We start from the raw sequence: 115,343 nt of genomic DNA on the forward strand, positions 1-115,343 counted from the left end.
AGGACCTAGATCAGATTTGAACTGCTGGGGAAGTAGCGATGATGGTGAACCTAAAGGCACTGCAGGAAAACCAATGCTCAACGTTCTTAGTCACACAGAGCTTTGTGAGATCAGCATCGTAGTAACACGTTATTTTGGTGGTATTAAGCTCGGTGCTGGCGGGATTGTTAGAGCTTACAGCTTAGCCGTCCAAGAAGCCTTAAAAACATTACCTACATTAGAAAAAGTAGATAAGTTTCGTTTTACTTTAACCCTACCCCACGCTTTAGTCGGTAGTATTGAAACACTACTCATGAAATGCCAAGCAGAAGTACTGTCTCGTAACTGGAATGAAGAGTTACTACTCACCGGCCAAGCAAGCGACCAACAACTGGCCGAATTAAGGCAGCAACTTATTCCCTACCAACACCAAATACATTATCAAGACAAAGAGATGCGTTGGTGAGCTGCTTCTAAGGCATCTATCCGCTTATCAAACAAACACTCATCAGCTAAGCGGTTAAGTATCTGCATTTTAGAAAGCACACTGCGAACCGGCCCATTAATACCAATCATATACACGCTTCGATTAGCCGTTAACGCTTCTACCATAATATTTTCAATCGCCATTGCGGTAGACACATCAATCAAAGGGACTGACGTAAAATCAAACATTAGGGCATCATGGGGCTGACTATTCGTTAATTTCTTTGTCATCCCTTTCACTGAAGCATAGCTTATTGGCCCCTCTAAATGATAAAGCAGGATTTTTCCTCCCGCGCTAACAAGAATCTCTTTTTCCCTTGGGCTTAATTGATCAATATCATCAGGTTGATCTGCAACAACTCGAATGGAATCAATCTGAATATCCGATAGATGCTTAATGGTAATAACATTCGCTATAAAGACACCAACAATCACAGCGCTAACAAGATCAACAAAAACCGTCAGACCGAACACTAAAAGCATCAACACAACAACAAAAATGGGGGCGCGATGAAGCCGCTTCAAAAAATTCCAATCAATGATATCAATACCAACTTTAATTAGAATTCCAGCAAGTACGGCGTGAGGAATATCTTCCGCTAAAGGACCCGCTCCTAGAACGACAAGAAGAAGCGCGATGGCATGAACAGCTCCAGACAGAGGAGTTTTCCCTCCGGCACGAATATTAATAACGGTTCGCATGGTCGCCCCCGCACCAGGTAGCCCACCAAAAAGCCCCGCCATCATATTACCAACACCCTGACCAATCAGTTCGCGATCGGAATCATGCTGCTCTTTAACTATATTATCTGCCACTAATGACGTTAATAAAGAATCAATCGAGCCTAAAGCCGCCAGCATAATTGCAGCCAGCAACATATCTTCAAGAAGTGCAAAATCAATACTTGGAAAGATAAATTCAGGTAAACCCGAAGGGATAGTGCCAATAACAGGCACACTGTTTTCAGGTAACAAAGCGATATAAATTAGTGTGCCTAAGAACAAAGCGATCAACGGCGACGGAATAATTTTAGCGATTGACTTTGGGCATAAAAACACAATTAACAGCGTTAACACACCAAGCAATAGGGCCGAAGCCTGATAAGATAAAATATTCTCTGGTAGCATTTGCAATGATGCAATCACTGATGACTCACCATGATGCCCTAATAGCGGCGCTAATTCTAAGATAATAATGATAACCCCAATACCACTCATAAAACCGGATATCACAGGAAATGGCATTAAGGTAATGTACTTACCCAGCTTAAACAGCCCAAAGAGCACCTGAAAAAAGCCGCTCATTAGAACAACAGTAAAGGCCAAAATAGGCCCCTGCACCGGATCAATAGCACTAAACTGAGTGAAAACCGCCGCCATAACAACAGTCATCGGCCCCGTTGGCCCCGATACTTGAGCCGGAGTTCCACCAAATAAAGACGCAAAGAAACCAACAAAAATGGCGCCGTAAATACCAGCGATAGGCCCTGCACCAGAAGAAACGCCAAAGGCTAGCGCTAGAGGGAGTGCAACAACTGCAGCAGTAATACCCCCAAAAACATCTCCTCGTATATTACGAAAATGAATACCACGAAGCAGCGCCATAAAGAGAATCCCTCCTTATAAAATGACTAATACTCAAAACAGTGTAGCAAGAAACCTTATTTTTATAAGACTCAAGAGATCACCTATACATAGAACCATCGATTCATCAGAGCAATAATTGATCAAACCTATATATTGAACTATGAATATAAATCAAGAAAATAGATATTTCGTTGAAGATTAAGAGACTTCTGCCGATACAGGACATATAGGTTTAAGTGACTGTAATTAAATATTTATTTAATAAACTGTTTATAAATTAAAACGCTTGTTTTAGAGTTACCGGGTAATAAAGAAACGACCTTTCTAAATTGTGTCACTGAAAGCCTGTTTCAAAGCAACATTCGTTCAACTATATCTAAGCGATTGAGGTAGTATGAAATTCGCTGAAAACAATAATCAAGCTGCTGAATATCTTCGTCAGGCCATCCCATTGATGGTCAAGCACAACATCCCCCCCAACCCACTCAATTATGCGTTGTGGTACACCTATGTGAGTGACCGTCTACCAGAATTAAATGTTCAGCTAGACAAAACACTTACAACCTACGGCACTTGCCCTACCATGCTCAGCGAACAACTTTTTCGTGAGCACATGATCAAGGATGAGATCAACGGTGCTGAAGATATTCAAGCAAGTTTAATCAGCTTAATTAACAACCTCTATGAAGATGCTGGCCACACAGCTGAAAAAACAGCCAATTTTAGTACCGTATTAGAAGAGAGCTTAGTCACACTTCAGCAACAAGAGGATGGCGAAGTAAGCCTACCCTTAGATTCAATTATTCATGCGCTATCAACACATACTAAATCTATTGGCGACACTGCACGCCTATTTCAAGAACGAATGCATGCGGCTCAAATAGAGATCCAAGCACTCAAAGAAGAGCTAAATAAAACAAGGCAAGATGCTCGTGTTGATCCGCTGACCAATCTATTCAACCGTCGGGTATTTGACTCTGAACTAGCGCAACTCGTCAGCAACACAAATCACAACCTTATCTCATCATTCATTTTGGTAGATATCGATCACTTCAAGAATTTTAACGATACCTATGGACACCTGATGGGCGATAAAGTCTTGCAATATGTAGGTAAACTTCTAAAAGATGTATGCCCTGAACCTATGCTCCCAGTACGTTATGGTGGTGAAGAGTTTGCCGTCTTGATGCCTGGAGTTGACATAGATTCTGCAAGCGAAATTGCAGAAAAGGTACGCGAGAAAATTCAAGCAATTAGAATTAAACAAAAAAAATCGGGAGAAATCATCAGCTCGATTACGGCATCTTTTGGGGTTTCTCAGTTTAAATCTGGGGAAACCGCTGAACAATTGATAGACCGTACAGATAAAGCGCTTTATAAAGCCAAAGACAGTGGTCGCAACCAAGTAAAATGCGCAAATTAAAGAGACGCTGCCTAAGATCTAATTGCTAAAACCTGCTTGCTGGAACAAGAAAGAAAGTAAGGCCCGAACGCAGTCCGGGCCTGAAATCTTTCCTATTCCCCCACAAAATCCCTACTACCCATACCCCTGCTATGTAACCATTCAAAAGCCTAATTCAGATACTAAAAGCTATTAAATTTTCTGATATAAGTGATTTCCCCAAACCTTATCTAGAACTAACTAAACCTTATAACAAGACTATAAAAAATAGTTTTACGTTATCAATATCTATTTATAAGCCAACAAAATAAAGTATTACGCCTTCACGTCATATATACTTTTGAAGATAAGAATTATCTAAGTAACTCAACAACGAGATTATTTGAATTTACCAAGAGCGCGAAAAAAGAAACTAGGCGATTCCCTACTGGGATAGGCTAATCATAGGCTGAGACATTGAACTGTTTTAAGTGCTCATCCCACAACCAGTACGCTTCTGAGGTTAAATGCACGCCACCACGCCAGAAATCACTTGGGTTGTCCGCTTGCCACTGTTTTTTGCCTTGAAGCGCTTCCGCTCCAGCAACCGTCAGCGAAAAAACCTCCTCACCATTAGCTAGACATTTACTAATATAAGGTAGATCGGCATTCATCAGGCGGTTAAGTTCAGAACGAACAGAAAGGTCTCCCATAAAAGGAGCCGATTCCAACTGTTGCAGATGATTAAAAACCCGCCTAAATGTTGCTGGCCCAGAAAGAATCTCGTAATACCGTTCAGTAGCAGTAACCCCTTCAGGCAGTAAACCCTTCAGTTCCGACTGTTTTAAAGTATATTCCAAGGCAGGTAATTCATCAGGGGCACGCAATAAGGTCAAAAGTAGATAAGTTTGCGTTAAAGTTAAGCCCGTTTCTATAGATGGATATTCAAGACAAAATCGACGTAGTGCTGCTGCCATAAAAGGCCATTCAGCTATTTCGGTTTGCGCAACACGCGCCAAGTTTTCAGGTGATGGGGCAGTAAAAAAACTCCAAATAGTATCAGCCACTATAAGATGGTGCTGTGATAAAGGAACGCGCTGATTAAACAACTCTTCCATCATCTCAAGTGTCAGATTACCTAAGCCATAAAAATAAGGGATCTCAGGATGGCGATCAATACAGATAATTGATACCGGAGGCGTCGCTAATCCAAGATTAAGAAGACGATGACAGATCTCTAGCAGCTGTAGTTGATCGTATAAATCATGCTCAAACCACAATACAACTTCATCATAGATTTCAATATTGTCTAATCGATTTTTCCGAGTAACAAAGTCAGCTGCAATCATCTGTTCAGTGATCTCGCCCGAATACTCTGCGCTCTTAAGTAAACTCATCAAATAAGTGGTACGCGCCTTACTGTATGCTTCATATGGAAGCGCGAGAACCGGACCATCATGTAATAGATCTTTCCAACAAAGTACATCACCCTGTATCCGTTCTGAGCGATTAAGCATATCGCCAGCACAATCACCATTTGTAATATGTAACTTCATCTTTACTCCATTAGCCCATCGTTCTGCTCCAGAACCCATATCATTGGATGGGAACAACACTTACCCTATCAAGCCTCAGGAATGATAGCTAATAGATCGGTGGTTGCTAAATCAACTCCATTTTGACTCAATAATGTGGTCACTTGACCACGATGATGGGTTTGATGATTAAAGAAATGTTGTAGTAGATAGCCAAACCGTTTTTCGAATTTATTCCCATGCATATTATAATAGGCTAGCGGATAAGCGAGATCATAAACTTCTACCTGATCACATAGATCAATAAGTGCCATATCTAACACATAACGTGCGTCCCTTAACTCATTAAAGTCGTGGTACAGTAACGCATCTAAAGTATCTGGGTTTTCTATTAGTTTAACCGCTTCTAAAGCCTTAAAATGGGATGGATGCTCAGCAAACCGTTTCAACCATATAATATCGCCAACCAAAATATGATTAAGTGTGCCTAAAATAGAATGAAAAAAAGCACCCTGATCCGCTGATAGTAAAGATGGCTCCAATTCACTTGCGGCTTCATAAATACTTTCGTTCATCCACTGGTTATAACGAGCCATTAACTCAAAATGATCTTTCAGTGTCATATTTCCTCCTTTATTTTTATCTATTTAAACAAGCAAACATGACAACTTGTAGATTCTTCTCATTGGCTAGGTAAAATAGTTCAGTTACTTTTATCTATAGGTCCTTCTTATGCAGGCATCTCCACTCAAAGTTCTAGTTATTGGATACGTCTGGCCGGAACCTAAATCATCTGCAGCCGGTAGCCATATGTTATCCCTGTTGCGTCTATTTAAACGTCAAGCCTGGCAGGTGATATTTGCCAGCCCTGCACAAGTAACAGATCATATGGTCGACTTAAAAGATGAGGGAATAGATACCTTATCGATTACATTAAATGATAGTCGCTTCGATCAAACCATCCATGAACTACAACCAGATATTGTTATGTTTGACCGCTTTATGATGGAAGAACAGTTTGGGTGGCGAGTCGAAAAAAACTGCCCAAATGCTCTGCGTATTTTAGATACGGAAGATCTGCAGTGTTTACGAAATGCCCGCCATCAAGCAGTAAAACAAGCAAGAGAGATGCAGATAAGTGATCTATACACCGATATTGCAAAACGTGAAATTGCCGCGATCTATCGCTCAGACCTTTCATTAATCATCTCCAGCTATGAGATAGAGCTGCTCCAAAAGCACTTTCAAATGCCCGCTTCACAAATTCATCACCTCCCTTTTATGCTCGATCTTAATCATCTCCCCAAACAGCTTGCCTCCTATGAGGATCGACAACATATGATGATGATCGGCAACTTCCGTCATGCCCCTAACTGGGATTCTGTTCTATATATACAAACCTTGTGGCCAGAGATTAGAAAACGATTAAAAGAGAAAGGGCTACCGAACATAGAACTACATATTTACGGATCCTATCCGCCACCAAAGGCAACTGCACTACACAACCCTAAAAGCGGTTTTCTAATCAAAGGCTGGGCAGATGATGCTTACGACGTGATACAAAAAGCACGCTTATGCTTAGCTCCCCTACGATTTGGTGCTGGCATTAAAGGCAAACTTTTAGACGCAATGGTATGCGAGACACCCTCAATAACAACAGATATTGGCGCGGAAGGTATGGCTCCAAACTATAGTTGGCCAGGCAAAATCGCCAATAATGATGAAGAATTTATCAACGCCTGTGTGACGCTTTATAGTGAACCTGATAATTGGTTGTTGGCTACACAAGCAGCGAGACCAATTTTAACGACTTTATATGATGGTAGTAAAACAGGCCCCGCTCTGATTCAAAAAATCTTAACCTTGCTCGACAATTTACAAACTCACAGACTCCACAATTTCACCGGTTCAATGCTAATGCACCACAGCATGAAGAGTACTCAATACATGTCCCAATGGATTGAGGCTAAAAACAAACAGGTTGAATAAGTAAACATGTATTACTAAACAACAAAGGATTAGCCTTGTCATATAATTTTCATACTTCTACCTTATTCTGCAATATTTTCAGTAATGCGCTTTATTCGGAAAGCGTCAATTAGTGACTAATCAGCATAGGTAATAGGCTATAAATGTTTAAAATTTTGGAGGTATTCTGGCGTTTTCTTCTGCTAGGTTGCACTAGTTTTGGAGGCCCTGCAGCTCACTTGGGGTATTTCCAAAAAACATTTGTCCAAGATCTAAAATGGCTTGAACAGGAAGCTTATGCCCAACTTATCGCCCTAAGCCAATTTTTACCCGGCCCTGGGTCAAGCCAAGTGGGCTTTGCTATCGGATTAAAACGCGCAGGTATAGCAGGAGGCATTGCGGCTTTTCTAGGTTTCACACTCCCCTCTTTTCTCATTATCTATTTTATTGCCACTACTCAATTCGGCGAAGGCAGCAGCGGAGTCAATGGCCTAATCCACAGCTTAAAATTATTGGCCGTTGTTATAGTCGCCGATGCAACACTGAATATGCAACGTAGCTTTTGTAAAGAAAAACGTTCACTTTGTATCGCTATACTTAGTGCAGCCGCCCTGTTAATACTACCTAATATTTGGACACAGATGGCTGTATTGATGGGGGCGGCAGTGTATGGCGTAGTAGAATCCAGAAACCAATCCCATATAGAAAACACTGCTCTAAACATACAGAAAAATTCTACATCTACAGTAAAATCTATACTCGCTAAGCCTCCCTTTATCCTCTTTATTAGCTTGTTCCTAATGTTACCTCCTCTCGCTTATATTTCTGATTGGGCCGCCCTTGCTACATCTTTTTACCAAACGGGTAGTTTAGTTTTTGGTGGCGGACATGTAGTACTTCCTTTGTTACAACAGTCACTAGAACATATTGATAACGACCGTTTTATTGCCGGTTATGCCGCCGCTCAAGCAGTACCGGGGCCGATGTTTACATTAGCTACATTTTTAGGTGCAGAACTGACTCCTAATGCAAGCTTAATAGGAGCCTTAGTCGCAACACTATCTATCTTCCTACCGGGTTTATTGCTGGTATTAAGTCTACAAAATACGTGGGAATCATTAGCTAAACAACCTAGGGTTGCTGGGGCAATCTGGGGCGTTAATGCGGCTGTAGTTGGGCTGCTGCTATCTGCCTTATATCAACCTATTTTCTTAAGCGCAGTACAATCTAATATCGACTTTGCCATCGCGCTTATCGCATTCTTTATATTAAGACAGTTTAAGCCACCTATACTACTATTCGTTTTAAGCTTTATCGGCCTTGGTTTTCTGCTTTAATAATCAATAGTGTTAATAGCATTCGATATAAAAAATACCCTATAAAAATCACAGACAAAAAAAGCCCGCACAAAGCGGGCTAACTCTAAGCTCAAAGGGAAGGAGAGCTTATAAGAAAGTTAAACAGGTTCTCGCATAGTCACAAACTCTTCAGCGGCTGTTGGGTGAATACCTATAGTCGAGTCAAACACCTCTTTAGTGGCACCCGCTTTTAAGGCGATACCTATGCCTTGAATAATCTCACCTGCATCAGGACCAACCATGTGCACGCCAATAACTTTACGTGAATCAGCATCCACCAGCATCTTCATAAAGGTACGCTCTTCACTGCCGCTTAAGGTATGCTTCATCGCTCTAAAACTCGATTTATACACCTCAACATTGCTGTATTTTTCACGCGCCTGTTCTTCGCTCAAGCCCACGGTACCTATATTAGGCTGACAGAAAACAGCGGTTGGAATTAGGTCATAATCAACCTTTCTATTCTCACCCGCATATAGGTTATTAACTAGGGCCATACCTTCAGCCAAAGCTACCGGTGTTAACTGAACACGATCAATCACATCTCCTACTGCATACACAGAAGGAACGTTGGTCTGGAACTCATCATTAACGATGATCGCACCGTTTTTAGCCTGTTTAATGCCTAGCGTTTCTAAACCAAGGTTAGCTACTTTAGGGTTACGGCCTGTTGCGTACATAATAAGATCAGTTTCAATACTAGAACCGTCTGTCATCTGAGCAAGCAAAGAGCCATCCGCCTGCTTCTCTATAGATTCAACATTATTATTAAATACTAGATCTACGCCTTTTTTAGCCACTTCTGTCGCCGCAAACTCACGTACTTCATTATCAAAGCCACGTAAAAACAGATCACCGCGATAAACCAATTTTGTCTCAGTACCAAGGCCTGAAAAAATACCGGCAAATTCGACTGCAATATAACCACCGCCAACGACTAAGGCACGTTTAGGAAACTCATCCAGATAAAAGACTTCGTTAGAGCTAATGATATGTTCTTTGCCTGGAATGTCAGGCACATTTGGCCAACCACCAACCGCAACCAAAATACGCTCAGCACTATACTGCTTATCACCTACAGCCACAGTATGATCATCAACCAATACCGCACGACCATTTATCAGCTCACAGCCAGAATTAACTAAAAGATTCTGGTAGATCCCATTTAGGCGCTCAATCTCTCGAGTTTTATTATCACGTAAAGTGGGCCAATCAAATTCCACGCCTTTATTGGTTAAACCAAATCCCGCAGCTTCAGCAAAGCCTTCTGCATATTGCGAAGCGTAAACAAACAACTTTTTAGGTACACAGCCAACATTGACACAAGTCCCGCCTAAATGACGATCCTCAGCTATAGCTACCTTTACACCCATACCAGCAGCCATACGAGCTGCACGCACACCACCTGAACCGGCACCAATTACAAATAGATCAAAATCATATTCCGCCACAACAGGCTCCTTTACTTGTGTCTTAAAGATGGGTCTATTTTATAAGTATCAATTTACATTGATACTACTATGAGGGCTAATTAAGAAAGTTAAATAGCCTAATTGATTTTCCTAATCACTTTCAGAGTATCTTTCCCCTTAATTGTTCAATAAAATTCATATTCATTTATTTACCGATCAGGACAGCGATCAGATGAAACTAATTTGCTTCAACGTGAATGGCCTTCGCTCACGCCTCCACCAACTACAAGCCGTTATCGACAAATACCAACCAGACATCATCGGCTTACAGGAAACCAAAGTCCATGATGAAGCCTTCCCTATGGCCGATGTTGAAGCGATGGGCTACCACGTCGAAATCCATGGACAAAAGGGCCATTACGGTGTTTGTCTTATCTCCAAAAAGCCACTGACCAATGTACAGAAAGGTTACCTAACAGATACCGAAGATGCGCAAAAGCGCATGATTATGGGTGATTACGAAACAGACAACGGCAATACGGTTCGAGTCATGAACGGTTACTTCCCTCAAGGTGAAAGTGTAGATCACGAAATAAAATTCCCAGCTAAACGTAAATTCTATGCCGACCTACAAAGTCACTTAGAGACCCACTGCTCACCTGAACAAAATATCGTTGTTATGGGTGACCTAAATATCTCTCCTGAAGATAAAGACATCGGTATTGGTGAGCCTAACCGTAAACGTTGGTTAAAAACAGGCAAAGCAAGCTTCCAACCGGAAGAGCGGGAATGGTATGGAAAACTAATAGACTGGGGCTTAACTGATTGCTTCCGTTACCTTAACCCTGATGAAGACCGTGTTTTTAGCTGGTTTGATTACCGCTCAAAGGGATTTGCTGATGATCCTAAACGTGGTCTACGTATTGATGGTATTTTACTAACAGCACCACTGCTAGAGAAATGCCAAGATGCCGGTGTTGATTATGAGATTCGAAGCATGGAAAAACCCTCTGATCACGCCCCTATCTGGGCAGAACTGGATCTATAATTCAAATATAGAAACCTTGCCCTTAAGCGCTTAAGGGCAAGGCTTACTTAAATAGGGTTCCCCTCCACCTGCATCGGCAAAGAACTCAGTATTACCGTTGAATCTGCTAAGGCTTAAAAGAACAGGCCGATAATTCTACTCAATTCTGCTAGAATGGACCGTTCGATCTCCTGAATCTTGAGCAGTTACCTTTTTATGTCTTTTTCTTCACTTAATCTTTCCGACTTCCTGTTAAATGCTTTAACGGATTTAGGTTACACCGAACCAACGCCAGTCCAACTGAAAGCCATTCCAGCGACGTTAGAAGGTAAAGATGTGCTGGCCGCAGCCGAAACAGGCTCAGGCAAAACTGCAGGGTTTGTGCTGCCTATACTGGAAAGGATGAAAGACTCAATTCCACCGCGTAGCAACCACGCTAACGTTTTAATACTGGTGCCTACCCGTGAATTAGCCGTTCAGGTTGAAGAAGCCGTTCAACAATATGCAAAATACTTCCCACGCAGATTAAAATCACTCGCTGTCTATGGCGGTGTATCTATCAATACTCAGATGCAAGCCATGCGTAGTGGTTGCGATATAGTTGTAGCCACCCCTGGGCGCTTAATCGATCTATTTAAACGTAACGCAATTGATCTACGCGCCGTACACAGCTTAGTGTTAGATGAAGCAGATCGTATGCTTGATTTAGGTTTTAGTGATGAATTAGATGATATTCTTGACGAACTCCCAGAGCAGCGACAAAATTTACTCTTCTCTGCTACGTTTCCACACAGTGTCCGGACCTTGACTCAAGAGATACTCAATAACCCTATTGAAATCTCGATTAAACAAGAAGCTACAATTCCTGAACAATTAGCACAACGCGCAATAGAGGTCGATCGTACCAATCGCACTATGCTGTTGAAGCACCTGATAAAAACAGAGAACTGGTCTCGCGTTTTAATTTTTGTTGCCAGTAAACGTACCGCCAACAATGTAATTTTAAAACTATCCCGTGCAGATATTAATGCACAAGCACTACACGGAGACTTAACTCAAGCAGAGCGCAGTGGCGCCTTAGCTGATTTTAAGTCAGGAAAATGTAAGATATTAGTGGCCACCGATCTCGCTGCACGCGGCATCGACATCCCTAATCTCCCTTGTGTGCTAAACTATGATTTACCCCGTTCGCCAGCAGACTATGTACACCGCATTGGACGTACTGGTCGCGCAGGCGAAATAGGCTTAGCACTCTCCTTCATCGACCATGAAGGTGACAGTCACTTTAAACTGATTGAAAAGCGCATTAAACAAACCCTTGAACGTGAGCAAATAGAAGGGTTTGAGCGCGATAGTATCGTCCCCATTGAGGTTCGAGAACAAAAAGGTCAAGCGCCGGTAAAAGGCAAACGCATGAGCAAAAAAGATAGAATCCGTGCTGCGGAAGCCGCTAAGAAAATTTGGGGCGAAAAATAACGTTCGATGTCGATCATAGCTAACAGGTAAATACAGCTATACAAATATTAACTTTTTAGGAATTACCTTTTAATGCTGGATAAAATTATTATCATACGAGACTACCTGAATGCAGTAAAAACTCGCTGCACCTACAATGCAGCGGCTCAAGCGCTGGGCATTAAACCGGCGGAATTTAAAAAATTACTGGATGAACGCAGTCCGGAAAATTCTTGGTTCGTCAATACGGGCGCTGGAGATCCAGTAGGATACTCCGATGATGAAAAGCACCCAGAACTTTATCGGACAACACGTATTATTAAGTCCGCTGAAGTTTTAACTCGAAACCTTGATCTGTAAAAACGCACTGGCATAGATAAATGGGGATACACCCCATTTATCAACATGCTCGACCCAACTCGATTGATACTCAGTATAGGCACTATGATGACAGGCAATAAGTTTAATGCCGACCAGATTCAAGCCCTTCTTGATGAGCTCAATACAACGGGTAGTGGCTGGCATATAGATAAAGGAAAAGTAACCAAACAATTTGTATTTAATGATTTCAGCACTGCATTCGGTTTTATGACCTTATGCGCCATCTACGCCGAAAAAATCAATCATCATCCCGAATGGTTTAATGTTTATAACAAGGTAAACGTTCAACTACTGACCCACGAAGTATCTGGAATCTCCGACAAAGATGCCGACCTTGCCAAACAAATGGATCTGTACGCATATAAACTGGCAAAACAGTAACTCTTCTTATCTCCCCCCCTTCAGTCCGAATAACTTTAGGCTATAAGCTTCACCCACAAAACTGGCACATAAATCGCTTTAGATAAGCTAACATAGATTATACCTTGAGCTTTGCCATGACCATTTATACAAATAACAGCTACAACACCGCTTATACTACGCCCTCTAAGGTGATAAATAGCTCTCTAACCACTAACAACCATGCGGTAAATCCTCACCCCCAAGGGGCAAAGGTTTACCCATCGATCAACAGTTCAAGCGTGACCTTATCTGATGAAGCCAAAGCGATGCAAACCAGCACAGCCGTTTATCAAATGGATACCGGAAGTGGTACGAAGGAGATCGACTTAGATAGCTACTTCACCCAATCCCCCTCAGTTAACGACTTAGCCTCTGGCGCATCTAATCTTCTCTTACCTAGTGCTAATAATGTATTGGCACTACAAAAACATATTTCTTCTGTCTTCCCCAACTTTTTAACTCAAAACAATATTCCTGAAGCGCCTCAAACCATTCAATTTGATGACCAAGGAAAATTGGTTCTACCTAATGATTATGCCTATACAGCGGAATTAACGACGGCATTCGAGCAACATCCCGAAATGCTTAAAACATTACAAACGGCTCACGCTTTATCCTCTCATGTAGCGGCGATTCAGGCGACTGAGCCTATGCGTGAAGCCTTAGCACAAGCTCAAACACAGTCGGAAGTGGATATTATTTTAGAAAATTTCTCTGCCTACTTAGGTGACAACCGCTCCCAAGCCTACCCTGAAATCAGCTTAGAATTTTCCAAGAATGGAGAGCTGAGTATCAACGCCGATGGCACATCATTAGTATGAAAAAGTGAAAGATCAAAAGGTGCTTAACATCTCTAGACTTCCTGTTAATCGCCTATATTCTCCCGTTATTACGAGCTTAATGGGTCTATATTTGTAAATTAATCAAGTTACATATATCCGCTTTGCACTTAAAATATGACTATAAAAACATCATAAAAATACAAAGAATCGGGGCGATCACAGAAATACTAAAGCACTTCCCGATCATATTGAGAAAGTGCTCATCTGGACTTTTCCATATATATAACGCATTAATAATCGCCGTTAATGGGATAGCGAAAATACCAATAAGGTAAGCAGCAAGCCCCGCCCAAGAACCATTGCCTGTATTTGTTTCTATCACAATAAAAACCACAAGCACCTGCAATAATGCAGGTAAAACCACACCAAAAAGATAACGCATTAGATCCCTTTACAACCGGCTTTGTTTATTCCACCACTGGACATTTAAAATCCGGCCCTTTAACGATTAGCACATCACAATCAACATCATCGACTACTTTTTCCATAGTGCTGCCCAACAGAAGACGATCGAACATACCTCGCGCCACCGCACCCATCACCAGCACATCGATACCTTTTTGCTCTGCATATTGGCTAATTACAGACTCCGCTTCGCCTTTTATAATATCAACCAATTCAGAATCAACGCTAAGACCAAACTCAGCTAGCAATCGATTACAACGTTTCACATGCTCTTTTTCTACTCGTTCTTGTAAAGCAGCATAATCTGTCACCATGTGCTCATCAAAAATAGCTTCGTGGGGTAATGTATTGAAACAGTGTAAAACACGTTGCTCACTTAGATTATCAGTGATAAACATTTGAGCCTTTTTTAAAATAACTTTATCTATCTTGCCTTGCTCATCACCTTGATGGAAGGGGTCCACACAGGCCGCTATACGGAGGATATCTTTCCAAGGTTTCTGTTTTACAAACAGTACAGGTACTGGGCTTTTCCTTGCAATCAGCCAGTCTATAGGCGCAAACAAATAGTGCCCTATTCCACGATGGGGCTGAACCCCATGTATTAAAAGATCAGGCTCAAAACGCAAGACTTTACGCAAAACACCCTCAACCTGATGGCGTTCCCAACACACATCAAAACTGACCTTAACGCCCGCAGCTTCTAGCCTCTCGGATAAGGCTTCTAGTTTCGCTTCCGTCTGACGAATATAAGCGTGCTCTGCTTTCTGCTCTGCCGCTTTATCAAACATATACCCTTGGGTAATCCCGCGGTTGTAACAACAATTAAACAACTCAATAACCGCTGAATGTTGCTTTGCTAGCAATATCGCTTTGTCTAATAAGCCTGCGTTGTCATATTTGAAATCGATATTAACCAGAATTTTATCCATATTCTCCCTCATCATAGGCTTAATCTTTCTTAGTTACGGACGTTGCACTCGAGGATAACTATTCAAAGTATAGATTCAATAGATGAAAGGTACCTTGATTGAAACATTTAACGACTGAATAAAAAAACTTTTATATTAGAAATTACTTATATATAATATTGAGATATAAATTAATCTTAATCTACACTTTCTGAAAACAGGAGGCTTTATGACTATCAATGCAGCCCTACGCTTAATGGCAGGCCTCGTTGTCCTTGCCAGCTTAGCACTCGGAACCTACGTGAATCCAAACTGGTATTACCTAACCGGCTTTGTTGGTTTGAATCTATTTCAATCCGCATTTACAGGTTGGTGTCCAGCCATACTTATCTTTCAAAAAATGGGGCTTAAAGCTGAACGCTGTAGCAGTGAAGGTGTCACCGTCAATCAAGCGGTTCATATTATCGCAGGGTCGGTAATCTTATTAACGGTAGCAGCGGTACTCTTCTTAAACCTAACACCTATGCTCCTAATCATCACCGCTATTATTGGTGTGAGTTTAAGCCAGTCAGCCTTCACTGGTTGGTGTCCAGCGATGATGATCGCAACAATGCTAGGCTGTAAAAAAACAGAAGGGGTTTAAACGCTCAAATAGCGCATTATAGTGACCTCAGATAGGGTCCCGTATAAAGCCTGTAACTTATGCCGAGTACCTTTATTCGGCTTTTTTATTGTTTAAGAACAATTTTTTTTCATTAACTGTCGTTACTTTTCGCTCACTGTCGTTACAATGGAGCAGTTGTTAACTCGGTTGGATTATAAATTTGTTTTTAAGACTTGCAGGCTTAATTTTGCCTTCTCTGCTACTACTTGGTGGTATGGGTCTTGTGCTGCCTATAGCCACTCAACTTAGCCACGAATATCAACAAATTTTATCCTTAACCCCCTACCCTGTCGCTTTTATTGTCGCACTACTAGGTTACTGGTTTAAAAGAAGCCAAATTTTGTTTACGGCCCTCAATTTAAGTGGCGCCTACTGGCTTATTCAACATGGTTTACAAACCAGTCTGAACCAACCTGATGCTTTTGTGTTATTCAGTAGCATATCGGTACTACTCCCTCTTCATATGGCATTAATCGCTATCTATAAAGAGCGAGGATTATTTACTCCTATAGGTATCATTAGAATCGCACTTATAGTTTTCAGCTATCTCACCCTTTATTTAAGTTGGGCCAACGGCTCTATAGGGCTTTATTTAGCTGATCTACCGATGAGCATGCTAGAGATGCTGTTCCATAAATATTACCTAAGTGAAGCCGCCGCTATTACTTTTACGGTCTGTTTTATTCCGGTAGTACTCTCTTTTACGATACGTAAAACTTATACAGATGCGGCCCTACTTGCTTCATTTATCTCAGCATTAATCATGTTAAGTTACTTCGATAAACCTCTTATCTCAGCCCTGTTTGTATCTGCCAGTCTAATTGCCCTAGCGATTTCAATAATGCAAAACTCTTATCAGATGGCTTTTATTGATGAATTAACCGCGATTCCCGCCCGTAGAGCCCTGCAAGATAAATTAGCAACCTTAGGTAAACGCTATACCTTAGCCATGTGTGATATTGATCACTTTAAAAAGTTTAATGACACCTACGGGCATGACGTAGGTGATCAGGTTTTAAAAATGGTTGCAGCAAAGCTAAATCAAGTCACCGGTGGCGGCAAAGCCTATAGGTATGGGGGGGAAGAGTTCACCTTAGTTTTCCCTGGTAAAAACGAGGAGGAAGCACTCCCTTATATAGAGCAGCTCAGGGAAACAATCGCCAATTATCCGATGCATATCCGTAATCAAGATCGTCCAAAAGATAATGATCAGGGCCAACAACAGCGCCATAAACGCGATAAAAGTGAAGTAGTCAGTGTCCAGATAAGTATTGGTATTTGTGAAAAAACAGCGGACTTAGCCGATGCCCAAGCCGTTATAAAAAAAGCGGATGAGGCACTATATGCATCGAAGAAAAACGGTCGTAACTGCTCTACAACGGTCCATTACAAACCTAAGCCAAAACCAACCCGTCGTGGGCAGCGAAAAGATTACGCTTAATAAATTCGCCTCATACTCAGTCTACCAAGCATATTAGTAGCTCCACCTCAGCCGTGCATATATATTCGATGCATCTTCAAACTGGCCAAAAAAAGTATGGGGCTGCTCTCCGCCAAAAATATTTCCACCTAAGGTTAAATTCACCTGATCATTAAAGCGGTATTTAACTGAGGGGCGGTGATAGTAGTCTTGGTCTGTAGGCGAATAAAAGCTAAACCAGTTAAGTGTTAAATTGTCCTGCATCGCTCTATAGGTCAAGCGAAGAGTCCATAATTCCCGATGCTCATCAGGGCGATATATAGAACCACCGTCATTAGCTGCCAGCGCATCGTAGTCAAGTATATGTTCAAAATAGTATTGAACGCCTAAGTTCAGTTTCGAAATTAACTCCTGCTCATAGCCCATTAAAAAACGAATCTGACTATTTGGAATTAAAGGGTCGCTTCCTCCATCATCAACGCTGTTGTACCACGCTAATTCAGTATGACCTATACCACTAGCAATATTCGTACGAAGGCTAGCACCTAAACTTGTTAACGGGCTGAAATAAGGCTGATTATTACTATTAATGGCATTAGGTTGTTTCCAAAAGCCGCGATAGCCATACAATGCCCACTCTGTACTACGACCACTAAGTATTTGGCTACGCCCATAAATACGCGCTGAAAACTCACCATGACTGAAGCTCTCACTTGGCTCTTCCGGTACGAGCTTTCCGTTAGGTGCGGCTACTTGTGTTCCCACCCTCGGTGAAAAATAGGAAAAGCGCTCACCTGAAATAAAATTATCGCTGTTAAATATAGGTGTCCAAACAAAATCAATATTCGCTTTTTCCCCATAAGCAGACAGTTTTATACTAGACGAAGGCGCCTTCAAATACTCATCATCTCGACCAGCAAAAAAAGATACCCAATCTTTAGCAAACAGGTCATTTAAAAAGACTAGATCCCCAGTACCCCAAGTTAAAACTTGATGCCCCGCTCTCACATCAACATTATCCGCCAGGGAAAACTCCGCCACAGCTTCCCGTAGATAGATATCTAAACCACTCTCAACCCCATCAGCATATAGGTCTACTTTACCGCTCAGGCGCAAGTCACCTTGATAACTTTCCGCTTCAACTCGGGCACGCACCTCTGCCAAGCTTAAATCATCACTTATTAACGCATCATCACTCACTCGGCTACCGACAGCGGTTTCGATAAAGCCATGTACTATAGCCCCTTGTTTCTCCTCTTCGCCCCAAGCGTCATCCCCCCAATCATCTGCCGCATAAAGTAGAGATGAGAGCGAGAAGGTTACAACCGTAAATATAAGCCTTGCTTGGGCTATTTTAGACTTCATTACTGTCCTCTCTGCAACCATTCACGTGGTGGCTTACGCAATGAGCGCTCACTAAATACAGCCTGATCCATACCTAGATCATAGTTTTGAAAACGAAACTCTAAGGTAGTTGAACCGCCGCTACGCAGATCAGAAACTTTTGATTTAGTTACCGTTTCATGGCCTTGAATAAGTGCGCTAGAAAGAACCTCTACACGTCGATAGACTGTATCGTTCTCATCCCTATATTCTATTTTTTCCGGCAAGAAGTTAGCTTTGCTAATCCAAGCAATATACCGACTAAATTCAGCACTATTTGTATCTAGAGGTTTATTCTCTATCACATAATGTTTATCTGTAGTTTCCAGTAACTGATGGCTATCTTCCCTTATGCTACGCCCCGATACATCTTCATAAAAATAGTGGGAGCCAACAAAACTTGTACGTTTATCACCGGCCGAAATACGTTTTACTAAATCTAAGCCAGGAAGATATAACCAACGATCGTCATCCCCACCCGGCTTTTTAGCCACAAGAAATACGGTATTGCGTACATCGGATGGACGACTAAATACAACGAGAAAGTCTTGTTCACCACCCTCTTCTCGATCACGACGTAAAATAGTAAATTGCCGCTTTTGTTCTCTACCTTGAGCATCTTTAATTAACATTCGCGCTTCCGAACGACCATCATTACCCGCGTAGTAAGAGACCAGATTAGCTTTGGACACTATCTCATCTGCATTAGTTAAGTCCGCCGCATAAACATTGTTGAAAACACTAAGGACAGCCACAACAAACAGCGACGTTATGGAGATTAACTTAAACATTACCTTTCTCCTGTTTACTTTTTTAATAAATCATTTTCTGATACTGAAAAAAGCTTATCTTTATTTTTAATGCCGTTAATTACAGCGGGTAATAAGACCACGGTAACTACAGCAGAAACAGCCATAATCATCGCGAGGAAAAAACCGACGGTGATATAAGGCACTAAAGGTGCAAATAATAAAGGGGTGAAGCCTATCGCCACGACAACCGCATTTCGGCTAATAGCTCGAGCGGGACCTTTGTACATTTCATCAACGGTTTCAGGCCAACTACCTGTTTGCTGATAGGTTGCCCGACAACGCTCCAAAAAGTGAATAGCGAAATCCACTGATAACCCTAAAGTTAGGGCGGAGAGAACAGCGATCGGCATATCATAATCTTTACCGACAAAACCGATCAGACCATAAATAAATAAAATCGTGACCGTCAAAGGCAGCATCGCTAATAAGCCGAGTTTTATTGAGCGAAACAGAACAAACATCATCACCAGCACCATAAAAAACGCACTCGTAAGACTGCTTAACATGCCAGTTACCATCTGCTCCTGCCAAACCACATTGATATAAGTTAAACCGGCCCAGTTCATCTCAACATTTTCAGGGAGAGGATGTAGAGCTACATAATCATCTACAAGCTGAATAACCCGACTCATCTCCTGATTATCACCGCTCTTAAGTTGTAGCCATAGTGCAGTCGAATTGTAGTCAGGTGTCACCATATGCCATAGATCATCGGGACGATGAGAGGATTGAAAACTTAAAATAGTTTGTGCCGCAGCATTACTGCTTTCTGGCAGTTTGTACTGGCTAGAATCGCCCCCTTGCAACTCCCTAAATACAGTTTTCAATAAGGTAACAAGGGAGTTACTTTTCCCGATTAACTCGGAATCATTTAAAAATAACTGGAGGTCATCCAAATAAGCTAATGCTTCGGGCGTTAGAAAATATTTACTTTCAGATTGCGCTTTCTCTACAGTATCTAATAGAGCTAACCAACTCGCTTCATTAGCACTATCCTCATAAGCAGCATCATCTAATTCGAAGGTAAGCTTTTGTAGCAAAGCACTGTACTCTTCACTATCAAGCGAATCTAAAATCTCATCTAACTTAGCAACAACTCCTTCTGCATTTTCACGCGTATTTACCTGTTTGCGTAAATACGCAAGGAAAGCCGTTTTCTGCTGATCCAAGCCGGTTCGCTCCAAAACTAAGAAGGCATCATAGGTACCGGAAAAGTGTTCATTCATCACTTTATCGGCGATACGAAGTCGGTGATCCTCTTTAAACCAGCGCACGGGATTATCATTAATCTGAATGGTTGTTAATCCATAAATTGACACTAACGCTACACCGACAAACATGACCACCAAGGCTTTAGATTTAGCGATGGAGAAACGCCCGGTAATGGACAGCAAGCGACTCAACAGGCTAGCATCATCCTCATGCACCTGCTCCGAAATAGAATGATCTTTAAGTGCAGCCAAGCGTTGAGGCGATAAACTAACAATATAGGCAGGCACCAAAGTCACGGTTAAAACAAAAGCAAGCAAAATACCAAAAGCCACATGTAGGCCAAAAATCTGCACAGGGGGAATTGGCGTAAATGCTAATGAAGCAAAACCGACAGCTGATGTAATTGACGTATAAAACATCGGTGTAAATAGATGCCCTATCACCTCTCTTAACGCAGCTTTAGGTTTATCTCCCGGTTTATAGCGATCTGAAAATTCAGACAATATATGAACAGAATCAACAACGGCGATAGGCATCAGAAAAATAGGGATCATCGAGCTCATAATATGGACGGTATAGCCCTGCCCAATCAATAGACCCATCGTAATAATGACCGCTGCCAATGCAACAAGCATCGGTGCGGTAATCAATAACATGGAACGGAAAAACACCCACATTAGAATAAAGATCATCAACCCTGCTAAAGGAGCAGAGATCGCCATCTGAATGAACATCTCGACACCAAAAGTATCTTCAGCAACGGGAAGGCCAGCCATATAAAACTCATTCCCAGAATCAGGATGCTTTGCCTGTAACTGATCAATAACAACCTGAATCTCTTGAGATAAACGGTAACTTTCAGATTTACTTTCAATGGGTATATAAATACCTGCCGCTTCGCCATCACCAGAGACAAGTGTATTTTGTAGTAGAGGTAGGTTTTCGACCGATGCTTTTATTTGATCAGCCTGCAGTTGCGTTGTCGGTGCCGATTTCATCATCCATTCAAAACGAATAGTACCCGGCTGATCAACCGACTGACTTATATTATCCACCGTATCCAACGACATCAGATCTTGACGGATAACCCCCTGCATAGACTGAACTGCAGCGGAAAGCTGATGCAGATCTTGCAAAGTTTGTGGATTATAAATCCCCTGCTCACTTTCGGTATTAACGACACCAACAATAATAGAGTCATAGAGCGAAAACCGTTTTTTAACATTGTCATGAAAAACACGATCAACCTGATCATGGGGCAACATATTTTCCGGATCTGTATCTACCTTAATGCTCGGTATTTGTAGACCCGCCAGTACAACTAAAGCAATAATCATCAGAAAAACCGACTTAGGTTTTTCCATCGCCAAAGCAACCAGCCGCGTTTTAAACCCCATTGAGCACCCCTATAGTGTGAAGCTTATAGTAAATAAACATCAATTATATTAGTATAAACTAATATTGCAATATATTAAGGCTCTATAAAACTAAGACTAGACTAAGGTGCAGAGGTTAAATTATGCCCTATACTGACAGCAATATATTAGAAAATTGCGAAAAAGCAGCAAACTAGGTAAGATGAGATCAGTTATAAAAAACTATATATTAATAACTATAAGTTGATAATAATTAATAGCAGTAACGCTGGCGTGAGCGGTATGGAAACTACATTTCCAACATTAATAGTTAAGCGCTTCGGAGTATAATTTTGAACGATTCAACTGTGGCATCACTTGATGCAGAAACCCTTGAAATGATGAAAGATAATGCGGGCAAAGCAGCGCAATTAATGAAGGCGCTCGGCAACGAAAGTCGGTTGTTGATCCTATGCTACCTCGATGGGAAAGAGCTTTCTGTTACAGCGTTGAACAATTGTTTAGATTTAAGTCAGTCAGCACTCTCTCAACACCTTGCTGTACTTCGTAAAGATGGGTTAGTTAAAACCCGCCGAGAGTCACAAACCATCTATTACTCTTTACAAGGTGATACCGCAAAACGCATTATCCATACCCTTCATGAGATGTTTTGCCCAACCATTTAAAACTCAAATTTGTGCGCTGGTTTATCTGGCGCCTCAAACAACGAAAGCTCCATTTAATTTAATCGTTCTTAATTACATAGACTGAGATATTCATCTCATCTATCCCACTATAGGTGCATTTTCCTAGCTAATCATAAAGTTCATTAATAAAATTCACATTCACTAGAATGATAATCTAACAACTAACTGTTAGAGTAATAAGTTCTTTATACTGTAAAAAAAATGAATAGCGTATCTATCAATCTAGAAAAAATGCTATTACTTAGAAAATCTCTAAAAATAAGTTTTATTATTAGTGTATTTCTTTGTTTCCTAATAACTTTTCATTTAAAAGATAAAATCGCTTATAACGAACTTATCTTATGGCTAACACTCAACTTAGGCATACTTTTTTCCCGCCTCTTATTTGTTCTTATTTTTAATGAAAAAAGGCATATAACCGAAAATATTACAATAAAGCTAATATTTTTTAGGGTAGGTGTTTTCTTATCCGGCGCAATATGGGGATGGTGTGGTTATTTCTTTGCTGCCCAGGTTCCCTTAGATTCACAGTTATACATCTCAATGATGTTGGCGGGTTTATTCGCGGGAGCATCCTCCTCTTTATCAGTCGATAAACTCTCAATAATATCCTTTATCATACCAACAATAGCGCCCAATATTCTTCACTACCTAACCTCAGAGCAAGCCACCTCTACAGGTATGGCTTTAATGTTATCTTTATTCTCTATATTCATTATCTATGCCGCCTTACTACAAGGAAAAAATATAATAGAAAACATTGAGTTAAGAATAAGATCAAGTGAAAGCGAAAAGAAGATACAACACCTAGCATTTTACGATTCACTAACGGGCCTACCTAATAGGTCTTTATTTAATGACCGTTTTGACCAATTATTGCGTACAGAGATGCGAGAGCAGCATTCTATTGCTATCCTTTTTATTGATTTAGATGGTTTTAAAGCTATAAACGATTCTTATGGTCATGGGGTTGGAGATGAACTATTAAAAATAATTGCACAACGTTTTAAGCGCATACTTAGAAGCCACGACACTGTTTCTCGAATGGGAGGGGATGAGTTTGTTATCATCCTGCAAAAAATACAGGTAAGAAAAGATGTGATACATATCGCGGAAAAATTGCTAAGAGAGACAGCTAAACCTATCCCAATAGCAGGTAACACTATTAAAATTTCATCCAGTATAGGTATTGCCATTTATCCAGAACATGGAACCGATAAAGAAACCTTAATCCGAAATGCGGATAACGCGATGTATTTAGCTAAACAGAAAGGGAAAAACAATATCCAAATCCATCACCCTAATACCGCCCATTTAGACAAACAGTTCACTCCTGTGAGCAATAACTCTTAAAAACTCGTCCTATACCCTATGACTTAACGAGGTAGGTTTAAACGTAAACGCTGCCAATCCTCGGTAGGTTCATTTAACATCATTTTCATATCAACAACCTCCTCTTCGGAATTATAATTATTTGCAAAACCTAACTTTTTAGCTAAATTTTGCATACCTTTGTTATTTGGCAAGGTGGAGCCTGTAATTTGCAAAGTACCACGGCTTTTACAATATTGAATAACCTTATTCATAAGCGCAACACCTAAGCCTTCGCCCTGCAGATCATCACGTATAACAACACTAAACTCAGCTTGTACATTATCAGCGTCTGTAACTGCACGGACTACACCTAAGGTTTCCATCCCTTCCCCATCTTCCCGTGGGGCTGTAATAATGAAAGCCATCTCTCGGTCATAATCAATCTGAGTCCAGTTAGCCAGTTCTTGATGTGTTGGGATACCGCGACTGTAAAAATAGCGTAGACGTATAGATTGAGGACTCAGCTTATTGTAAAACTCAAGGTGGTTAGGCTCATCCTCGCCACGAATTGCGCGAATAATGGCCTTACGACCTGAACGCTTAAGGCTTATTTTTTCAGTTAGATGCTCAGGGTATGGAGAGATCGACAAACAGCCCGCTTTAGCTGAAAGCGAGACGGCAACGTCCATCACTAGCAAACCACTTTTATTAACCAACATTGGGTTAATCTCTAACCCTTTAAGATTAGGTAGATCAACAATCATCTCAGATAATTTAAGCAGTAAATTAGCCAGTTGCTGTAGATCCAGTTCAGGACGGTAACTATTTTCTTCAATGATCTGACAAAGCCGAGATTGACTAATCAACTCTGAGGCCAAAGCAAGATTTAAAGGGGGTAGCATGACATGGCGATCAGCTAAAACATCCACGGTATGTCCACCGACACCAAAAAATATTACCGGTCCAAACGTTGGATCTCTAGTGATTCCCACATTAATTTGTAACGATTGGAAACCCCGCTTCATCTGCTGAACACAAAAGCCCATCAAATGCTCTACTGGGTAAATCTCTCCCATCCTATAGGAGAGCTGCGTCGTTGCATGCTCAACTTCCGCACTCGAAAATAGATCTTGCACAACCTCTTTCCAACGCTGGCGGCCTGTATCGTCATAACTGAATGGATAAACATTATGTTTATGCAATGCTTTAACTTGCACTGAGCCCTCTATTTTTGGGGCGCATTTCACTACATCATCAATGCTGTCACAATAAAAAGTATTAGCGACAGGAATGTCATATAAATCTAATAGCTCAATCGCTTCCTCATGCCGCAAATAATCCCGCTCTTCTGTCAATGCATCTTGGACAAGCTGCCTAGCACGAATATGATGAGGGCTACTTTGCTCCATATAAGGGGGTGGAGTCTGGCGCATCACGTCCTGATTACGGTGGAAGTCTACCATATGCATAAAAGCATCCACCGATTCTTCAGGCGTTAAAAAAGTTGATATGCCGGCAGAGTTACAATGATTACGGGCCTCAATAGCAGTCGCTCGCCCCATAAAACAGGTTAAAATATTGCGTGGTGTTTTTTTAGCAATCTGTATCACAGCATCAGCCGTTTCAACGGAAGAAGCCATACGTGTCGGCGCATGTAACATCAAAACCGCATCAACATTTTTATCTTTTGTTAATAATCGTACCGCTTCGGCAAAACGTTCCGGACGCGCATCAGAATTAAGGTCAACAGGGTTTGAACGGTTCCAATGGGTAGGCAGTATCTCAGCCAGTGCATCGAGCGTCTCATCCGTTAATTCCGCAAGTTTACCTCTATGTTTAAATAACTGTTCTGTTGCTAACGCATTTGGACCTGTGCCATTACATAGAATAGCCAATCGTTCGCCACGCATAGGCTTCATACGTGTCAGCGTTTCTAATGCATTAAAAAGCTCATCAGACCTTTTAACTCGAACAACACCCGCTCGCCGTAGTGCAGCATCATAAACAAGGTCATCATCATAGATGCCTTCAGCTAATTGAGTCGCAGATTTTGCACCGATAAATGTATCGTTTTTTAACACAAGTACTAACTTGTTACGCGAAGCAGAACGCACCGCAGAGATAAAATCCCGTGCAGACCCATCCACACGGTTTAGCTGTAATAATATGGCATGGGTATATGGATCTTGTGCGAGGTAATCGATCACCGAAGGAAGATCTACATCAGCGCCATCACCCAAGGTCAAAAAATGAGAAAAACCGATCTCTTGACCTGTTGCCCAATCGATCATAGCGGTACCTAAAATACCCGACTGGCCGATATAAGCGACTTTTCCTTTAAGTATATTTACATGAGAATAACTGGCATTCATATTATGACCAGGGACAAGCATCCCCATACAGTCAGGCCCCATGATTCTTATGCCGTAAGGTTTAGCCGCTTCCCGAACTTCATCACGCAATGATCGATGGGTTTCATCATTCATCATCGACAAACCACCGGTTAAAATCATCGCGGCCTTAACCATACTCACGCCTAAGCCACGAATAAGGTCTGCAACAGTTTCCGGTGGTGAACAAACAATGGCTAAATCTGGCATTTCAGGCAGATCTGATAGGGTTTTAAAACAAGATACGCCATGTACCTCGTCGTATTCATGACGGTTAACTGCGTAAAGAGATCCCTTAAAACCACTTTCTAGCAGGTTTTGAATAACAATACCGCCCATGCTGTCTTCTCTGGCAGATGCACCAAAAACAGCAATAGAAGCTGGTTTAAAAAAACGTTTGAGATACTTAGTAGCCACGCACTGAAATCCTCTATCAATATCTCATTATCTTATACTTTTTTGCACTGCAGCAAAATAGCTTTTCTATACCAAAGTATAATTAACATCTAAATTTTACGACTTTCTTACAAAAGCAAGGTCGGACCAACTTTACAAAGTTTAGAGTAGCTAAGTGGAAAGTTGTTTACCACATAGATGCCATTTCTCCTCATCTAATCCTCCAACAGCATAATCGCCACTTTCCTCCCAAGACATACCCTATCACTAAAAGAATTCTTATCAGGCGGTGCAGCCCTACTTTTTCTTGACAAAAATAGTCTCGACTCTACTTTCCTATTTTGAAATATGTACCATAATCAGGCTATATATAAACTCAATTGGTGAGGCATTGCGATGAGCCAACAACGCCCCGTTAGTAATGAGCCAGATTCAGCAATTGATCTGGAAGATTGGATGAGCGATGACCTTGACTCAGTACAAGTCGACTCAACTATCCATAAAAAAGACAGTATTAATCCAGACAAGCGTCGACGCTTGGAGGCTATGCGTGAAGAACGAGAATTAATGAAAGATATCAAAGATGTATTTGATGATTGGTATGATGACTAACTGACTTTATATCCAACCCGTTTTGAGCGCGGGCTGAACCACCAGCCCGCGCTATATTTAGCGCGATGAACGGCAAAAAAATCATGTAATCATCCCTAGTCCCAAATACTTTACAACCCTAATGCCATAAAACCTGACTTTCTATCCATCTGATTGATAGAATAGCCTTATGCTGACTATATCAAACCGTATATCCATCCCTCTCAAGGAAATCGAATTTAAAGCGATCCGAGCCCAAGGCTGCGGTGGTCAAAACGTGAATAAAGTTTCTAGCGCTATTCATCTCCGCTTTGATATCAAACGCTCCTCCTTACCCGATTTTTTTAAAGACCGTTTATTAGCCTACCAAGATCAAAGGATCACTGCGGATGGTGTAATAGTTATAAAAGCACAAAGTTTTAGAGATCAGGAACGCAATAAAGAGAACTCTCTACTACGCTTACGACAGCTAATTAAAACCGCGACAACACTCGAGAAACAACGGCGGGCAACAAAACCCACACGCAGCTCGCAAAGAAAAAGAATGGACAAAAAGAATAAGCGGGGACAAATTAAAAAAGGCCGGGGAAAAGTCGACTTTTAACCCTCCCCCTAAATATGTGTTAAGCCAATCGTGTTAAATCTACATCTAACTGCAGGTCACCCACTGTGACATAAAGCTGCTCTTCACTAATCGTAATAGTCAGCTCCATATTTCGGCCGCATAACTCACTTAAACGATCCACCTGAGCAGCAGGGAAGCTATAGATCTCGGTTTTAGGTAACCCCATAAGTGCCTCAGAATGCTTAGCCCACCATATATCTACTTCTGAGCCATAAGCATAGAGTTTGACTTGATCAGCTCGGCTAACGCCTTTACGTATCCGCTCAGGCGAAGCTTGTCCAACTTCAATCCAACAACTCACAGAATTATCTGGACGTTTAATCCATAGATCAGGTTCATCATTAGCTGACAAACCTTTACTGAAAGAAAGGTCCTGATCATAGTTAAGCGCATAAGCCAATAACCGCACCATCATACGAACAGACGTTTCTGATGGATGTAAAGCTAAGGTCAACTTCTCCGTGGTATATATATCCCGATTCATATCAATCAGGTTCAACGTTGTTTTATAGATAGTCGGTTTTAACGCCATGGGAGGGAACCTATAGATAATTATGAACGCCCACAAACAAGGACATTTACATTGAGTGCATCTTTATACTGCATCAACGAAGAGTTTTAAATACAATCTCTCCCCCATATTATTTTTACCGAATAAGATTTGAGGTCATTATGGAATTAAAACATCTGGCGATTCGCGAACTGGTTAAGGAATCGGAAGAGTCCCCCGCACGGATCACCGACCGCGGTGGCATAATCCCTATCGCCTCTCCGATCGCAACCCAGTTGTTTGAGACCCTTAACGCCGCCTTCAGTCGCCGCTCAAGTTTAACCCATGGTTCCTTTAACACTGAGAACGAAGAGAGTTACCCATTTATATCTGCGTTTGAAGAGTTTGTCAGCCAAGAGTGGGATGAAGCTGTATTCGCCACATTGGTTGATAAAAGCATGTCCCAGTTAGCGACGGCTATCAACAATCCATCTGCCCATAATGCCAATGGTGGATACGTTCTTTTCTCCCTATATGCCAGCGATCGTTATGAATATTTACTGATAGCGCTTGTCCGAGACAAAGCCAGTATAGGATTTGACAATGATCTCCATCCGACAGAAGTGATGGAAGTTAATCTGGATCAACTTCACCAGGCAGCGCGTATTAATATCAGCACCTTTCGCAAAAAGCAGGATAGCTATCTCAGCTTTATTGGTAGCAAAGAAAAAGGGGAGATTACTCACTTTTTCTCCACCGCATTTGGCTGTACCGATGTCACCCCATCACGTAAATCAACAGGTGAACTTATCCGCGCGACACGAGACTTCTGCAATCAAAATAATATGAGTGACCGTAAAGAAGAGGTCGTGGAAGACGTCGTCAGCTATTTATCAAAACAGCGTTCCGAAAAGGAATCAGCCAATCTGAATGAGATAGAAAATCTATTCGATGCCTACATTCCCCCAGAACAGGCAGAAACCGCAGCCGGCACCTTTGGACAATTTGCGAATAAAGGCCCCTATAACGTCAGCCAAGAGTTCCAACCTCATACCAGTACAATTAACCGCTTTGCCAAGCTTAAAGTTAAAGCGGATAACTGGAGTGTAGACTTCACTAAACGTAATTTTGGCGAACTTAACTCAGGTAAAGATATTGAATTCGACGAAGATAATAATCGCATTATTATTAGTCGCTTACCCAGTAAAGTCATTAACCAACTGCGTGAAGCCCTAGAACAGGACGATTAAGAACCTTTCAGGTGATGTAACTGTAAAACCACTCACAGTTACATCATCCACCCTACCCATAAAGACACGCTTACAATTGAAGCTAATGTAGAAAGCACCACTGTAAGCGATGTTTCCTTCTCCTTTACGTCATATCGTAACGCCATAACATGCGCTAAGGCCCCAGTAGGCAGCGCAGCTAAGAAAACAGCAGCCAATAACCAGTTATGATCATTAAGCCCTGCCATCCGGAAAATAACTAAGGTAAGCAGCGGATGAATAAATAGTTTAACGACCACCAACCATACTAACTCCGCTTTACTTTGCTGTAGCGCTTTAAACTCCAAACTTGCTCCTAAACAAAACAGAGCAACCGGTACGGTTGCAGGTGCCAACAGATCCAAAGCATTGACAATAATAACCGGGAACTCAAGGGCTAATGCGGAAACTAAAACACCAAAAAACGTTGCTAAAAAGATAGGGCTACGTAAAAGAGATTTATCCAGAATCGCCAACAGTTGCTTAAACCCGCGACCATCCTGACGCTGGCTCTCAATAAGAAATTGAGTGCTGCCAATCTGGAATAGATTACCCAATAAGATAATGCTCACCATCGCCCCATAAGCTTCCTCTCCCAGCAAACCAAAAACCAGAGGAATACCCATATAAGCATAGTTAGAAAAGGTACCGTTTAATGCTCTAAAAACTAACACCTCCCGATCTTTCTCTTTAAAGAAAAAAACACATCCAAATACGGCAGCTAAAGCAGTTAACGTAGCGGCAAAAAGAAAAGCAAGCAGATACCAAGGTTGAAATAAACTATCAAGTGAGAGTTTATATACAGAGTTAAATAGCAGCGCGGGTACCGCAAAATAATAAACAAACGTGTTGAGTGGGGCTAACGAATATCCTGCCATAACAGTTCGCTTACCCAAATAGCCAAGGCCTATAAGAATAAAGAGGGATAGAATCGTTTCGATACCGGCCATAGACCTACACTACTCGCGTTCGCTAATTGGGGAATCAATTAGATCAATTTGTTCAACCAAGGTCTATACATCATCCCGTAATATCTTCCTATTACTCTCCTAAACTGACTCTTTAACTTTATTCGTTTAGGAACTAATATTTATTTTTTGTGCAGTGCAGCAAAAATAGTATTGACTTGGTCAAAAAACAGACTAGAATAGAACCCATATTGTGCAGCGCACAAGAACCTTAAGGAGAATTATTATGACGAACCCTGTTGATTTCCAGAAATCATTCGATGCCCTTCAATCTCTCATGAACTTGCAGGCTGCAGCGATCACAAAATCTATTGAACAGCAGAAAAAGTCTGGCGAACAGCTAACTTCTTTCTTCAAAACTGAAGCAGAGAAAGCTAAAGAGCTTAAAACTCCAGAAGAGCTAATCAAGTTCAACATGGAAGCAAACAAAGCGCTTTTCGAATTACTTAAAGGCCAAGGTGAAGCATTCACCTCTATCGCGAATGAAACACGCGAAGCTGCAATGACTGAACTACAGTCTATTGCAAAGTAATTGAATTGTTAGCAAGAAAAAAAGCCGAGCCCATGCTCGGCTTTTTTTTCCTTGTAAGAACCCACTATCATCTGTAACTTCATTAACTAAGTAATAACTTATCTAGGTCGTACGAGGGTTAGCCGTGCTTGAGGAAATTCTACTAGCAAGACAGCCAATTTTGGATGTTAACTACGAAACAATCGGCTATGAACTCTTATACCGCGATGTTAACGGCTGCCCTCCAGGTGAACTCTTTGATGCCACCGCTGCCACATGCCAAGTACTTATTAATGCATTCACCGGCGTTTTACATAAAGGACAGATGCGTATTCTTCCAGCCTTTATGAACGTAAATGAGGACCTTCTCTTCCACGAACTCCCCAGCTTCGCCGCTGATAACGTAGTTCTAGAGATTGTTGAAGATGTTCCAATTAACAAGGATACAATCGCGAAAGTCAGAGAACTATCGAAGAAAGGGTTCAAAATAGCTCTCGATGATTTTGTTTGGAACAATAAGTTTGAAGCCATTATGGATACAGTTGATATTGTAAAAATTGACGTGCTCAAGCTTAAAGGCAAGGCGCTTTTTCATACATTAGAAAAACTAGCACCTTATAACGTCACGCTCCTAGCTGAAAAAGTCGAATCTATCGTCGAATTTCATCGCTTTCGTAAACTTGGATTTAAGTTATTCCAAGGCTACTTTTTTGCCTATCCTGAAATTATTGAAGGACAACGAGTGAGTGGTAGTGAGCTAGTGATGATGGAGCTTCTATCTGAGCTAAACAATCCTGATGTAACGCCTGAAAACCTTGAAAAGATAATTTCCAAAGATCCTCGTCTCGCCCTGCGCTTATTAAAAATAGTTAATTCAGCCACATTCTCATTACAACGATCGATCTCTACAATTAATGAAGCAATTATTTTACTAGGCCTAGCTGAATTGAAACGCTGGGCAGTCGTAGTCTCTCTGTCTGGCAATTTAGATATTCCTGACGAGCTCTGTCGTGAACTGCTTATTCGTGCCAAGATGTGCGAATCTATGGCATCATATTATAATTCAGAACCCGGCTTATCCTTCTTAATGGGCATACTATCAGGGGCCGACGCCTTATTTTCTATTCCCATGATCGAGTTAAATAACCATATACCTATTAGCGATGCGGTTAGTGACGCTCTACTACATAGGGAAGGTGAACTCGGTCTTATGCTAAACGATGTGATCAGTTTTTCTCATTACCAATGGGATAAACTCTCTGGCCAAGTCAACGAAAATCACTTATTAAAATCTCAAAATAACGCTATACAATGGGCATTAGAGAGTCAAAAAGCTGCATCAATTTAAAGAGACACAGCAAAACATATACATCTAAAACCGACCGTCCCTGACTATCATTAATCTCACTATCCCTTTTTGCTCACCTACCCTAGAATAAAGGTATCACTATATCTTAGATAGGACGTCACCATGAGTATTTTTGTCACCAGCCTTGGTGCCACTGACAATGAACTGTGCGCTCCTATATGCCATTCAATACTTAATCAAATGAGCCCGAAAGGATTCAAGTTTAGGGGTATTCCAGCGGTAGAACCCCAAATCATTCTAGAAAAGAATCAAGTCAGCTTTACATTAAGCAGCTGCTACCTTAAGACTACTCCTATAATATTTGATTTTTCTGAAGCTGATCTATTTTTAGAGATTTATAGACAAGAGAAAAAAGTTTCAAAAGAGCTACAGATGCAGGTAAAGAAAAAAATAGACGAGTTAGAAAAGCTAGCAACAGGCGACTGTGTTCACAGTAAAAGTTGTGCACATTGCGTTATGACCTCAGTCAACCGTGATCTATTCCTCTAAGCTGCATTAACCCAATACACATTTTCGATGCCTAAAATAAATGCGTTTTTTATTAAATTATCCAGCATTTAGCATAGATACTTCTCTGTCGACTTAACCCGTTATATTTAATTATCTGGTTTATCTACCACAAAAATACATACATCTGTTTCATTTCATAAAACCTAGCCAGCACAATTGTGACTGGAGACGTTATAAGAAATCAGTAAGCATCAATCGAAAAAAACTATTTCACCCCACAGTAAAATTGAAAGGTAAGTTTCCAGCATAAAATTTACAATGTTACTTGATAGAAGATCATACAATTCTGGTATAATTGCCGATTGTTTTTGATTTTTTGTTTCGGAGCATAAACGAAAAATATGACTGAAGAAGAATTAGTCAGTCGTCTCTTTGCACTATCTACAGAGCAATTGGACGCTTTACAGAACAGTCTATTAGATAAAATTCGAGACAAGGACGCCAAACGAGAGCGGCTCAAGAAGCTTCCACCGCGAACATCCAATGATTTGGAAGCACTCGCAGATATGCAAGATTTGGATTTGAGCTCACTATTACGTGATGTAAAACGCTATTCATAATAGTTTAACTCTTAAAAGTATTGCCGATTAAACTTGGGCTTTAACTGAGTAAAGCCCTCATTTACTGATTTCACAGATTATATACAGGACATATATCAATGAGTCTTGCTGATAAAGTATTGGCCGTTAATAACGATCTTCCTATTCGCACAGATCAACCAATCCATAGCGGTAAAGTTCGCTCGGTTTACTGGTTAACTGAGGCTGATAGCAAACGCCTTATTAAAGAAAAAGGCTACGATGTCGCAGCTGATGCGCCGTTGGCTATTATGGTTATTAGTGACCGCATATCAGCCTTTGAATGTATCTGGCATGGAGAAGGCGGAATGAATGGTGTACCAGGAAAAGGTGCAGCCTTAAACGCTATATCCAACCACTGGTTTAAGCTCTTCCGTGAACATGGTCTTGCAGATAGCCATATATTAGATATTCCACACCCTTTTGTTTGGATCGTACAAAAAGCAAAACCTGTCATGATCGAAGCTATTTGTCGTCAATATATCACTGGGTCAATGTGGCGCTCTTATGCAAAAGGCGAGCGTGAGTTTTGTGGAATTGAAATTGCTGACGGCCTAAATAAAGACCAAAAGCTACCGGAGCTTCTTATTACTCCATCAACTAAAGGAATCCTTACCGGCATTCCCGGTGTCCCTGAAGTAGATGATGTTAATATCACACGAGATGATATCAGCAATAATCACGAAGCTTTCCAGTTCCGTAACCAAGATGATATCGCCCAATACGAGAAACTACTCAAAGAAGGTTTCGATGTTATCAGTAACGCACTTGCCGAGATTGATCAGGTATTCGTCGATACTAAGTTTGAATTTGGTTATGTCACGGATGCTGCAGGTAAGGAAAAGCTGATCTACATGGATGAGGTCGGTACACCTGATTCATCGCGTATATGGGATGGCCCTTCCTATCGCGAAGGCAAAGTAGTTGAAAATTCTAAAGAGGTATTTCGCCAAGAACTGCTTAACTACTTCCCCGATCCAGATATTCTTTTGAATAAAGAGCGTATGGATGAGCGTTATGCTCTAGCTAAAGATAATGCCTTACCTGAAGCCTTACTAATGAAGGTCTCTAAAACTTATGTAGGTATCGCAGAAAAGATTATTGGTCAACCACTGACACTTTCAGAAAACCCGAAAGCAGAAATTATCGAAATTTTACGTAAAGATTACGGATTGATCGATTAAACAAGCTTGATACACAAACATCTAAAACGAGCAGTTATCTACACTGCTCGTTTTTTTTAACTAACTCGTACACAGTTTTTCCCTTCATGTTTGGCCTGATACATGGCTTGGTCTGCACGACTAACCCAATGCTCAATACTTTCATTATGCTTATACTGAGCTACACCAAAACTACAGGTTACCGGCCTAGGTAATCCAAACTGATGCTGACAGATCTTTAATCGAAACTTTTCTGCTATTTTATGCGCTTTATCAAGATCCGTTTCAAGCATAATAAACAGAAACTCCTCTCCCCCCCAGCGTCCAAAACGATCGGTTTTACGCGACATCCCTGAGATCAATTTAGACAGTTTCACTAGCACTTTATCACCAACATCATGACCTAAACTGTCATTAATCTGTTTAAAATTATCTATATCAAAAAACATGACAGAGAGTGACCAATTATGCCGCTGTGCTAATTCAGTAAAGGACTCTAATTCAGAACGTAATTTATGACGACTAAAGATACCGGTTAAAGCATCCTTTTCTGCTATAGTTTTCAACATCTTATTGTAAGATATCACTTGTATATAGCGATATAGCCCCAACAAAGCTAGTATGACACTCACCCCTATCACGATCCAAATAGTGGTGTAATCAACCGTATGCTTATACTCCACAACCAACCAGCGGTTAATAATTGCATCACGCTCTTCAGGGGTTATTTCAGCAATCGATTTATTCAAAATACTCTGCAGATAAGGTCTATCATTTCTTATCGCAACACTAAAATCCCAGCTATCTCGCAGCTCATCATTGATCACTATATCTGCTATCTGAAACTCTTTAGCTATATGAGCAATATTCGCGCCTGCGCCTACAAATCCATCTATAGTGCCTGCTTGCAACAGGCGCAGTCCTTCAACCACATGATCTACACTTAAGATTTTAAGATTAGGGTATCGAATCGGCAGGATCTCTTGGAAAGCTGATTTCTCAATGACACCTAAGGTCATTTCAGGTAAGTGCTTTTTATTTTCATCGGCCTTCACAGCAATAATCGCAGGCACACTCAAATAGGGTCGCGTAAAATCAAGATACTGGCTTCTCTCTACCGTTTGCATGGCACCCGCTAAAAGATCACACTCTCCAGTGCGAATTTTTTTCAACGATTGCTTCCAAGTAATAGAGGGTACTATTTCATACTCAAGACCTACATTACCCATTATCAACTGTAGGTAATCAGCAAGCATACCCTGATATTTCCCTTGCCAATAAGATTCAAAAGGATGCCAATCCGGATGAACACATACTTTCACTTTAGGGTTTTCATCAAGATAGCTTTGCTCTGCTTGGCTTAACCTATACATATTACTGAGCGGGCGATAGATAAAATCAGAGAAATCGTAGCCTAAAAAAATACTCCCTGTAATCAGGTATACCTGCGCCATCTCATTAAACTTATTGATCGAAAGCGTGCCAAAATTACCATTATTATCAAAGGCTAACTTTCTAAGCTCTTCTCCCTCATAAATCAACGCAGATAAAGACTTATCTTGAGAGTTATAATATTTAAAAATAACTTCCGCCGTTTCTTCTATATGCTCAAATGCATAAAGCCAGCCTCTAATAGAAGCGCGATAAAAACGGTCTGTAATTTCAGGATTTTTTTCTACAAACTCCCTAGAAGTAAACAAAATATCTGAATACATATCAAAACCATAATCTTTAGGATGTATGGTGTTGTACTCCACTCCCTGTTTTTCCAAGTGAAAAGGTTCATTCGATATATAGGATGCCATAGCATCGGTTTTACCATTAATAAGATCTTCGGGGTTGTAACTATGTTCTTGCTGATTAAAGTCAGAAACGGTGATGCCCGCCTGCAAAAGCATCGCAATGATCTCTCCAACCTTTTTAGCGTCGTTGGTGATCATGACATTTTTATTTTTCAGATCGGAAGAGAGAAGAATATTGGAATCTTTACGAGTCAAAAGCATTAACGGAGACTGTTGATAAGCCGCAAACAGCGCAACCACATCCGCTCCCGCATTTTTATCAATTAACAATGAGGTACGCGCTATACCAAACTGGCTCTCACCCTGTATAACTTCATCAACAAGATCAAGGTTAAAGTCATACTCTTTCAAACGGACATCTAAATTCTCTTCGGCATAGAAACCCTTTTCTATAGCCATATAGTAACCAGCAAATTGAAACTGATGCTTCCACAACAACCGAACATCAATAGCATCTTTAGCTGAAGCCAAGCCACTTAACAATATGAACAATACGCTGGCAAACAGTAACCGCATAGATAACCCTTAGAATAAAAACTCTGCACTTCAGTTTAGATCAGGAATATGAAGTTGGAACGACAAATTAGATGAAAAACTCTACGTATTTTCTATAATGGAACAAAAAATCGGGATACAACCTTATTTATATTATTTAAGCGATGAACTGAGTACTTCAATGCATTCTTCAGACTGTACACTGATCGGATGAATGCGCTATATGCTGAGCTTGAGCAGGCAATTATCCCACTAATACAATGGTTGCAAACAAAACTTTCTAAAGCACCTAGCATTGAATTTCTGTCTGGAGCCGAAAAGACTCCGTTATCGAAACAATAATCCGACAATGGCTTATTTTACCACCATTAACACTACAACAATGACCTAAGTTCCCTTTTGTCGCTTCAATAATAACGACGCCATTCTCTAGTTAAGCAGCTTGCCTTGGAAGCAGACTTCCTTTTAGGAATACTCGACTTTACCTAACTTCCCACCTATGAAATCACTACTTTTAATTCTAGCATTTTAGAAATGATAAGGCCCGCCCACCCACTGTTTCCAAACCATTCTATTCAGCCAATGAGGAGAGAAAAACATTAGCTACAGGAAAGTCAGTAATAGATTGAGAGACTCTTCGCTCAACAGAGGTATTGAACAACGACTCCACCTTACAGGTTGCAACTATAGAAGATTCAATAATACACAACGTATGTAATTTACTCTGTATATCATTTTGCAATCAGCAACTCTACTGCCGCTTTCAAAGTCGCCTCATCACAATCAATACAGGTTCCTTTAGGCGGCATAGCACCTTTGCCCACAACAACCGTTTGTACCATCACATCCATGCCCTGCGCTATACGCGGCTCCCATGCTGCACTATCTCCGGGTTTTGGCGCCCCGCCAACACCCGCAACATGACAGCCTTTACAGTGTTTATCATAGATCACTTGACCCTCTGCGTGTACATAGGAGATAGATGACAATAGCACTAAACCAATTAGCCCTAGTGTTTTACCCATTACGATTACCTCATTTGAAATAGATGAACCCGCTTGAAAAAATATCCGTCCAAAATCCGACCTAATTCCACAGACCCAATACTCAACTATTAGCACTAAGAAACCATTAACCTGAATCAAAAAGTAGCCGTAAAATCTATTCGTTATAAAAGCTAGGATAAGTAACAGCTAAACTCGCGCAGGCATTCATATTGCGATTGATGGTTTTGGTAGAGATTATTACGGACTCAGTTATTTAAACCAATTAGCGGTCAATTACCTTAAAGCCGATAAAAGTTTTACCGCTGCCATAGCTTCCGATTCAATGAATACTGATGTGTTGACATGATTATCACTTTAGCTAAAAGGCTAGGATTGATAGTAAGTGCAGAAGGGGGCGAAACGATTAAACAGCCTGAACATTGAGCACAACTAGATATCTAATTTCATCAAGGCTGACTCTACAATAAAGCCTCAACCTCAAAGACTTAATCACGCATATTGAAAACCATGCAATGTATATAAAATAAAGTGACGCCAACCTTAGTGCCATAAAAAAGCGGCTATAAAAGCCGCTTTTTTAAGTTTGATGGTCACTAAGCTTATGCGCTTAATTCCAACAGTAACTTATTAAGACGAGCAACATAAGTCGCGGGATCATCCAATTGTGCTCCCGCGGCTAAACCAGCCTGATCAAATAAAACCAAAGCAAGATCAGCAAAGCGATCTTCATCAGCTTCTTTATCAAGTTTCTCAATCAACGGATGTTCAGGATTTACTTCAAACGTTGGCTTGCTATCAGGAACCGCCTGACCTGCTGCTTCCATAATCTGACGCATCTGCAGACCCATATCTTGCTCACCTAACACTAAGCAAGCAGGTGAATCCGTCAAACGAGTAGTAATACGTACATCAGCAACTTTGTCACCTAAGCTTGCTTTCAAGCGCTCAACTAACCCTGAAAGCTCTTTAGCCGCCTCTTCCTGAACTTTCTTCTCTTCTTCAGTCTGAGTATCATCCAGATCAAGCTGACCTTTAGTTACATCTTGGAAAGCCTTCTCATCATAGTTATGCAGCTGGCTCATCATCCAATCATCAATACGATCGGTCATTAGCAGCACTTCGATTCCTTTCTTACGGAAGATCTCTAAGTGCGGGCTATTTTTAGCCGTGTTGTAGTTATCAGCAACCACAAAGTAGATCTTATCCTGACCTTCAGGCATGCGAGAGATATAATCATCCAACGATACATTCTGCTCTTCGCTACCCGTATGAGTTGAAGAGAAGCGCATTAACTTAAGAATTTTCTCGCGGTTAGTATAATCTTCCGCAGGGCCCTCTTTCAGTACCTGACCAAACTCTTTCCAGAAAGATGCATATTTTTCAGGATCATTTTTGCCTAATTTGATCAACATATCCAAAACACGCTTAGTCAAAGCAGAGCGTAATTTGTCAACGTTTGCATCTTTCTGCAGGATTTCACGTGAGACGTTAAGTGAAAGGTCTTTAGTATCAATTACACCTTTCATAAAGCGAAGGTATAGCGGCAAAAACTCATCCGCTTGATCCATAATAAAGACACGCTGCACGTAGAGCTTTAAGCCGCGTGGCGCTTCACGGTTCCAAAGGTCATAAGGTGCGCGCTCAGGAACAAACAGCAGGCTGGTGTACTCCATATTCCCTTCAACACGGTTATGGGCCCATGTAAGTGGGTTCCCGAAATCGTGGGATATATGCTTGTAAAACTCCTGATATTCCTCTTCAGTAATATCAGATTTATTACGTGTCCACAACGCAGTAGCGCTGTTCACGGTTTCATCTTCAAGCTCAACAGCCTTATCTTTTTCTTCTTCGCCTTCTTCATCAAAATTAGGTGTTGCTTCTTTCTGCATAACAACCGGGATAGAGATATGATCTGAATATTTACGTACTAGACCACGTAAGGCAAAACCATCAGCAAAACTCTCTTCACCTTCTTTAAGGTGCAGAACAATACGTGTACCACGCCCCTCTTTCTCCACATCGCCAATGCTAAACTCACCTTCGCCTTCTGAAGCCCAGTGCACACCCTCAGCTGCAGGAAGGCCAGCTTTGCGCGTGAATACCTCTACGCGGTCAGCCACAATAAAAGAGGAATAAAAGCCAACACCAAACTGGCCGATCAACTGGCTATCTTTAGACTGATCACCCGTTAACTGAGAAAGGAATTGTGATGTACCTGATTTTGCAATCGTACCTAAGTGCTCGATCACTTCATCACGGCTCATACCAATGCCGTTATCTTCAATTGTTAAGGTTTTTGCTTCCTTATCAAAGCTAATATTGATTTTAAGGTCGCCATCATTTTCATACAGAGATCCATCCGATAATGCTTCAAAGCGTAATTTTTCAGCGGCATCTGACGCATTTGAGATTAATTCGCGGAGAAAAATATCTTTATTCGAATAGAGGGAATGAATCATCAAATGAAGCAACTGCTTCACTTCTGTCTGAAAACCATGGGTTTCTGTACGAGTTTCGGTAGTCATTAACACTTATCCAATATGTCGATTATCACAAGAAACAGTGCTTTGCTGATAAACAACAAAGCAGCCTATGAAAACAATATTGGGACGTGAGAATTCATTTCAAGCGTAACAAGCAGCTTTTTTAATCTCCAGCACTCATCATTAAGGTTTTTAAGGTCGACGATTTAAACTCACGTCGATAGAGCACATAGACAACACCTGCACTCAAGGCCATGAATAACCATGGGTTAATAAACCAACCGAGAATAGCCAAACAAAAATAATAGGTACGTAAACCCACATTAAAATTATTTGCTGCCATCGATGTCATTTTCGCAATACGGTTCGCATGAGCTTCCGTTTGCTGCTCAGATACATGCTCTTCTGGTAAAGGTGCTCCCCCCACCATAATTGAGACGAAACCGTACTGACGAAGGCTCCACGTAAATTTAAAAAATGCATATACAAACAGAATAATCATCAACAAAATTTTGAGTTCCCACTCCGCGCTCGTTGCTTTAGATGCAAAAGGGATATCAGAAACCACATCGATAACTTGCTGTGTTGAGCCTAACACTGTCATTAAACCAGCGACTATTAGCATTGTCGTGGAGGCAAAAAAGGAGACTCCCCGTTCAAGGTTCGCAATCGCCGTAGTATCAGCAATACGCACCTCACGAGTCAGCATTCTTAGCATCCACTCCTTTCGATACATATGCAAAAGGCTCGCTAAACAGGGCGTTTCATAACTCTTTTTACGGGCATAATGCATATAACCTTTGAAGCAGACTAAAAACCAAATTAAGGCGATAATATTGAGCCAGTTATCTTGAAAAAATTGGTAAACCGATCCCATAAGCAAAGCCCCAACATAAAATTAATCGTGCAATCTAATACAACTCATTGTAAAACAAGTAAGAATCAAAAGAATACATGATTTTATTTGATCCTGATTTCGTCCCACACGTTCATTGGAAACTAGCAGCAATGTATATAGATCTTCAAGCACTAATCATCGTGACTTTATTTGCCTACCTTTTTTATCATTGGTGGCAATCACAAAAAGTAAAAGAGGTCGCTCTAAATCGTATTCGCAAACAGTGTAAAGAGCTTGATCTTCAGTTACTCGATGACAATATTAATTTAAGTGCTTTTTGGTTAAAACGGGCAGCTGATGGCAAGATAAGAATCTGGCGTTCTTATAATTTTGAATTTTCTTCGACCGGTGAAGAGCGCTACTCTGGCCGAGTTACTACTTTAGGCTATCAAATAACGGATGTACATTTAGATCCGCATATTCTCCACTAAAAGAAATGATAAAGCCCAGTCTATTACAAATTTCAGGCACAAAAAAAGCAAGACCTTAGCCTTGCTTTTTCTTACTAGAACTTACTAAGCATTAGATCTTAGTGATGTTCTCAGCCTGTGGGCCTTTCTGGCCTTGAGTTACAGTGAACTCAACTTTCTGACCTTCAGCTAAAGTTTTGAAACCGTCGCCTTGAATCGCAGAGAAATGAGCGAAAACGTCTGGGCCATTTTCCTGCTCGATGAAACCAAAACCTTTTTCTTCGTTAAACCATTTAACTGTACCAGTAGTAGACATAATAGTAGTCCTATTCTTTCAGAGTAATTTTTTGCCTCATAAGAGACGGATTGTGCTAGAAGTGTTGCGATTACTTATGAAAAACAGGACGAGGTACTGATAAGACTTCGTAATGGTGTGCATAAATATACGTCTTACTTTCAAGCGAGTTCCATTCTATAAAGCTTATTAAGCTCTGGTCAACGAAAAAAACACTTTTATTCAATAAATTTTCAATTAATTTTATTTATGATGAACAGGTTAAAGAAATCCCACCTGCCCACTCAGGTGGTGCAGCAGAAAAACGACTAAATTCACTGCGTTCATCCATAGGATTACGCAGTAACATCAACAAATCATGAACCAAGGTAAAGTCCCCTTCCGTGGCCGTACGAATCGCTTCTTCCGCCATATAATTACGTAATATATATTCTGGGTTAACCGCCCGCATTTGGGCACGACGTATAGGAAAACTGGCGACCTCTTGCTCAAGGCGCGCCTCATAAGCGATTAGCCACTCACTTAAAGCCGCAGGTACTTTAATCAACGCCATTAGAGCAGCGGTAGAAGCATCAGAACCATCAAAATTCGATAAGCAACGGAAAAACCTGTTCATATCAACAGAATAAAGCGCAAACAGCTTAAGCAATGACATGACTAGCTCTTCATCAGCTTCATCTTGTAACTGTAGGCCCAAGCGTTTCCTGAACTCAGCCAGCTCTGCTTGTTTATATTGTTCTGAATACTGATCTAGCACAACTACCACATCATCACGTTCAATTAGAGGTAATAAAGCCTGTCCAAGACAGGATAAATTCCATTGAATGATTGAGGGCTGATTTGCAAAAGCATAACGGCCTTGATGATCATTACCATTAGCAACATGGTCTGGTTTGTAATGATCCATAAAGGTATAAGGCCCATAATCAAAGGTCTCTCCAATAAGCGACATATTGTCCGTATTAAGGACCGCATGAACAAAGCCGTATGCTTGCCACTTTGCCACCAAAGAAGCACTTCGCTGCACAACCTCTTTATACATAGAGAGATAAGGCTTTTCGGTCTGCAAACAATCTGGAAAATAACGTTCTAAACAATAGTCTGCTAAAACCTTAAGCTCATCATGCTGACGGGTATAATAGAGGTGCTCAAAATGGCCAAAACGGATATGACATTGAGTGACACGTAAAACCGTTGCGCAGGGTTCCATCATCCCATTACGCATAGCTAGCTCCTCACTGCCCACTAATGACAATGCACGAGTCGTCGGAATACCCAAACCATGCATAGCTTCACTAATCAGATACTCACGAATACTAGAGCGCAGTACGGCACGACCATCACCAAAACGAGAAAAGGCCGTTTTTCCAGCCCCTTTCAGATGCAGATCCCAACGTTCACCTTTTTTATTAACCACCTCACCTAAGAGTAAACCTCGACCATCACCTAACTCAGGGTTATAAACGCCAAATTGATGACCGGTATATTTCATCGCTAAAGGCTCACTGCCAGGTAAAAGCTCTTCACCTCCCAGATAACCGGCTATGAGTGAAGGATTAACAGCGCAAGGATCAATATCTAGTAACTGCGCAACATCAGGATTAAAGCCAATTAAAAATGGATTTTTAAGCGGTGTAGGATGAAGCCGCTGATAAAAATTTTCAGGTAGACTAAGATAACTGTTATCAAAATTGAGTGTTTTCAGCGTTGCCATTGAGTAATCGTCCGACATATAACGTCCTTTTACCCTATCATTTTAGTCAGGTATTATCATCCCAAATATTATGCGGTGATAACAAAAAATGAACGCAGAAGTAAATACAGAACCAAGCTATCAAGAGAGAATATGGCAAGCGGTATCAATGATACCTAAAGGCTATGTCGCTACCTATGGGCAAGTTGCCGAACTAGCGGGATTACCGCGTATGGCTAGAGCTGTGGGTCGTACCTTGAGCCAGCTACCAAAAGACACTCAACTGCCTTGGCATAGGGTCATCAATGCAAAGGGGATGATCTCTTTCCCTAGTGAAAGCGAAGCATATAAACGCCAGCGCTTTCGACTAGAAGAGGAAGGCATCAGTTTTATCAATGGTAAAATAAAACTGAAAAGTTACCAATGGCGCCCCTAAAGATATAACACCGCTATCTTTAATGGCGACTGACCATCCGGTGATGGGAAATCTGACTCAGGTGTTAGAAGCTCTATATTCTGAATAGGTCTACCCGCTTTGTCAGCACAACGTTTTACCACATCAAGCCATTCATCCATTGGGACTTTAGCCACGTTGTTTGTGCATATAAGAGTCCCACCCTCTTTTGTCGCTAATAGAGAGGGCTTTAGCACACTCGGATAATCGCGAATAAGATCAACTGTACCAAAATGACTTTTCGCCCATCTTGGTGGGTCAAGATAGACTATATCAAACTGCTGTTGCTCCAAACGAGGGAAGGTACGCGGCTTTTGTCCACGACGAATGCGCTGTTTAACGGGGATACCAGCAAACTGCTTCACAGCAGTAAAAAAATCGCTTTGAATAAACTTGATCTGTTCTGAGTTTAAGTTATTAAGCTCTGAGTTTTCTTGGCCAATGGCCAAATTGCGTTCTGCAAAATCTACATTTACAACCGTTTCAGCACCCGAAATCGCCGCACAAAGTCCTACACCGCAGGTATATGAAAACAGGTTAAGTACGCTTTTGTTCGCAGCATGCGCCTTGATGTAACGCCGACCTACGCGCATATCAAGGAAGAGAAAAGGGTCTTGACCTGAATGCTTACCTTTTACTCGGTAATTCACCCCTAACTCTTGCCCTACTAGCGTTAAGCTACGTTCATCATTAGCATCCTGCCGACGCGAGTTACTTGCACTACGATCGTTATAAATGATCTCTTCCGTAGAAAACAGTATGCTGTAAAATGCCTCTATCTCGGCAACTTGCATTTCATTTAGAGAATCATGAAAGCTTTGGATCAGAAGTTGAGGTCCGTAACGATCAATTGTTAAGCCCGCCATACCCTCATTCGTACCATGAAAAAGCCGGTAACAGTTTGTCTCTTCTGCATGAAGCGTTTCAAGTAAAGAGGCTCGATTTTGATAAGCTTGCTGAAGTAAGGGGACTAAGTCTGTCATCTGATCTGCACTAAGAAGGTAAAAGGGGCTGCGATTCTACGTGGTCAAAGGCGATTAAGAAACGATAGAGATACGCCAATCATGAAAAGGGATTAGTGATCCCGCTTATAACACCAACACTCGGTTAGATGGTCATTCACCATACCAATAGCCTGCATATAGGCATAAATAATAGTAGACCCCACAAAAGACATACCCCGCTTTTTTAAATCTTTTGAGATGAGATCACTTATTTCAGTGGTAACCGGCACCTGTTCGAAAGTGACCCAGTGGTTAATAATGGGTTTATGATCAATATAAGCCCAAAGATAATCAGCAAAAGAGCCAAACTCTTGTTGAATCGCTATAAAAACAATAGCGTTTTTCCGTGCAGAGTAGATCTTAAGTTTATTACGTATAATCGCTGCATTCTCGCGTAAAGCTTCAAGTTCCTCATCGCTCATCGCTGCTACTTTGTGCACATCAAATTGATAAAATGCTTGACGATAGCCCTCACGCTTTTTTAAGACCGTATCCCAACTCAGTCCCGCTTGAGCCCCTTCTAACACCAGCATCTCAAATAACTTTTGATCATTTCGCTCAGGAATTGACCATTCATTATCATGATAATCGGCATAATAGCTTTGATTCGGTTTGTTACCGAAGCAACGTTTTTTACCATCCGTTTGTGAAACGTCCACCCTCTACCCCTTCAACCAAACTGCACATCATTTGCTGTTACGCAGGTTAAAATACATCTGTGCACATCACGACCAACCAATGGTTTCCATATAGCCGTTAACACAATCCCGTATCTCTTTCGTTGTATGTAACGTCAACGCCTGCTGTAAAACTCCTTGGGCATCTTTACTATCAATCATCCTAATCAATTTTTTAATTTTAGGTAGGTAGGCAGCCCCTAAACTCAATGATGAGAGCCCCATCCCTAGCAATAAAACAACTGCAAATGGCTCAGACGCAAGTTCACCACATAAACTGATCGGTAAACCAGCCGCTTTCGCATTTGTAACTGCACGATTAACCTCATGCACAACGGCTGGATGTAGAGGATCATAAAGATTCGCCACTCGCGCATTATTACGGTCCACTGAGAGTAGATACTGACTAAGATCATTGGAACCAATTGAGACAAAATCTAGTTCTTCAGCCCAAAAAGGGATCTGTGATATAGCCGCGGGCACTTCAATCATACAACCGACTTTGGGTGGATTAACGCTAAACCCCTCCTCCTCCAGCTGCTCTAAAGCATTACAAACCAGTTTTTTGAAGGACTGAATTTGCTCTTTAGCAGAGACCATAGGTATCAATATATTTAACTGCCCATCCGTTCCCGCAGATAAAAGCATTGAGCGAATCTGAGTCAGTAAAAGATGAGCATTATCTAAACCAAACCGAATCCCGCGCCAACCTAAGGCGGGGTTCATTTCATCCTGTATAGGGAAATAAGGCAATTGTTTATCCCCACCAATATCGAGGACACGCATATTGATAGGCTTTGACGGAAAAGCGGCAAATATTTGGGAATATATTTGTATCTGCTCATCTTCCGTAGGAAACGCTTGGCACGTCATAAAAGGTATTTCAGTACGATATAAACCTATGCCTTCGGCACCGCTCGTCACACTGGGTTTAATATCATTAACCAAGCCGCTGTTAGCCATTAGCTTTATTTTCACACCATCGACTGTCTGCGCTGGTAAATCTTTAAGCTGCTTGAGTTGCTCAACCTCTTTGCTGTTCTTTTTACCCGCTCTACGATACTCATTGCAGATAGCTTTACTTGGATTTTGAATAACGCAGGCATTATCCGCATCGAGTACAATTCGCTTCCCTTGAACGAAATGATTATTTCGCCCAATCCCAAGCACCGCAGGGATACCTAAGGCATTAGCAAGTACAGCCGTATGTGAAAGATAGGAGCCGTTCATGCACACAATACCGGCAACAATACCGGTAGGGAATATAGCTACATCAGTCACACCGATATCAGAACCCAATAAAATAATAGGCGTTTTCGGTAAATCTTTTACATGACTATCAACAGGGCCGTTATAAATATTGAGGATTTTATTACCTAAATGGAGGAGATCATCAGCCCTCGCGGCTAAATAAGAATCTTCCATAGCCCTAAATGAATCGGCATAGGAATAAAGAGCGCGCTTCAGTGCCGTTAAAATATTAGCACCGGACGTTACTTCAGACTCAATCAGCACATTTAAAGCGGGATCTAGCAGTAGCATTTGATAAGCATCAAAAATACCGGAAATACTGCCATCACCTAAGCTCTGACCTAACAGAGCTTTCTCTTCATTTAAGCTAAGAACAACCTCCTCTTTAAGCGATTTCCAGCGTGCTAATTCCGCTTCGACATTATCACACTGGCCCACCTGAATCTGATCTAAACTCGCTGAGGAAAGTGTATACACCGGAGCAACAGCAATACCTGGAGCCCCTTTCACGCCCTCAATGCGGAAATTTAATTGTTTCCTGCCTTTTTTTAAACGCATGACATTAGGCACAATTGCCGCTAAGTGAGCGGCAAGCGTGACTAAAAGTGCTTCATAATCTTCAGACAGTTTTTCTGCTCGCCTGTTTTGTACAACTAAACCACCAACACTTTCACCTTGTCTTACTAAAGGAACGCCACAGTAACTTTTAAAAGCTTGCTCGCCTGTACTCGGTATAAATTCGTAGCCTTTTTCTGTAGAGGCATTGGCCACGTTAATTAAGTGTTTAGATGTAATCACTCGCCCAATCAGACCTTTACCCTCACCAAGCGAGATAGGATGATCAGCTTTCAAACCATGAGTGGCAAAAAGCGTCGGTTCACGTTTTTCATTTAACAGATACAAACTACATACATCGATAGAGAAGAGATCGCTAATAGAATCTACAATCAGCTTGATCTGCTTTTCAGGGTCGACTTCATTACTAACCCGGTTTATAAGTTTGGAGATCTGGAATACGACATTTTCCATCTGATATCCCTTAAATTAGCTAATTACTTGGTATCTTATTCTTTATGTTTTTTAGCTGCTTCCACTAACTGGATCGGCAATGGCTTAGTATGCTCTCCCACATAGACACTAGTATGCGGGAAAGGTATCTCAATACCTGCCGTATCTAAGGCCTTTTTACAAGCAATTAGGAGTTCACTTTTCGCATCTTTTAGCTCGGTCCGTACCACCCACACTGAGAGTTGCAAATCCACTGATGAGGTATTAAACATAGTTACAATACAGAAAGGTTCTGGATTAACCAATGCACGAGGATGGTGCAGTGCAGCCTCAAGTAAAACAGTTCTTGCAACTTCTATATCTTCGTTGTAAGCAATACCGATAACAAGATCTACACGACGTATAGGAAAGCGTGAAAGGTTAACAAAGGTCGTTTTAATTAATGTTTCATTAGGTACACGAATCATTACATTATCAAAAGTTCTAAGCTTTATAGACAATAGGTCAATGGCTATAACTTCCCCTGTAAACTCATTCAACGTCAATACATCGCCCACTTCAAAAGGTTTTTCCGCGATCAAAAACAAGCCACTAATTAAATTAGACGCAGATGTTTGTGACGCAAAACCTACAGCAACAGATAAAACCCCTGCGGCACCTAGCAGCACACTCATGCTAAAGCCTAGCTCTTTTAAACCTGATAGGAAAAAGAGCATAAACAGTAGATAAAAAATTAACATACTGCCCAATAGCTGGTGGTGGGTACTTAATTTATTATCGCTCAACTTACGAAACAGACGTGAAGCTAGCTTGGCAATAATAAAACCAACAACAATAAACAGTACGGCCCTAACCCAAGACACAAGGGCAACGCTTTGTAAAAATTCAGGCATCATTTATCCCATTATCAACTTCATAGCTGTACGAAGCCTACTGGATTGTTTTGAATCTCTAGCCGTGGATATTTTTTCACATCCACCCAGTTCATCCGGTGGTTTTTGTGACGTAACGATAACGGTTTCACCCGTTTCAGCATCCATTCTGAATCTAATTGATTCAGTCCAGAACCCTGCGGATTCTGAATAAAACAGACTCAACATATTCAAAGGTAGTGACAAGCGCTGAATAGTTAATGGGGAATGGCTACTATCATTAACAATTTCCAACGCGGTAATTGCACGGTGCTCTTTACGGCTCACTTGGCTTAATTCAGACGGTGCTGCCGTTTTAGCGCTATAACACAACGCACCTTCTATGGAACTGCTACCGACCCAACTCATGCGCGGTATAACTGCAGGGTATTCCGTCATCACTTTTTGCGTATCTATCGTTTTTAACTGTACCCACAAGGATGTACTAACATACAACACTACCCGCCCTTTAGGGCCTAATTTAATGGGCGTGTCTGCATTCACTTGATAAGGTTTATCCGCTAGTTGCAGCTCGATATAAACAGACTCCTCCTCTGGCCCACTATAGAGACGTTCTCCGACTTTAACCCCTTGAGGTAAGTCGTCTATTTTTCGTAGGGCTTCACGTAAGGCTGGCTTATCTCGGCTTTGATAATTTACTGCCGTAAGAAGCTCATTGCCATTTTGTTGAAAAAAGAGCGTCAGATCACCCAGCGCCATGGAATACCACTGTTTTTCTTCTAGATTTAATTCTTGCTGAGCAGGCTGATCAATTATATGCATTATCTATCCAACTAAAGAATCAACAGCGTTCCTAACCCCAAGAACGTCACAAAACCTACAACATCAGTCACTGTTGTTAACACCACAGCACCCGACAACGCAGGATCAAACTTTAATTTATCCAAAATCAAAGGAATATAAACACCCGATAGCGCCGCCACCATAATATTTGCCATAACAGCAATACCTATAACCAAGCCAATAACGCCACTATCAAACCAATACCAAGTCACCAAGCCAATAACAACCGCCCAACCCACTCCATTAAACAAGGCGATACCTAGCTCTTGCTTACTCAATAACCATGAATTTCTAAATGTCACCTGCTTAGTCGCTAACCCCCTAATAATAAGCGTCAATGTCTGACTACCGGCAATCCCTCCCATAGACGCAACAACCGGCATCAATACAGCTAAGGCCACTACTTGGCTCAGTACTGCTTCAAATAAACCTATAGTCCACGATGCTAAAAATGCTGTTAGTAAGTTTAATCCTAACCAAACAGCGCGTTGCCGTGCCCCTTTAAAAACAGGAACAAATAGATCAGCAGATTCATTAAGACCAACTTTGGCCATAAATTGTGATTCGAAATGCTCCCTTGTAATCCACAAAGCTATAGCTTGTGTAATACACCCCACAAGCCGCCCATCATTATCAACAATGGGTAAGGAATATTCGCCCGAATGCTCTAAAGTTTCGGCTGCGGTCATTAATGGATCACTCCCAAGCACGGGACTCGACACTGTTTCAATCATCCCTCGCACCATCCGTATTGGATCTTTCTCTTTAAGCAATACAGAGACAGGGATAACCCCTAGAAACAGCCCCTGCTTATCAACTACAAAGACCTGATCAAAAAGTTCCGTCGTTCCTCTCTTTAATGCTCTGATCGCATCTCTTGTTTTTGCATTCGGCGGAATAGTCACTATATGATGATCGGCATAACGACCTATATGCTTTTCATCAAATTCCGCCGCACCTTGATACCAACTTTTCTGTTTGGAATCTAAATAACCGAATGCTTTTTCAATCAGCTCTTCTGTTAGGTTATCTGATAACTCAATCAGACTCTCTGCATCTAACGACCTTAAAATAAGATCTAAAGTGCTTTCATCTAGTGTTAATAGAATAGAATCCCGCGCCTGATAACGCATCCCCAAGAGCACTAAAGTTTTTTGCTCATCGGGAACTTGTTGCCAACGTGCACAACGGCTTTCAATAGGTAGCGATTCCAGTAATAAACTGATTTCAGTGGGTACTAGCTGTTCAACCGCATTATCAAAAACAACGGACGGGCTCTCTTCTGGAGTATTAAGTTGAGATACAAACCCTTCAAGATCTTCTTTTTTTTCTATTTCATTCATTCAAGAGCCTAAAACATCAAATAATTGATACGAAGTCATATATATGCACACTTTGTTGTTCATCAAACAATCCTACGATCTAAAAAGTAACTCTATCTAAAGGATCAATTGATAAATAACGAACAGAAAACAGCAGGTTAACGGCTCTAATATTGACATTACTCGCTTTCATTTCATGACTCAATTTATAACCGAAAAATTACCCATTATCCTCTTTAACTATGTTAAAAGGGCCGTTTAACTGTGCATATATTACCAATGGACTCTACAATTTAATTTTACATTCAAGCTAGCCCATACCCTCCATCTACAGGATAATGCCGATCTAGCTTCTATCTCTGTTACATCAAAAAACAGACGGTAAAATAAAGAAAATGAGAGCCTCACCACTTGAATATAAGCACAGTGCAGTGTGCTAAGTAGTGAGATTAACCATAGAACACAAGTCATATTTTTAAGGATAGTTCATGAAAGTTGCAATTTGGGGCGCAGGCGGAATTGGTTGCTACTACGGAGTAAAGCTACTTAACGCCGGTCATCAGGTTACTTTTATTGCACGAAGCGAACACCTGGAAGCAATGCAAACTAAAGGACTGAGGCTACAGCATTCATCCATCAACTTCCAAGGCCCTGTGAACGCATTAAGTCAGGCAGAGTGGTCTGATAAATATCAATGCAATGACTTCGACCTCATCATCCTCTGCCTTAAAAGCACAGCTACTGCAGCTGTCATAGATGAAATGGCCTCTTGGTTAAAACAGGGTAGCTGCCCTATTCTATCCCTACAAAACGGTGTAGATAATGAAGCGCAAATAGCCGCCGTTATTGGCCAAAAAAGAACGCTGGGGGGATTAGCCGTTAGAATAGGTGGACATATTACCCAACCAGGAACAGTAGAGGCTGACGGTATTGCGCAAATTATATTCGGGCAATGGCCGAACACTCAAAAGCAGACAGATACAGCTTTATTAAACACACTATATGAGATGTTTAATGCGGCTAATATTGATATTCAAGTCAGTGATGACATCCGTCGCGAGCTCTGGCGAAAACTCTTAATCAACAACGGTGTTAATCCGTTATCTGCCCTAACGGAATTAAATACCCGACAGATAACATCAGAACCTCATTTAGGCCGAACCGTTTACAAAATGATGGAGGAAGCCGCTCAAGCAGCAAGTTATGACAATGTGACCCTAACAAAAGTAGATGTGGATGAAATGTTCACACTGATCAGTAATTTTAATGCGATTAAAACATCGATGCTGGTCGATTTAGAAAAAGGTAGGCCTTTAGAACAGGATGCCATTAGTGGCGCAGTCATTGAGCGCTGCCTAAAACTCAAAACCCCTGCGACGACAACTGAGCTCATTGATACATTATTACGTATTAAATGCGACAAGCTCGCTCGGGCAAAAAACAACTAAGGTATCTCTCCAAACAGATTATAGATAGGCGTCACTTTGTAAGAGCTTTAGCAAAACCGCGACCTGATGCTTTCACTTCGTACAACGCCCTATCTGCCTCGGCCATCAATTGGCTCAAAGTCTGAATATCATCATCTAACTCGGCTACACCAATGCTTAAACTAAAATGAAGTTTCTCGGTTTCTACAGCAACCACTTCAAATTTTGCGAGTTCTGAAATCCGGTTCGCAATCATTAAGGCTGTATTTCTTTCAGTCTCCGGCATCAAGACACCAAACTCTTCACCACCTAAACGAGCTAAAAGATCTCCTTGGCGTATATTTCTCTCTAGAAATGCGGCCATACTTTTTAATACTTGGTCACCCGAATAATGTCCATATTGATCATTAATTCGCTTAAAGTGATCCGCATCAATCATCAAAAAGCTTAATGCTTTGTTGTTTGCTTTCGCCTGTTCAAACAATGTGTAACCAAACTCTAAAAAGCTACGCCGGTTATATAAATAGGTAAGACTGTCTTTCGTTGCTAAAACCTCTAACCGTTGACTATAAGCCTCTTTCTCAACTTCGCGACTTTTACGAGAGTCAATATCCATATGAAACCCCGAAACCCTTCGGGGATTCCCCTGCCTATCTCGTTCCACAACCGTTCCTTGCGTCAAGATCCAAACCCATCTTCCACTCTTATGCCTCATTCTTAATTCATACTGAAAATGAGCAGAGTAACCCAAAAGATGCTTTTGCAAAGCCTCTTCGACCTGAGCAAGATCATCAGGGTGAACTAAAGAACGCCATGTTTCAAAAGAGGTCGGCATTAATTCTGAGAGCTTATACCCAAGCATACTTGCCCAACGCTCATTTAATTGCACCTTTTCAGTGGTGCAATCCCAAACCCAAGTACCAATATGAGTTGCCCAAATAACCTCCTCTAACCGTCCTCGCTCGATAGACAATTCATTTTGTGTATCAGATAGTTTGCGGTGACTTCTTAATAAAAAGAGATAACTGATTATTAACGATAAGAGTAATGCAACCGCAAGAACAATCGACAATTTATACTGCGTCCAAATATCTACGAGTGAAATTGGTAGGTCTTGCTCAAAAGGAGGAAAGCGCTGTCTACGTAGTAAATGAGAGATACTGGAATAATTGGCAGGAATATCGAAACCGCCTATTTTCATTGCCCTAGAAGAACGATCAGCGGGTGTTAATTTAAGTAACTCAGCGACTACAAATTTTGTGATATTCTTATCGATGTAGGGCAAAGCGGCAAAAGGCCATTCAGGGTAAAGGGTTGTCGATGATATAAGAGGAAATGATGTAAGAGATTGCTGGTTAATAATATAAACCTGCTCAAGTGACAACTCACCTTCGGCCACCATCTGTTCCAAAATCCCCGTTCTAACAAACCCAGCATCTACATCACCCGAGAGAACCTTTTTCACAACTTGATCATGGGGCATACCTAATTCAACAAGTTCAAGGCTATTATGCAAACCTTCGAGCTGATTATCCAACACAGAGGCTTGCATTTGATACCCACCCAAAGAAAAAGTGCTAACAATGGCCACTTTTTTATTCTGTAAACTCTCTAAATTGGTGATTGAAGAATTACCCGCTTTAGTGAAAATAACGCCACCAAAGGATTTAAGAAGCCGCTCACCTGTTTTATTTACCCTAGTCAAAATAGGAGAGGAGAGCCCATAAACTTCCTGTAAATATAAATAGAAACTGGGATTTGCCAGTATATACGCCACACTCCGGTTAGCTACCGCGCGTTCTAACTCATCAAAATAATAAGCTTTCACTGTAAATGAATACTTATCGCTCTTTTCATTCAGTAGATCAGCCAAGGCTCCCCAGCGTTGCTTCACAACCGATTTATCTCTAACAGCCAAGACCCCAATCGTTATTTGTTCAGGAATCATTGCAAACAACGTAGAACTATAGCAACTCTGCGCTATACAAAAACCTACTAACAATCCCGACAGTCGATTCATCATGGGCTAACAAAGCGTGAGTCAACAAGGTTATCAGTATTAACAGGCGCATTAAGCAAGCCTGATTGAGCCATAACCTCTATTATTTTATTTCCCACTCGCTCAACTTTAGAAGGAGACCCTACCATTAAGCGCTGGTTATTCGATCGGTTGGGTAGAAGTAAGCCTTCAAACAAAAAAGGTATTAAATCCGGCTCCATTCCTAAACGAGGGGCCATACGGTATAGAGCATCTTCTCGCTGTACATCAAAATGACGCAGCGCCTTAAAATGCGCATCAATCAGATGAGTAATTTGCTCACGCTTATGTAAAGTTGCTGTTTTTACCGCCAAAACATCTAAAATTATTTCCGGCATTGATCGACTATCAAAAACTTTATACCCACCCGCCATGATTAACTTTCTGGCCACAGGCTCGTAAGTGATAACGCAATCAATTTTTCCGTCAAGCCAAGCAGTCTCTTGATCATCTATAGTGATATCCACAACGGTAATATCATCCTTAGTGAGGCCGGCTTGATCTAATAGATGGCTTAATACAACCGTACCTAAAGCTGAGATTTCAACACCTATGCGTTTGCCTTTTATATCAGAGAGTTGAGATAACCTTGTACGCGAAATAACTTGATCCGCGCCAGCCGATATATCTAAGATAGCAACAACTGTGAGTTCTATCCCTTCTGACCTAGCTCGTATCACTTCATCAAAAGTTAAAGTCGCAGCTTCGACTTTACCCTCTTTGATTAATTCCAGTGATTCACTGGCAGAATAAGTATTTTGAAAGCTTATCTGTGCAGTATCCACCCAGCCCAATTGATCAGCGAGATACATAAACGTATAACCGGGCCAAATATGAGTAGCAACAACCAATGGATCTTTCGAACTAGAACAACCATTAAGTAATGTGAGCAAAAAGATAAAAAACGCCGTAAATAGCCCCTGTCGAAACTTCCGTTTTTTCATATTTATCACTTAACGAGAAAGAACAATATAAGTGTAGATTAATGACGCATAAAAAACAGCCATAAGTCAGACTTAATCATGACCCGCATCACATAAATAAAATTAACCTATAAAAACGGCTAAATTTACGACTACCAAAAGCAAAAGAGCTACAAAAACCACTAAAGAAACCGGTATAAGGCTAATGTGCTGAATTCTGTACAAAAAACCAGCTCTTAAGATACTGGCCGAATTCAATGCAAACGCAGAAAGGTATCTTCTATAAACTGATCGATACACTGATTATCTTTATTTATCCGTATATAGGCGCGAAACCCTATTAATTGAATCTGTAAAAACTGCGCCAAACGACGAGTATCGCTTGAGGAACTAATCTCACCTGCGTCCTGAGCCCGAATAAGCACAGCTTCCAGACCATCCTCCATCATATTTAACAGGCGCTTAGATTCAGCTAAAAGCTCAGCATTATCTTCAGTAAGCTCTGACACAGTTTTAACCAACATACACACTTCACTGTGTGCATTATCTTGCTGACGCTTAACAATCGATCTAATAAACAACTTAAGTGCTTCTAATGGTGAGGAGGTTTGCTCTTGGCACTTTTGCATATGTCGAATATTAGCATCTGTATAGCACTTTAATGCCTCTTTAAACAAACCCTCTTTACTACCAAAAGCGGCATAGATACTGCCAGGTCGCATATCTATATGATCCTGTAGATTCCGCATAGATGTGGCATGAAAGCCTTTTTCCCAAAATAGATTAGTAGCTTTCTGAATCACCACGTCCCTATCATGCTTTATTTGATTAACCATCGTCTTTCATCACCAGTTGAACATTTGTTCAAATTTTAACTTGAACATTCATTCAAGTCCAGTTAAGCTAAAAATGAACAAACGTTCAATAACTTTACCACGAGAAAATAACTGCAATTACGCACTATTTTTTAATGGAACTTTTTTCTGGAGAAAATATGAAAACCTTTACTTTGCACACCATGGAATCCGCGCCTGAAGGTAGCAAAACTCTTTATGAAACATCATTAAAAAACTTTGGCATGATTCCCAACTTACATGCAGTTCTTGGTGAAGATCCAGCAACACTCGAAGCTTACCAGCGTTTACATGACCTATTTCAACAAACAGCTTTTGATGCAGCAGAACTAACTGTCGTTTGGCAAACCATTAATGTAGAACATGATTGCGCCTATTGTGTTCCTGCCCACAGCATGATTGCTGATATGATGAAAGTTGATCCTGCGGTAGATCAAGCATTAAGAAATCAGACAAAAATGCCTACAGATAAACTGCAAGTACTCCATGAAACAACGCTTTCAATCCTACGTAACCGCGGCCACTTAACGACTGAAGAACTAGAAAAATTCTATACTGCAGGTTATGAGCAAAAACACATCCTTGGCATTCTGCTCGGCTTATCACAAAAAGTTATCAGTAATTACACAAACCATATTGCTAAAACGCCCGTTGACGACATGTTCAAAGCCTTTGTTTAAAACAAGTTAATAAACCTAGTCGATTAATTCAGAGTATTCCACAAAAGCAGTCTGTAGAATGCTCTTAAAGGGTGGGACAGGCATGATACAACAATCAATCGGTTTTGATGTTTATGGAACCCTTGTTGACCCTGTTGATATGGGCCAACACTTAGAGCAACTCACTGGCACTAAGGCAAAAGCCTTTGGTCAGCTATGGCATGATAAAAAAGTAGAGTACGCCTTCCGTCGTGCTTTAATGCAACAGTACGAAGACTTTAGTGTTTGTACGTTACAAGCATTACGCTACTGCATGGCCACTTTTAATATCGAATTAACTGAAGACGAGCAACGCCATTTAGTAAGCGAGTTTGCAAACCTTAAAGCCTTTGATGATGTTATTCCCGGCTTAATTAACCTGCAGGAAAAAAAGCACCTGTTATGAAGTGACCCCCAATAGTTGGACAACCAACTCTGGGGGTTTTTATGGCAAAGTACAGCAGAGCATTTAAAATTGCTGCAGCTAAACAATACCTTAACGGTACATCTTCCCTATCATTGGGAGCTGAACTAAACGTTCCCGCTTCTCTGATTCGTTACTGGACTCAGGTTTACCGGTTTCATGGTGAGACCGCTTTTCAACCTCCCATCTCCCCTTATTGCGCACAAGATAAACTTCGCATGCTTAATAAAATGTGGGCAGAACAATGGTCTTTAGGTTATACAAGCGCATACTACAATCTCGTATCCCCTGGTACTCTCTATGTTTGGCAGCGCCGCTATAGGTCTTCAGGCATAAAGGGATTAGAACCCAGTAAACGCGGAAAAACGTTTATGACACAACAGTCGTCACCCCCTCAGTCCTCAAAAATTAGTGAGATGACGCCCGAGGAAATGCAAAAAGAGCTTGAATACCTTAGAGCGGAGAACGCTGTTCTAAAAAAGTTAGATGCCTTGTACCTGAAAAAACAATCTCAAACCAAGAGAAAGCGTTAATCGTTCAGGAACTCAAGGCGACATTTAAGCTGACGCTTCTTTTGAAAGCGTGTGAGTTATCACGCAGTGTCTTTTACTATCAGTGTCAGGCGCTGCAGAAGCCTGATAATTACGCTCGAGAGAAAGTAGTGATTCGTCAAATTTTTGATGAACACAAGGGACGTTATGGCTACCGACGGATTCTATTGGCATTACGGGCTTTCGATATATGGTTAAATCATAAGACGGTACTGCGTCTGATGACGGCGCTGAAATTAAAGTCGATCGTTCGTCCTAAGCGCTATCAGTCCTATAAAGGCGATATAGGAAAAGGAGCACCACATGTACTGCAGCGTAATTTTGATGCGCAGAAGCCTAATGAGAAATGGGTAACGGATGTCACAGAATTTAATGTTAAAGGCCAAAAGATTTATCTGTCTCCAATCATTGATCTGTTTAATCGGGAAGTAGTGACGTATAGGACAGCAAAGTCTGCACGTTTACCGTTAGTTACAGATATGCTTGAGGAGGCCGTTGAGGGGCTTAAAGAGTGTGAGTGTCCGATATTTCACAGCGATCAGGGTTGGCAGTATCGAAATCCACTGACTCAGAAAATTCTTTCTGAGAGAGGTCTTACACAGAGTATGTCAAGAAAAGGGAACTGTTTGGATAATGCGGCCGCCGAAAGCTTTTTCGCCGTACTCAAAACAGAGATGTATCATCAACAAGAGTTTAAGAATGCAGACGACCTGATAAATCAGATCGACGAGTACATCGAGTATTACAATACAAAACGTATTAAAGTAAAACTAAAAGGCCTGACTCCGGTTGAATACCGCAAGCAGGCCTTATTAACAGCCTAATAAAAAAGTGTCCAACTTTATGGGGTCACTTCATGTTATCTGCTTTTTCCAATGGCCCAGAAATCGCCGTTCGCAAACTGCTTAACAATGCAGCCGTATTACCCCTTTTAGACCATGTTATCAGCGTAGATGACCTAAATACCTATAAACCGAATCCTCAGGTCTATCAATATTTAATGAAACGTACCCAAGCCAACACAGAAAATAGTTGGATTGTGTCTAGCAATCCTTGGGATGTGATTGGCGGGAAAGCCGCTGGTTTAAAAGCCGCGTGGATAAAACGAGGCGTAGGAGAGATCTTTGACCCTTGGGATATTGAACCTGACCTAATCGTCAAAAACTTAGTCGAGTTAAGCGAAGAAATAGACGCTTAATTTAAAAAATAATGCTTCATAACTCCTCAGAAGAATTAATATGACAAATACATATACGCCACCAAAAGTTTGGCAGTTTGATGAAGAAAGCGGCGGAACTTGGGCTAAAGTCAATCGCCCTGTATCTGGCGCTACACATTCTGCAGAACTCCCCATAGGCGAGCACCCTTTTCAGCTTTACTCAATAGCAACACCCAACGGCCAGAAAGTGACCATCATGCTTGAAGAGCTATTAGCTTTAGGCGTCACCGACGCAGAATATGATGCTCACCTAATCAATATTGGTGAAGGGGATCAGTTTTCCTCTGGCTTTGTCGCCGTAAACCCTAACTCAAAAGTCCCTGCATTAATGGATCACTCAGAAAGCAACTCTTCCACTAGAGTATTCGAATCTGGAGCGATTCTGTTATACCTCGCAGAGAAATTTGGCAAGCTACTATCCAAGAATGTAACAGAGCGCACAGAAGTACTTAATTGGCTCTTCTGGTTACAAGGTTCAGCCCCTTACCTTGGCGGCGGATTCGGTCACTTTTACGCTTATGCGCCAGAAAAGTTTGAATACCCTATCAACCGTTTCACTATGGAAGTTAAGCGCCAACTCGACCTGCTCGACAAGCAACTCGCGGACAACAAGTTTATCGCGGGAGGCAGCTATACCATTGCAGATATAGCCATTTGGCCTTGGTACGGTAATCTTGTACTCGGCAAGCAATATGATGCGGGAGAATTTCTCGAGGTAGATAGCTACCAACATGTTAAACGCTGGGCTGAAGAGGTTTCACAACGTCCGGCCGTTCAACGGGGTCGAATCGTCAATAGAACCTGGGGAGAGCCTTGGGAAAATCTAGCTAATCGACATAGCGCCTCTGACATCGACCAAATTCTACAGTTAAAACCTAAGGTGTAGTCCAGGTATAGTTAAGGTGCAGTCAGCCCCATCACAGGCACCGAGGGGCACAAAACCTCCACTAAATCCTCTATCTATATAGGTTGAGGATTTTTACAGCACATACCAAAGTAACATTGGCAGTGAGGCAAAGCCCATAAAAGTCGATACAATAACCAACCCAGCCACCTCTTGTGGCCTTTGATCATAGAGCTGCGCAAACAGATAACTAAAGACAGCAGCAGGCAGAGAGCACTGTAGAATAACAACACCCGCAGCGGCGCCACTCAGTCCCATACCCCAGACAATACCTAGTCCAACACCGACCCCCATACCTAATCTTAAAAAAGACAAACCGAAAGCAGTTTTCAGCCCTCTAATTTTAAGGCTCGCAAGGGAAACCCCCAGCGTAAACAACATCAAAGGAATGGTTAGATCACCAATTAACTTAGTCGTATTGAATAACCACTTAGGTACAGTTAAACCGGTAAAGAGAAACAAAGAGGCTAGCAAGGTCGCTGGAATAATCGGCATTTTTAGCAACGACATTAAGGTAAATTTTCCAGAGACAAACGCAACCCCCACCGTTAACTGCAACACTACATAAACCGTAAAGAAAGCAATCGCTAGGGCTAGCCCTTCATCACCAAAAGCTAACAGACAAAGAGGTAGACCGACATTACCAACATTAGGCCAGCTCAACGCTTGCAGAAAGGCACGATGGGGCAGTTTAAGAAGCGTAAGAATAACTCCCCCAATCACAACAAAAGCTAGGTTGGCAATAAGTGCAGAGAGGCCCATTTTCCATAAATGAGATATTTCCAACTCCACTGTTGCTAAAGCATAAAAGACTAAACTAGGGGTGCCAAAATAGGTGACTATAGATGTCACCAATCCGGTATCAAAATCTTTACCACTCTTCGACCAACCATAGCCAATAGCTACACAGACAAAGACGGGCGCTAGAATGGAAAAAATTTCTGAAAACATAAATCTATAACCTAAGACGTTTTAACAAATTAAATTTAAGGCGTTAAGAATAATATGCACAGCCTTAACGCAACTAAAAATCAACGCGCCTGCAAGCGGTATTGCGAGGGCGTACAGTGAAAATGTTTACTAAAAGCTCGGCTAATCGCTTCCTGACTTTTGTAGCCATAACGGGAAGCAACCGTCTTAACACGCTCTCCCCTTTCCAGGTCTTTACGCACTAAAGCTAAGCGCCACTCCCGAAGATACTGAGCTGGATTCTGGCCAACACAGGTTTTAAAACACTCCATAAATTGGCTTCTAGATAATCCAGCAATATCAGCAAGATCTTCGATATGCCATTCAAATTCAGGACGCTCATGAATAGCCACAATCGCCTTACAAATCCGGTCATCCGCCAAACCAGCAATCAGCCCTGTTTTCTCAATATCTGATTGAATCGCATGCCTTAATAAAATAACGACCAAGACCTCAAACAAACGCCGGATAGTCGTTGCACGGCCACAACGCGCCTCAACAATCTCACTCAATATTAGCTGACTAAGGTCTTGAATCGAACGCGCTTGATCAACAGCTAAAACGATCTTCTTAGGTAGAGCCTGCACAAGAGGGTTCGCCTCGCCCCCCATATCAATTGACGCTGCAACAATCAGCTCATCCCTAGTCGAGTGAACCACTTCTGACTTGAGAGGCCAAAACTCTATACGCCTAATCTCCCCGCTTTCAACACAGCCGAATAGAAATAGATTGGCAGCGCTTAAATCGTTAACAATATCTGCCCTTAAATCAAAGCGAGATATCAATGCAGAAAGACGATCCGGTTTACTCATTGAGGACTTAATACCTATTAAAAGCCAAACAATACCGGACTATAAGTCATACAAAAGAGACTTTTCAAGATAATTTATCCATTATCATATAAATCTAATCACTGAAGTTGTGATGAATAACCCATATGACTCACGAATCAACTTAGCCTTAGGAATATTGCAGCATGGAAATCGACTACTACTTCACCAGTATTTCACCTTTTACCTATCTAGGTCATTCTCATTTTTTACAGATAGCCAAAGAAGCTGGCGCACAGGTAAATTTTAAACCCGTCAAACTAGGTGAAGTGTTTGCTGAATCCGGCGCAACGCCCTTACCGCAACGCCCAAAAAGCAGACTAGACTACCGCTTAATTGAACTTGGTCGTTGGGCGAAGAAACGCGGCCTGCCGATCAACAAGCAACCAAGCTTTTTCCCAACCAGCCCCGTTTTAGCTGACAAGTGCATTATTGCGCTTCAAGCCTCAGGGGCAGAAGCCTGAGCAGTCATTGGCCAGATTTTAGCCGCCTGCTGGGAACACGAAAAAGACATTGCCGATGAAAGCACCCTCAGAGAGATACTCAAGGCACACACTATTGATGCGGATGCACTACTCGCGAGCGCACAATCTCAAGCTATTGAAAATATCTACACAAACAACACCAATGACGCCATTAACGCCAGTGCGTTAGGCGTACCCTCTTATCTACTTAATGGCGAACAGTTCTGGGGGCAAGATCGGCTAGAACTACTTGAAGAAACTTTGAAACAGTAAGAGAAGCCAAAGCGAACGCCACGAGCTAGACACAAAAAAGCCCTGCGCTAAGCAAGGCTTTTTCGTTTTAATAGATGGCGGTCAGGGAGGGATTATTTCACCCCTTCGGGGCCGTGCTCGCAGGCTCCCACGTTGTCTCGCTTCGCTCGGCTCAAACCCTCTTTTCGGGTTCTCATCCCTCTAAATCGAAGACACAAAAAAGCCCTGCGCTAAGCAAGGCTTTTTCGTTTTAATAGATGGCGGTCAGGGAGGGATTATTTCACCCCTTCGGGGCCGTGCTCGCAGGCTCCCACGTTGTCTCGCTTCGCTCGGCTCAAACCCTCTTTTCGGGTTCTCATCCCTCTAAATCGAAGACACAAAAAAGCCCTGCGCTAAGCAAGGCTTTTTCGTTTTAATAGATGGCGGTCAGGGAGGGATTCGAACCCTCGATACCTTGCGGTATACACGCTTTCCAGGCGTGCTCCTTCGGCCACTCGGACACCTGACCATCCTGCATTGAGTGCGGCATAAAGCTGCTCATCAACGCGGCGCGAATTGTAACATAGACTCCCCTATCCGCAAGGTATTTAACGGAAAAATTCAGTGATCGTTTTATCTTCAGGTATTTGTCGCAAAATAAACGGATTAGACGGTGCAAGAAAAGAGAAAATAAATCGATTAATGCCTAGATGCAACGATCATATTTTCTAAAGTCACTGGAGGATTAAATTAAAAGAGGAGTGCTAACTAACAGGAGAAGAAAAAAAGCCCAGCTTAAAACTGGGCCAAAGTAATACCTGGAAGGTATAAAACTATCAAGTAGACTTAATTAACTTAGTCCGCTTGACGACGTAAGAATGCTGGAATATCTAAGAACTCCATGTCATCCGTACCTGTCTTTTGCAGAACAGGCTGTTCCTGTTCTATCTCTCTATGTATTTCAATCGGTTCTGCTTTCGCTCTTGGAGCGCTATCTTTGCGTGCGGAACGCATAACCGCAGGTAGTTCCAGCTGATCAAAATCAGAAACAGCGCCCGAAGCAGCTGCCGCTGAAACGCGCCCTGTACCTGTATTAACCACATCCACCTGTTGCTGGCCTGCACGTCCAAGACCTGTTGCAACAACAGTGACTGTTAATTCATCAGTCAACTCTGGATCAATTACTGTACCGACAACGATAGTAGCGTTCTCAGAAGCGTACTCTTCAACAATATTACCCACTTCTGAGAACTCGCCCAAACTAAGATCAAGACCCGCGGTGATATTAACCAAAATACCACTCGCCCCCTTCAGATCTACATCTTCAAGTAATGGACTTTTGATCGCAGCTTCCGTCGCTTCAGTTGCACGCTCTTCACCACGGCCACTACCGCTACCCATCATCGCCATGCCCATTTCAGACATAACGGTACGGACATCTGCAAAGTCGACGTTAATCATACCCGGGCGGATAATAAGATCAGCGATACCTTGTACAGCACCTTTCAAAACATCATTACATGTATTGAAGGCATTAAGCAGACTGGTATTTTTACCTAGCACTGGCAGTAATTTTTCATTTGGAATGATGATAAGAGAATCTACATTCTCTTTAAGCTCATTAATCCCTTCATCAGCAATTTTAAGGCGTTTACGGCCTTCAAAAGAAAACGGTTTTGTCACAACAGCGACCGTTAAGATTCCCATCTCTTTGGCCACTTCAGCAATAATAGGTGCAGCACCTGTACCTGTACCGCCACCCATACCGGCAGTGATAAAAACCATATCGGCCCCTTCAAGCATTTCGCCGATACGTTCACGATCTTCAATCGCTGCATGACGACCTACTTCAGGGTTTGCACCCGCACCCAAACCTTTGGTCAACTCACCACCGATCTGAATAACTGTTTTCGAGTGCATGTTATCTAATGCTTGCGCATCCGTGTTTGCACAGATGAACTCAACACCATCAACTTCAGAATTAACCATGTGCTGTACAGCGTTACCGCCGCCACCACCAATACCAATTACTTTAATTACGGCGCTTTGAGGAATATTATCTGCTAACTCAAACATACCGATCTCCTTCCAGTTTTTACGCTTATTTTAATTACTTAGCGTTTATTTAATGATTCATCCGTTTAATAAACAGGGCTTCAAAAGTTACCTTGAAACCATGTTTTCATTTTATTCAACATATTCTCTTGCTGCTCAATCACTTCTACCTCAGCTAATTGAGCGCCAGACTCTCCGCCTTGATCATCACAGGCGTACTGCAGTAACCCCATACTTGTTGCATAAACAGGATTACCTAAAATATCTTCCATTCCTCGCGTACCTTGAGGAGACGCTAAGCGAACAGGCATATGGAAGATCTCTTCAGCCAATTCAACGGCACCCTCCATCTTGGATGTGCCTCCCGTCAACACAATGCCCGCAGCCACTAACTCTTCGAAACCACTGCGTCGAAGCTCAGCTTGAATCATATTGAATAATTCTTCGTAGCGAGGCTCTACAACTTCAGCTAGTGATTGACGAGATAAAGTCCGTGCCGGACGATCACCTACACCAGGAACATTAATCATTTCATCCGGTGCGGCTAACTGAGCCAATGCACAGGCGTACTTAATTTTTATATCTTCTGCATGCTGCATAGGCGTGCGCAACGCCATTGCAATATCATTAGTGACTTGATCCCCTGCAATCGGGATAACTGCCGTATGACGTATAGAACCACCCGTAAAAATGGCGATATCAGAAGTACCGCCACCAATATCTACCATGCATACACCTAGTTCTTTTTCGTCTTCCGTTAATACAGAGTAACTAGATGCCAACTGTTCTAAAACAACATTGTCCACTTCAAGACCACAGCGGCGGACGCACTTCTCTATATTTTGAGCGGCATTGACAGAACCCGTTACTAAGTGAACTTTGGCTTCCAAACGTACACCGGACATACCTAAAGGCTCACGAATACCCTCTGAACTATCAATCTCATACTCTTGTGGCAAGATATGTAGAATTTTTTGATCGGCAGGAATAGCAACAGCCCGTGCAGCATCAATTACCCGCTCTAGATCAAACTCGGTTACTTCACCATCTCGCACAGCAACAATGCCATGTGAGTTCAAACTGCTAATATGATTACCCGCAATTCCAACAGCAACAGAGTGGATTTTACAGCCGGCCATCAATTCAGCTTCTTCGACCGCACGTTGAATAGAGCTCACCGTGGACTCGATATTGACCACCACCCCTTTTTTAAGACCTTTAGAGGGATGGGATCCAATTCCAACAATATCAATTGTACTGTCGACATTAACTTCCCCGACCAAACAAACCACTTTGGAGGTACCAATATCGAGTGCAACAATCATATTTGAGTTAGCTACCATATTCACACGCCGTACATTAATTATAGGCTGCCTTATTTTCACTTATTACCATTAATAAACCAACCTATTTTCGATGAATTTTTTTATATTTTGACTCTTTATTTTATATCTATAAAGCATCGCAATAAATTCACTCTATTTTACTTATCGGCCAAACAAAAATATATATTAGGAAAAAAATTCAAATATTTCAAAACACTAGCGCAATCTAAACAGATAAAACAAAATCGTACAATAAATATACACTGCTTATTCAACAGGTTAAAAATATATTAAAAATCAAAATTTAATATTGATATTTTAATAACAAATCAAAATCAATTTTTGAATAATCCAACAGAGATCAAAATCCAAATTTGATTATTCACGTAAATATCAAATTTAAATATTGAATATTCGCACAATTATCAAAATTAGGTTTTGATTATTTTTAAAAAATTAAAGGACACTTAAATTAAATTTTAATTCCGGCTTTTAACTATGAATCAGTTTCAGTTTGCCGAGAAAAACACCATTTTTTCAGGCAATAGGTCGGAGCATTCCATCACAGTAATGCAGGTAAAAAGGATCTGAGTTAGCCCAATACACACTCGTTCAGTTCTAGAAGCACAAGGCAAGTCCCGCCAACACAATAGAAATAGCTCACTCCTATGCCGTGAGCCATCAAGACAAAGAGAACTAAGATCTACTACAAGGGCAGCACTTAACGACGGTAACTATAACCTGTATCCATTTCGCGCCAGTTTTCAAGATGGGGCGCTTCTTTCAGGTAGGCTCTTATGGAGGTATTCCCATCCGCAAGAAAGGAAGAGTCTAAAAAGTTATCGAGCACTTCGGCACCTTGCCCCTCAGCAGCTTGCAAACAGAAAGCTAAATAACGGGGGAAAGGCAAAATATCATTACGCCATAATTGGCCACTGTAGTATTGGCCGACACGCTCATAATATTCCTGCTCAGAGGCGCATTTAGTTTTCCTATATGCAGTATCTGTATTGGTCGTGCACATAAAGCCTCTCGAAACTCCCTCTTCGGGATGAAACGTATCGACTTCCAACCAATCATAACGATGCTCTCGCTCATAGAGCGCATAATAAGCATCATCACTACATTCAAACTGTGAACAGATGATCGTTGAATCCCTAGCTTCAAGCGTAGAACAGCAAGCAATCTCTTGTGAATCCGCCGTGGCATTGTGGCGGCTAAAGAAAACCACCCCAACCTTATTAAAAACTCGTTTATAACCTGATACTTCAACAATGCGGAAGTTTTCTAGACTCGGTACCGTTTCCCGCGCAGAGCGTTCAGACAGCAGTGAGCCGTAACCAATGATTGATTTCATTACTGATCCGTTTCTGATGCCCGCGCCAATAGATCGGAACTGAGTTTTTTCTTCCCTTCAGCTCCCAGCTTTTGCAACATAGCCACTTGATTCACTAAATTACCTCGTCCACTGCTAAGACGTTTATGAGCTGTATCAAAAGCCTGCTGAGTTTTATGTAGGTTACGACCTATATCGTCAATAGATTCAACAAAGCCGACGAATTTATCGTGCAGCTCTCCACCCCGCTGTGCAATCTCTTTCGCATTTTGATTTTGATGTTCATAACGCCAAATATTATGAATTGTACGTAGCGTAACCATCAATGTGGATGGACTAACTAACATGATATTTCGGTCAAAAGCTTCTTTAAAAAGATTAGGCTCTTTCTCTAAAGCCAATAGAAATGCGCCTTCGATAGGAACAAACAGCAGTACAAAATCAAGAGAGCGAACACCCTCTAGCGTTTGGTAAGCCTTATCACTCAAGCCTTTAATATGGCCCCGAATCGACAGAAGGTGCTCTCTTAAAAAACGCTGCCTTGGGTCATTCTCACCTTTAGATGTATCGGCAGAGCAATACTGCTCGTAGGCAGTTAAAGAGACTTTAGAATCCACAATCACATCTTTACCATCAGGTAGATGGATAATTGCATCTGGCTGGTAGCGCTTACCCTCCTGTGATGCATTTACCTGTAATTCGAACTCACTCCCTTTGCGTAAGCCAGACTCTTCTAGGACTCTCTCTAAGATGACTTCACCCCAGTTCCCTTGGGTCTTACTCTCGCCTTTTAAGGCATTCGTCAGGTTAACCGCATCTTCACTCATCTGCTGATTAAGCTGTTTCAGCTGGCTAATTTGTGTGTATAAGGCTTGTCTGTCTTTCGTTTCTTTATCGTACACATCTTCGACACGGCGCTTAAAATCGCCAAGCTGCTCACGTAAGGGGGTTAAGAGATGGCCTAAGTTTTCTTTACTCGTCTCAGAAAAACGCTGGGTTTTTTCATCAAAAATACGGTTGGCCAGATTTTGAAATTCTTGCTTTAACTGCTCGCGCGCTTTTTCTAATGTCGCTAGTTTCTCTGCTTGCGCCTCTCTTTCTGCATCTAAACGCGTTTCCAGCTCCGCAACCACTTCACAACGATCTGATAACTGGAAAACAGTTTGTTCCAACTTTTTTTCTAATTTGTTTTTTTCTGTTACTAAGTTGTCTAGCAAAGGTTCAATATAAGCTAAACGTTCCTCTAACCGAGCCCGCTGCATATCCAAGCCATGATGACGTTCATTCAGTTGCTGAAACTCAGAATTAAGCTGAGTATGCTCCTGTCGCTCAATTTCTAGTGTCCCTTGAGCTTGCAGAAGCGTTTGCTCTAACTGCTTATTACGCTCACTCAATTGGCGGCGCAACGAAGAAAACATTAATTTGGCAACAACAAACGCCACAACCAACCCAGCTACAGTACCTATTAACAAACTTCCTACATCAAGCTGTGTTAGCGATGGCATCATTAAATTACCAATATAAATATAAAACAGGGATAGAAAGAATAACTAAAGGCGAGGTCAACATTAATGCCTTAAATTCACCAAACATCTGTTGAATCACTATGACATGAACAACAGGGAAGGAGATAAAGACACAAAGTAATGCGATCCACCATTCCAAATTGATAAATCCGTAAGCAGCAGAGAAAACAAGAGTTAAGGCTGCAATATTGCCCAACATAACAATAGTCACCATACCGTTACGCGTACTCGCAAACGGGGGTTTCTCCTCTTCAGACAGTTTATTTAACGCCCCTGCACTCAATGCAGCAGACATAGAAACAACCCCTGTCACTAAGAAAATAATCAGTGGATCAATAATAGGCACGCCGATACTCCAATAAAAGTAATAAATCAGATCGCATTGTAAGGCTTTTATCTATAGCTGTTAACTGACTGTTGGTACGGATACAAAAGCACAAGCCATAAATGTAAAAATCGATCAGGCTTTCTACCACTCAGCGCTCTATAATGAAGATGCAAACTTATGCTCTAGAGGAATTTTGATGCTAAAAGTAATCTGGTTCTTATGGCTTTTTCTCGTGTTACCGCTGCCAACATATTCTGAGCCTACGCCCACTTATAGTGTTATTGAAGACAGCTATACCGTCTGCGATACCCTCGATCAATATAAGCAACTTCTACACTGGTCACTGTATGCTGTAGGAACGCCACCAAAAACAGGCTGCCGCCCAGCCCCTGCCAATGCAAAAGCCATTATCAAGCAGTGCCCAGAAAGTGATATTATTATCTGCCAATTTGAATTGAGCCCTGTTGACGGCAGTCCCCTGCTAAATGTCTGGGCCAGTAAAGTGATATTAAGGGCTGAAAAGCCATAGACAGAGAAGATGTACGTGGAATTTCTGGTAAACGAAGCCGTTGAAGATTATGCCTTTCAAAGTACAACTCCTGAACCTGAACTTTTACAGGAGTTAATTGATGAAACTAATAAAAATATGGGTTGGCCGCAAAAGCTATCGGGCCGTCTAGTGGGGCGTACGCTTAAATTATTAGCTCAGCTCCACCAGCCTAAAAATGTATTAGAGATTGGCATGTTTACCGGTTACTCAGCATTATCTATTGCTGAGGGGATGCCTGAAGATGGCAAAATAATCTGCTGTGAAACAAACCCACGCGCCATAGAATTTGCACAGACCTTTTTTGACCGCAGCCCTCACGGTCATAAAATTGAAGTTATATTTGGTAAAGCGCTGGAAACTATAGAGACTCTCGACACCCCGTTAGACTTTACCTTTATTGATGCTGATAAACGTAACTACCTAAATTACTATCATAAAGTGCTAGAAATGACTCGCCCAGGCGGACTTATTGTTTTAGATAATATGCTGTGGTCAGGTAAGGTATTACAACCCGAGTCCGATATAGATGATGTGCTAGTTGATCTTAACAAAGAGATTGCCTCAGACCCTAATGTTGAAAACTTATTCCTTACCGTAAGAGATGGAATGAATGTGGTGAGGAAAATTCGATAATGTCGTATTTAATTAAAAACTACCAAACAGATTCCCCCACCCTAGAAAAAATAGATGGGGGGATCACTATGATCAACTCAGAAGATTATGGGATATCAACCGCCGCTGAACTTTTAGAACTATATTTAGAAACTGACAACAGCGCCCCTTTAATGGCACTGTTGACTAAACTTCGTGATGAAATAATAGAAGATCTTGATCAAGTTGGCTCCGTTAAAGAGATATATGGCCTAATGTATTGGTTGTTGGGTGATAAAGGCATAGATAATCGCGGTGAATCTCTTGAAGAAACCGCGGATAGACTTGGTGACATAGATATTGAAAACGATACCGATCAATACACTCAAATTATTTTTCATCTAAAAGATGCGGTCGAGAGACTGTACGATTTAGATCTCGAATCGGCCTAATAACGATGAAAACAAAGTGGAGGCAGTATGCGAAAGCGCACTAAGCTACTTTGGTGGCTACTGTCTTCCTGTTTAACTTTTCTGCTTATTCTCCCTGTTGCCCTCTATTTCCTGTCACCTATACTCGCGCAAAAAGGGCTGGAACACTGGTTACAAGAACAGAATTTCTCCCATATTGAGTTAGTGATGGAGCCGCCAAGCTGGGACACATTACGGATAGAAAAGCTCAAATTACAAAAAAACCAAACCGACAAGCTCATCACCTTATCAACAGAAAATATTTTAGTCCGCTTTAACCCTGTTGATCTGTATCTACATCAGCGCCTGAGCTTAGTACAGTTACCCCAATCTGATATTACTATCACTTACTTAACAGATAGCATTGAAACAACAGAAGAAAGTAACGATCTTATCGACCTAAGTAATCGTCTACCTCAACAATGGTTCAAAAAAATACCTGTTGATCTTATCCAAGTGGGCGAGCTTAATCTCAACCTAGATTACCCCTCCGATACGGCTGATTGGCGTTTTAGCGGTGCGCTACTTTTTGATGGCGAAGAACTCTATAGCCGCGTAAAGCACTACCGCAACAATAAAAACCTAGGCTGGGGCGATCTAAAACTCGGTTACGATAACCATTTTTACCTACGGCTTCTGGAAAATGATAATCCATTTATCACTATAGATGGCGCACTTTCTTATACCGACCAACTCCAATTGAATTCAACCCAGCATATAGATGTCGCGGGATTACAGCGCTGGAAAAACAAACTATTCCCCGCACTAACCAGCACCAATGCTAAACAGCGTAGCGCAGAGAACCCTTTAATAATCAATGGTCAACTTAAAACCCAAGGAATTACCAACTTCCCACTACGCACCCAGTTCACCCCTGACGCCCTTCTAGGCAGTATACAAACGCAGCAACAGATAAATGCGAACCTAAGCGTTGTTAACCCGACACCAGAGATCGAGCAAGCGAAAGCTGAAATTAATGGGCATATAAATTTTTCGCTCAGTCACTTAAAGGCATCCATCGATAAAACAAGCACGCTCACCCTGCTCAATATCAATCATGCAGCCTTAAGCCAGCCTATTCAAAAGCTCAACATCCAGTTTCAAAATACAGTTGATGTAGATTTAAACCTTGCAAAAGAAACACTGAAAGCTCCCCTATCGCCACAAATACAACCGTTAAAAATCAAGATCAATACCACATCGGTAAACTTACCTGATGTAGCTATAGCGCCGCTGGAGCTTAATTTAAATCTGCAAAAACTAGACTTAATGCAAGGCAACTTACAAGGCCATGCAGAACTTCAAAAGGTCGATATACAACTACAAAAAAAACAGCAACCGCTAATCAATCTGTCAACCGAATTCAAACTAAGCAAACAACAACTCAGTCATAACTACACACTCAGCTCACCAGACTTACCTGTCGTCATAAATGGTACAACAGCAACAGATATAACAACGTTCAACAGCCGCTTTAACTGGGAAATTAAACCTATCAGCTTAGCGACAGTCGACACGCCCCTGCGGAAATATTTCACTATACCAGCAGAACTTAGCCTTAAAGCAGGCAGCCTTTTTCATAAGGGTAGTGGTCAATTTAAAAACAACCAACTATCAATCAATGCCAACACGAGCATCCGAACAGCGACAATTGGCTGGGGCGAATCACTTATTGAACAACTAGATCTGGATTCCAAAACAGCACTTACCCCCTCTGGACGCTTAACTGATACAGGCAACATTAAGCTTGGAAAGGTTACAAATGGCATTGAGATCACAAAGGTCAGTACAAATTACAGCTACACGCAAGAGCGTAGCAAAAGGCGTGATCTCGTCTCTTTAAAAACGCTTACCGCTGAAATACTCGGTGGACGTATAAAAGTAAAGGATCTGGAGTTTGATCCGTTAAACCCAGACCTAGCAACACAACTTGATATTGAACAGCTTGATTTGGGCGAAGTACTTAAACTTGAACAACAACAGGGATTATCAGGCGAGGGGAAACTCTCAGGTAGTTTTCCCTTACGTTATAAAGATGGCGAAATAAGCATCAATAATGGCAAGCTACTTAGTTTAGCACCTGGAGGTAAAATAATATTTTCACCAAGTGCTTCAGTTGCAGCTTACGCGGCCACCAACGTTGGCCTCAAAACAGCAATAGACGCTTTAGAAAACTTCCATTTTGAATTATTAAATATTCAACTTAATTATGAACCCGATGGTACTGCGTTACTAACAACGCGTCTAAAAGGTAGTAATCCAGATTGGCATAACGGCCACCCCATCGATTTCACTATTAATGTTGAAGAAAATATTCCTAAACTGCTTAAAACACTTCAATTTGCAGATAAATTGACGAGAACAATTGAGAAGCGTTATCGTTAAGGCAATTAAGACTTAAGTTACATAAGCTACTATTGAGGAACGATCATGAAACTAACTTCTTTACTTCCACCCATAGCGCTATTGATTGCGTTAGCTGGTGTTAGCGGATGCTCACCCCGTGTTGAAGTCGCCGTTCCTAGCGAACCCATCACAATTAATCTTAATGTTAAGATAGAACATGAAATTCTTGTTAAAGTTGATCGTGAGATTGATGACCTTCTATCTGAAAACAGCGATATTTTTTAAGGGAGCTTAAGTGATGAAACAGTTAAACCTACGTAATTTTATAGCACTATTCGCACTCATGCTCTCAATTATGGCGACACCTGTTTGGGCGATTTCTATGGATGACGCCAAATCACAGGGCTTGATCGGGGAGAGAAGCAACGGCTACCTTGGTGTTGTAACCTCAAGTGCACCCGCAGATGTCCGTAAGCTTGTGGATAACATTAACAACAAACGTCGCTCTGCTTACGAAGATAGAGCATCTAAAGCGGGCGTCGAAAGATCCGTTTTTGAAATTCGTATGGGGCAACGCTTACAGCAACGAACTCCTGCCGGACAATATATCCAGCTTCAAAACGGTAATTGGCAAAAGAAATAACCGGCGAATCTACACATCTACGAACATGAAAGCGTTCTTTTAAGGCGCGCTTGTTCGTAGAACACTTAAAGAGAATAAGATGAGTACTAAAGATCCCATCTATCGCCGCTTTAACTTCCTAGGCTTTTCATTGTGTGTAGCCGCTTTTATCTATGCTGTCTACAACCTACAAGACCCCACTACTCATATTAGCAGTCCACTAGTTTCTATCTCCAAACTCTTAGTTTTAAGCAGCGCCCTAATCTTTTTTATAGCTTTAATTCACAATCCTCGCACCTTTGGGCAACGGGCTTACGGAACTGTTAGTTTCTTGCTGTCCGCTATCGGCATAACCTCAACCAGTTATCACTTATGGAAACACACCATCGGGTCAACGGAGCCTCCACCCTCTTTCTGCGAACAACCTATAGAACTACTTTTAAGTAAACAGACAACAATAACTGGTAAACTAACAGAATTGATTAATGCGGCGATCCAGTGCCCTGTAGAACAAATAAGCTTTATTGGCCTAGGGATTGTAGAACAATGCCTAATCGTATTTGCCGCACTTTTTTTCATCAGTTGGAAAATACTGATCCACCGCACAAAAAATAAAGGGCTATTTCTGTGATATTTTCACCCCGCGTAGCATCCGCGACCTGTTTTTTATTACTAACGACACAGACCGCCTTAGCGGAGTCCAATGCACCTTGGACGTTTAATTTATATTTTGAAAATGACCTATTCGCTGAAACCGATCAGGACTATACCAATGGTATAAGAGCAGCTTGGGTTTCACCCAATGTGAATGATTACCTCCATGATGAAAGTCTTCCTAGTTGGGTCAGAGATATCACCCCATATCTTCCTCTGTTTGATCCAAGCGATAAAACGTCCAATCAACTACAACGCAACGTAGTTATTAGCCTTGGACAACAGATGTATACACCGCAAGACATCAATCGCACCACTATTGACCCTAATGATAGACCTTATGCCGCATGGCTATACGGTGGTTTGGCCTACCATAGCCGAACAAAAAACAAGATGAATACAGCTGAGCTGAATTTAGGTATTGTCGGCCCCCTTGCCTTAGGGCAAGAAGCGCAAGACTTTATCCATGACATTCGCGGCTTTAAAAAATTTAAAGGCTGGGATAACCAACTTAAAAATGAACTGGGCTTCCAGCTAGTCTATGAACATAAAAACCGTATTGTAAAAGGCCAGCTTTCGCCCTTTTTTGAATACGATACCATTATCCATGCAGGCGGTAGCTTAGGTAATGTTGCAACTTACCTTAACGCTGGCGCGGAAGTCAGATTCGGCTGGAATCTACCACAAGATTTCGGCACATCCGCCTTACGCAGCGGTGGTGATAATAGTGCTCCCGGCTTAGGGGATGGTCGCTACCAGCGCGGTAGTCGCAACCACAATATTGGGGTACACGCTTTTGTATCTATGGATGGACGCTGGGTTGTACAAGATATTTTCTTAGATGGAAATACCTTCAGGGACAGCCATTCGGTTGATAAAAAAAGCCTCGTTGGTGATACCGCCTTTGGGATCGCAGCCCTTTACCATGGCTGGAAAATTTCATTTGCACAGGTTCATCGCAGTCGAGAATTTAAAGCACAAGATGAGGGGCACTCTTTTGGCTCACTCAGCCTAAGCTACTCATACAGTATATAAGGCGAACTTACGGGCAAACAGAAAGGACTGGATCAGCTCGTAAATACAAACGACCTGATCCAGTATATTGCAGCGTCTAACTAGACTAATTAGAAATGAGCGCTCACTTTAACCCAAATATTTTGACCCGGCTCAGCAACCTGTACAGGATCAGTATCTAGCAGATAATCGCGGCTTTCATGCAGTGTATAGTCTTTATCAAACAGGTTATCTACACCCATCGCAACCACGAAACCATTACTCGCCTCATACTCACCGTGCAGGTTCACTAGACCATAACCCGGTGTTTTACGGACGTCCTGTCCACCACAAGCATCGCTACTTAAACATACATCATTTTGCTGAGCGACCAGTTTCCATTCAACACCTGCTTTCCACTGCTGCTTCTGGTAATTAAGCGATGTGTTCAACTCAAGTGGAGAGATGCGCGATAAGTTTGTGTCATCGGTTGTATTTTCACCTTCCAACCAAGCAAGAGAAGACCCGAACTCTAGTGTACCTGTCAGTTTGTATGAGAGCCCAGCTTCTAAACCATACAAAGTCGCATCAACGTTTTTATACTGCTCAGTACCGCCTGATTTAAAGCGTAAAATATAATCATCAACACGGTTATACCAACCCGTTAATGTCCAGTTCAAATCCCCTTGATCACTGGCCAATACGGCTTCTAATTGGTGATGTTTTTCAGGGTCTAGCTGAGGATTACCGATCCAAGGCGTACCACTGGTTTTAGCAATATAACGTTCTGTTGCATCAGCCGTACGGACACTACGAGAGAAGGTTGTCTCAATGGTATATTGATCATTTAAACGGTGTGTCCACGAGGCAAAACCACCGACATTATTTTCATTACTATCAATATCTGTCGTGCCATACACCGCCGCATAACGGGACGCAGGCGTTGCCATACCAAAAGTTTCACCGGCTCTAGATGCAGACGCTTCTACACGGTCATAACGTACACCCGCTTTTAATACATCATCACGAGTCAGCGCCTTTTCACCTTCAACAAATAGACCCGTTTGATCAATAGAGACACCCGGCCACTGACTAAACGCAGCCATACCATTCATCTTCATATAACCAATGGCTGTACGATCATTATTCTGGATATCAGCACCAAAGGTCCAATCAATATCGGCAGCATTAGCATCAAAAACAATGCGCATACCTTCTGTATCTGAGCTTGAAGGCACCCCCATCATACTGTTTTCCATTAAATGTATAACATCGGATTTATACGCTTCTACTTTTAACTGACGCAATGTCCCGTGCGTAAATTGATGTTCAAGTTTGATACGCGAATTTTCCGCATCGGCATAAGGGCTATCCATCTGTGCGCCGGGGAAAAGTACATCTTCCTCATCAACTTTTTCAAAGCTCGCTTGCAACGTTGTATTTTCACCTAAACGAATTCCCGCCAAAATCGCATTTGATTGGCTGTCATATTTAGACTCAACTTCGTTACCCGCACCATCCTCATAATTCTCAGATTCGCCTTCATGAGCAATAAAGCGGATATAACCATTATCATTACCCGCCTTAATATCTGCACCTAGCTCCCACTGCTCACCATTACCACGATAACTACCAGAAATATCCGCGTTATAACCCTTATCATCAATCATCGGCCAATCACGTTCAAACAAGACCGTACCGCCTGAACCACCGCCACCATAAATCACAGTGCGGTTACCTTTTATTACCGTTACACGATCATAACTATCAACGGAGGTATAAGCGGTTGGCGGATCCATACGGTTTGGACAACCGCCATGAATATAACCACCGTCTAGCAAGATATTTAACTGAGTTTCTTTTTGTCCACGAATTACCGGATCTAAAGCTCGCCCGCCCATACGTACAGCCGACACACCGGTAATACTTTGTAGTAGCTCACCACCATCGGATACAGGCGAAGCTTTAACACCTGAAGTAGACTTACTAACCGTTGTCTCTAATGAAGGTAAACCTTGGTTAATCTCAATAACCATATTTTGATCAGACTCATGGCCCGCCTGAGCCAATTGGGAGACAGACGCTGCCACCATCAACGATATAATTTTCTTTTTCACAGGTTCACCTTCATAAACTTTCATTAGAAACAACTAAATTGCGCGAATTCTAATAGAACAGAGTCAAAAAAGGGATGTGACACAGTGTCGCAGACTTAAGCCGTAAATTGACCTTAACAACAATATTCCGAAATGTTCCGAATAAGAGAAAAAAGTTTCCTAAAGTAAACTTTTGTCGTTTACCTCTCACAAGCATAGAAAAAAACAGGTATGATTAGCCCAAATTTTGAGCACTTTTTTCTAAATAAATAAGCAACTGATTACAGGTAATTAAAAGATGCCGTTACAGAATCAGACTCCACTATCTACGCTGGAGCAAAAAGATGCGTTCATCGCACGTCATATTGGCCCCTCTGCCGCAGAACAAAAGGCTATGCTGGACGAACTGGGTGTAGCTGACCTTGATCAGTTAATAGAGCAGACCGTTCCCGAGTCGATCAAAGTAACGTCCCCGATCGCACTTGATGATAGCCGTACCGAAGATGAAGTTCTGGCTTACCTTAAATCCGTTGCCCAAAAGAATAAGATCAACACATCAATGATAGGTATGGGTTACACCGATACCATCGTGCCTAATGTAATTTTACGTAATGTATTGGAAAATCCGGGTTGGTATACCGCCTATACTCCCTACCAACCGGAAGTATCCCAAGGCCGTTTAGAAGCGATTCTTAACTTCCAAACCATGATTCTTGACCTTACCGGTTTAGATCTAGCAAACGCCTCTCTGCTTGATGAAGCAACCGCGGCCGCTGAAGCGATGACACTGTGTAAACGTATGTCAAAAGCGAAAAAGGCAAATACCTTCCTCGTTGACAAAAACGTACACCCACAAAATATCAGCGTTATACAAACCCGCGCCGAACCACTCGGTTATGACGTAGTTGTAGGTGATGTAGCTGAACTGGTCGATCAACATGAATTTTTTGGTGTACTAGTTCAGTACCCTGGCACAACAGGCGACATCAACGACTACGCAGAACTGGTTGAAAAAGTACACGCGAAGAAAGCGCTGTTCTGTGCAGCGGCAGACATCATGAGCTTAGTCCTACTTAAATCACCCGGCGAACTTGGTGCTGACGTGGTATTTGGTTGTGCTCAACGTTTTGGTGTACCTATGGGATACGGTGGCCCACATGCGGCTTACTTTGCAACCCGTGATGCTTACAAACGTTCTGTACCCGGCCGTATTATCGGTGTTTCTATCGATGCCCGCGGTAATAAAGCCCTACGTATGGCGATGCAAACCCGTGAACAACATATTCGCCGCGAGAAAGCCACGTCAAATATCTGTACTGCACAAGTACTGCTGGCCAATATGGCCTCATTTTATGCGGTCTACCACGGCCCAGACGGGCTTAAAAGTATTGCTGGCCGTATCCACCGTCTAACTGACATTCTCGCTACAGGCCTGAAATCTAAAGGTGTTAAGCTAGTAAATAACAGCTGGTTTGATACCATCACCCTGCAATTAGACAATGCAGAATTGGTCTACCAAGCAGCCCTTGACGCAAGTATTAACCTGCGAAAAGTCAGCGAGACTGAGATCGGTATTACCTGTGACGAATGCACCAACCGTGAAATTATCAATACCTTATGGAACTGCATTTTAGGTGAAGGCCATGGGCTTGATATTGAAGCAATCGACACCGCTCTAACCACCAACGGCTCTGACTCTATACCCACCGCACTCGTACGCGAATCAGCGATTCTTCAGCACCCAGTCTTTAACAGCTACCACAGTGAAACTGAGATGCTGCGCTACCTTAAGAAACTGGAAAACAAAGATATCTCCCTAGCTCACAGCATGATCGCGTTAGGTTCATGCACCATGAAACTCAACGCAACTGCCGAGATGATCCCAGTGACTTGGCCTGAATTTGGTCAACTACACCCCTTTGCCCCTATAGATCAGGCGCAAGGCTACAAACAACTGATTGATGAATTGGAAGATCAGCTAAAAGCGATCACTGGGTTTGATGCCATCTGCATGCAACCTAACTCCGGTGCCCAAGGGGAGTATGCGGGCCTCTTAGCCATTCGAAAATATCATCAATCAAATGGCGATCACCACCGCAACATCTGCCTAATCCCAACTTCTGCTCACGGTACAAACCCTGCGTCTGCGGCCCTTGCAGATATGAAAGTGGTACTGGTTAGCTGTGATGATAAAGGTAACGTTGATGTTGCGGATATGCGCGCTAAAGCGGAACAACATAAAGATGACCTTGCCTGCCTAATGATTACCTACCCATCTACACACGGTGTGTATGAGGAAAGTATTTGTGAGATATGCGACATCATCCATGAGAACGGCGGACAAGTTTACATGGACGGCGCTAACCTAAACGCACAAGTAGCGATCAGCCAACCTGCTGCCATTGGTGCCGATGTCTCCCATATGAACTTACACAAAACATTCTGTATTCCACACGGTGGTGGCGGCCCAGGCATGGGGCCAATCGGTATTAAAGCGCACCTTGCACCTTTTGTGGCAAACCACCCTATACAGCCAATTGAAGGGCCAAACCCTGAAAACAGTGCGGTCTCCGCAGCACCTTGGGGTAGCGCATCGATTCTGCCAATCTCTTGGGTCTATATCGCCTTAATGGGCGGCGCTGGCCTTCGTGCAGCAACAGAAAACGCCATCCTGAACGCTAACTACTTAGCGAAAAAACTAGGCGAACACTACCCTGTACTTTACGCAGGCCGCAATGGTCGGGTTGCCCACGAGTGCATCATCGATATGCGCCCACTAAAAGAACTTTCCGGCATTACCGAAGAAGATGTTTCTAAACGTCTAATGGACTTTGGTTTCCATGCCCCAACTATGTCGTTCCCTGTGGCCGGCACCTTAATGATCGAACCGACAGAATCTGAATCAAAAGCAGAACTGGATCGTTTTATCGAAGCCATGGCCACCATTCGCGAAGAGATCAGCCAAGTGCAAGATGGCACAATGGACGCGGAGAATAACCCGCTAAAACATGCGCCCCATACACTGGAAGACCTTATCGATCCAAATTGGGATCGCCCATACAGCGTGGCTCAAGCCGCCTTCCCTGTTAAACGCCTAAAAGACAGCAAAATCTGGCCAACCGTTAACCGTATCGACAATGTATACGGCGACCGCAACCTATTTTGCTCATGTCTTCCGGTAGAGGATTACGCTGAAGGGTAATTTATTTTGTCGGTTTACAATAAAGATTGTGAATCGACATTAAAGATTGTGAAAACATCTCCGGATAAATTAGGAAAATGTTTACAATGGCGTTGAAATTAAAAAATGGGCCTGAAGGCCCATTTTTCGTTTAGAGCAGCTAAATATGTTATGGAGAGAAATTCTGTGATGGGATATTTATCAACGTCAATTAGCAAATTCACCTCTAAAACCTACAAAATTTGCCTGTTCAAATTTCAAGCATAGTACCTTAATTCACATAAATCGCTAAGCTGACCTCTTAAGCTGACCTGGTGTTACCCCAAGACTCGCTCGAACCACACGCGTTAGATGCGCTTGATCTGAAAATCCGCAGTCATAGGCAACTTCTTTGATAGCATAATTTCCTTCCATTAACATTTTTTTTGCTTTTTCTACACGTAACGAAGTAATAAAAGAGTGCGGTGTACAGCTGAAAGATTCACTGAATTTTTTGGTAAAAGTCCATAATCCCATACCTAGTAAATTTGCTAAATCTTCAACTCTAAATTTAACGTGTATATGGCTATTTATGTAATCGATTAATAACCTTTTTTGATGATTGGAAAGCAGGTTGGCTAACGAGCATTCTTTGACTATCACATTCGCATAATTCCTAAGCAAATGAACTGCTAGCTGTATCGCTAGTGACTCCGCATATAAAGTTCCACCCATACTTCCTCCAGCAGCCTCGTTCTGAACTGAGTCAACCAGATTTAACAATACAGGATCACGAAGCTGTAATTCATCATGAAGGAAAACATCTTTAATTGGCCTATCTAAAACCTCACAAGCAACTTTAGACATGAGCTCATTAGTGATGTAGACATGAGATACATCAATATCTTGAGTCCAATGCCAATGAGAATCCGATAGCGTAGTCAGTAACGAAATATCACCTGATGAGCATGTTTTTTTTGTCCATTTACCATCAAAGCATCTTTGCATTAGGGTATGAGCATTTGTGTATTTAACAATCATGTAGTGATCAATTGGAGGGATGGGAACATCCTGACCTCTATAATGGTAGGCCCGATGGGAAATACCTTCCCACCCTAAATTTTCACTTGAACTTAATAATCTACCTGGAACCCATTCTGGAAGCTCTTGGGGCTTAATTATATTATTCATATCACAACCTCTGGAGGTCATTATTTGTGATTAATAAAAAAACAATAGATTAAGATCATCCTTAAAACTCTATTATTCTTAGACCTTGATTACTTACATCATAAGAAAGAGCGGCCTATAAGGCTGGCCGCCTTTTCTCTTCGCTAAAAATAAATTTAGGTTTAAAAATATAAGCCAAGGCTGGCATTAAGAACAAAGCACTCAGTGCAGACACTGATAGCCAAATTCCTATCAAGAGCCCCATTTCCGCCTGAAAGCGTAATGATGAATAAAACCAAACACATACACTTGCAATGAGTACAAGCGCAGTAACCAAAACCCCTCTACCAGCACAATGAATAGAAGTAGAAATTGATTCTATGTACGAATGTCCTTTTTCATATTCACTTTTAATTCGATCACAGATGTAGAGAGCGTAATCTACCCCTAAACCGATGCCTAGTGCAGCTACAGGAACCGTATTGATATTCATCCCTATTCCCTGCCAAGACATAAATGCAAATGTAACCAGATTCGACAGGATAACAGGTGCCATAAAGAACATACCGGCAATGCTGGAGCGATATACAGCAATACACATAATGACCAGAATAAACAGAGCCAAAGCAATTGATTGAATTTGCCCTGACAAAATGACTTCATTTACAGCAGCTATTACACCAATAACTCCACCAGCCAAATGTATCTGGACCTGATTAACTAGAGGATTGTCTGTAATAAATTGGTTAATTCTCGCGATCGCTGTCTGAATTGTCTCCCCTTTACGATCTGTGAAGAACAAAGTAACAGAGGCATTTCGGCGTTCCGTATCAACAAACCGGTCAAGATCACCAGGCTCAGCCGCATTCTCAAACATATACATCAGCTCACCATTCACTAATGTATTTTCACCTAGTTCGTGATAACGAGTATTACCCTCACGAAGGGTTTTATTAACTTCAGGTAGAATATCAGCAATTGATAAAGTTCCACCTATCTGAGGCTGCGCTTCCATGTGTGTTTGGAAACGTAGCATAGTGTTAAGTACTTCAACTTCTTTAACTTGATTCTCTCTTTCTCCTCCCACGACAACGAACATTCGATCAGCACCGGGGAATTTTTTGTTTATCTTCGCTGAATCTTCGTTGTACTCTGATTCAGGCCATAAGATTGGGCTACCGGGATTTGCGTCACCCACTTTCAATCCGAGAGAGTAATAACCGCAAACCATGAATAATGTCACAGCTATAAAAACCACTGCATAACGCGCTCTTGTTTCAACAACTTTCACACAAAGATTAAGAACCGGACGAATTAAAATCACATCCAAATTTAAACCATGAGCATAAGAGTTTGGTTTTTTGACCCATGAGAGCAAAACAGGTGTCAGTATCACTGCACTTACAGCTACAGTAGATACCCACACAACCGCTAATATAACTAACTTTTGTAACAAAGGGATGGGACTAATCGCTACCACCGCGACACAACCCGCATCTGTCGCAATGCCTAGCAATCCTGGACGAAGGAGATCTTTAAGAGTAAGGCGTGCCGCAATTTTTGAACACAAATTATCGCCTAACAGATCAATTTCTTCGTGGAACCGGGTAATCATTTGCACTGAATGCGAGACTGCTCTCGCAGTGATCAACATTGCAATTACAACTACTAAAGGATCAAAGTGAATTCCACACAGTTGCGAAATACCTAATGCCCAAATTGCGCTAACAGCTCCAGAAATAAGAGGTAAAAGTGTACCCCTCCATGTACGATTGATAATGAACAGTAGGACTAGAAAAATAGATAATGCTAGCAATACTAAATTCATCGTTTCAGGTAGGTAGTGGTTTACCCACCCATAGAGAATAGGGTTACCAACTACGCTGACTTCAACAGATTCATCTTCAAATTGTTTAGCCAGCTCATATGCCTGATCAAAAGCTAGATTATAATTCAGAAGATCATCAAAGAAGTCGACTGTAATCAGTGTAGCTTTCAAATCCTTAGATACATAAGGGCCGTAAACCAACGGATTTTTAAGAATCGCCTGTTTGAGTTCACTAATTTCTTTTTCCGACTGAGGAAGATTTGGCCACATATAAGGCCTACTTTCGATACCCTCGGTTGATGCTTTAACTTCCTTCAGCTTTTTACCAGCCAATGAATAAATTTGGAATTCATTAATAGCATCAATTTTTAAAAGCCCTTGCGTTATACCTTGAACTTTTCCCAAAACATTGAGATTAAAAATATCCTTATCTTTTGCCACAACCATAAAAGTAATGATATTTGTGCCACCAAAAGTATTTTTAAATTCCTCATGGGTTTTAATATATTTATGAGATGTTGGCTGAAGATCTTCGAAAATAGTTTTTACATCAATATTAAATGCAGGATATGACAAAAGTAGTGTAAAAAAACATACAATAGCTAATACGATTTTTCTTTTATTTATACACGCTAGCGCAAACTTTTCCATAGTGATCACCAAACCAACTTATCACTTAACTCAACGAATTTGTTATATTTCGGGCTAAATTTTCCAACATTTGCCCCAACTGCAACATATTCACCATCAACCAGATTAATTTCTGTATGCCAAGACAAATCCATTTTATCGAAAATGCCGCTTTTTAGGTTTTCTAAGCTATTATCAATTTCGACCCAGACACCTTTATTCCCGACAGAGAACCAAACATTTCTATTTTCATCCCAAATTATATCCATTAAATGCTCAGAAACTTTTCCTCCACTGGTTTCTACTCTTTGCCAAGTTATACCACCATCTTCGGTTTTGATGATTAGTCCATCTAAACCTACAGCCAGACCATTGAATTGATCTTTGAACTCTATAGCCATTAAACTACTTTCAATATCAAAATCTAATTCAACTAAGCTCCACGAATCGCCATCGTTATCACTAATTAAAATTGTTCCAAACTCACCTACAGCAATAACTTTACTATCATTAATTTTAATAATGTCATTTAAGATAACATCTTCATCTTCACGCATTTTCCCCCAAGAGCGCCCATAATCATTTGTTTTAAGGATTGCACCAAACTCACCCACGGACCAAGCTTCACCATTAATATACGTATGAACGCGGAGTAACTTATTTGCAACTTCATTTTTAGGAACAATAATTTCTTTCCAAGTTTCTCCTGAATCTTCAGTTATTAAAACAACACCTGTATTACCTACAGAAACTGCTTTATTATTATTCCAAGCGGATACATCTTGAAAATGATTGGTTTCCTTAGTTTTTTGAAGACGCCATGTGGAACCGGAATCATTTGATCGTAAAATTTTCCCGTAGCTTCCTACTAACCAGATATTCTCACTATCTACAACATCAACTCCATATATATTATCTCTTGGCTCGATAGCCGGCGTTTCAACTTTCTCAATTGTCACAGTTGGCTTAACAAAAACCCCTGCCCACAATAAACCACTAACTATCATCCAAGGTATGATTGAAATAATCGTTTTACTAATACTAAATTTATTTTTCTGTGGTAAATCACATTTGTAATTATTATTAGACATACTATGAACCAGGAAAAAATCTGCTAAGCAGCGATACAATCACTGCCTAGCAGTCAATTAAAGGAAATATTTCTGTTAATTTATCTCGCAATTTTTAGTAATTGCTTCAAGCTAACGTTATTCTCTTTCACGCCAGCCGGATTTGATTTCATATTCGCAGACCATGTAGTCGAGAAATTAGCCTTATAATCGATTACATGACCAATCACTGGAATTACGGCTTTATAACCATCGTCTGCAACCTCAGGTCGATTCTGGAAGATAAAGAACTTCCAGAATTTACCATTTTGGTCATACGCCTCACCAAGGTATGGACGCGGCCAGTCTTTCTCCATATACACCACTTTTTTGCTATACGGATGCCCCTCAGGTGGAGTACCTTCAATTACGTAGACTTCACGCGGCTCCCATTCAATATGTTTCGCAGGGTAATAAAACGGCTTCTCATCAAGGCCAACGCTTGGGAATTCTGCGTTAGTGCCCTCTTTACTTTTATCAACACTCAGCTCTGGGCTGTGAGCAATTGCAAAAACCCAACGCGTATCTACCAACTTAGTTGATTGATACTTGGTAGGAACCGCATCCCAAATATCCCAGTCATCATAAAGCTGAACTGTTCCGCCAATTGGATCCATCCAAGCACTACCAGTAAGACGTCTTGCACGTCTAACAGATTTCAGATAAGCCCATGTATCATCCGGCTTTGCGGCACTAGGGTCATTGTATCTAATCGAAAAAGTACCTAATCCTTTTATATCCTGAGGGCTTTGAGCGACAAGAATAGTCTTCTGCATAATATCGCCATCACCTTCCTGAACAGGACCACCGTCTAAACGACCTTCCATATAATAACGGCGTGACCACCAACGCTGGATACGTTCTACACCATCTTCGCCATCGATAAATACAAATGACAGATCACGTAAATCCATAGTTGCGCCATAGGTTGGAGATCGAAGGTTCCAAATCAGTTTATCACCGGCATGAGGATCATTTGGATCTATATCCTGAGGATCAAAAAACATTCCAGAAGTCCAACCCGATACCTGTCTAGTAGCCGGATCAAACTTAACCTTACCCTTACCTTGCTGGGTTGCCTCTATGTATTTAGGATCAACATCAATTTTTTCAGAGTGACGAATCTTCATGGTTAAGCCACGTTCTTTAATCATCCACTCAAGTCTTTCAGGAATCATGTCTCCTACACGCTTTCCTTCAAACTGTGCATCTTTTACCGCATCAAAGTTAGCTTTAGAAATCACAGTACCTGCTGGTAGTTCCGCTGCTTGTACTGTTCCAACAACAGCCCAACACAACACAGCGGCCTGAGATATTTTCTTTAAATAACCAATATTCATAATTTTGAGCCTCTTATAACTAGAATTGGCGAGTTAGGGTAAAGGTCAACTGATTATCGTCACCGAACCAGTCGAAGAATGAAGCTGAGTTTTCAAGAGCACCCAGTGGGTTTCTACCTGGTACACTTCCAGCAGCAACATGCTTCTGATCACCATCTGTCCACCAAAGGTTAGCTTCGCCTTTGAATCTCCAATTATCGCCAAAGACCATTTCAACAGCAGGAATAGCAAACCCACCGCCATTACTAAGGTCGGTACCCAGAACTAAAGACGGATTAATTGTGTCGCGGTTGAAATTGAGTAAAGTGAAGAAGGTTAGGTAGGTTGTATGTTCTTTCTTTTTCGCTCCGAAAGAAGCAAATTCTACGATTTCATCATTTTCATCATAATCGACAATCCAGGTATCAAACAGTTGGATACTTGTAAGCGAAGGACGATTGGTACCAAGCCAGCTAGATAAATCTAATTCTTTATCTAAGCGCACCATAGTGACCAAAGTATCTTTTTCTTTTACCCCAGCCCAACCAGGTAATGATGATTGCAGAGCACCATAGTTATATGGTTTGTCAGGAATAAATGCGAATTCGGCACTGAGTGTAGAATCAATGCTTTGGCTATATGTATTCGCTGTAAAGCCAAATACATCTATTTCAGGGAACACCCAGTCACCAAGAACCTGATTCTTTGCAAGCTCACCGTAAGACTGCATAGACGTTACACCAAACGCACCTGGCACTGCAGAATTGGCCGCAGGGTTTATGATCGGTTGAGGATTAAAGGTTTTTAAGTACGCAAATGAGTAACCAATTGAGCCTGCCGTACCATTCCAGCGTAAACCAAAGGTAGGATCATCCCAATCACCATTTGGATTATCTTCGTTGTAGTCAGTAAATGCAGTGAAATCTACGCCCCGATATGGGTGAGGAATCCAACGTCCACCCTCGATGTTGAAATTACTACCCATGTCCTCAGCACGATCCCAACCAGGACGTACATAAAAGTTCAGGTTACCGTCCAGTTCTGGTACATCAACATTAAAGTTCGCCAGAATTAGCGGTTTACGCCAATCTTCATTATTCTCGAAGAAAAGCCGTTTCCTATAATCAAAACCATGAACCACGTCGAGAGCCTGAAAGAAATCACTTTCACCCCAAACTAATTGTTGTTTGCCTAAACGCACATCAACACGATCATTCAGAGAAAAATCTACGTAAAACTCACGTAAAAAATCCCCCAAACTGTCTGTTTGATACTGATCCAAGTAATCCTGAGTTGTAGCAAAACCTCCTGGGGTCTGCGTTTGTGTCAGCTGTTCAAGATCATCCAGATAGCTTGTCTGATACTCTTTGTCGAGACGACCAACAGCTTTCCAAAACACGTCCCCTGCTTGAGCATCCATCTCTAGCTGTAAGGATGTCCTTGCCATGCCTACATCCCACTTGTCATTGCCTGCTGTTTCTTCTTGATCTTCAAGAAATATGGAGGTTTGGGCACGAACGTACCCACTAAAATTGACACTATAGTCATCATCTGCATGAGCTAAGCTGCCCAGTAATAGTCCTGCACTGACCAGTAGAGAACTGGTTTTCTTTTGATTTTTTTTCACAATGATTGCCTACATTTTATATTTGTTATGTTTTGACAAACTAAAACTTCATTCGCCCAAGCACTTGAATGAACTTTCACATTCATGAGCTTTGGCATAAACAGAGCAATCAATTACCGTGCCAAAGACAAATAAAAAACAATAAGCATTTGAATAAAAAGGAATTTATAAACAATTATTAAAGATTAGTTTTCCAGATATAGTTTGAGAATCAAACGCTACGTTCGACTTTCAAACGCAATTTACAGAAGGCTGTTTATCTAGGAATATTGCCAATAAAAACAGGGGCTTGGTGATGCAAACTTAGGAACTAATCATTTAGTTCCAACAAAATAGTTATATAGAATCATACCAATGTGTTAGCTTTTCAATAGCCTAAAAAAAGGTTTACTGTTTTACACTGGTAAAGCGTGGCAATATTTTTTATTCATAGTTAAACCAAATCAGTTGGATTAACTATGAAATTTCTACATGGATTGTACGACGGCTAACTGGCAGCATATGAAAATGATGCGACCTATTACCCTGATTTGAGTAATGTGTTATTTTTTAATTCCTAAATTGAATGCTCGTTAGACCAATCTAAAAATAATAATGAGAGCAAAAAAATGCCCCGTACTCAGCAGAAATATGCATCTAACAATAAAAACCCTGCGGACTTTTCCCAAAAAGAAATTGATATGGCTTGGGAGCGATTTCTTTGTGGTACTGAAAAACATGAAATCATAAAAGTAAGAGGCAGCATCATAAATTCATGGGAACGTTGCCAGTCAATCGGTGTGGACCCCTCAACAAAGATTGCACCAGTTGTTGCTTCTGAGGATGATATGAATATAACCCTCAGTCAAAATGAAGACTTGCTAAGGTGCTCACGCTCAACCATTGAAGAGTCGAAACTACTATTAAACGACTTAGAAACCGTTCTATTTATTACTGACAGGAATGCGCTAAACCTTACAATCACAGGTGACCCGAGGACTATAGACCGCGCCAAAGATATCAGTTTGCTTCCAGGAAGTTTTTGGAGGGAAGTGGTAACTGGATCAAATGCAGTAGGGACAGCCATAGAATCTAATCAACCAACACAAGTGCATGGCCAAGAACATTTTTGTGAAGGTTTTAAACCCTGGAGTTGTACTGCTGCTTGTATTTATGACCCTTATGACATGCAAAGAATCGGGGTTATTGATATTTCAGGGTTATCAGATAGCTTTAACCGTTTCCACTTACCCCTAGTTACTTCTTGGGCAAATACTATTCAATCTCAACTTCAAACATTGACGATACTGCGTTGGTCGAAAATTGAAGAAGCACTTATTTCAAGCACTAAATTCAATGGTTCTAATAATTTCCTTCTATTCGATAAACAGGGTCGTTTTATAAGATCAAACACCAACGATGAAAAACTACTAAAAAGCTTTATACCTAGATATAAAGACGGTAGGAAATTTAGGCTGAATTTAGAAAGGTATGGCGGTGATAAGCCTGACTTAGAACACCTAGCCTTTTACCAATCAATGGATGATTATATTCAACCTATCTTAGATCCAAAACAGAGAAATAAGCTACTAGGGTTCAAAGTAAATATTCCTAGGGACGGTACATCACAAATAATTAATCACAACGGTAATACGCAAAGTACAACGACATCATTGAGCGTTTCACCAAACATAAGTACCCTAAACCTAGGGCCATCACATGAAAACGACAAAATAAAACTAGCGGCAAAATCACCTTTACCCATTCTATTATTAGGTGATACTGGTTCCGGTAAGGAGTATGCAGCAAAAGCTATTCATGCGGAATACACTAGTTCTGAGTCCCCTTTTATTGCTTTAAATTGCGGTGCATTTTCAAAAGATCTACTTAATGGCGAATTATTCGGTTATGTAGAAGGCGCTTTTACTGGTGCAAAAAAGGGCGGCATGATCGGAAAGATTGAAGCTGCTAATGGAGGGGTTCTATTTCTGGATGAAATAGGAGAAATGCCATTAGAGATACAACCTGTATTTTTACGTGTTCTTCAAGAAATGGAAATTTATCGCGTGGGTGAAACAAAACCACGAGCTGTAAATTTCAAACTTATCGCAGCGACCAATATTGATCTAAAGCTCGCGGTACTCAAAGGTAATTTCAGAAAAGACCTTTACTATAGAATCGCTAATATTGTAATAACGCTTAAACCCCTTTCAGAACGGAACGAAGAGATTCCTAGCTTAATTGAGTCAATTCTAGATAGGATTAGTGCAACCTATCAAACAGAACGAAAGCAGGCATCAAAAGAACTTACCGAAAAGCTGAAATTGATGTCCTGGCCTGGGAACATTAGAGAGCTATCTAATGTCCTTGAATATATGACGTTTATGTCAACGGGAAATATACTCGTACCTGAAGACCTTCCTCCTGAATACTTAACTGGTAATGAAAGCATTAACGAAGAACCTACGGAGCAAGGTTCAACAACATTAAACAACACTAGATTCATTAGTTTGGAAAATGCCGAAAAATCTAGTATTGCAGCAGCAATACAAGCAAGTAATGGAAATATGACCAAAGCATCTAAACTACTTGGTATAGCTAAAAGTACTTTATACCAGAAAGTAAAAAAGTATGATTTATAATCAGAATAATACAAACCGGTTACTAAGAAGCACCATACAGCAGTGTGCTCTCCCAAATATCGGAGATTTTTTATGGCTCATAAGTTTTTATTTGTTACGACAGCTTCCCCATAAACGAAACATATAACCTACATAGAAAACAGGAAACTAACCTCATTTACTGTGCTCATCATTTGATAACAAAGGCTTTTGTAGACACTCAAGTCCTTGTTCTATTACTAATATTACCGCGAGTTAATATACTTAAAATCTCCCCAAACAATCCGTCATCAAGCGTAGGACCTTAAAGTTAGAATCCGGTTGGTCGACCGCTCATCTCAAATCATATGTCAGTTTTACTCGAAGACACTACATAGACTGAATAGAATGATGAAAAACGGAAGCAAACCTCCGATGTTATTTACTAAACGCTTAGGCCTTATATTTCGGGCACAACAGAGTTTATTTAAATATCTATCAAATATCAGAAAGCTCCCGCATTTTTCAATATATACATTTTATTATTCAATAATACTCTTAAAAAAAAGAGCATCATTTATTACGAGTTTAGAGATAAGGAGGTAAATAATTCCTTATGTTACTAGCTTTAATTTATGGTGGGTCGGGATATTCGGTCGCCCCCGGTTTTCTGGCCTGCCACCCTTTAAAACTAGCTCTAAAATAAGGTTAGATTTATTTTTCGTATTCAAGCATTTCTACGCTAGAAGACATTTAAACTAAATTCTAATTGAAAACACTAGCATTGTTTTAGCTTTGCACATCCTCTACAGGAAATAAAACACTTAGTTTTCCCTGTTTTTGCGGGCTGCGTTATCTGATTTTATCACTTAACCAGTCCGCTTTTTTTTACAACATAAGCCACTTAATTATCCAAAAAAAACACTTTTTATTCAATATCTCCTTTCTACAGGTCTATATATTTATTCAAGTTATCTTAATAAACATTTCCCCTTTTATAAATAACTCTAAATAAGCATAAAAAATGGAGAATCTATATGAATGCAGCAGCTGATAAAGTAACTGTATTAGATGCAATGGTGATTGGTGCTGGTGTTGCAGGTATGTACCAACTTTATAATTTAAGAAAAATGGGCCTAAAAGTACGCGCTTACGAAACAGCTACCGGTGTAGGAGGTACTTGGTATTGGAATCGCTACCCAGGTGCTCGTTTTGATTCTCAAGCAGAGATCTATCAATACTGGTTTGATGAAGAGATGTATAAGTCCTGGAAACCCAGCGAGCGCTTCCCAGCTCAACCTGAAACTGAAGAATGGCTAAATTATGTTGCCGACCGTCACGAACTGAAAAAAGACATCCAATTCAGTACTCGTATTAAGTCTGCTCACTATGACGAAGAGACTAATAGATGGAATGTAGTTACTGATTCAGGAGAACTAATCAATACTCAGTTTTTACTTGCTTGCTGCGGCATGCTGTCAGCTCCAATCGAGAACCGCTTTAAGGGCCAAGAAACGTTCCAAGGTGAAACATATCTAACCGGAAAATGGCCGAAAGACGCGAAAAGTTTAACTGGAAAACGCGTAGCTGTAATTGGTACGGGAGCTACAGGTATACAGGTAATTCAGACAATAGCTCCAGAAGTTAGCTCGATGAAAGTTTTTTGTCGAACCCCTCAATACGCCATTCCAATGAAAAACCCGAAATATTCTGAACAAGACTGGACCTATTGGTGTGACCGTTATGATGAGACAAAAGACAAAGTAATGAACTCTTTTGCCGGTTTTGACTATGATTTCACAGCAAAACCATGGCATGAATCTACTGAAGAGGAGAGACTCGCGGTCCTTGAGGAACATTGGGAAGAGGGCTCACTTTCATTATGGTTAGCTAGTTACTCGGAAATTTTCTTTGATGAAGATATTGCTGAAGAAGTCTCAGAATTCGTACGAAATAAAATGCGTCAACGCTTAGGAAATGACAAAAAACTTTGTAACCTTTTAATTCCAACGAAAGATGATTACACCTTCGGTACTCACCGCGTTCCATTAGAATCAAACTATCTTGAAGTCTATTTACAAGATAATGTAGAGCCGGTAGATTGCAGAACTACCCCCATCCAAGAATTTGTTCCTGAAGGTATCAAAACTGAAGATGGAACTATTCATGAATTCGATGTGATTATTTTAGCGACCGGTTTTGATGCAGGCTCAGGCGCCCTTAGCCGTATTGATTTTCGAGGTCGAGATAACCGTTCATTGAAAGATCAATGGCAACAAGAAATTACCACGGCAATGGGCCTCCAAGTACATGGATATCCAAATCTATTTACCACTGGCGCACCTCTTGCCCCATCAGCTGCGCTCTGCAACATGACAACTTGTCTTCAGTATCAAGTTGACTGGATCACAAATTGTATCGATTTTGCATTAAAAAACGGCAAGAAAACAATAGAAGTATCCAAAGAAGTAGAAAATGCATGGGTGGAACATCACGATGAAGTTGCTTCAAAAACACTTGTTGTAAAAACTGATTCTTGGTACATGGGTTCGAATGTAGAAGGCAAGCCTCGTCGTTTATTATCATATATTGGCGGTGTTAATGACTACCACAAAAGATGTGATGAAGTAGCAGAGAAAGGCTACCCAGGTTTTAAAATAGATTAATGGCTGTTCTACACACATATTAAAGTAGGTGATTTAAATGAGTATTTATTACACCCAAGAAGTTCATGGCCCTTATGAATTAATCAATATTGGAAACTTACAGCTTGAGGAAGGTGGAAATATTCCCGACTGTATGCTGGCTGTAGCCACATTTGGTGAACTCAATTCAGAAAAAGATAACGCTATACTTATACCGACTTGGTACTCAGGTACCAATAAAATTATGGAGCAAGTGTATATCGGTGAAGGTCGACCTCTAGACCCCTCTGAATATTTCATCATTATTGTCAACCAAATAGGTAGTGGTCTTTCAAGCTCTCCCAGTAACTCTCCTGAGAACCTGAAAGGACCTCTTTTTCCACTCGTGCGCATTGGAGACGATGTTAGAGCCCAACATAAACTTCTTACGGAGCATTATGGCTTAGAGAGCCTTGCTTTAGTCTTTGGTGGTTCAATGGGAGCTCAACAAAGCTATGAATGGGCCGTTCGCTATCCTGATTTTGTGAAACGTGCAGCGCCTTTGGCTGGAACAGCTAAAAACACAGAACATGACTTCATCTTTGCTGAAACGTTGATTGAAGCCATCGAATCAGACCCTAACTTTAAGGATGGTTTTTACAATCTAGGCTCCGAAGTGGCTGAAGGTTTAGAACGCCATTCAAAACTGTGGACAGTAATGGGGTGGAGCACTGATTTTTTTGCGAAAAAGAGGCATAAAGATCTTGGGCACGCCAACATCAGGGGCTTTGTTAATGATTTCATGATTGAATACTTCGCGCAAATGGATCCGAACAATCTACTTAGAATGATTTGGAAATGGCAAAGAGGTGATGTCAGTCGTCATACAGCAGGTGACCTTACCGCTGCGCTAGGCAGGATCAAAGCCAAAACGTATGTAATGCCTATCAGTCATGATATGTTCTTCACTGTAGATGATTGCCGTACTGAACAGCAAATGATTCCAGGAAGTGAATTGCGACCGATAATATCCATTGATGGACACCTTGGCCTTTTTGGTACTGACGAACAGATGATAAATCAAGTGGATGAATATCTTGATGAACTATTGAGTATTGACCTCTAACTTTTTAAAGGAAGCAATTCCAACTTAACTTCTGGTAACAGGAACCTTCTAAAACATTAGTAAGACCTCATAGTTAAAGCAATGGGAGGTTTAACCAAGTTATTACGCTATCGTGTTGCTGGTTGTAAAAGCATAAAAAAGAGTCATATGGTTTTTACCTATGGCTCTTTTCGTTTCCTTAGCATGATGTCGCTTTGTGTTAACATTTCTTTTGCTTTTACTACACGTAACGAAGTAATAAAAGAGTACGGTGTACAGCTGAAGCAATGTGTTTCAAAGAGTATTATTCTTAATTGCATTATTCGTTAAGTGAGGAGGCTAAATCTTCCAAGGCCTTGTGTGTATCGGAGTATTTTTAAATATCTAGGAGCGTCAACAGAGAACTTTACTTGATTGGACCCAACTGATTCAGAGGGAGGTGCCAATAATATCGTCACCAAAGTAGAGTTTATTGTCCTTCCTTTAAAGTTACTGTCAGCATTTTGGTAATCCTCCATGAATTGAGACTGCTTTTCAACAATGCCACTCCAAAGCAATGATTCAAATATAGTAGGAATTGATCCACCTTCATTGAAATCAAGCTTCACGGTATACTTATCACAATCTTTATTGTAATAAGGATAAGTAGCCTCCCTGCTACCAAAGGTGCTTTCACAAACTTTATTTGTTTGATAGGTCATATTTAACCCCCTCATTTTCACAATCTTTATTGTAAATCTACACTGACGGCCCATTTTTCGTTTAGAGCAAGTAAATATGTTATCAGGAAGCATTGTTGTTAATTACCACGCCGAGCGTGGTAACGAGATACGAGACAGAAACACTGCAACTTAAGTCTATATCCAGTTGTACAAAAAATAGTCATTTGGTACTGAGGTTATTCCACTTCCCTCTAATATTGCTCATAGTGTGAAAAATAATAAATTTAGGAGCACCCTTAATGAGTTTGCTAGGATCAATTAAATCTTTGTTTTCCCCTCTACCTGAAGGCTCTATTCGCTATAAAGGGTATACGATTGCAGCACTTCCAGAAGAAGAATTTGGCCGTTATAGATTAAATGCAGTTATCAGCAGAAAAGATCAGCACCGTAGCTATACGCTAATTGATCGCGTTGCTGACAAGCAGAGCTGTGTAAAAATGACGCATACAAAAGCAAAAAAGTTAATTGATCAAAAGGGTGAGGGAATCTTTGCACATTAAGATATGCGTTAACACCGGGGTGACGAAACAAGGCACATATCCCTAGGAGTTTATCTACATCTCGTTCCCACGCAGAGCGTGGGAACGTTAAGAGCCTGCGTATAAAACATCTCCCTCACCACGCTTTATAAACATCCAACAACCCCACCATTCCGGCATAATCTCTTGCACTGGAATAGCGCCAATGTACGGCTTCATCAACATAACCCCGTTTAACTGGATTATGATGAATATACTCAATCTTCTGGCGCATCATCTCCTCACTCTGTATCAGTTCAGGATGCACACCCTCTTGCCACAATTGATAAGTACGATCACGTTTATGCGCTTTTTTATAAAACGCTAGTTGATCCAAGATAGTTTTTGCTTTTTTGGTTTGTAGATAAGCAATCAACTGCCTTGCCGTAAATGATTTAAGACGTGCGATATCCTTATCTAGCTGGTCGCTTTGCGCTACAAGATGTAGGTGGTTTTCTAAAATCACATAGGCGTAAACCTTAAAGTCTTCACCCATTAAGTAGCGTAATGAATTAAAAACGATATCAACCGCATCAGGACGCGTAAAAATTGGTAACCAGTGCAACACAGTTAGCGTTAGAAAGTGTGGTTGTTCTGGTGCAGTAAAGACATAACGACTTCGACCCATTAATTAACCTCCTTGTTAATTACCACGCAATGCGTGGGAGCTTATTCTTGTACCCATGCTCCTGCTTGGGTACATCTAGCCACTCTGTACATTAACGAATCTCCGACTGCATTACCACGCAGAGCGTGGGAACGAGATGTGCGTGGAAACGAGTAGTGTACGCCGAGGAGCACACCACGCTAGCCCCCATGCTCCTGCGTGGGGCTGATATTTCCACTCGGCATCGTACTCCTGCGCGGGTACATCGATGATGTGCTACACAGCCGCATTACCACGCAGAGCGTGGGAACGAGAAGTAATATGCAGAGCGTGGGAACGAGATGTGAGTGGAAACGAGTAGTGTACGCCGAGGAGCACACCACGCTAGCCCCCATGCTCCTGCGTGGGGCTGATATTTCCACTCGGCATCGTACTCCTGCGCGGGTACATCGATGATGTGCTACACAGCCGCATTACCACGCAGAGCGTGGGAACGAGAAGTAATATGCAGAGCGTGGGAACGAGATGTGAGTGGAAACGAGTAGTGTACGCCGAGGAGCACACCACGCTAGCCCCCATGCTCCTGCGTGGGGCTGATATTTCCACTCGGCATCGTACTCCTGCGCGGGTACATCGATGATGTGCTACACAGCCGCATTACCACGCAGAGCGTGGGAACGAGAAGTAATATGCAGAGCGTGGGAACGAGATGTGAGTGGAAACGAGTAGTGTACGCCGAGGAGCACACCACGCTAGCCCCCATGCTCCTGCGTGGGGCTGATATTTCCACTCGGCATCGTACTCCTGCGCGGGTACATCGATGATGTGCTACACAGCCGCATTACCACGCAGAGCGTGGGAACGAGAAGCAGTATGCGGAGCGTGGGAACGAGATGTGAGTGGAAACGAGTAGTGTACGCCGAGGAGCACACCACGCTAGCCCCCATGCTCCTGCGTGGGGGCTGATATTTCCACTCGGCATCGTACTCCTGCGCGGGTGCATCGATGAGTGCTACACAGCCGCATTACCACGCGGAGCGTGGGAACGAGAAGTAATATGCAGAGCGTGGGAACGAGATGTGAGTGGAAACGAGTAGTGTACGCCGAGGAGAACACCACGCTAGCCCCCATGCTCCTGCGTGGGGGCTGATATTTCCACTCGGCATCGTACTCCTGCGCGGGGCATCGATGAGTGCTATACAGCCGCATTACCACGCAGAGCGTGGGAACGAGATGTGGCATGCGGAGCGTGGGAATGAGATGTGGCATGCGGAGAGTGGGAAGGATATGTGGCATGCGGAGCGTGGGAAGGATATGTGGTATGCGGAGTGAGGGAAGAAGATAATTCTGTCACTTTCGCCTATAGTTGAAAATACTCAGTGGATGATACTGTCAAAAATAAAAAATATTATATCGAAGGGATAAGTTTTGGGAATAATGGATAACCCTTATGTGTTAATCGGGTTGTCAGTGATTATGCACGTGACTTGGAATCTGTTGGCTCGTCATGTGAGCCTTAAAGCAAACTACCTTTGGTGGGGATTACTTTCACACTGTGTATTGCTCGGCCCTTATGTCCTTTGGCAACTGATCCAACATGCACAATGGGGTTCATCGTTGGCGATCGCTGCCGTGATCACCGCGCTGGCTAGGTTGTCAGTGCAGGTTTAGTATTACTTTTTTGGGGCGTTTGAGCCGCGATTAATATATCTATCACTAACAAAAAAACGGCCATCAATGATGGCCGTTTAAGTATGATTCTGTCCGTTTAGTTATAGGCACCTGAGGCATAGTGCAGCTCATAGCTGTGGCTATAGATTTCTAAAATATTACCAAACGGATCTTCCATATAGATCATGCGGTAAGGCTTTTCGCCCGGATAGTAATAACGGGGTTTCGCCATACGTTTTTTACCACCGGCCGCAACAATCTTCTCTGCAAGCCCTTCCACATCGGGGTCTTGTACGCAAAAATGAAAGACACCTGTTTTCCAATATTCAAAGTTATTTACTGGATTTTCTTGGTTCTTAAATTGAAATAGCTCAACCCCTATTCGATCACCGGTGGACATATGAGCAATTCGAAATGTCCCCAATTAGCACCAAACACATCTCTCCAATAGGGCTGTCATCTTCAACTACATCGGTGGGTTCCATTATCAGATACCAACCGAGTACTTCAGTGTAAAAATTTACTGCAGCCTCAAGGTCAGGCACTGAGATACCAATATGGGAAAACGCCCGTGGATAAGTTTTCATCTCTGTTGGTAGTGAATTGTTAGTTTGCAAGCGGGTATCCGTCATCAGGGACAACTCCAAAGTTGTTAGTAATTGGGATCAGTTTACAAAGCTTCTATGTTAATATTAAATTATAATTAGCGATTATTTTGATAATTTAAAGTTATGATAAATACCTTATATCTGCGTACATTTATGAGTTTAGTGGAGACCAATCACTTCACTCAAACTGCCGAACGCTTAAACATGACCCAACCGGGTGTAAGCCAACATATCAAAAAGCTAGAAGCGCAAATCGGTAAGCCACTGCTTAGCCGTTATGGGAAAAAGTTCGAATTAACCGTCGCTGGTGAACACCTCTATAAATACGGATTGCAACAAGCTCAATCTGAATTACTGGCTATTGTTGCCGATGATGATATCAATAGTGGCTGTTGCTCTTTAGCCTGCTCGGGCTCCATTGCGATGAAACTCTATCCTAAGTTACTCGATCTCCAACAGGTATTCCCTAAGCTAAGTATCCATATTGAAGCTGCACCCAATAGCACTATTATCGAACGGGTTAAAACCAATCTATCGGATATAGGAATTATCACCCAACAGGTCAATGACCCTTTATTTATACAAGAACAACTGGGCGAGGATGCCCTTTGCTTAGTTCTACCGGCTCAAGCAGAATCTGACTGGCAAGGATTATTAGCACTCGGTTTTATTAACCATCCTGATGGCCATCACTATGCGAGCCAACTGCTCGAAAAGAATTTTCCTGATAGGTTTACAGCTATGGATCAGATTCCCCACTCCGGCTATATCAATCAATTAAGCCAAATATTATTGCCGGTTTCCATGGGCTTAGGTTTTACTGTCATTCCAAAATCCTCGCTGAATGCCTGTCCCTATCCTGATCGCATACAAAGTGCTGCTATCGATACGCCGATAAAAGAGACCATTTACCTTATTACGAAGAAGCACCGCGTGCTTCCCCGACGTTACCAATTAATTAAAAACTTACTCAGCAACCAATGGCATTAACAATCGAAGTAGCCCTAAAGTGACAATAATCCTTACAGGGCTTCCCTATTCGCCTAACCCTTGTCTGTCCTAGGATTTCGCCTGCATATAGTTACGCCAGCCACCATGATGAGTTATATCTTCAGCCGTTTCGATCGCATAACCTTCACAGATAAAGCTCGTCACCCAACGGCCATCCGCTAATTCCACTTTGCCTAAACCTAGCGGTTGCGGAATCCCTTGTAGAAAGCTACCTAATTCTGTTTGGGGTAAAGTCCACACTTCCACATCAATTGCGCTTCCTTCACCTTCAGACCGAATCAAACCGGGACGAAAGGGAGGACCTCCCGCCAGTGCGTATAACTTATAATTAGCAGATGTTTGCGTTGTTTTAACTAGGCGTGCTCCCCTCTCCTGCAGTTGGAAATTCAGCGGTAAGCCTTCAAGGTGTGCGCCACAAACAGCTAGTTCTACCCAGCCCTCTTGTATTGTCGCCGCAGGTAAAAGCTTAGGGAGAAGTGTATTTGTCGCACCTAAAGGTAAGCCTAAACTTTGCTGCCAAGATCCACCAAAACTTAATAGTTTTCTATCTGACCATGCCGGACCAAAAAGCGTAATACCAAACGGCAACCCAGATGTTTGTATACCTGCAGGTAACGCAATAGCGGTGTAATCCAGCAGGTTCATAAAGTTAGTGTAGTAACCCACATTTGAATTTAGCTTAATGGGATCTGCATTAACTTCATCAATGGTATAGATAGTACCCGCGGTAGGGATCACCACTGCATCGACAGTAGATAAGATCGCATCACACTGCACTTTATAAGCCTGTAATTGATAGATCGCCTTAAACGCATCTACCGCAGTTTTCCCTGCAGCACCTCCAATAATGGTTTCTATTACAGGCAGGCAACGGCTGGAATCTTCCTCGAAGAAAGACTCAATCGCAGCATAGCGTTCAGCAACCCAAGGGCCTTCATAGAGCAGCAATGCTGCTTGGGCAAAAGGATCAAAATCGATCTCGGTCAGTTCAACACCTTGCTCTCGCAGTTTATCCAGCGATGCGTTAAACAGCGCTTCGGCACTCTTATTACCAAAAAATGCTAACTGCTCAGGCGCTGGCACACCAATCTTACGACCTTTAAGCGCGTTTTCAGGTTGGTAAGCTGAGGCATCGTTAGAAGCTACATTAGGCCTTGCATAGCAATCTGTCTCATCATATTCGCCGGCGATATCCAACAGTAGATTAAGATCATCCGTTGTGTGGGCAAAAATAGTAATACAATCTAGGGTTTTACAGGCCGGTACTAAGCCTGTGCAGCTGACCATGCCTTTAGTTGCCTTCATCCCCAAAATATTATTAAACGCGGCGGGAACCCGTCCAGAACCCGCAGTATCTGTACCTAAAGAGAAACAGACCTGACCCGTCGCCACCGTGACAGCACTACCAGAACTTGAACCGCCGGAGATATACTCATCATTAAAACTATTTTTCACCGCGCCCCACGGGCTACGCGTACCGACAAGTCCCGTTGCAAACTGATCTAAATTAGTTTTACCTAAAGGCACAGCCCCCGCATTGATAAGAGCCTGAACCACATAAGCAGAGGAGTCAGGCTCATAAGTATAAGCTTTACACCCCGCAGTGGTTGGTAGCCCAGCAAGATCAATATTATCTTTGATCGCAAAAGGTATTCCGTAAAGAGGTAGCTCTTTAATCGTTTTACCTTTTAGGTTATTCAGAAATCCATTTAACTGCTCATCCGAGATAGATTCTATCCAGCAGTTACGTGTATCTGCTCTCGTCTCAGTCAATTTTTGTGTTAGATACTCGGCCGGTGATAACTGCCCTGATTCATAAGCGGCTAATAGTTCTATTACTGTTATTGGCATATTCATACGGCACCTGTGTCTTGTGATGTTGCTGATGTTTCTACTTGAGTATTAATAACCATAAGTCGCTGGCCCGAGTGAACTTGAGCCCCCGTTTCTTGGCTGATACTACTAATAACGCCCGATTCAGATGCAACCACTTCTAATTCCATCTTCATTGTTTCTAAGATCATGACGACTTCACCCGCTTTGACCTTTTGACCTGGTTCTACCAAGACCTGCCAGATATTTCCTGCCACTTGGCTTTCCACTGCGGTTTCATGTTCGCTAAGCATCTCATCAAGCCCTTGAGACTCAACCATCATATCTGCTTCAAAGTTAGCTTGGCCGCTCTCAACCCAGCGTTGACGTTCCTCCTCAAACGCAGTTTGTTGACGCTCTTTACACTGCAGAATTTCATCCTGATGCTGATCAAGTAAGGCTTGATACTCAGCAAGAGAAAACTCAGTTTCCTCTATTTTGACAGGGTATTTACCCCGAGGGTGATCACGACGAATCTCCTTCAGCTCCTCTGCACTCACCTCATAGAAACGGATCTGATCAAAAAAGCGCAGTAACCAAGGCTGCGTAAACGCCTCAGTTTTACGGTAGCGGTTCCACATCTGTAAGGTACGACCAATAAACTGATAACCACCCGGCCCTTCCATACCGTAAACACACATGTAGGCCCCCCCAATGCCGACCGCATTTTCCGGTGTCCATGTACGTGCTGGGTTGTATTTTGTCGTGACTAGGCGATGTCTTGGATCCATAGGTGTTGCCACCGGCGCACCTAAATACACATCCCCTAACCCCATCACAAGGTAGCTAGCATCAAAGACAATTTTCTTAACATCTTCGACGGAATCTAAGCCATTAATTCGACGGATAAACTCAATATTGTCAGGGCACCAAGGGGCATCTTTACGTACTACTTCATCGTATTTTTTAATCGCTAAACGCGTTGCTTCGTCATCCCAAGAAAGTGGTAACGAAACTATACGTGCAGGCACCGTTAGCTTATCTATATCACCCAGATCAGCTTCAGCGTGCTCTAATAGTTCAATCAGCTTAGCTATAGGTAGCTGTAAATTATCGTAATGTACTTGTAGCGAACGAATACCCGGTGTGAGCTCTTTAATACCTGTAATATTCAGCGCTTGAAGTTTCAGCATTAATGCATGAACACGGAAGCGTAATTTAATATCAAGACGCTGCGGGCCGTACTCCACCAGCAGAAAGTCTTCACCACTTGGACGATAAACAACGTTTTCGCCATAGGTTTCTTTAGGCAACACTTTAACAATCGGTGAGTCGATAACCGCTTGGGGCAGCTCACTCTCCTGAATAGAAACAGAGGATACTTGTTGTAACTGCTCACGTTCAGCATCGGCAGCATCGGCAATAGACACAGGTAAAAATCGTACAGTATCACCCGCTTTTAGCTGACCCATCTTCCACAGATCCGCTTTGATAATCGTAGCAGGGCAAACAAAACCACCTAAACTTGGACCATCAGGACCTAAGATCACTGGCATATCACCGGTAAAATCAATCGTACCTACAGCATACGCATTATCATGAATATTAGATGGATGCAGACCTGCTTCACCACCATCAGTTCTCGCCCATTCAGGTTTAGGCCCAATCAGGCGAACCCCAGTGCGGCTCGAATTGAAATGAACCTGCCAATCTGCGGCAAAAAACTCAGAAATATCTTTATCTGTGAAAAAGTCCGGTGCGCCATGAGGGCCGTAAATAACACGAATCTGCCAATCATTTGTTAACTTAGGCGCTGATTTTACTTGTGCACCGGCCTCAGCAGAGATTTGGAAACGACTATCAAGCTGGAGTACATCCCCAGAACGCAAAGCTCTACCCGCATGCCCACCAAACTGTCCTAAGGTGAAGGTCGATTTACTGCCTAGATAATCAGGGCATTTAATACCACCAGCAACCGCGAGGTAAGCACGCGCGCCATCTCCTTTTGTCGCACCCAACGCTAAGGTTTGACCGGCTTTAATAGCTAGCACGGTGCCCATAGGTACCGCCTGATCTTCTAAGGTTGCAGCAAGTTCAGCCCCCGTAATCACCACTTGAGTCGCTTGGTTAAAGCGCAGTGTTGGCCCGCTAATAATAATCTCGAGCCCAGCGGCATCCACAGGGTTATTAAGCAGCTGATTTGCTAACCTAAAACTAACAGAATCCATAGGACCTGAAGGTGGTACACCAATATCCCAATAACCTTCACGACCAGGGTAATCTTGGATCGTTGTTTGTGTACCGGCATTAAGTACATCAAACGTGTACGGCTGATAATTAAAGTCATTAAGAGAGCGTGTTAATACCTGGCCGCTCTGTACAACCTCGCTACCTAATAGCTGATGTAGATAACCTAAATTATGCTCAATACCATAAATCGTTGATTCCGATAGCGCCTGCATTAAACCCGTTAAGGCTTGCTGACGCGTAGACGCATGGAAGATCACTTTTGCTAACATAGGATCAAAAAATGGGGAGACTTCGACGCCTGCCTCAATCCAGTGTTCAACTCGTAGACCGTCGATCTCCGGCCACTCCACATGGCTTAATAAACCGGCGCAAGGTTGGAACTCTTTATTTGCATCTTCAGCATACAAACGCACCTGAATCGCATGACCTTTAGGGCTTAATCCTGCTCCCTCTTTAACAAGATCGAGTTCATTAGCACCCTGCTTCACCATCCATTCAACAAGGTCGACACCAAAAACCTCTTCTGTTACCCCGTGCTCAACCTGGAGGCGTGTATTGACCTCAAGGAAGTAGAAACGCTCAGTGGTCTGATCCAGTACAAATTCAACCGTACCTGCATTTCGGTAGTTAACCTGCTCTGCTAAACGTACCGCTGTATTTTGTAACGCTGTACGTGTTTCATCACTTAGATTAGGTGCTGGCGTTTCCTCAATCACTTTTTGGTTGCGACGCTGAGCGGAACAATCCCTCTCTCCTAGCGCTACAACATTTCCAGCGCCATCACCAAAAATCTGAACCTCTATATGGCGTGCATGCTGGATAAATTTTTCAATAAATAAACCACTATTACTGAAGTTATTCTCACTTAAGCGGCGCACTGAGTCGTACGCATCAGTTAGTTCTTGGGCAGTATCACAACGTTGCATACCAATACCGCCGCCACCGGCTGTGCTTTTCAACATAACAGGATAACCAACCCGCTCTGCTTCTTCTAACGACTGCTCTAAACTATCTAATAGACCTGTACCCGGTAGAAGGGGTACTTTCGCTTGCTCGGCTAACTCACGAGCTGAATGCTTAAGACCAAAGTCATTCATCTGTTCAGGTGTTGGCCCTAAAAAGGTAATCTCTTCACTTTCACAGCGCGCAACAAAATCTGGGTTTTCACTTAAAAAACCATAACCGGGGTGTACTGCTTCAGCACCGCTCTGTTTAGCTATGGCGATAATTTTATCTTGATCAAGGTAAGTTTGGGTGGCAGCCCCTTCACCTAAGGAATAGGCCTCATCCGCTTGAAGTACATGTAAGCTATCCGCATCTGCTTCACTATAAATGGCAACACTAGTAACACCCATTTTGCGAAGTGTGCGAATAATACGACAAGCAATGGCACCACGATTAGCAATTAGCACTTTAGAAAACATATGTATTCACCTGAATGTCTGGGTCGTCCCAGCAACACTCTAAGGGCTTAATTGGGGTCGTCCCCGCCCATTTTATCTGCCAATAAGTAGACAGCACTTTGTTCTACACAAAGCGAAAAACTAATCCCAAATCAGTACTTCGACCGGCGTTGGGTTGTAAGCATTACAAGGGTTATTCAATTGTGGACAGTTGGAGATCAGTACAATCACATCCATGGCAGCCTTCATCTCAACATACTTACCAGCACCACTGATCCCGTCCGCAAAGCTCAATCCGCCATCGGCTGTCACAGGTACATTCATAAAGAAGTTAATGTTGTGAGTAATGTCACGTTTGCTCATGCCAAACTGCTCATTTTCAGCAACCGCTAATAACCAGCTATCGCGGCAAGCATGCATGCATTTTTTATTTAGATCATAACGGACCGTGTTACTTTCTGTTGCGCAAGCACCGCCTAAGGTATCGTGACGACCACAGGTATCAGCAACAATTTCCAGCATTAGATTGCCTTCATTAGATAACAGCTTACTGCCTGCGGTAAGGTAAACATTACCCTGCTCTCGCACCGTATCTATTGCACTGTATCGCTCAGAAGGATCATCTGCGTTGTAAAACAAGGTATCTGCGGCTTGGTTACCCTCTAAATCCAAGATGCGCAAAACCTGACCCGCTTTAACCACTTTCATGTAGTAGTCACCGGCATCAATAGTTTCCCGTTGACTCGCCTGTTCAGCAGCTAATGAACTCTCTTTAATCATGATATTTCTCCCTTAGTGCGAACAAACATGAGGCGTTGCTAAATAACGCTGATTGTTTTCAAATCCGCGTGCATTTTCTGGACGATGATTTAAACAGGTATCGTCTGACGTCAACGGCGCCGCTTTATACATGCTTACTTCAATAGGATGATTAGGGTATTCAGCCGCAGGATTCATAGGATGGGGGCAGGTTGTAAACACCACTAAAGTGTCTATCTCAAAACGTAGTTCAATCACGTCGCCTGCTTTACTGTGTTCTTCGGCAAAACTTAAGTTGCCTTCGTCATCAGTAAAGACCTTACTAAAAAGGTTTAGATTCGCGGCTAAATCCCGTTTACCTAAACCATATTTAGCAACTTCTACCAACAAGCTGTCATAACCGTTTTGCAACCATGCATTACGGTCTTTCTGATAATCACGTGCGCCCCACTTTTCAGCCACTTTGCTTTTATTGGCCACACCACCCACTGTATCAATCCACTGAGTATCATCACGTACAATAGAGCAGAAGATCCGGCCCATATCAGAGTAGAGGCAGTTACCTGTGGTTAATTTAAACGTGTGTTGGCACTTAAGTGAGTCCGGTGCGTTATAGCGCTCTAGTAGATTTTGCGGGTTATAAAACAACATACTGACATTCGCCCCACCTTCTAAATCGGTCAGTTTTAAGCTATGACCGGCAGGTACAACCAAAGACCAATGGCTGGCCCCCGGTATACGATCAGTAAAGATTGCTTCGTTCATATTTCCTCCTCAAGCTGCGCTCGGTTTAACAGTCTGTAATTTTGCGAGTTGTTCTGGGTTTTCTTGTCCTGTGCTCAATGGAATATCAAAAGTTACATTGGCACCAAAGCGTTCTGGAGCCTGTTGGTCATGGCGAGTTTTATCAAACACCCATAAGCGGCTCCCTAGCTCAAACCCTTCACTTAGGTCATGAGTAATCATAAAAACAGTTAGTTTCTGCTCCTCCCACAAACTATGGGTAAGCTTGTGCATATCTTTACGAATACCTGGATCTAGAGCGCCAAAAGGCTCATCAAGTAATAAAATTCTTGGTTTACGAATTAACGCTTGAGCTATAGCTAAACGCTGCTGCATCCCACCTGATAGTTCACTAGGGTATTTATCTGCGGCGGGCCCTAAACCTACTTTTTCTAAAATATCCAGCGCTTCCGCTTTTGCAGCACGGCGCGCCGAACCAAATAAGCGACCGAGTAAGCGACTACTCAGAGAGCTTTCGCTAAACTCTTGGCCTAACATCACATTTTCCAACGCCGTCATATGGGGAAAGACGGAGTATTTCTGAAAGACAATGCCACGTTCGACACTCGGTTCAGGATCTAAAGGTTCGCCATCCAGTAGAATCTCGCCTTGGCTCGGTTGTTCAATGCCTAATAGCAGGTTTAGAAAGGTTGTTTTCCCACACCCTGAGGCTCCGACAATACTGACAAATTCGCCTGCTTGAACACTAAGGTTTACGCGCTCTAACACAACGTTATCGCCGTACTCTTTCCACAGATTATTGATCTGTATAATGGGGGGCTCAGTTTTAGTCATTGCGAGCTCCTTGCGCTGAGTGGTACCAAGGGAAAGCTAATATAGAGATGCGTTTTAAAGACCAATCCATCGCAAACGCCAGTGTTGTGATCCAAAAGACATAAGGCAAAATCACATCCATGGCGAGGTAACGACGCACTAAGAAGATCCGATAACCTAACCCTTCTGTCGCCGCAATCGCTTCAGCAGCAATGAGGAAGAGCCACGCACTCCCTAAGGTCAGACGTACCGCATCAATTAAGCGCGGCATCGTCTGTGGTAAAACCACACGCAGAATAATCTGCCAGCTATTGCCACCTAAGGTTTGCGCTTTAATCAACTGTTCTGATGGCAGCGCATCGGTACGTAACTGAATATCTCGAATAATCACCGGCGTTATGCCAATCACAATCAGCACAACTTTAGAGAGTTCACCTAAACCAAAGGTGATAAAGAGGATCGGCAAAATAGCCATCGGTGGGATAAGCGATAATGCAGTCACTAAGGGTGATAAAGGTGATCGAACATAAGGGATCATGCCGTTAAAGACACCAATCACTAGCCCGATCATTGCGCTTAATCCAACAGCGATGCCTAACCGTTGCAAACTGGCAAAGGTATCTTGCCACAACAGATATTCACCTGTTCGTTTACTAGGCTCAAAGCCCATACGAACAATGGCATCGGCAAAACTACCCAGTGAGGGCAGTAATTTATCACTTGGGTTTTCAGCCAATCGAGCATCGGATGTCACAAGGTATATGACAAACAAAACAATGAAAGGCAGCAACCCAAGCATCAACCGCGAGTAGCGGCTAGGTTGACGGTTTATAAGACGTGTCATTCTAGGCTCCAGTTCTCTGTTGGACTAAGCAATAAGTGTATTAAGAGATTACAGAGAACCGTCGGCAGCCATTTTCATGTACGTTGGGTTAAAACGTAGTTTGATATTAGCGGCATTACCGTAAACACCTGCGGGTGTTTCAATACCGATAAACTTCGCATCTGGCGCACCTTCACCTAACAGACCGTGATCAAATGAGAATTCACTCACTTTCTGCATCGTTTTAGTCAGGCTATCGCTGTTTGTGAACTCAACAGCAGAGGCGGCGGTGTAGAACATGTTTGTAGAAGCAAGCTGCGCTTCATAACCCGCAAGGTCAGTACCTGAGGCTTCAGCCATAAAGCTTTTCGCTTTAATGGAATTTTCATCCTTTGCAGCGATTGTGGCCATGATCTCATACCAAGCACCGACTAAGGCTTTACCCAGTTTAGGGTTCGCTTCAAGGGTTTCAGTATTTACAACCATCAGGTCAATAATTTCACCTGGGATCATAGAGGAATCAAATACTTTGCTTGCATTCGGCATAGCCGTTATTTCACTTAGCAAAGGGTTCCAAGTGGTAACTGCTGTCACATCGTCAGCACTAAAAGCAGCAACAAGATCGGCATCAGAGGTATTAACCACTTTAACGTCTTGCTCTGTCATGCCAACAGTTTCAAGGCCGCGTGCTAGCAGATAATGGGAAACACTTAACTCAACTAGGTTAACTTGCTGGCCTTTAATATCTGCCAATGTTTTAGCGTCTTTAAGTACAACACCATCGTTACCGTTTGAGAAATCACCGACGATGAGTGCAGTTGAATCAACACCACTCGCTGCAGGAATAGTTAATGCATCCATGTTAGTCATTACAGTGGCATCAAACTGGCCTGCCGTGAATTGGTTAATAGACTCCACATAGTCATTGACCTGAACAACGTCGATTTTAATGCCGTATTTATCAGCCCACTTATCCACGATCCCTGTCGCTGCGCCATAATCCCATGGCATCCAACCAACGTAGATCGTCCAAGCGACTTTAAATTCGCTTTTTTCTTCAGCTTGAAGAGTTGAGGAAAAACTTAGTAGAAGGGAGAACACTGAAGCGCACATCAACAGCGTTCGCATGAAAGATCGAATGGTATTCATCATAACTTCACCTTTGTAGTTTCACGAAAATTAAGCACAAGAGACATCACCTATAGGTTTTGTTCTCCCGGGCTTTTATCCCTCCGTGTGACCTCAGGTGAGGTTGGTAACTCTCGGTCCAGTCACTACATCTTTGTAGCCGGAACCCTAGATACCCATTTGATCAAATTGTCATAAGCGGTGTTAACTCGCGTACACATCCACCTAAGTATGCTCTTGTGCATATTGCTTTATACAAAAGCAAAATAAGGGCCAAACAAACTAAATTCTTTAAAAACAGAAAGTTAAAAATATAAAATCGACTCAAAGAACGCTCAATCTGCCCCAAAAGAAAACATAAATAGCATCCGCGCCCCAAAAAACGGCAAATTACCCTTACAAACTCACCTGTACTGAGCGGCAAGCAGCTAAAAAACTCGGACGATATAGGGTGAATGGAGTTTGACTAGGGATTAAGAGAGAAACGATAGGGTTTGCTGGGGTAAAGCTTACAAAAAAGTTAAGTGATCTTGCCCTCGGTCGTTGCTAATAGAATGTTATTTAGTGCTATTAATTAACTAATATTAGAGGCTTGTTGTAGTTGATTTCGCCCCATCCTCTTCGCACGATATAAAGCAATATCCGCTTCACGAAGCAAGCTATCAGCCCCGTGCTCTATTATCGGAATCATAGTGGCGGCACCTACACTGACCGTCACTACATGACTTGCTGATGAATGAGCATGCTCAATCGTCATATCCTGCACAGCACAACGAACCTTCTCACCAATAAGTGCAGCGCCTTTATAATCGGTATCCGGAAGAATAAGCATAAACTCCTCTCCACCGTAACGAGCAATCAGGTCTGCGGGCCTCAGGAGTTGGGACTGCACCATTTTTGCCACCGCGATTAAACAATCATCCCCGCCTTGATGTCCGTAGTTATCATTGAAGGCCTTAAAATGATCAACATCAAGCATAATAATCGTGAGTGGGTGTGCTTCTTTGCGTAAACGCTCCCAAACTTCAGCTAGATAAGCATCACCTCTGCGTCTATTGGCTACCCCCGTCAAACCATCCCGATCAGCTAGCCCTTGTAGCTCTTGATTGACTTGTTCTAAACGAGCCGTTCGTTCAGCGACTTTATCCTCCAGCGTTTTAGAGTGTTCCTGCACTTGCTCATAGAGGCGTGCATTCTCAATAGCCACAGATGCTTGAGCAGCTAAAAGACGAATAACCTCAACACGATCATATCTAAAAGCGCCGCTTGCAAGATTATTTTCCATATAAAGCACAGCCTCAAAGCGCTCTCTTTGAATAGGTACACACAACACCGATAAAGGCTTAAATGCCTGTATATATGGATCATGGATAAAACATCCATCGTCTAGCGCATTATGAAGTACGATCGCAGAGCCATTGTGAAATACTTGGCTTAGCAAAGTGACAGGTAAAGGTATTTTCTCACCAGCAACCGTTGGAATAAGTGAATGATTTGCTAATCCCTCTGCCGACAAATGATCTGGCAGTTTTACCGCTTCCACCACTAATTCCCCCTCGTGCTTAACCACGAGGCAGCCCCATTGAGCACCTGCATTTTCTAGTAAAATGCTCATACTGGTTTTGAGTAATCGGTCTAATAAAATTTCGCCAGATATGTCACGAGACGCTTTCATAACTGAGGCTAAATCAAGATCTGTCATCTCCTGCTTGGTCGTTGACAGATAAGCACTAGCGGAGCACTCAGTTAATATAGAGAACTCCTGCTCAAGTAATTTCACCTTACGGTGTGCCCCCCAGCGATCATAAATACGATGGGCCGCTCTCAAATAACCTTCCGCTGATCGTCTACGGCCAAGGCCGATAAGAAAACGAGCAGCACGTTCGCATGCTGTCGCCTCATCACGCAAAAAGCCACTTTCTCTAGCTGCATCAATCGCCACATCATAAAGCTCTAAGGTGCTTTCCGGGCAGCCATAGATCTTTTCTAATTCTGCTTCCATTAAAAATTGAAGGTGACGGAAGTTCTCAGCACAGTTATCGGCTAAACGCCGCATACGGGCAAGATCACGCTCTAAACGTTGACCTGTTTCAGCCTGATCGTCAGTTCCCATTAATGGAAAATGTGTTGCAAGCGTCAGAAAAGATACAATATAAAAACGCACTAACTGTGGGAGCGACATGGAAGATTTGATCATCAAATCCTGTGCACGAACAAAGCTCAACGCACGATCATAATCGCCATACAAAAAGCAGATCTCCGCAGTATAGATCTGATAATTGGCAATCCCTGTCATAAACTGACGTTCACGCATACCCTCTAAGCAGCGCTGCTCATCAAAGTCATCATCACTTAAGGTAAACGGTGTATGCGTCAGTCCCAGCAAATTACGCTGTAACTGCAAAAATAAGGTACCAGAATCTAATGAGTCCTGATAAGCACACTCTCGAACAATCTCTAAATTTTCCGCATGTAGACGATGGGCCGTTTCTAAATCAAGAGTAGGATCCCAAATCACACAGTCTTGAGCACTGTATGCAAGGTAAAGCAGATCTCCGGATTGATAACCCGATTCAATACCTTTACGAAATAAAGGGGTCAACGTAGACCAATGATTACTCCAGTGATGAACAAACATCGCGTAAACATAAATCACGCGTGTCCGTAGCGCCTGATCATCAAAACGGTCATTCAAGGCTAAACCAACTTTCCCATATTGATAACCCTCTTCGGGCTCGTCAATATCACCACACAAGAGCATGCCGTAAGCGGCATATGCAAAAGCGGATTCGGGGCTATTTCCATGCCGTAAGGAAAGATTGACTGCCTTTAAGACCAGATACGGAAATAGATTCCCACAACCCGAAAGAAACGTGGCTGGAAAAATTTCCATCATAAGACGTATCGCGGTTAAAACAGCCTCATCTTTAACTAACGGAGCATCCACAAGCTCCGCAACTTGGCGTTCACCTAAGTTAATCTTAACCCTCTGCCGCTCCTCGGCAACCTCTTCATCTGTTGGATTATCGGTAAACTCCACACCTAAAAGCGCAAGGCCTTGAATAGCAGAGAGAATCGATGCCTCCATCTTTCCAAGGGTCGAATACTGTCGTGTGCGTGTGGCCAGAATGTCACTTTTCTGCAAATCAGTATGCGCATGCTCTAATAAAATTTCGATCCATTCTTCTGCCTGCTCCGTTCGAGCTGTGAGATAAGTACATTGCTGGATCTCTATAGCTAAAGGTTGCATTAACTTTGACGCGCTACACCAAGGATTAGCGGGTAATAAACCAATAGCTATTTGCAGATAATTCAGTGCCACCTCATAAGCCGAAGTGTGTTTAGCTCGCACAGCGGAACGTAGATTAAGTTCAGCAAGATATAAACGCTCCGCTTCCGACTCAATCAGTAAACGCCCTTCGTTTAAATGCTCCACAATATCAATTAAGCGATCATTAGGTACAGTTTTACCAGCATGACGTAACATGCGACGCCCTACCGAAAGATGTACCTCAGGTAAACGCTGAACGTCGATAAGCGTATAAGCGGCTTGTTGTATACGGTCATGCTGGAACCTATAAATTGGATTAAACCCTAACGCCTCCGAATTCCGCCCGACCAAACGATAATCACTATGCAAAGGTAGCACTGTTTGAAGTTTCAATGCAGGTAAAAGTGCTATAGCCGTATCATCAATACTTTGTTCAGAAATAGCCGCTAAGGTTTGAAGATCAAACGTACTTCCAATGCACGCGGCTAACTGTAAAACATTCTGAGTCTCAGGATGAAGCTGACGGAGGTTACCCACCATAAATTCAACAACATCTGTACTTACATTTGACCAACGGGCGGCATCAAGATCCCAATACCACTTGCCACTCTGTTTATCTGCTGTAATAGCCCCCTCTTTATGCAGCTGCCTCAATAGCTCATTGATAAAAAAGGGGTTGCCGAGTGTTTTATAAAAAAGCATATCGCTCAATATATAAGTTTCATCCAGCTCACCACACAATGCATCAGCCACTAACTGCCTTACGGAATGTTGATCGAGCGGCCCTAAAGGAAGTTGACAAATATTATGCTGATTGCTCAAATCATCAAGCAACAAACCTAAAGGATGACCGCTGCCAATTTCGTTACTTCTATATGATCCAATTAACAATAAATGGCTCATCTCTCTTGAGGTAACTAAGCGTTTCAGCAGCGCCAACGTGGGCACATCACTCCACTGTAAATCATCAAGAAACAGAACAACGGGGTGCCCTTTTCCTGCAAATACTCGGAGAAACGCAGTTAATAGAATCTGCAAACGATTGCGCTCTTCAGCGGGAGGAAGTGCCGCTACCTCAGGCTGATGACCAATAATAATTTCTAGTTCGGGTACCAAATCTGTCACTAAACGAGCATTAGGCCCTAAAGCGTCAAGCAACTTCTTCCGCCACTCACCCAGTCCCACTTCAGGTTCAGCTAATAGCTGTTGTACCAAGCCTCGATAGGCCGTTATTAAAGCGGTATAAGCCTCCCCTTGCTGAAACTGTTCAAATTTACCTTGAACAAGGAAGCCTCGTTCGCGTACCAGCGGGCGATCAATCTCATTAACAAGCGCGGATTTTCCGACCCCAGAATAACCATGAACTAAACAAAACTCAGTTCGTCCCGTCACTGCACTTTCAAATAACTCAAATAATTGAGCCAATTCAGCTTCGCGGCCATATAAATTTTGCGGTATTAGAAACTTCTGTACGACATCATTCTTTCCCAACTCGAAAGGCTCGATGTTGTGATCTTCAATTGATAGTTTCTCCGCGCAACATTCGAGATCATAGATAATACCTTCGGTACTTTGATAACGCGTTTCAGGTTCTTTTGAGAGTAATTTAAGAACAATCGCTGATACAGCTTTAGGGATCTGAGGTCTTAGCTCGTCTGGAGCAGGCGGCAAACAGCTCATATGGCTATAAACCCACTCCAGCAGGGTATCCGCTTGAAAGGGCAGTGTACCTGTCAATAACTCAAACAGCAGCACACCCAGCGAGTAGTAATCCGACCTATAATCTACATCACGGTTCATCCGCCCTGTCTGTTCAGGGGAGATATAGGGCAAAGGCCCTTCGAGACGACGAGACATCTGCACCGCTTGACGCTCTTGATCTAATTCGGAGGCAATACCAAAACCGGCAATAGAAACACCTTTTGTTAAGGTATCGAACAATATATGGCCCGGCGTTAATGCTTTATGGACTATATCCTTCTCATGGATACCGCCTAAAGCTCGAACTATACTCAAAGCTATATTGAGCACATCAGTTACAGGCAATCCCCATCGCCCTTCACGAATGAGCAATGTTTTAAGGGTGTTATCAAACAACTCGCCGACTAAGGCTAAATTACCGCTGCCATGGGGTAGCACTTCATGGACTTTTCGAACCCCTACAACCTCCGATAGATGTTGGCCGATCAATCCCTCTCGACGAATACCTGCCACTTGATGACGTTCTGGAAATTCAGTATCGAGTGTCTCAATAGCAAC

At 42.0% G+C, this 115,343-nt stretch carries 98 protein-coding genes, 1 tRNA gene, 2 other RNA genes, 2 pseudogenes and 1 riboswitch (2 of these 104 cut by a window edge); of the genes and pseudogenes, 48 read left to right on the forward strand and 55 right to left on the reverse strand.

Annotation, left to right across the window (positions count from 1 at the left end; all coding sequences use genetic code 11):
- Positions 1-445 carry the 3' portion of a YigZ family protein gene (locus ACOQOE_RS12790; RefSeq protein WP_067863792.1) on the forward strand. It extends 176 nt beyond the left edge of the window, so the window shows 445 of its 621 coding nt (coding positions 177-621); the start codon falls outside the window, past its left edge; the stop codon is at positions 443-445.
- Here the strand turns inward: ACOQOE_RS12790 and ACOQOE_RS12795 are convergent.
- Positions 421-2,070 (reverse strand): SulP family inorganic anion transporter, encoded by a 1,650-nt coding sequence (locus tag ACOQOE_RS12795; protein WP_420554182.1) that lies wholly within the window; start codon positions 2,068-2,070, stop codon positions 421-423. The genes ACOQOE_RS12790 and ACOQOE_RS12795 overlap by 25 nt on opposite strands.
- Positions 2,071-2,446: 376 nt before the next feature.
- On the opposite strand from ACOQOE_RS12795, the gene ACOQOE_RS12800 reads away from it, so the two are divergent.
- The gene (locus ACOQOE_RS12800) at positions 2,447-3,475 is read left to right on the forward strand and encodes a GGDEF domain-containing protein (RefSeq protein ID WP_420554183.1); all 1,029 of its coding nucleotides are present in this window, start codon (positions 2,447-2,449) and stop codon (positions 3,473-3,475) included.
- Positions 3,476-3,891: 416 nt separating this feature from the next.
- On the opposite strand, the gene ACOQOE_RS12805 is transcribed toward ACOQOE_RS12800, so the two are convergent.
- Together ACOQOE_RS12805 and ACOQOE_RS12810 are read right to left on the reverse strand one after the other, a co-directional pair.
- Positions 3,892-4,989 carry a DUF1835 domain-containing protein gene (locus ACOQOE_RS12805; RefSeq protein ID WP_420554184.1) on the reverse strand — a complete coding sequence of 366 codons (1,098 nt, stop codon included), beginning with the start codon at positions 4,987-4,989 and terminating at the stop codon, positions 3,892-3,894.
- A gap of 68 nt (positions 4,990-5,057) precedes the next feature.
- Entirely contained in the window at positions 5,058-5,591 is a 534-nt protein-coding gene (locus tag ACOQOE_RS12810; RefSeq protein ID WP_420554185.1) for a DinB family protein, read from the reverse strand.
- 109 nt (positions 5,592-5,700) lie between these two features.
- Here ACOQOE_RS12810 and ACOQOE_RS12815 point away from each other — a divergent pair, with 109 nt between their 5' ends.
- Both ACOQOE_RS12815 and chrA read left to right on the forward strand, forming a co-directional pair.
- A complete protein-coding gene (locus ACOQOE_RS12815) occupies positions 5,701-6,957 on the forward strand; it encodes a glycosyltransferase (protein ID WP_067863784.1) in 1,257 nt (418 codons plus the stop codon).
- A 143-nt stretch (positions 6,958-7,100) separates the two neighbouring features.
- On the forward strand, positions 7,101-8,273 hold the full coding sequence (gene chrA, locus ACOQOE_RS12820; protein ID WP_420554186.1) for a chromate efflux transporter: 1,173 nt from the start codon (positions 7,101-7,103) through the stop codon (positions 8,271-8,273).
- Positions 8,274-8,392: 119 nt separating this feature from the next.
- Here chrA and gorA read toward each other — a convergent pair whose 3' ends face one another.
- Positions 8,393-9,745 carry a glutathione-disulfide reductase gene (gorA, locus tag ACOQOE_RS12825; protein ID WP_067863777.1) on the reverse strand — a complete coding sequence of 451 codons (1,353 nt, stop codon included), beginning with the start codon at positions 9,743-9,745 and terminating at the stop codon, positions 8,393-8,395.
- Between the two features lie 193 nt (positions 9,746-9,938).
- Between gorA and xthA the strand changes: the two genes are divergently transcribed.
- The 5 genes from xthA (at position 9,939) to ACOQOE_RS12850 (ending at position 13,792) form a co-directional block, all read left to right on the forward strand.
- Positions 9,939-10,754, forward strand: a complete 816-nt coding sequence (gene xthA, locus ACOQOE_RS12830) for an exodeoxyribonuclease III (RefSeq protein WP_067863774.1) — start codon at positions 9,939-9,941, stop codon at positions 10,752-10,754.
- A gap of 195 nt (positions 10,755-10,949) precedes the next feature.
- Positions 10,950-12,209 carry a DEAD/DEAH box helicase gene (locus ACOQOE_RS12835; protein ID WP_067863771.1) on the forward strand — a complete coding sequence of 420 codons (1,260 nt, stop codon included), beginning with the start codon at positions 10,950-10,952 and terminating at the stop codon, positions 12,207-12,209.
- Positions 12,210-12,281: 72 nt separating this feature from the next.
- A complete protein-coding gene (locus ACOQOE_RS12840; RefSeq protein ID WP_067863768.1) occupies positions 12,282-12,548 on the forward strand; it encodes a hypothetical protein in 267 nt (88 codons plus the stop codon).
- An 84-nt stretch (positions 12,549-12,632) separates the two neighbouring features.
- Entirely contained in the window at positions 12,633-12,950 is a 318-nt protein-coding gene (locus tag ACOQOE_RS12845) for a 4a-hydroxytetrahydrobiopterin dehydratase (RefSeq protein WP_420554187.1), read from the forward strand.
- Between the two features lie 116 nt (positions 12,951-13,066).
- Positions 13,067-13,792 carry a hypothetical protein gene (locus ACOQOE_RS12850; protein ID WP_420554188.1) on the forward strand — a complete coding sequence of 242 codons (726 nt, stop codon included), beginning with the start codon at positions 13,067-13,069 and terminating at the stop codon, positions 13,790-13,792.
- 139 nt (positions 13,793-13,931) lie between these two features.
- Here ACOQOE_RS12850 and ACOQOE_RS12855 read toward each other — a convergent pair whose 3' ends face one another.
- The gene (locus ACOQOE_RS12855; RefSeq protein WP_067863758.1) at positions 13,932-14,195 is read right to left on the reverse strand and encodes a hypothetical protein; all 264 of its coding nucleotides are present in this window, start codon (positions 14,193-14,195) and stop codon (positions 13,932-13,934) included.
- A 25-nt stretch (positions 14,196-14,220) separates the two neighbouring features.
- On the reverse strand, positions 14,221-15,150 hold the full coding sequence (locus ACOQOE_RS12860) for a universal stress protein (RefSeq protein WP_420554189.1): 930 nt from the start codon (positions 15,148-15,150) through the stop codon (positions 14,221-14,223).
- 208 nt (positions 15,151-15,358) lie between these two features.
- Here ACOQOE_RS12860 and ACOQOE_RS12865 point away from each other — a divergent pair, with 208 nt between their 5' ends.
- Together ACOQOE_RS12865 and ACOQOE_RS12870 are read left to right on the forward strand one after the other, a co-directional pair.
- The gene (locus ACOQOE_RS12865; protein ID WP_067863752.1) at positions 15,359-15,772 is read left to right on the forward strand and encodes a YgaP family membrane protein; all 414 of its coding nucleotides are present in this window, start codon (positions 15,359-15,361) and stop codon (positions 15,770-15,772) included.
- Positions 15,773-15,953: 181 nt separating this feature from the next.
- On the forward strand, positions 15,954-17,234 hold the full coding sequence (locus ACOQOE_RS12870) for a GGDEF domain-containing protein (protein ID WP_067863749.1): 1,281 nt from the start codon (positions 15,954-15,956) through the stop codon (positions 17,232-17,234).
- Positions 17,235-17,267: 33 nt separating this feature from the next.
- Here the strand turns inward: ACOQOE_RS12870 and ACOQOE_RS12875 are convergent, their stop codons facing one another.
- Genes ACOQOE_RS12875 through ACOQOE_RS12885 form a run of 3 tightly spaced genes read right to left on the reverse strand, consistent with a single transcriptional unit; the run spans position 17,268 to position 22,017 of the window.
- Positions 17,268-18,578 carry a hypothetical protein gene (locus ACOQOE_RS12875; RefSeq protein WP_067863746.1) on the reverse strand — a complete coding sequence of 437 codons (1,311 nt, stop codon included), beginning with the start codon at positions 18,576-18,578 and terminating at the stop codon, positions 17,268-17,270.
- Complete coding sequence (locus ACOQOE_RS12880; protein WP_420554190.1) at positions 18,578-19,387, reverse strand: outer membrane lipoprotein-sorting protein; 810 nt, start codon at positions 19,385-19,387, stop codon at positions 18,578-18,580. Before ACOQOE_RS12880 ends, ACOQOE_RS12875 begins: the two co-directional genes overlap by 1 nt.
- 14 nt (positions 19,388-19,401) lie before the next feature.
- Positions 19,402-22,017, reverse strand: coding sequence for an efflux RND transporter permease subunit (locus ACOQOE_RS12885; RefSeq protein ID WP_420554191.1), 2,616 nt, complete (start codon positions 22,015-22,017; stop codon positions 19,402-19,404).
- Positions 22,018-22,376: 359 nt separating this feature from the next.
- Between ACOQOE_RS12885 and ACOQOE_RS12890 the strand changes: the two genes are divergently transcribed.
- Together ACOQOE_RS12890 and ACOQOE_RS12895 are read left to right on the forward strand one after the other, a co-directional pair.
- Positions 22,377-22,661: an ArsR/SmtB family transcription factor gene (locus tag ACOQOE_RS12890; protein WP_082792353.1), complete on the forward strand. Its 285-nt coding sequence runs from the start codon at positions 22,377-22,379 to the stop codon at positions 22,659-22,661.
- A gap of 222 nt (positions 22,662-22,883) precedes the next feature.
- On the forward strand, positions 22,884-24,035 hold the full coding sequence (locus tag ACOQOE_RS12895) for a diguanylate cyclase domain-containing protein (RefSeq protein ID WP_420554192.1): 1,152 nt from the start codon (positions 22,884-22,886) through the stop codon (positions 24,033-24,035).
- 23 nt (positions 24,036-24,058) lie between these two features.
- Here ACOQOE_RS12895 and ACOQOE_RS12900 read toward each other — a convergent pair whose 3' ends face one another.
- Positions 24,059-26,803, reverse strand: a complete 2,745-nt coding sequence (locus ACOQOE_RS12900; protein ID WP_067863731.1) for a bifunctional acetate--CoA ligase family protein/GNAT family N-acetyltransferase — start codon at positions 26,801-26,803, stop codon at positions 24,059-24,061.
- Between the two features lie 375 nt (positions 26,804-27,178).
- On the opposite strand from ACOQOE_RS12900, the gene ACOQOE_RS12905 reads away from it, so the two are divergent.
- Positions 27,179-27,394: a PA3496 family putative envelope integrity protein gene (locus tag ACOQOE_RS12905; RefSeq protein ID WP_067863728.1), complete on the forward strand. Its 216-nt coding sequence runs from the start codon at positions 27,179-27,181 to the stop codon at positions 27,392-27,394.
- 169 nt (positions 27,395-27,563) lie between these two features.
- Positions 27,564-27,977 (forward strand): alternative ribosome rescue aminoacyl-tRNA hydrolase ArfB, encoded by a 414-nt coding sequence (arfB, locus tag ACOQOE_RS12910; RefSeq protein WP_420554193.1) that lies wholly within the window; start codon positions 27,564-27,566, stop codon positions 27,975-27,977.
- Positions 27,978-27,996: 19 nt separating this feature from the next.
- On the opposite strand, the gene ACOQOE_RS12915 is transcribed toward arfB, so the two are convergent.
- Complete coding sequence (locus ACOQOE_RS12915; protein ID WP_420554194.1) at positions 27,997-28,530, reverse strand: YaeQ family protein; 534 nt, start codon at positions 28,528-28,530, stop codon at positions 27,997-27,999.
- Between the two features lie 140 nt (positions 28,531-28,670).
- Between ACOQOE_RS12915 and ACOQOE_RS12920 the strand changes: the two genes are divergently transcribed.
- Positions 28,671-29,738 (forward strand): nucleoid-associated protein, encoded by a 1,068-nt coding sequence (locus tag ACOQOE_RS12920; protein ID WP_420554195.1) that lies wholly within the window; start codon positions 28,671-28,673, stop codon positions 29,736-29,738.
- A gap of 38 nt (positions 29,739-29,776) precedes the next feature.
- On the opposite strand, the gene ACOQOE_RS12925 is transcribed toward ACOQOE_RS12920, so the two are convergent.
- On the reverse strand, positions 29,777-30,706 hold the full coding sequence (locus tag ACOQOE_RS12925) for an AEC family transporter (RefSeq protein ID WP_067863716.1): 930 nt from the start codon (positions 30,704-30,706) through the stop codon (positions 29,777-29,779).
- Positions 30,707-30,950: 244 nt separating this feature from the next.
- On the opposite strand from ACOQOE_RS12925, the gene ACOQOE_RS12930 reads away from it, so the two are divergent.
- The 5 genes from ACOQOE_RS12930 to ACOQOE_RS12950 all read left to right on the forward strand — a co-directional run bounded on the left by ACOQOE_RS12930 (position 30,951) and on the right by ACOQOE_RS12950 (position 34,876).
- Positions 30,951-31,256, forward strand: a complete 306-nt coding sequence (locus ACOQOE_RS12930) for a hypothetical protein (RefSeq protein ID WP_067863713.1) — start codon at positions 30,951-30,953, stop codon at positions 31,254-31,256.
- Between the two features lie 124 nt (positions 31,257-31,380).
- Positions 31,381-32,583: an EAL and HDOD domain-containing protein gene (locus tag ACOQOE_RS12935; protein WP_067863708.1), complete on the forward strand. Its 1,203-nt coding sequence runs from the start codon at positions 31,381-31,383 to the stop codon at positions 32,581-32,583.
- 123 nt (positions 32,584-32,706) lie between these two features.
- Positions 32,707-33,093, forward strand: coding sequence for a hypothetical protein (locus ACOQOE_RS12940; protein WP_420554196.1), 387 nt, complete (start codon positions 32,707-32,709; stop codon positions 33,091-33,093).
- 362 nt (positions 33,094-33,455) lie between these two features.
- On the forward strand, positions 33,456-33,674 hold the full coding sequence (locus ACOQOE_RS12945) for a hypothetical protein (protein ID WP_067863702.1): 219 nt from the start codon (positions 33,456-33,458) through the stop codon (positions 33,672-33,674).
- Positions 33,675-33,772: 98 nt separating this feature from the next.
- Positions 33,773-34,876 (forward strand): phosphoribosylaminoimidazolesuccinocarboxamide synthase, encoded by a 1,104-nt coding sequence (locus tag ACOQOE_RS12950; RefSeq protein ID WP_067863699.1) that lies wholly within the window; start codon positions 33,773-33,775, stop codon positions 34,874-34,876.
- A 56-nt stretch (positions 34,877-34,932) separates the two neighbouring features.
- On the opposite strand, the gene ACOQOE_RS12955 is transcribed toward ACOQOE_RS12950, so the two are convergent.
- The 3 genes from ACOQOE_RS12955 to ACOQOE_RS12965 all read right to left on the reverse strand — a co-directional run bounded on the left by ACOQOE_RS12955 (position 34,933) and on the right by ACOQOE_RS12965 (position 38,177).
- Positions 34,933-37,173: a diguanylate cyclase gene (locus tag ACOQOE_RS12955; protein WP_420554197.1), complete on the reverse strand. Its 2,241-nt coding sequence runs from the start codon at positions 37,171-37,173 to the stop codon at positions 34,933-34,935.
- A 550-nt stretch (positions 37,174-37,723) separates the two neighbouring features.
- Positions 37,724-37,894, reverse strand: coding sequence for a hypothetical protein (locus ACOQOE_RS12960; RefSeq protein WP_420554198.1), 171 nt, complete (start codon positions 37,892-37,894; stop codon positions 37,724-37,726).
- On the reverse strand, positions 37,884-38,177 hold the full coding sequence (locus tag ACOQOE_RS12965; protein WP_420554199.1) for a c-type cytochrome: 294 nt from the start codon (positions 38,175-38,177) through the stop codon (positions 37,884-37,886). Before ACOQOE_RS12965 ends, ACOQOE_RS12960 begins: the two co-directional genes overlap by 11 nt.
- A gap of 196 nt (positions 38,178-38,373) precedes the next feature.
- Here ACOQOE_RS12965 and ACOQOE_RS12970 point away from each other — a divergent pair, with 196 nt between their 5' ends.
- A complete protein-coding gene (locus ACOQOE_RS12970; RefSeq protein WP_420555483.1) occupies positions 38,374-38,505 on the forward strand; it encodes a hypothetical protein in 132 nt (43 codons plus the stop codon).
- A gap of 253 nt (positions 38,506-38,758) precedes the next feature.
- On the opposite strand, the gene htpG is transcribed toward ACOQOE_RS12970, so the two are convergent.
- Together htpG and ACOQOE_RS12980 are read right to left on the reverse strand one after the other, a co-directional pair.
- Positions 38,759-40,684, reverse strand: a complete 1,926-nt coding sequence (gene htpG / locus ACOQOE_RS12975) for a molecular chaperone HtpG (RefSeq protein ID WP_067863690.1) — start codon at positions 40,682-40,684, stop codon at positions 38,759-38,761.
- A 121-nt stretch (positions 40,685-40,805) separates the two neighbouring features.
- Positions 40,806-41,519 (reverse strand): DUF599 domain-containing protein, encoded by a 714-nt coding sequence (locus ACOQOE_RS12980; protein WP_067863687.1) that lies wholly within the window; start codon positions 41,517-41,519, stop codon positions 40,806-40,808.
- A 77-nt stretch (positions 41,520-41,596) separates the two neighbouring features.
- On the opposite strand from ACOQOE_RS12980, the gene ACOQOE_RS12985 reads away from it, so the two are divergent.
- Positions 41,597-41,971 (forward strand): DUF3301 domain-containing protein, encoded by a 375-nt coding sequence (locus ACOQOE_RS12985; protein ID WP_231867933.1) that lies wholly within the window; start codon positions 41,597-41,599, stop codon positions 41,969-41,971.
- Positions 41,972-42,062: 91 nt separating this feature from the next.
- On the opposite strand, the gene ACOQOE_RS12990 is transcribed toward ACOQOE_RS12985, so the two are convergent.
- Both ACOQOE_RS12990 and ACOQOE_RS12995 read right to left on the reverse strand, forming a co-directional pair.
- A complete protein-coding gene (locus ACOQOE_RS12990) occupies positions 42,063-42,269 on the reverse strand; it encodes a cold-shock protein (RefSeq protein ID WP_067863684.1) in 207 nt (68 codons plus the stop codon).
- A gap of 223 nt (positions 42,270-42,492) precedes the next feature.
- The gene (locus ACOQOE_RS12995; RefSeq protein ID WP_420554200.1) at positions 42,493-43,977 is read right to left on the reverse strand and encodes a protein adenylyltransferase SelO; all 1,485 of its coding nucleotides are present in this window, start codon (positions 43,975-43,977) and stop codon (positions 42,493-42,495) included.
- Positions 43,978-44,047: 70 nt separating this feature from the next.
- Here ACOQOE_RS12995 and ACOQOE_RS13000 point away from each other — a divergent pair, with 70 nt between their 5' ends.
- Positions 44,048-44,374: an MGMT family protein gene (locus ACOQOE_RS13000; protein ID WP_303415481.1), complete on the forward strand. Its 327-nt coding sequence runs from the start codon at positions 44,048-44,050 to the stop codon at positions 44,372-44,374.
- Here the strand turns inward: ACOQOE_RS13000 and ACOQOE_RS13005 are convergent.
- The 6 genes from ACOQOE_RS13005 to ACOQOE_RS13030 all read right to left on the reverse strand — a co-directional run bounded on the left by ACOQOE_RS13005 (position 44,371) and on the right by ACOQOE_RS13030 (position 51,390).
- On the reverse strand, positions 44,371-45,375 hold the full coding sequence (locus ACOQOE_RS13005) for a class I SAM-dependent rRNA methyltransferase (protein WP_420554201.1): 1,005 nt from the start codon (positions 45,373-45,375) through the stop codon (positions 44,371-44,373). The genes ACOQOE_RS13000 and ACOQOE_RS13005 overlap by 4 nt on opposite strands.
- A gap of 92 nt (positions 45,376-45,467) precedes the next feature.
- On the reverse strand, positions 45,468-46,055 hold the full coding sequence (locus ACOQOE_RS13010) for a DNA-3-methyladenine glycosylase I (protein WP_420554202.1): 588 nt from the start codon (positions 46,053-46,055) through the stop codon (positions 45,468-45,470).
- Positions 46,056-46,121: 66 nt separating this feature from the next.
- On the reverse strand, positions 46,122-48,353 hold the full coding sequence (gene ptsP, locus ACOQOE_RS13015) for a phosphoenolpyruvate--protein phosphotransferase (protein WP_420554203.1): 2,232 nt from the start codon (positions 48,351-48,353) through the stop codon (positions 46,122-46,124).
- 35 nt (positions 48,354-48,388) lie between these two features.
- Complete coding sequence (locus ACOQOE_RS13020; protein WP_420554204.1) at positions 48,389-49,228, reverse strand: mechanosensitive ion channel family protein; 840 nt, start codon at positions 49,226-49,228, stop codon at positions 48,389-48,391.
- The gene (locus tag ACOQOE_RS13025; RefSeq protein ID WP_067863667.1) at positions 49,229-50,026 is read right to left on the reverse strand and encodes a hypothetical protein; all 798 of its coding nucleotides are present in this window, start codon (positions 50,024-50,026) and stop codon (positions 49,229-49,231) included.
- 11 nt (positions 50,027-50,037) lie between these two features.
- The gene (locus tag ACOQOE_RS13030; protein ID WP_067863664.1) at positions 50,038-51,390 is read right to left on the reverse strand and encodes a magnesium transporter; all 1,353 of its coding nucleotides are present in this window, start codon (positions 51,388-51,390) and stop codon (positions 50,038-50,040) included.
- A 467-nt stretch (positions 51,391-51,857) separates the two neighbouring features.
- On the opposite strand from ACOQOE_RS13030, the gene ACOQOE_RS13035 reads away from it, so the two are divergent.
- Entirely contained in the window at positions 51,858-52,817 is a 960-nt protein-coding gene (locus ACOQOE_RS13035) for a ketopantoate reductase family protein (protein WP_420554205.1), read from the forward strand.
- A 31-nt stretch (positions 52,818-52,848) separates the two neighbouring features.
- Here the strand turns inward: ACOQOE_RS13035 and ACOQOE_RS13040 are convergent, their stop codons facing one another.
- The 3 genes from ACOQOE_RS13040 to ACOQOE_RS13050 all read right to left on the reverse strand — a co-directional run bounded on the left by ACOQOE_RS13040 (position 52,849) and on the right by ACOQOE_RS13050 (position 56,593).
- Entirely contained in the window at positions 52,849-54,819 is a 1,971-nt protein-coding gene (locus tag ACOQOE_RS13040) for a diguanylate cyclase (protein WP_420554206.1), read from the reverse strand.
- Positions 54,816-55,778: an ABC transporter substrate-binding protein gene (locus tag ACOQOE_RS13045; protein ID WP_420554207.1), complete on the reverse strand. Its 963-nt coding sequence runs from the start codon at positions 55,776-55,778 to the stop codon at positions 54,816-54,818. The genes ACOQOE_RS13040 and ACOQOE_RS13045 overlap by 4 nt, the downstream gene beginning before the upstream one ends.
- Positions 55,779-56,011: 233 nt before the next feature.
- Positions 56,012-56,593, reverse strand: coding sequence for a TetR/AcrR family transcriptional regulator (locus ACOQOE_RS13050; protein WP_067863607.1), 582 nt, complete (start codon positions 56,591-56,593; stop codon positions 56,012-56,014).
- 158 nt (positions 56,594-56,751) lie between these two features.
- Between ACOQOE_RS13050 and ACOQOE_RS13055 the strand changes: the two genes are divergently transcribed.
- From ACOQOE_RS13055 to yghU, 6 genes are all read left to right on the forward strand, one after another.
- Positions 56,752-57,291 carry a carboxymuconolactone decarboxylase family protein gene (locus ACOQOE_RS13055; protein ID WP_067863603.1) on the forward strand — a complete coding sequence of 180 codons (540 nt, stop codon included), beginning with the start codon at positions 56,752-56,754 and terminating at the stop codon, positions 57,289-57,291.
- 82 nt (positions 57,292-57,373) lie between these two features.
- The gene (locus ACOQOE_RS13060; protein ID WP_420554208.1) at positions 57,374-57,715 is read left to right on the forward strand and encodes a hypothetical protein; all 342 of its coding nucleotides are present in this window, start codon (positions 57,374-57,376) and stop codon (positions 57,713-57,715) included.
- Positions 57,716-57,756: 41 nt separating this feature from the next.
- On the forward strand, positions 57,757-58,266 hold the full coding sequence (locus ACOQOE_RS13065; protein WP_420554209.1) for a helix-turn-helix domain-containing protein: 510 nt from the start codon (positions 57,757-57,759) through the stop codon (positions 58,264-58,266).
- Complete coding sequence (locus ACOQOE_RS13070) at positions 58,266-59,108, forward strand: IS3 family transposase (RefSeq protein WP_420555454.1); 843 nt, start codon at positions 58,266-58,268, stop codon at positions 59,106-59,108. Before ACOQOE_RS13065 ends, ACOQOE_RS13070 begins: the two co-directional genes overlap by 1 nt.
- Before the next feature lie 32 nt (positions 59,109-59,140).
- Positions 59,141-59,482: an HAD family hydrolase gene (locus ACOQOE_RS13075; protein WP_420554210.1), complete on the forward strand. Its 342-nt coding sequence runs from the start codon at positions 59,141-59,143 to the stop codon at positions 59,480-59,482.
- 40 nt (positions 59,483-59,522) lie between these two features.
- Positions 59,523-60,389, forward strand: a complete 867-nt coding sequence (gene yghU / locus ACOQOE_RS13080) for a glutathione-dependent disulfide-bond oxidoreductase (protein WP_420554211.1) — start codon at positions 59,523-59,525, stop codon at positions 60,387-60,389.
- 93 nt (positions 60,390-60,482) lie between these two features.
- Here yghU and ACOQOE_RS13085 read toward each other — a convergent pair whose 3' ends face one another.
- Entirely contained in the window at positions 60,483-61,358 is an 876-nt protein-coding gene (locus ACOQOE_RS13085; RefSeq protein ID WP_067863594.1) for an AEC family transporter, read from the reverse strand.
- An 80-nt stretch (positions 61,359-61,438) separates the two neighbouring features.
- Entirely contained in the window at positions 61,439-62,188 is a 750-nt protein-coding gene (locus ACOQOE_RS13090) for an AraC family transcriptional regulator (RefSeq protein ID WP_067863591.1), read from the reverse strand.
- A gap of 164 nt (positions 62,189-62,352) precedes the next feature.
- On the opposite strand from ACOQOE_RS13090, the pseudogene ACOQOE_RS13095 reads away from it, so the two are divergent.
- A pseudogene (locus tag ACOQOE_RS13095) lies at positions 62,353-62,943 on the forward strand (2-hydroxychromene-2-carboxylate isomerase).
- A gap of 75 nt (positions 62,944-63,018) precedes the next feature.
- On the opposite strand, the gene ACOQOE_RS13100 reads toward ACOQOE_RS13095, so the two are convergent.
- The 8 genes from ACOQOE_RS13100 to ACOQOE_RS13135 form a co-directional block, all read right to left on the reverse strand.
- Positions 63,019-63,140, reverse strand: a non-coding RNA gene (locus ACOQOE_RS13100) — RtT sRNA.
- A 40-nt stretch (positions 63,141-63,180) separates the two neighbouring features.
- A non-coding RNA gene (locus ACOQOE_RS13105) (RtT sRNA) lies at positions 63,181-63,302 on the reverse strand.
- A 40-nt stretch (positions 63,303-63,342) separates the two neighbouring features.
- Positions 63,343-63,430, reverse strand: a tRNA-Ser gene (locus tag ACOQOE_RS13110).
- Between the two features lie 326 nt (positions 63,431-63,756).
- Positions 63,757-64,977, reverse strand: a complete 1,221-nt coding sequence (gene ftsZ, locus ACOQOE_RS13115; RefSeq protein WP_067863573.1) for a cell division protein FtsZ — start codon at positions 64,975-64,977, stop codon at positions 63,757-63,759.
- Positions 64,978-65,057: 80 nt separating this feature from the next.
- On the reverse strand, positions 65,058-66,299 hold the full coding sequence (gene ftsA / locus ACOQOE_RS13120) for a cell division protein FtsA (protein ID WP_067863569.1): 1,242 nt from the start codon (positions 66,297-66,299) through the stop codon (positions 65,058-65,060).
- Positions 66,300-67,002: 703 nt separating this feature from the next.
- Entirely contained in the window at positions 67,003-67,638 is a 636-nt protein-coding gene (locus ACOQOE_RS13125; RefSeq protein WP_067863566.1) for a hypothetical protein, read from the reverse strand.
- Complete coding sequence (gene rmuC / locus ACOQOE_RS13130) at positions 67,638-69,125, reverse strand: DNA recombination protein RmuC (RefSeq protein WP_420554212.1); 1,488 nt, start codon at positions 69,123-69,125, stop codon at positions 67,638-67,640. The genes ACOQOE_RS13125 and rmuC overlap by 1 nt, the downstream gene beginning before the upstream one ends.
- Positions 69,126-69,129: 4 nt before the next feature.
- Positions 69,130-69,489: a hypothetical protein gene (locus tag ACOQOE_RS13135; RefSeq protein ID WP_082792340.1), complete on the reverse strand. Its 360-nt coding sequence runs from the start codon at positions 69,487-69,489 to the stop codon at positions 69,130-69,132.
- A 178-nt stretch (positions 69,490-69,667) separates the two neighbouring features.
- On the opposite strand from ACOQOE_RS13135, the gene ACOQOE_RS13140 reads away from it, so the two are divergent.
- From ACOQOE_RS13140 to ACOQOE_RS13175, 8 genes are all read left to right on the forward strand, one after another.
- Positions 69,668-70,000 (forward strand): hypothetical protein, encoded by a 333-nt coding sequence (locus ACOQOE_RS13140; RefSeq protein ID WP_067863561.1) that lies wholly within the window; start codon positions 69,668-69,670, stop codon positions 69,998-70,000.
- Positions 70,001-70,009: 9 nt separating this feature from the next.
- Positions 70,010-70,654 carry an O-methyltransferase gene (locus tag ACOQOE_RS13145; protein ID WP_420554213.1) on the forward strand — a complete coding sequence of 215 codons (645 nt, stop codon included), beginning with the start codon at positions 70,010-70,012 and terminating at the stop codon, positions 70,652-70,654.
- Positions 70,654-71,064, forward strand: coding sequence for a hypothetical protein (locus ACOQOE_RS13150; RefSeq protein WP_067863553.1), 411 nt, complete (start codon positions 70,654-70,656; stop codon positions 71,062-71,064). The genes ACOQOE_RS13145 and ACOQOE_RS13150 overlap by 1 nt, the downstream gene beginning before the upstream one ends.
- Positions 71,065-71,091: 27 nt before the next feature.
- Positions 71,092-73,467, forward strand: coding sequence for an intermembrane phospholipid transport protein YdbH family protein (locus ACOQOE_RS13155; protein WP_420554214.1), 2,376 nt, complete (start codon positions 71,092-71,094; stop codon positions 73,465-73,467).
- 45 nt (positions 73,468-73,512) lie between these two features.
- The gene (locus tag ACOQOE_RS13160; protein ID WP_067863547.1) at positions 73,513-73,713 is read left to right on the forward strand and encodes a YnbE family lipoprotein; all 201 of its coding nucleotides are present in this window, start codon (positions 73,513-73,515) and stop codon (positions 73,711-73,713) included.
- A gap of 13 nt (positions 73,714-73,726) precedes the next feature.
- Positions 73,727-74,071 carry a YdbL family protein gene (locus tag ACOQOE_RS13165; RefSeq protein WP_067863543.1) on the forward strand — a complete coding sequence of 115 codons (345 nt, stop codon included), beginning with the start codon at positions 73,727-73,729 and terminating at the stop codon, positions 74,069-74,071.
- Positions 74,072-74,150: 79 nt separating this feature from the next.
- Positions 74,151-74,681, forward strand: a complete 531-nt coding sequence (locus ACOQOE_RS13170) for a disulfide bond formation protein B (RefSeq protein WP_420554215.1) — start codon at positions 74,151-74,153, stop codon at positions 74,679-74,681.
- A complete protein-coding gene (locus ACOQOE_RS13175) occupies positions 74,678-75,739 on the forward strand; it encodes a lipid A deacylase LpxR family protein (RefSeq protein ID WP_082792339.1) in 1,062 nt (353 codons plus the stop codon). The genes ACOQOE_RS13170 and ACOQOE_RS13175 overlap by 4 nt, the downstream gene beginning before the upstream one ends.
- A gap of 89 nt (positions 75,740-75,828) precedes the next feature.
- Here ACOQOE_RS13175 and ACOQOE_RS13180 read toward each other — a convergent pair whose 3' ends face one another.
- The gene (locus ACOQOE_RS13180; protein WP_420554216.1) at positions 75,829-77,814 is read right to left on the reverse strand and encodes a TonB-dependent copper receptor; all 1,986 of its coding nucleotides are present in this window, start codon (positions 77,812-77,814) and stop codon (positions 75,829-75,831) included.
- Positions 77,815-78,091: 277 nt separating this feature from the next.
- Here ACOQOE_RS13180 and gcvP point away from each other — a divergent pair, with 277 nt between their 5' ends.
- Positions 78,092-80,995 (forward strand): aminomethyl-transferring glycine dehydrogenase, encoded by a 2,904-nt coding sequence (gcvP, locus tag ACOQOE_RS13185; protein ID WP_420554217.1) that lies wholly within the window; start codon positions 78,092-78,094, stop codon positions 80,993-80,995.
- Between the two features lie 267 nt (positions 80,996-81,262).
- Here gcvP and ACOQOE_RS13190 read toward each other — a convergent pair whose 3' ends face one another.
- From ACOQOE_RS13190 to ACOQOE_RS13210, 5 genes are all read right to left on the reverse strand, one after another.
- On the reverse strand, positions 81,263-82,144 hold the full coding sequence (locus ACOQOE_RS13190; RefSeq protein ID WP_067863530.1) for a helix-turn-helix domain-containing protein: 882 nt from the start codon (positions 82,142-82,144) through the stop codon (positions 81,263-81,265).
- Between the two features lie 115 nt (positions 82,145-82,259).
- Entirely contained in the window at positions 82,260-84,602 is a 2,343-nt protein-coding gene (locus ACOQOE_RS13195; RefSeq protein WP_067863527.1) for an efflux RND transporter permease subunit, read from the reverse strand.
- Positions 84,603-84,607: 5 nt separating this feature from the next.
- Positions 84,608-85,672, reverse strand: coding sequence for a WD40/YVTN/BNR-like repeat-containing protein (locus tag ACOQOE_RS13200; RefSeq protein ID WP_067863524.1), 1,065 nt, complete (start codon positions 85,670-85,672; stop codon positions 84,608-84,610).
- 80 nt (positions 85,673-85,752) lie between these two features.
- Positions 85,753-87,030, reverse strand: a complete 1,278-nt coding sequence (locus ACOQOE_RS13205; protein ID WP_067863521.1) for a DUF1329 domain-containing protein — start codon at positions 87,028-87,030, stop codon at positions 85,753-85,755.
- A gap of 19 nt (positions 87,031-87,049) precedes the next feature.
- The gene (locus ACOQOE_RS13210; protein ID WP_420554218.1) at positions 87,050-88,636 is read right to left on the reverse strand and encodes a DUF1302 family protein; all 1,587 of its coding nucleotides are present in this window, start codon (positions 88,634-88,636) and stop codon (positions 87,050-87,052) included.
- Between the two features lie 608 nt (positions 88,637-89,244).
- On the opposite strand from ACOQOE_RS13210, the gene ACOQOE_RS13215 reads away from it, so the two are divergent.
- From ACOQOE_RS13215 to ACOQOE_RS13225, 3 genes are all read left to right on the forward strand, one after another.
- Entirely contained in the window at positions 89,245-91,257 is a 2,013-nt protein-coding gene (locus ACOQOE_RS13215) for a sigma-54-dependent Fis family transcriptional regulator (protein ID WP_420554219.1), read from the forward strand.
- 995 nt (positions 91,258-92,252) lie between these two features.
- Positions 92,253-93,881 (forward strand): flavin-containing monooxygenase, encoded by a 1,629-nt coding sequence (locus tag ACOQOE_RS13220; RefSeq protein ID WP_420554220.1) that lies wholly within the window; start codon positions 92,253-92,255, stop codon positions 93,879-93,881.
- A 37-nt stretch (positions 93,882-93,918) separates the two neighbouring features.
- Entirely contained in the window at positions 93,919-94,965 is a 1,047-nt protein-coding gene (locus ACOQOE_RS13225) for an alpha/beta fold hydrolase (protein ID WP_067863509.1), read from the forward strand.
- 305 nt (positions 94,966-95,270) lie between these two features.
- Here ACOQOE_RS13225 and ACOQOE_RS13230 read toward each other — a convergent pair whose 3' ends face one another.
- A complete protein-coding gene (locus ACOQOE_RS13230; RefSeq protein ID WP_067863503.1) occupies positions 95,271-95,645 on the reverse strand; it encodes a hypothetical protein in 375 nt (124 codons plus the stop codon).
- Between the two features lie 260 nt (positions 95,646-95,905).
- Between ACOQOE_RS13230 and ACOQOE_RS13235 the strand changes: the two genes are divergently transcribed.
- Positions 95,906-96,166 (forward strand): HlyU family transcriptional regulator, encoded by a 261-nt coding sequence (locus tag ACOQOE_RS13235; RefSeq protein WP_067863499.1) that lies wholly within the window; start codon positions 95,906-95,908, stop codon positions 96,164-96,166.
- A gap of 115 nt (positions 96,167-96,281) precedes the next feature.
- Here ACOQOE_RS13235 and ACOQOE_RS13240 read toward each other — a convergent pair whose 3' ends face one another.
- Complete coding sequence (locus ACOQOE_RS13240; RefSeq protein WP_067863495.1) at positions 96,282-96,812, reverse strand: REP-associated tyrosine transposase; 531 nt, start codon at positions 96,810-96,812, stop codon at positions 96,282-96,284.
- A 1,167-nt stretch (positions 96,813-97,979) separates the two neighbouring features.
- On the opposite strand from ACOQOE_RS13240, the gene ACOQOE_RS13245 reads away from it, so the two are divergent.
- Positions 97,980-98,123 (forward strand): hypothetical protein, encoded by a 144-nt coding sequence (locus tag ACOQOE_RS13245; protein ID WP_420554221.1) that lies wholly within the window; start codon positions 97,980-97,982, stop codon positions 98,121-98,123.
- A 105-nt stretch (positions 98,124-98,228) separates the two neighbouring features.
- A complete protein-coding gene (locus ACOQOE_RS13250) occupies positions 98,229-98,462 on the forward strand; it encodes a hypothetical protein (RefSeq protein WP_067863489.1) in 234 nt (77 codons plus the stop codon).
- A 97-nt stretch (positions 98,463-98,559) separates the two neighbouring features.
- Here ACOQOE_RS13250 and ACOQOE_RS13255 read toward each other — a convergent pair.
- Positions 98,560-99,049, reverse strand: a pseudogene (locus tag ACOQOE_RS13255) (lactoylglutathione lyase family protein).
- 174 nt (positions 99,050-99,223) lie between these two features.
- Between ACOQOE_RS13255 and ACOQOE_RS13260 the strand changes: the two are divergent.
- Complete coding sequence (locus tag ACOQOE_RS13260) at positions 99,224-100,060, forward strand: LysR family transcriptional regulator (protein ID WP_420554222.1); 837 nt, start codon at positions 99,224-99,226, stop codon at positions 100,058-100,060.
- A gap of 69 nt (positions 100,061-100,129) precedes the next feature.
- On the opposite strand, the gene atzF is transcribed toward ACOQOE_RS13260, so the two are convergent.
- The 8 genes from atzF to ACOQOE_RS13300 all read right to left on the reverse strand — a co-directional run.
- On the reverse strand, positions 100,130-101,932 hold the full coding sequence (atzF, locus tag ACOQOE_RS13265; RefSeq protein ID WP_420554223.1) for an allophanate hydrolase: 1,803 nt from the start codon (positions 101,930-101,932) through the stop codon (positions 100,130-100,132).
- A gap of 2 nt (positions 101,933-101,934) precedes the next feature.
- On the reverse strand, positions 101,935-105,567 hold the full coding sequence (gene uca, locus ACOQOE_RS13270) for an urea carboxylase (RefSeq protein WP_420554224.1): 3,633 nt from the start codon (positions 105,565-105,567) through the stop codon (positions 101,935-101,937).
- A 120-nt stretch (positions 105,568-105,687) separates the two neighbouring features.
- Complete coding sequence (locus ACOQOE_RS13275) at positions 105,688-106,326, reverse strand: urea amidolyase associated protein UAAP2 (protein ID WP_067863480.1); 639 nt, start codon at positions 106,324-106,326, stop codon at positions 105,688-105,690.
- A 12-nt stretch (positions 106,327-106,338) separates the two neighbouring features.
- A complete protein-coding gene (locus ACOQOE_RS13280; protein ID WP_303415517.1) occupies positions 106,339-107,070 on the reverse strand; it encodes an urea amidolyase associated protein UAAP1 in 732 nt (243 codons plus the stop codon).
- Positions 107,071-107,079: 9 nt separating this feature from the next.
- A complete protein-coding gene (locus tag ACOQOE_RS13285) occupies positions 107,080-107,883 on the reverse strand; it encodes an ABC transporter ATP-binding protein (protein WP_420554225.1) in 804 nt (267 codons plus the stop codon).
- A complete protein-coding gene (locus ACOQOE_RS13290; protein ID WP_067981990.1) occupies positions 107,876-108,706 on the reverse strand; it encodes an ABC transporter permease in 831 nt (276 codons plus the stop codon). Before ACOQOE_RS13290 ends, ACOQOE_RS13285 begins: the two co-directional genes overlap by 8 nt.
- 48 nt (positions 108,707-108,754) lie before the next feature.
- Positions 108,755-109,837 (reverse strand): putative urea ABC transporter substrate-binding protein, encoded by a 1,083-nt coding sequence (locus ACOQOE_RS13295; RefSeq protein ID WP_420554226.1) that lies wholly within the window; start codon positions 109,835-109,837, stop codon positions 108,755-108,757.
- Positions 109,838-109,896: 59 nt separating this feature from the next.
- Positions 109,897-109,996: riboswitch (guanidine-I (ykkC/yxkD leader) on the reverse strand.
- A gap of 391 nt (positions 109,997-110,387) precedes the next feature.
- On the reverse strand, positions 110,388-115,343 hold the 3' portion of the coding sequence (locus ACOQOE_RS13300; RefSeq protein WP_420554227.1) for a diguanylate cyclase. It continues 108 nt past the right edge of the window; 4,956 of the gene's 5,064 nt are visible here — the last part of the coding sequence; its start codon lies beyond the right edge, outside the window; it ends in the stop codon at positions 110,388-110,390.

This window comes from Neptuniibacter marinus (assembly GCF_965223595.1).
In the GTDB taxonomy this organism is placed as follows: Bacteria; Pseudomonadota; Gammaproteobacteria; order Pseudomonadales; family Balneatricaceae; genus Neptuniibacter; species Neptuniibacter marinus.

Bases quoted from the DNA above. Each gene is read 5' to 3' on its own strand.
- ACOQOE_RS12890 (WP_082792353.1), top strand. From the start codon at position 22,377: ATGAAAGATAATGCGGGCAAAGCAGCGCAATTAATGAAGGCGCTCGGC.
- ftsA (WP_067863569.1), bottom strand. From the start codon at position 66,299: ATGGTAGCTAACTCAAATATGATTGTTGCACTCGATATTGGTACCTCC.
- ACOQOE_RS13085 (WP_067863594.1), bottom strand. From the start codon at position 61,358: ATGTTTTCAGAAATTTTTTCCATTCTAGCGCCCGTCTTTGTCTGTGTA.
- ACOQOE_RS12810 (WP_420554185.1), bottom strand. From the start codon at position 5,591: ATGACACTGAAAGATCATTTTGAGTTAATGGCTCGTTATAACCAGTGG.
- ACOQOE_RS12945 (WP_067863702.1), top strand. From the start codon at position 33,456: ATGACTGAAGAAGAATTAGTCAGTCGTCTCTTTGCACTATCTACAGAG.
- ACOQOE_RS12995 (WP_420554200.1), bottom strand. From the start codon at position 43,977: ATGTCGGACGATTACTCAATGGCAACGCTGAAAACACTCAATTTTGAT.
- ACOQOE_RS13020 (WP_420554204.1), bottom strand. From the start codon at position 49,228: ATGATGCCTGAATTTTTACAAAGCGTTGCCCTTGTGTCTTGGGTTAGG.
- htpG (WP_067863690.1), bottom strand. From the start codon at position 40,684: ATGACTACCGAAACTCGTACAGAAACCCATGGTTTTCAGACAGAAGTG.
- ACOQOE_RS12905 (WP_067863728.1), top strand. From the start codon at position 27,179: ATGAGCCAACAACGCCCCGTTAGTAATGAGCCAGATTCAGCAATTGAT.
- ACOQOE_RS12980 (WP_067863687.1), bottom strand. From the start codon at position 41,519: ATGGGATCGGTTTACCAATTTTTTCAAGATAACTGGCTCAATATTATC.
- ACOQOE_RS13000 (WP_303415481.1), top strand. From the start codon at position 44,048: ATGAACGCAGAAGTAAATACAGAACCAAGCTATCAAGAGAGAATATGG.
- ACOQOE_RS12795 (WP_420554182.1), bottom strand. From the start codon at position 2,070: ATGGCGCTGCTTCGTGGTATTCATTTTCGTAATATACGAGGAGATGTT.
- ACOQOE_RS13275 (WP_067863480.1), bottom strand. From the start codon at position 106,326: ATGATTAAAGAGAGTTCATTAGCTGCTGAACAGGCGAGTCAACGGGAA.
- ACOQOE_RS12865 (WP_067863752.1), top strand. From the start codon at position 15,359: ATGACTATCAATGCAGCCCTACGCTTAATGGCAGGCCTCGTTGTCCTT.
- ACOQOE_RS13050 (WP_067863607.1), bottom strand. From the start codon at position 56,593: ATGGTTAATCAAATAAAGCATGATAGGGACGTGGTGATTCAGAAAGCT.
- ACOQOE_RS13075 (WP_420554210.1), top strand. From the start codon at position 59,141: ATGTTATCTGCTTTTTCCAATGGCCCAGAAATCGCCGTTCGCAAACTG.
- arfB (WP_420554193.1), top strand. From the start codon at position 27,564: ATGCTGACTATATCAAACCGTATATCCATCCCTCTCAAGGAAATCGAA.
- ACOQOE_RS13250 (WP_067863489.1), top strand. From the start codon at position 98,229: ATGGATAACCCTTATGTGTTAATCGGGTTGTCAGTGATTATGCACGTG.
- ACOQOE_RS13215 (WP_420554219.1), top strand. From the start codon at position 89,245: ATGCCCCGTACTCAGCAGAAATATGCATCTAACAATAAAAACCCTGCG.
- ACOQOE_RS13295 (WP_420554226.1), bottom strand. From the start codon at position 109,837: ATGATGAATACCATTCGATCTTTCATGCGAACGCTGTTGATGTGCGCT.
- uca (WP_420554224.1), bottom strand. From the start codon at position 105,567: ATGTTTTCTAAAGTGCTAATTGCTAATCGTGGTGCCATTGCTTGTCGT.
- ACOQOE_RS13170 (WP_420554215.1), top strand. From the start codon at position 74,151: ATGAGTACTAAAGATCCCATCTATCGCCGCTTTAACTTCCTAGGCTTT.
- ACOQOE_RS13040 (WP_420554206.1), bottom strand. From the start codon at position 54,819: ATGATGAATCGACTGTCGGGATTGTTAGTAGGTTTTTGTATAGCGCAG.
- ACOQOE_RS13235 (WP_067863499.1), top strand. From the start codon at position 95,906: ATGAGTTTGCTAGGATCAATTAAATCTTTGTTTTCCCCTCTACCTGAA.
- ACOQOE_RS12835 (WP_067863771.1), top strand. From the start codon at position 10,950: ATGTCTTTTTCTTCACTTAATCTTTCCGACTTCCTGTTAAATGCTTTA.
- ACOQOE_RS12920 (WP_420554195.1), top strand. From the start codon at position 28,671: ATGGAATTAAAACATCTGGCGATTCGCGAACTGGTTAAGGAATCGGAA.
- ACOQOE_RS13240 (WP_067863495.1), bottom strand. From the start codon at position 96,812: ATGGGTCGAAGTCGTTATGTCTTTACTGCACCAGAACAACCACACTTT.
- ACOQOE_RS12805 (WP_420554184.1), bottom strand. From the start codon at position 4,989: ATGAAGTTACATATTACAAATGGTGATTGTGCTGGCGATATGCTTAAT.
- ACOQOE_RS12965 (WP_420554199.1), bottom strand. From the start codon at position 38,177: ATGGGTAAAACACTAGGGCTAATTGGTTTAGTGCTATTGTCATCTATC.
- ACOQOE_RS13060 (WP_420554208.1), top strand. From the start codon at position 57,374: ATGATACAACAATCAATCGGTTTTGATGTTTATGGAACCCTTGTTGAC.
- yghU (WP_420554211.1), top strand. From the start codon at position 59,523: ATGACAAATACATATACGCCACCAAAAGTTTGGCAGTTTGATGAAGAA.
- ACOQOE_RS13205 (WP_067863521.1), bottom strand. From the start codon at position 87,030: ATGAATATTGGTTATTTAAAGAAAATATCTCAGGCCGCTGTGTTGTGT.
- ACOQOE_RS13025 (WP_067863667.1), bottom strand. From the start codon at position 50,026: ATGCATATAATTGATCAGCCTGCTCAGCAAGAATTAAATCTAGAAGAA.
- ACOQOE_RS13150 (WP_067863553.1), top strand. From the start codon at position 70,654: ATGTCGTATTTAATTAAAAACTACCAAACAGATTCCCCCACCCTAGAA.
- ACOQOE_RS12915 (WP_420554194.1), bottom strand. From the start codon at position 28,530: ATGGCGTTAAAACCGACTATCTATAAAACAACGTTGAACCTGATTGAT.
- ACOQOE_RS12880 (WP_420554190.1), bottom strand. From the start codon at position 19,387: ATGTTTAAGTTAATCTCCATAACGTCGCTGTTTGTTGTGGCTGTCCTT.
- ACOQOE_RS13035 (WP_420554205.1), top strand. From the start codon at position 51,858: ATGAAAGTTGCAATTTGGGGCGCAGGCGGAATTGGTTGCTACTACGGA.
- ACOQOE_RS13285 (WP_420554225.1), bottom strand. From the start codon at position 107,883: ATGACTAAAACTGAGCCCCCCATTATACAGATCAATAATCTGTGGAAA.
- ACOQOE_RS13140 (WP_067863561.1), top strand. From the start codon at position 69,668: ATGCTAAAAGTAATCTGGTTCTTATGGCTTTTTCTCGTGTTACCGCTG.
- ACOQOE_RS12860 (WP_420554189.1), bottom strand. From the start codon at position 15,150: ATGGATAAAATTCTGGTTAATATCGATTTCAAATATGACAACGCAGGC.
- ACOQOE_RS13165 (WP_067863543.1), top strand. From the start codon at position 73,727: ATGAAACAGTTAAACCTACGTAATTTTATAGCACTATTCGCACTCATG.
- ACOQOE_RS12885 (WP_420554191.1), bottom strand. From the start codon at position 22,017: ATGGGGTTTAAAACGCGGCTGGTTGCTTTGGCGATGGAAAAACCTAAG.
- ACOQOE_RS13055 (WP_067863603.1), top strand. From the start codon at position 56,752: ATGAAAACCTTTACTTTGCACACCATGGAATCCGCGCCTGAAGGTAGC.
- ACOQOE_RS12985 (WP_231867933.1), top strand. From the start codon at position 41,597: ATGATTTTATTTGATCCTGATTTCGTCCCACACGTTCATTGGAAACTA.
- ACOQOE_RS12895 (WP_420554192.1), top strand. From the start codon at position 22,884: ATGAATAGCGTATCTATCAATCTAGAAAAAATGCTATTACTTAGAAAA.
- ACOQOE_RS12925 (WP_067863716.1), bottom strand. From the start codon at position 30,706: ATGGCCGGTATCGAAACGATTCTATCCCTCTTTATTCTTATAGGCCTT.
- ACOQOE_RS13190 (WP_067863530.1), bottom strand. From the start codon at position 82,144: ATGAATAATATAATTAAGCCCCAAGAGCTTCCAGAATGGGTTCCAGGT.
- ACOQOE_RS13160 (WP_067863547.1), top strand. From the start codon at position 73,513: ATGAAACTAACTTCTTTACTTCCACCCATAGCGCTATTGATTGCGTTA.
- ACOQOE_RS13145 (WP_420554213.1), top strand. From the start codon at position 70,010: ATGTACGTGGAATTTCTGGTAAACGAAGCCGTTGAAGATTATGCCTTT.
- ACOQOE_RS13225 (WP_067863509.1), top strand. From the start codon at position 93,919: ATGAGTATTTATTACACCCAAGAAGTTCATGGCCCTTATGAATTAATC.
- ACOQOE_RS13245 (WP_420554221.1), top strand. From the start codon at position 97,980: ATGAGTGCTATACAGCCGCATTACCACGCAGAGCGTGGGAACGAGATG.
- ACOQOE_RS13195 (WP_067863527.1), bottom strand. From the start codon at position 84,602: ATGGAAAAGTTTGCGCTAGCGTGTATAAATAAAAGAAAAATCGTATTA.
- ACOQOE_RS13220 (WP_420554220.1), top strand. From the start codon at position 92,253: ATGAATGCAGCAGCTGATAAAGTAACTGTATTAGATGCAATGGTGATT.
- rmuC (WP_420554212.1), bottom strand. From the start codon at position 69,125: ATGATGCCATCGCTAACACAGCTTGATGTAGGAAGTTTGTTAATAGGT.
- ACOQOE_RS13125 (WP_067863566.1), bottom strand. From the start codon at position 67,638: ATGAAATCAATCATTGGTTACGGCTCACTGCTGTCTGAACGCTCTGCG.
- ACOQOE_RS12850 (WP_420554188.1), top strand. From the start codon at position 13,067: ATGACCATTTATACAAATAACAGCTACAACACCGCTTATACTACGCCC.
- ACOQOE_RS12845 (WP_420554187.1), top strand. From the start codon at position 12,633: ATGATGACAGGCAATAAGTTTAATGCCGACCAGATTCAAGCCCTTCTT.
- ACOQOE_RS12815 (WP_067863784.1), top strand. From the start codon at position 5,701: ATGCAGGCATCTCCACTCAAAGTTCTAGTTATTGGATACGTCTGGCCG.
- ACOQOE_RS12875 (WP_067863746.1), bottom strand. From the start codon at position 18,578: ATGAAGTCTAAAATAGCCCAAGCAAGGCTTATATTTACGGTTGTAACC.
- ACOQOE_RS13030 (WP_067863664.1), bottom strand. From the start codon at position 51,390: ATGAATGAAATAGAAAAAAAAGAAGATCTTGAAGGGTTTGTATCTCAA.
- ACOQOE_RS13005 (WP_420554201.1), bottom strand. From the start codon at position 45,375: ATGACAGACTTAGTCCCCTTACTTCAGCAAGCTTATCAAAATCGAGCC.
- ACOQOE_RS13065 (WP_420554209.1), top strand. From the start codon at position 57,757: ATGGCAAAGTACAGCAGAGCATTTAAAATTGCTGCAGCTAAACAATAC.
- ACOQOE_RS13280 (WP_303415517.1), bottom strand. From the start codon at position 107,070: ATGAACGAAGCAATCTTTACTGATCGTATACCGGGGGCCAGCCATTGG.
- ACOQOE_RS12950 (WP_067863699.1), top strand. From the start codon at position 33,773: ATGAGTCTTGCTGATAAAGTATTGGCCGTTAATAACGATCTTCCTATT.
- atzF (WP_420554223.1), bottom strand. From the start codon at position 101,932: ATGCCAATAACAGTAATAGAACTATTAGCCGCTTATGAATCAGGGCAG.
- ACOQOE_RS12930 (WP_067863713.1), top strand. From the start codon at position 30,951: ATGACGAACCCTGTTGATTTCCAGAAATCATTCGATGCCCTTCAATCT.
- ACOQOE_RS13045 (WP_420554207.1), bottom strand. From the start codon at position 55,778: ATGAAAAAACGGAAGTTTCGACAGGGGCTATTTACGGCGTTTTTTATC.
- ACOQOE_RS12955 (WP_420554197.1), bottom strand. From the start codon at position 37,173: ATGCGGTTACTGTTTGCCAGCGTATTGTTCATATTGTTAAGTGGCTTG.
- ACOQOE_RS12940 (WP_420554196.1), top strand. From the start codon at position 32,707: ATGAGTATTTTTGTCACCAGCCTTGGTGCCACTGACAATGAACTGTGC.
- ACOQOE_RS13200 (WP_067863524.1), bottom strand. From the start codon at position 85,672: ATGTCTAATAATAATTACAAATGTGATTTACCACAGAAAAATAAATTT.
- ACOQOE_RS13230 (WP_067863503.1), bottom strand. From the start codon at position 95,645: ATGACCTATCAAACAAATAAAGTTTGTGAAAGCACCTTTGGTAGCAGG.
- ACOQOE_RS12800 (WP_420554183.1), top strand. From the start codon at position 2,447: ATGAAATTCGCTGAAAACAATAATCAAGCTGCTGAATATCTTCGTCAG.
- ACOQOE_RS13260 (WP_420554222.1), top strand. From the start codon at position 99,224: ATGAGTTTAGTGGAGACCAATCACTTCACTCAAACTGCCGAACGCTTA.
- ACOQOE_RS12840 (WP_067863768.1), top strand. From the start codon at position 12,282: ATGCTGGATAAAATTATTATCATACGAGACTACCTGAATGCAGTAAAA.
- gcvP (WP_420554217.1), top strand. From the start codon at position 78,092: ATGCCGTTACAGAATCAGACTCCACTATCTACGCTGGAGCAAAAAGAT.
- ACOQOE_RS13090 (WP_067863591.1), bottom strand. From the start codon at position 62,188: ATGAGTAAACCGGATCGTCTTTCTGCATTGATATCTCGCTTTGATTTA.
- ACOQOE_RS12855 (WP_067863758.1), bottom strand. From the start codon at position 14,195: ATGCGTTATCTTTTTGGTGTGGTTTTACCTGCATTATTGCAGGTGCTT.
- ACOQOE_RS13155 (WP_420554214.1), top strand. From the start codon at position 71,092: ATGCGAAAGCGCACTAAGCTACTTTGGTGGCTACTGTCTTCCTGTTTA.
- ptsP (WP_420554203.1), bottom strand. From the start codon at position 48,353: ATGGAAAATGTCGTATTCCAGATCTCCAAACTTATAAACCGGGTTAGT.
- ACOQOE_RS13290 (WP_067981990.1), bottom strand. From the start codon at position 108,706: ATGACACGTCTTATAAACCGTCAACCTAGCCGCTACTCGCGGTTGATG.
- ftsZ (WP_067863573.1), bottom strand. From the start codon at position 64,977: ATGTTTGAGTTAGCAGATAATATTCCTCAAAGCGCCGTAATTAAAGTA.
- xthA (WP_067863774.1), top strand. From the start codon at position 9,939: ATGAAACTAATTTGCTTCAACGTGAATGGCCTTCGCTCACGCCTCCAC.
- chrA (WP_420554186.1), top strand. From the start codon at position 7,101: ATGTTTAAAATTTTGGAGGTATTCTGGCGTTTTCTTCTGCTAGGTTGC.